The organism is Pseudomonas sp. GV105, from assembly GCF_003058185.1.
GTDB lineage: Bacteria > Pseudomonadota > Gammaproteobacteria > Pseudomonadales > Pseudomonadaceae > Aquipseudomonas > Aquipseudomonas veronii.
Map to the genome: position 1 here is coordinate 1 of NZ_QBUF01000016.1, position 115,343 is coordinate 115,343.

The window sequence follows — 115,343 nt, forward strand, 5'->3', positions numbered from 1 at the left end:
GCAATCAGGACATCGTCGTCGAGGTGGATGAGAGCCATTCGGTGGGGCATGACCGCAACAAGAGTATTGGGCACAACGAGACGGTGACGATTGGCGCTAATCGCCTGCGCGTAGTACGCAACAACGACACCCTGCTGGTGGGCGGCGCCAAGTCTGACAGCGCCGCCACGCGCTATACCATCGAAGCTGGAGACAGTATTCGCCTGGTGTGCGGCGACAGTGTGATTGAGCTCACGGCAGACGGAGCCATCAACCTGACCTGTGGCTCGTTCAATCTGTTTTCCTCCGGCAGCGGCAAGATCCAGACCAAAGGCAAACTGGATATCAACCAGGGCAGTGACAAGGGCACATCACCCGGTCAGCAGGGGGTGCGAACCACTATTCATAACGCCGTCGAATCAACATTTGCGGACAAGCCGGGCGCCGGCCAATAACGAGATGCTTGCACCATGAACTACTTGATCAATGAAGCCCAATTCACCTTGCCCGATGCAGCCGTACAGGATGCCTCGATCAATATTCTCAAGTTCGCCCACCTGGGCACCACGCTGGTCGTCAGCCGTAGCCCGCTGGCGGACGGCGAAACGTTGCAAAGTAACTTCGAAGCGCAGCTCAAGACGCTCGAACAACAGGAGAAGTACCTTCGTTACTCGCCAGTGCAAGCCATAAAGGTGGGGGCCGCACTGGATGTCGATGCCTATGAAGTGCAGAACAGTTTCAACAAAGGCAGCGACAGCTTTTACCAGTACCAGTTGGCGCTGCAACTACCGGGCACACGCCGCCTGATCGCGTTGAGTTACGTCAAGACCCAACCCCTCGGGCCCGCCGAAGCGGCTCACTGGGCAACGCTAAAGAGCACGCTTAGTTTCTTCGCCACACCCTGAATCACACGGAGCCAAACGGGACGGATTTATTCAATATTTTTGAGCCAATGAAAACCCGCTTTAAAAAGGCACTGTCACCGCCGCAACCGACCCAGACTCAATTCCCCAAGAATACTTGACCACCCCGATCAACAATTCTTGATCGCCATCAAGCGGTTTTCACCCTCCACCTTCCTATCATGACCCCCGCCAAGCCATGAGGAAGCGACCATGTCAGAGACCTTCACCAAGGGCATGGCCAGGAACATCTATTTCGGAGGAAGCGTGTTCTTCTTCCTGATTTTCCTGGCCTTGACCTACCACACCGAACAAACCTTTCCCGCCCGTAGCAATGTCGACCAGCTCACTGAATCGGTGATCCGCGGCAAGAGCGTCTGGGAGCGTAATAACTGCGTCGGTTGCCACACCCTGTTGGGCGAAGGCGCGTACTTTGCGCCGGAGCTGGGCAATGTGTTCAAGCGTCGTGGGGGTGACGAAGGGTTCAAGCCGTTCCTGCACGCCTGGATGAAAATGCAGCCCCTTGGGGTGCCGGGGCGTCGCGCCATGCCGCAATTCAACCTCAGCGACCAGGAGGTGGACGATATGGCCGAGTTCCTCAAATGGAGCTCGAAGATCGATACCAATAACTGGCCACCCAACAAGGAGGGCTGAGCCATGCGCAGCGCCAATCCCTATCTGAAATTCCAATCCCAGGCCGTGGCCAAACCCTACTTTGTGTTTGCCTTGATCCTGTTCGTCGGCCAGGTGCTGTTTGGCCTGATCATGGGCCTGCAATACGTGGTGGGCGACTTTCTGTTCCCGTTGATCCCCTTCAACGTGGCGCGGATGGTCCATACCAACCTGTTGATCGTCTGGCTGTTGTTCGGCTTCATGGGCGCCGCCTATTACCTGATACCCGAGGAGGCCGACCGCGAACTGCACAGCCCCAAACTGGCGATCTTGCTGTTCTGGGTGTTTGCCGCAGCCGGGGTGTTGACCATCCTCGGTTACCTGTTGGTGCCCTATGCGGCACTGGCCAAGCTGACCCATAACGAACTGCTGCCGACCATGGGCCGCGAGTTCCTCGAGCAACCGACCATTACCAAAATGGGCATCGTGGTGGTGTGCCTGGGCTTTCTCTACAACATCGGCATGACCCTGCTCAAGGGCCGCAAAACCACGGTCAGCATGGTGATGATGACCGGCCTGATCGGCCTCGCGGTGTTCTTCCTGTTCTCCTTCTACAACCCCGGTAACCTCGCACGTGACAAGTTCTACTGGTGGTGGGTGGTGCATCTTTGGGTAGAAGGCGTGTGGGAACTGATCATGGGCTCGATGCTGGCGTTCGTGCTGATCAAGGTCACCGGCGTCGACCGTGAAGTGGTGGAGAAATGGCTGTACGTGATCATCGCCATGGCTTTGATCACCGGGATCATCGGCACTGGGCACCACTTCTTCTGGATCGGCGCACCCGAGGTGTGGCTGTGGGTCGGCTCGATCTTCTCGGCCCTGGAGCCGCTGCCGTTCCTGGCGATGGTGATGTTCGCCTTCACCATGGTCAAGCGTCGGCGGCGCCAGCACCCGAACCGCGCGGCGACCTTGTGGGCCAAGGGCACCACGGTGACAGCGTTCTTCGGCGCCGGGGTCTGGGGCTTCCTGCATACGCTGGCACCGGTCAACTTCTACACCCACGGTACCCAGCTCACGGCGGCCCACGGTCACCTGGCGTTCTTCGGGGCCTACGCGATGATCGTGATGACCCTGATCAGCTACGCCATGCCACGCTTGCGCGGCCTCGGCGAAGCGCCCGATGCGCGTTCGCAGACCATTGAAATCTGGGGCTTCTGGCTGATGGTGCTGTCGATGGTGATGATCACCTTGCTCCTCACCGCAGCCGGTGTGGTGCAGGTGTGGTTGCAGCGCTGGCCGGCGGACGGTGTGGCCTTGCCGTTCATGGCCACGGTCGAGCATTTGACCGTCTTGTTCTGGGCCCGGTTGGCCAGTGGCGTGGTGTTCCTGCTGGGGCTGCTCTGCTACCTGTACAGCTTCCGCCAACGCCAAGCCGTCGCCGGTGCGCCGGCGCCGATTGTGTATTGATCGTCAATCCCTAAGACGGCGGCCCGGCTGGTACAGCGGGCCGTTTTACGTTTGGAGCACGGCTCATGGCCTTTACCCTGGAATTGGAAGAGTGGGTCGGCAGCGTCTGGCACCGCTTCATCACCCGCCGTGCCAATGTCGATTTCCCCGAGGCGCAGGTCGCGCTGACGGACCATCAGCGCAGCCTGGCCCTGTTGTTCCGCGCCCTGGGCGGCGCTGGCGGGATGGCGTTGGAGGCGGCCTGCGAACGCGACCTGTTGCTGCGCCGCAACCTGTTGATGCGTATCGCCGGCACCTGCAAGCAAGCCCCCCTGGCGTCCTGCGACGGTAACCGCTTGCGCTTGCCGGCACGCCTGGCGGTGTTTCCCGACGCGGCGCTGAATCACGAGTTGTACCGCTGGCTGGCGCTGCTCGCGGCCCACGCCGGGCCGATGAGCCACTGGGCGCGCGACAACCAACGCTGGACCTGGCTGCTGTTGCAGCGCTACCCGGCGATGCTGCCGCGCTACCAACGCCTGGTGGAGGCGCACCTGCAACTGCGCCCCGATCCCGCCAGCCTCAAACCCGACGAAGCCGCCCTGGAGCGGGCCTTGCGCAAGGCCCTGCGCGAACCCGGCAGCGTGCGTCACTTGCCGCGCAGTTCACGGGCCGCCTGGCCGTTGCCGTTATGGCTGTACCCGGCGCTGCAGTTGGACACCGCGCAAAATACCGACCTGGAAGAGGAGGGCGACGACCTCTCAGCCCCGCCCGGCGAGCAGCAAGGCGGGCCCAAGCGTGCCACCCGCGTTGACGACGCGAGTCGCGATGGCGGCCTGCTGGTGGTGCGCCTGGAAAACCTGTTCAGTTGGAGCGAACACGTCGACCTCGATCGCTGGTCCGACGATAGCCAGGACCCGGACGCTGCCCGCGTCGCCGAAGACCTCGACCAGTTGAGCCTGTCGCGCCAGCGCGTGCGCAAGAGCGGCGGGCTCAAGCTGCACCTGGATCTGCCGCCCGCCGATGTCGACGACATCCCCTTGGGCGACGGCATCAAGTTGCCCGAGTGGGACTATCGCCGGCAGTGCTTGCAGGAAGGCTTCGTCAACCTGCAATTGATGCAGCCGCGTTGCGACGCCCCGCAACCCTTGCCCGCGCGGTTGCAGGCCCAGGCCCAGCGCTTGCGCCGGCAATTCCAGAGCCTGCGCACCGACCGCCAATGGCAGCGCCAGCAGCCCCAGGGGTCAGAGGTCGACCTGCAGGCCTGGCTGGATTTTCATGTGCAGCGCCAGCAGGGCGCCTGCGCCGAACGCGGGCTGTTCCTTGAACAACGCCACACCCACCGCGACCTGGCGTGCCTGTTGCTGGCCGATCTGTCGATGTCCACCGATGCCCATGTCAACGATGAGCAAAAGGTCATCGATGTGATACGCGACAGCCTGCTGCTGTTTGGTGAAAGCCTGGCCGGGGCAGGGGATCGCTTTGCGTTGTATGGGTTTTCTTCACTGCGGCGGCACCAGGTGCGCTTGCAGGTGCTCAAAACGTTCCAGCAAGCCTATGACGACCGCACGCGCGGCGCGATCCAGGGCCTCAAGCCGGGCTACTACACGCGCATGGGCGCGGCTATCCGTCAGGCTACCCAGTTGCTGGGCGCCTGCCCGCAGCGGCGTAAGTTGCTGTTGTTGATCACCGACGGCAAGCCCAATGACCTGGACCTGTATGAGGGACGTTACGGCGTGGAGGACACGCGCCAGGCGGTGGTCGAAGCGCGGCGCCAGGGCTTGATTCCGTTCTGCATCACCATCGACAAACAGGCCGGCGACTATCTGCCGTACATGTTCGGCGCCCATGGTTTCACCCTGATCCATCGCCCGGAACAATTACCGCAACGCCTGCCGCAGCTGTATCGGCAGTTGACCGAGACTCAGTAAAAGTCCCTGGGCAACCAGAAGAACATCACCACGCAGAACAGCGTCAGGCCCAGGCAGAACCACTGGAAACGCTTCAGTCGGCGCGCCTGGGTGCTGGCGTGGGCCTCGGGCAGCGGTGTGGCGCAATGCTCGCACAGGTCGCGCTCCACGGCATTGCCGTGCTGGCAGACCAGGCAGGTTTTCACTCGAATTGCTCCAGGCGCGGGCGGTCGAGAATTGCGATCTGCCGGCCGTCCTGGGTGATGATTTTCTCGTCGATCAAGCGTCGGATAATCCGCGAAAACGTCTCCGGCTGGATCGACAGGTGCCCGGCAATCAGTTGCTTGGCCATCGGCAGCTCGAAGCTGCAGTCGGTAGTGCTTTGCAAGCGCACCAGTTGCGTGAGCAGGTAGCGCACCACGCGGTGGGTGGCGTTTTTCAGCGACAGGGTTTCGATCTCGTTGACCCGCTGGTGCAGGCGCACGCACAACTTGCCGAGCAGGGCGAAGGTCAGGCGGCTGTTGCTCTGCAGCAAACGCATGTAGGTGGCATTGGACAGCCGGTACAACTGCGTGGGGCACACCGCTTCGGCGCACGCCACGTAGTTGGGCGTATCCATCAGCATCATGGCTTCGGCGAAGGTCTGCCGTTCGCCAATCACCTCGAACACCTTCTCCTGGCCGTCCGGGGTGAGGCGGTAGATTTTCACCGCGCCGGCGATCACGAAGTAGAACGCATCGGCCGGTTCGCCCTGGCGGAACAGCGGTTCGCCTTTGTCGACACTGAGCAATTGGCTGCTGCTCATCAGCTCGTTCAACTGCGCCTCGTCCAGGGGTTCGAACAAGTGGTGGCTGCGCAGGATCTGGTGATGAACACGATGGAGCACCATCTTGACCTCGGGGAATATCGGGAAGGGATACCCAAGGTTAATCCTGTTGGCGTCGGCCGTACTTGATCTACGACAAGGGCAGCGCACAGGCAACGCTGCACGATCGTCGCAGTGAACGCTTGTGAAAGTGCGCTATGCGCGGGCCGCGGCGAGGCTGGGCGCGGCCCGGGCAAACAATATGTCGTTCTCCAGGCGGATGTGTTCGCGCAGGTCGGCATGAAAGGCGCTCAGCTCGCGGTACAGGCTGCGCCAGGTATTACAGGCGTCGGCCGGCGGGGTGATCTGGTTCGTCAGGCTCAACAGCTGCTCCAGGGCCTCGGCGTGTTGGTCGTGCTCGTAGCGCATCACCTGGATCGGCGTCGACGCCTGCGGCCCCATACCCATTTGCAGCATCGGGAACAATACCTGTTCCTCCTTGAGCATATGGCTCTCCAGTTCCTGCTGCATGTCGAGCAGCAGGTCGGCCAGGCCGTTGGGGCATTGCAGGTGCTGACCGTGGACCTGTTCGACGCGGCTCGCCATGCGGACCAGTTCCGGCAATTGCTCGCGATGACGTGCGTGGTAGCGCGCCAGCAGATGGTCGATCAAGTGGTCCTGGGTTTGGGTGTTCCAGTCGCTCACGGTCATCGGGCTTTCCTCATCGGCAATACGGGTATGAACCAGTGATTGCAGGCAGCGTGCCAATTTTAACGCATTGAAAAGTAACGATTTATCCCGGAGTAAGGTAATCATGACCACACGCTTCCAGGGTGCTCTGAACCCCAGGAGGGTCGAAATGACCGCGCCGCTCGACGGCATCCTCGGCCAGAGCGCGGTGTTGCAGGAGTTGCTCGACGAGCTGGCGCTGCTGGCCGAAACGCAGTTGCCGGTGTTGTTACTCGGCGAAACCGGGGTCGGCAAAGAGCTGTTCGCGCGGCGCCTGCATCGTCTGTCGCAACGCGGCAACAAGCCTCTGGTGCAGGTCAACTGTGCGGCGCTGCCGGAGGCGTTGGCCGAAAGCGAGCTGTTCGGTCACGTCAAGGGCGCCTTCTCCGGCGCCACCCACGACCGCGCCGGGCGGTTCGATGCGGCCAACGGCGGCACCTTGTTCCTCGATGAGGTCGGCGAATTGCCCTTGAGCATCCAGGCCAAGCTGCTGCGTACCCTGGAGAATGGCGAGATCCAGCGCCTGGGCGCCGATCGGCCATTGCATGTGGATGTCCGCATCATCGCCGCCACCAATCGCCACCTGCCCGACCGCGTGCGTGACGGCCTGTTTCGCGCCGACCTGTATCACCGGCTGTCGGTGTACCCGCTGCCGATCCCGGCGTTGCGCGAGCGTGGCGAGGATGTGTTGCTGCTGGCGCGGCATTTCGCTGAGCTCAGCCGCGAGCGCCTGGGCTTGCATGACCTGCAACTGTCGCCGACGGCGCAACAGGCGCTGCTCGAGTACGCCTGGCCGGGCAATGTGCGTGAGCTGGAGCATGTGATCAGTCGCGCCGCGTTGAAGCAGCTCAGTCGTGGCGAACCGCGCAGTTCGGTGATCCGCCTGGAACCGCACGCCCTGGGCCTGGACACGGCCGCCGTCGCGGTGGAACGAGCCATGCCCGCGTCATCGATCGAGGCCTTCCAACCCTTGGCGGTGGCGGTGGACGAGTGCCAGCGCTGGAACATTCGCCACGCCCTGGAACACTGCGCCGGCAATTGGGCGAGTGCCGCGCGCTTGCTTGGCGTGGACGCGAGCAACCTGCACAAGCTGGCGCGGCGCCTGAAGCTCAAGTAAGAGGTGCGACAACGCGCCAGCCGTGCGTATGCGCCGCACCCTCATCGGACTCGACTTGATTTCGATCAAGGGCCACTTGCCATCGTCGCCCCACTATCGGGGCCCTCTTCAGCCCGACGCCTCAAGGGACTCCATGACTCGCTCCGCGCGCTTGACACGCCACTGGCTGACGCTGCTGGTGGTGTTGCTCATCACCAGCTTCACCGCCCAGGCCCGGCCTTACGGCGACATCGAACAGCAGCGTATCGAACGCGCTTTCCCCGCCCAGGATGCGGTCTCCGCGCCAGACGGGCCGTTCAAGGTGCGGACCATTTCGACTGCCGGCAAGCCCATCGGCTACGTGTTCCAGAGCCTGGATGTGGTGGCGATCCCGGCGTATTCGGGCAAGCCGATCAACACCCTGGTGATCCTCGACGCCGCCGGGGTGATCCGCGATGCCTACGTGCTGGAACACCACGAGCCGATCCTGTTGATCGGTATTCCCGAGATCAAACTGCACGAATTCACCGCGCACTATTCCGGCGTCGATGTGCGCCAGCGCGTGGTGGTCGGGCGTTCCAGCGATCCGAAGGCGGTGACGGTGGACGCGATTGCCGGTGCGACCGTGACCGCGATGGTGGTCAATGAAGTGGTGATGCGGGCGGCCCATGACGTGGCGGTGTGGCTCAAGCTGATCGACGGCAAGGCCGCGACCGCGCAGAAAGTCGCGCTGATCCGCACCGACCGGTTTGACCCCGCCACCTGGGCACAATTGACCGGCAACGGCGCGATCCGCCGCCTGCATTTGACCCGGGGCCAGGTCGACGCGGCCTTCAAGGACACCGCCGCCGAAGGCGCCGAGGCCGCGGATGAGACCTTCATCGACCTCTATGTGGCCGACATCAACCCGCCGAGCATCGGCCGCAACCTGTTGGGCGAAGAGCACTACCGCAACCTGATGCAGGGGCTCAAACCCGGCGAACAGGCCATCGCCGTGCTCGGCCGTGGGCTGTTTTCGTTCAAGGGTTCGGGTTATGTGCGCGGCGGGATTTTCGACCGGGTGCAGTTGCGCCAGTTCGGCAACGTGATCAGCTTCCGCGACCTCGACCACCAGCGCGTCGACGATGTCTACGCCGAGGGCATCCCGGCCTTCGACGAGATGTCGGTATTCATCGTGCGCCCGCAGGCCGGCTTCGACCCAGGCTCGCCCTGGACCCTGGAACTGCTGGTGCGGCGCCAGACCGGCCCGGTCAGCGGCACGTTCAGCAGCTTCGAATTGCCTTACCAGATGCCCGAACAGTACCTGGAACGGCCGCTGCCCACCGCCGCCGAACAAGCCGCGCTGGATGAGGCCAGCCGCCCACTGTGGTTGAGCATCTGGTACCAGAAACAGGTGCAGGTCATGGTGCTCGGCGTCGCGCTGCTGCTGCTTACCGCGATCCTGTTCCTGCAGGACAGCCTGGCCCGGCGCCCGCGCCTGCTGCACTGGCTGCGCCGCGGCTACCTGGTGTTTACCGTGGGGTTCATCGGCTGGTATGCGCTGGGGCAGTTGTCGGTGGTCAATGTGCTGACCTTCGTGCATGCGCTGGTCCAGGACTTCCGCTGGGAACTGTTCCTCACCGACCCGCTGATCTTCATGCTCTGGGTCTTCACCGCCGCCAGCATCCTGCTGTGGGGGCGCGGGGTGTTCTGCGGCTGGCTGTGCCCGTTCGGGGCCTTGCAGGAACTGCTCAACGAGGCCGCGCGCCGCCTGAAGATCCGCCAGTTCGAATTGCCCTTCGCGGTGCATGAACGGCTGTGGGCGATCAAGTACCTGATCCTGCTGGTGCTGTTCGGCCTCTCCCTGGAATCCATGGCCACCGCCGAACGCTTTGCCGAAGTGGAACCGTTCAAGACCGCCATCACGCTCAAGTTCGACCGCCAGTGGTGGTTCGTGCTCTACGCCGTGGCGTTGCTGGTGATCAACCTGTTCACCCGCAAAGTCTACTGCCGCTACCTCTGTCCCCTCGGCGCCGCCCTGGCGATCCCCAGCAAGTTCCGCCTGTTCGACTGGCTCAAGCGGCGCCAGGAATGCGGTAACCCGTGCCAGCTGTGCGCGAAGGAATGCGAGATCCAGGCGATCCACCCGGACGGCCATATCAACGCCAACGAATGCCACTACTGCCTCGACTGCCAGATGACCTGGCACAACGAAAACAAATGCCCGCCGCTGATCAACAAACGCAAGAAGCGCAACAAGGCGGCGCCCGAACAGATTCCCGTAGTGCAGATAAATCCCAACGCTTGAAGGAGCAACCCATGAACGATACAGACGATAAACATGACGGCCTGACCCGGCGCAGTTTCCTCGGCACCGGTGCGGTGACCGGCGCCGTACTGGCGGGTGCGTCGGCCCTCGGCGGCGCGGTGTTTACCCGTGAATCCTTCGCGGCGGCGGCCAAGGACGCCAAATCGAAAATCCATGTGGAACCCGGCCAGCTCGACGATTACTACGGCTTCTGGAGTGGCGGTCACCAGGGCGAAGTGCGGGTGATGGGCGTCCCGTCGATGCGCGAGCTGATGCGTATCCCGGTGTTCAACGTCGATTCGGCCACCGGTTGGGGCCTGACCAACGAGAGCAAGCGCATCCTCGGCGAGGGCGCCAAGTACTCCAACGGCGATTGCCATCACCCGCACTTGTCCACCACCGACGGCCACTACGACGGCAAGTACCTGTTTATCAATGACAAGGCCAACAGCCGGGTGGCGCGCATCCGCCTGGACATCATGAAGTGCGACAAAATCCTCACCGTACCGAACGTTCAGGCCATCCACGGCCTGCGCCTGCAAAAGGTGCCCTACACCAAGTACGTGTTCTGCAACGCCGAATTCATCATCCCGCACCCCAATGACGGCCGAAACTTCGACCTGCAGGATCGCAACAGCTTCACCATGTTCAACGCCATCGATGCGGAAAAAATGGAGATGGCCTTCCAGGTGATCGTCGACGGCAACCTCGACAACGCCGACATGGACTACACCGGCAAGTACGCAGCGGCCACCTGCTACAACTCGGAAAAGGCCACCGACCTGGCCGGCATGATGCGCAATGAGCGCGATTGGGTGGTGGTGTTCAACATCCCGCGCATCGAAGCGGCGATCAAGGCCGGCAAGTTCATCAATGTGGACGGCGTCAAGGTGCCGGTGGTGGACGGACGCAAATCCGAGGACGGCAAGGACAGCGAGTTCACCCGCTACATTCCGGTGCCGAAAAACCCCCACGGCTGCAACACCTCGCCGGATGGCAAGTACTTCATCGCCAACGGCAAGCTGTCGCCGACCTGCACCATCATCGCCATCGAAAAACTCGACGACCTGTTCAGCGGCAAGATCAGCGACCCGCGCGGTGTGGTGGTCGGTGAACCGGAGCTGGGCCTGGGCCCGCTGCACACCACCTACGACGGACGCGGCTTTGCCTACACCACGCTGTTCATCGACAGCCAGGTGGTCAAGTGGAACATCGCCGAGGCCATCCGTGCCTATGGCGGCGAGAAGGTCAACTACATCAAGCAGAAGCTTGATGTGCAGTACCAGCCCGGTCACAACCATGCGTCGCTGACCGAAACCCGCGACGCCGACGGCCAGTGGCTGGTGGTCTTGAGCAAGTTCTCCAAGGACCGCTTCCTGCCCACCGGCCCGCTGCACCCGGAAAACGACCAGTTGATCGACATCTCCGGCGATGAAATGAAACTGGTCCACGACGGCCCGGCCTTCGCCGAGCCCCATGACTGTGTGATGGCGCGTCGCGACCAGATCAAGACCAAGAAAATCTGGGAGCGCAACGATCCATTCTTCGCCGAAACGGTGGCCATCGCCAAGAAGGACGGGATCAACCTGGAAACCGACAGCAAGGTGATCCGCGACGGCAACAAAGTGCGCGTGTACATGACCTCCATGGCCCCGGCCTACGGGCTTTCGGAGTTCACCGTCAAACAGGGCAATGAAGTCACCGTGACCATCACCAATATCGACATGATCGAAGACGTGACCCACGGCTTTGTCATGGTCAACCACGGCGCGAGCATGGAGATCAGCCCGCAGCAGACCTCGTCGATCACATTCATTGCCGACAAGCCCGGGCTGCATTGGTACTACTGCAGCTGGTTCTGCCATGCCCTGCACATGGAAATGGTCGGGCGGATGAAGGTCGAGCCCGCCTGACACGCTGTTTGAGAAACGACACAAGGCAAATGTGGGAGGGACGGTGCGACGATTCGACTTGCTCCCGATGGCGGTGAATCAGTCACAGATGCATCAACTGACACACCCTCATCGGGAGCAAGTCGAATCGTCGCACCGTCCCTCCCACTTTTAGCCGCATTTCCTTTAAGAGGACATCATCGTGACTCGATCACTCGTCATCCTGGTGATGCTGATAGTGGCTTCGGCGGGAGCGGTCGCCGCCGTTCGCCCCATCACCGACTTACCCCTGCAAGCCGACGGCCCCAACCGTTGGCGCTTGCCTGCCGGCGAGTACCGGGGCTCGTTCCGCATCGACCAACCGCTGCAATTGACCTGCGCCCCCGGCGCCATCTTCCAGGCCGAAGGGCAGGGCAACGGCCTGCTGATCAGCGCGCCGGATGTCAGCGTCCAAGGCTGCACGTTCCTCGATTGGGGCGACGACCTCACGGCCATGAACGCCGCTGTGTTCATCCAGCCCCAGGCGCGCGGCGCGCAAGTGCTGGGCAACCGCCTGCAAGGCCAGGGCTTTGGCATCTGGGTCGATGGTACCCAGGACGTGAGCGTGATCGGCAACCGCATCCAGGGTGACACCTCGGTACGTTCGCAGGACCGTGGCAACGGCATTCACCTGTACGCGGTACACGGTGCCCGCGTCATCGATAACCACGTGCGCGACACCCGCGACGGCATCTACATCGACACCTCCAACGGCAACCTGCTGCAAGGCAACACCCTGGAAGACCTGCGCTACGGCATCCACTACATGTTTGCCAACGACAACCAGGTCCTGGGCAACACCACCCGCCGCACCCGCACCGGCTATGCGTTGATGCAAAGCCGCAAGCTGACGGTGATCGGCAATCGCTCCGAGCAGGACCAGAACTACGGCATCCTGATGAACTACATCACCTATTCGACCTTGCAGGACAACGTCGTCACCGATGTGCGCGACGGCTCCACCGGCGACACCATGATCGCCGGCGGCGAAGGCAAGGCACTGTTCATCTACAACTCGCTGTTCAACCGCATCGAAAACAACCGCTTCGCGCGCAGCGCGGTGGGCATTCACCTGACCGCCGGCTCCGAAGACAACCGCATCGCCGGCAACGCCTTCATCGACAACCAGCGCCAGGTCAAATACGTCGCCAGCCGCTTGCAGGAATGGTCGGCGGACGGCCGGGGCAACTACTGGAGCGACTACCTCGGCTGGGACCGCAACGGCGATGGCCTCGGCGATGTGGCTTACGAGCCGAACGACAACGTCGACCGCCTGCTGTGGTTGTACCCCCAGGTGCGGCTGTTGATGAACAGCCCCGGCATCGAGTTGCTGCGCTGGGTGCAACGTGCGTTTCCGGTGATGAAGTCGCCGGGTGTGATGGACAGCCACCCCCTGATGCAAGCCCCCACTCAGAAGGAACCTGCATGATGAATGTCGTCGAGATCGAAGGCGTCAGCCAGCGCTATGGGCGTGCCACGGTGCTGCACGACCTGAACCTGAGCCTGGCCCCCGGCGAAGTCCTGGGGTTGTTCGGGCACAACGGCGCGGGCAAGACCACGGCGATGAAGCTGGTGCTCGGCCTGCTGCGCGCCAGCGCCGGCGAGGTGCGGGTGTTCGGCCGTGCGCCGAGTGATCCCCACGTGCGTCGCTGGCTCGGTTACCTGCCGGAAAACGTCACGTTCTATGCACAGTTGAGCGGCGTCGAAACCCTGCGTCACTTTGCCCGGCTCAAGGGCGCGCCGATGCATCAGGTCGACAGCCTGCTGGATGACGTCGGCCTGACCGCGGCGGCAGGGCGGCGGGTCAAGACCTATTCCAAGGGCATGCGCCAGCGCCTCGGGTTGGCCCAGGCCTTGCTCGGCGAGCCGCGCCTGTTGCTGCTCGACGAACCCACCGTGGGCCTCGACCCGTTCGCCACCCAGGACTTGTATCGCCTGCTCGACCGCCTGCGTGCGGCCGGCACCAGCACCATCCTGTGCTCCCACGTGCTGCCGGGCGTCGAGGCGCACATCAACCGTGCGGCGATCCTGACCCAGGGCCGCCTGCTGGCCTTGGGCAGCCTGGCGCAGTTGCGCGCCGAGGCCGGCTTGCCGACGCTGATCCGCACCTGCGGCTTGCAGCGCGTCGAATCGCTGCAACAACGCTGGAGCGCCGCCGGCCATGTCACCCGGCGCTGGGGCGTCGAAGGGCTGCAAGTGGCGGCGCACAACGGCAGCAAGGTGCAACTGCTGCGCCAACTGCTGGCCGAGGACAGCCCCAGCGACGTGGAAATCCTGCCGCCGTCCCTTGAAGACATCTACCGGCATTACATGGACAGCGCGATGGTCACGGCACAGGAGGCGGCCTTATGAACCCGATCTGGAACATGGCCCGCAAAGAGTTCTGCGACGGCCTGCGCAACCGTTGGCTGTTGGCGATCAGCCTGTTGTTCGCGGTGCTGGCCATCGGCATCGCCTGGCTGGGCGCCGCCGCCGCCGGGCAACTGGGCTTCACCTCGATCCCGGCGACCATCGCCAGCCTGGCCAGCCTGGCGACGTTCCTGATGCCGCTGATCGCGCTGTTGCTGGCCTACGACGCGATCGTCGGCGAAGACGAGAGCGGCACCTTGTTGCTGTTGCTCACCTATCCGTTGGGGCGCGGGCAGATCTTGCTCGGCAAGTTCGTCGGCCATGGGCTGATCCTCGCGCTGGCCACGGTCCTCGGCTTCGGCTGCGCGATGCTCGCCATTGCGTTGCTGGTCGACGACGTGGACTTCGCCATGCTGCTCTGGGCCTTTGGCCGGTTCATGCTGACCTCGGCCCTGCTTGGCTGGTGCTTTCTCGGGCTGGCTTATGGTCTGAGCAGCCTGTGCGCGGAAAAATCCACCGCCGCCGGGCTGGCGCTCGGCGTGTGGTTCTTCTTCGTGCTGGTCTTCGACCTGGCGCTGCTGGCCTTGCTGGTGCTCAGCAAAGGCCAGTTCAACCCGCAGGGGCTGCCTTGGCTACTGCTGCTCAACCCCACCGACGTGTATCGGTTGATCAACCTCTCGGGTTTCGGTACGGGCACCCAGTCCGTCGGGGTCATGGCCCTGGGTTCAGACCTGGACGTGCCGCCGCTGGCCCTGTGGGCGTGCCTGCTGGCATGGGTGGCCGTGCCGCTGGCACTGGCCTACGGGCTGTTCCGCCGCCGTGCGGCGTGAGGACTTTTTATGACTGCTGGAGTGAGTGAAATGGGTTTCAAGACACGGGTAGTGGCGGCCTTGTTGGTCGGCTTGTTGATGACCGCCTGCGACAAGGCGCCGGAGTCGAGCTTCAGTGACGCGCCGGTGGCGTTTCATCCCAACGACGAGTGCCACGTGTGCGGTATGGTGATCAACGAATTCCCCGGGCCCAAGGGCCAAGTGGTGGAGCGGGGCGGGGTGAAGAAATTCTGTTCTACCGCCGAAATGCTCGGCTGGTGGCTGCAACCGGAAAACCGGCACGACGACGCGAAGCTGTACGTACACGACATGGGCCGCAGCCAATGGAATGCCCCGGACGACAAGCACCTGATCGACGCCCGCACTGCGTACTACGTGATCGGCACCGGGCTCAAGGGCGCCATGGGCGTGGTACTGGCTTCGTTTGCCGATGAGGCCAAAGCGCAGAAAGTCGCGGCGGACACCGGTGGTCGGCTGTTGCGTTTCGAGCAGATCGACCTGGCGTTGTTGCAGCAACCGATGCCGATGATGCACAGCGGGCATTGACCGCGAGGGGGTATCAACCGGCTTGATACCCCATCAACTGTTCTGCGTTCAGGATTCGAATGGTGCGTTGGCGCACCTCGATCAACCCGCCTTCCACCAGCCGATGCAGAATCCTCGAAAACGTCTCCGGCTGAATCCCCAGCTTCGACGCCACCAGGCGCTTGGGCACCTGCAACACCACCTCACCGCTGACGTCGTCGCGCTCCTGGAACAGGAAATTGATCACCCGGCGACTGGCATTGGCCAGGGTCAGGGTGTCGATGTCCTGGAGGCGCTGATGCAGGTGAATACTCATGCTCGCCAGAATCGCCAGGCAAATGGCCGGTTGGTCTTCCAGGGCGCGGCGATAGTGTTGGCCTTCGATACTCACCAGCACGCTGTCCTTGAGCGCGGTGCCACTCACCGGGTACGCCTTGGCTTGGGTGAACAGCAGCGCTTCGGCAAACGTCTGGCCGGGGCGGATGACTTCCACCAGATGCTCCTGACCTTCGCCAGTGACCCGGTGCAGCTTGATCTGGCCGCTGACCAGCAGGAAGAACCGATCGGCGGGATCGCCCTGGTGCATGAGCGGGGTGTGATTGGGCAAACGCTTGAGACTGGCCAGGGTGCAGACATCCTGGAAGGTTTTTTCAGGCAGCCGGCTGAACAGGTGATGCCTGCGCAGGGTTAGAACGATGTGGGGATGGGTGAGCATAAGGGCCTCCGCGGTTCATCAGGGTAGGGCGGCCCGGGGTTTGGGGATATGCCTCGAAGGGGGTACCTCTTCCCATGTTCGGTCAGCTTGGGTTAAAGATGTGGCCTTAATGTGGGAGGGAGCTTGCCCCGATGGCGGTGGAGCAGTCATGCATGTAGTGGCTGACACACTGCTATCGGGGGCAAGCCCCCTCCCACATTTGGATCTCTATGGGTCAGATAGACCTCATTCTGTATTTGCTCTTGCTCTTAGGTGCGGCCTTATAGCCAACCTGATCCTGGAAGCCGAATGCGGTCAAAAATGTGGGAGGGGGCTTGCCCCCGATGGCGGTGGAGCAGTCATGCATGTAGTGGCTGACACACTGCTATCGGGGGCAAGCCCCCTCCCACATTTGGATCTCCATGGGTCAGATAGACCTCATTCTGTATTTGCTCTTGCTCTTAGGCGCGGTCTTATAGCCGACCTGATCCTGCAAGCCGAACGCGGTCAAAAATGTGGGAGGGGGCTTGCCCCCGATGGCGGTGGATCACTTATGCATGTAGTGGCTGACACACTGCTATCGGGGGCAAGCCCCCTCCCACATTTGGATCTCCATGGGTCAGATAGACCTCATTCTGTATTTGCTCTTGCTCTTAGGCGCGGCCTTATAGCCAACCTGATCCTGCAAGCCGAACGCGGTCAAAAATGTGGGAGGGGGCTTGCCCCCGATGGCGGTGGATCACTTATGCATGCAGTGGCTGACACACTGCCATCGGGGGCAAGCCCCCTCCCACATTTGGATCTCTATGGGTCAGATAGACCTCATTCTGTATTTGCTCTTGCTCTTAGGCGCGGCCTTATAGCCGACCTGATCCTGCAAGCCGAACGCGGTCAAAATGTGGGAGGGGGCAAGCCCCCGATGGCGGTGGATCAGTCATGCATGTAGTGGCTGGCACACTGCTATCGGGGGCAAGCCCCCTCCCACATTTGGATCTCCATGGGTCAGATAGACCTCATTCTGTATTTGCTCTTGCTCTTAGGTGCGGCCTTATAGCCGACCTGATCCTGCAAGCCGAACGCGGTCAAAAATGTGGGAGGGGGCTTGCCCCCGATGGCGGTGGAGCAGTCATGCATGTAGTGGCTGACACACTGCTATCGGGGGCAAGCCCCCTCCCACATTTGGATCTCCATGGGTCAGATAGACTTCATTCTGTATTTGCTCTTGCTCTTAGGCGCGGTCTTATAGCCAACCTGATCCTGCAAGCCGAACGCGGTCAAAAATATGGGAGGGGGCTTGCCCCCGATGGCGGTGGAGCAGTCATGCATGTAGTGGCTGACACACTGCTATCGGGGGCAATCCCCCTCCCACATTTGGATCTCCATGGGTCAGATAGACCTTGCTCTGCTTTTGATCTGTTCTTGCCCTTGCCCGAGCATTAGTGAGGTGCCGAGTGTTGGGGCAAGAGCGGAGCCACCAGCCGCCGCTACCGAAGAAACGGATATGTACCCAACCCCCCGAAAAACCATCAACCCGCCTGCCGCAAGTGCTCCATCGCCCAAACCGCCGCCTCCACCCGCGACCGCAACCCCAACTTATGCAGCAGATTCTTCACATGCACCTTCACCGTCCCCTCGGTAATCCCCAACTTATGCCCGATCACCTTATTGCTGTAGCCACTGGCAATCGTGCGCAGCACCTGCCGTTCCCGCTCCGTCAAGTCCACCGCCGCATGGGGTTGCGGCGAGCGCAGTGCCTGGGCCAGCACCCGCGTCAACCCGGGGCTGATCACCAGCGCTCCATGCAACGCATCACGGATGAACTCCACCACCAACTCCGGCTCCATGTCTTTGAGCAGATACCCGTTGGCATCCAGGCGCAGTGCATCGCGAATGTCATCCTCGGCATCGGACACGGTAAACAGCAGCACCTTGCCCGCATAGTTCATGGCGCGCAGGCGGCGCAGGGTTTCCAGGCCGTTCATCTGCGGCATGTTGTTGTCCAGCAGCACCAGGTCCGGTTGCAGGGTTTCGATCTGGTCCAGGGCTTCCTGGCCATTGCCGGCTTCGCCGACCACCTGCAGATCGTCTTCGAGTTCGAGTATCTGACGCATGCCATGGCGCATCATCGGGTGATCGTCGACCAGCAAAATGCGGTGGCGGGGGAGTGTGCTCATGGGAGGTTACCTTGTAGAGGTTGCCCGAGAAATTCCGGTTGAAAACGTAAATGCACCCGTGTGCCCTGGGGCTCGCGGGGGCTGATGTCGAGTTGGCCGTGCAGGCTGCGCGCGCGTTCGTCCATGATGGTCAGGCCGTGGTGTTCGCGTTGGTCGACGGCGCCGCAAAAGCCACGGCCGTCGTCCTCGATGCTCAGGCTCACGGTCTCGCCCTCCTGGCGCAGTTGCAGCCAGGCGTTTTGCGCATGGGCGTGGCGCAGGCAGTTGGACAAGGCCTCGCGGGTGATCTGCAGCAAGTGGATCTGTTCGCTGGCCGACAATTGGAAGGCGAGGGCGTCGACGTGCAGGTGGACCTGGAATTCGCCGCGCCGGGAGAACTCTTCGGCGGTTTCCGATAGCTCCTGTACCAACCCGGCATCGTGGATTTGCAGGCGGAAGGTGGTCAGCAGCTCGCGCAGTTGGCGGTAGGCGTTGTTCAGGCCGTCGCGCAGTTCGGCGGTGACGGTGGCCAGGGTTTCCACGGGTTCGCCCCGGCGGATCAGGGTTTGCATGCGGCTGACTTGCAGCTTCATGTACGACAGCGCCTGCGCCAGGGAGTCGTGCAGTTCCCGGGCGATGATGGTGCGCTCGTCGAGCAGCAGCAAACGATGGTCCTGTTCGCGCTGGCGTTTGAGCGACAGCGAAGTGCCGATCAGGTTGGCCAGGGCCTGGATCAATTGCTTTTCCCAGTCTTGCGGAGGGTGGCCATCGTCGAAGTGGGCCTTGAGTTCGCCCAGTTCCGAGCCCTGGTTGCTGATGCTGAATATCTGCGGCGGCGCCACTTTGTGTTTATGGCAACTCGCGCAATCGCCGATGGCGCAGATGTTACGGCTGTCGCCGCCGTGCAAGGCGAGCATCTGCTGGGCCGGTGCGAGGAAGTGGCCTTGCAGGCACAACGACAGGCGCAACCCCGGCAGGCGTTTCTGGAAGCGCCGGATCAATTCGTCCAGGCCCTCGGCATTGGCCAGGCGCGTGGCCAGGCTGCTGCTGCTCTGGTACAGCAGCTCGAGGGCGGCGTTGGCTTGTTGCAGGTTGAGGGTCTTGAGGCGCACCTGGCTTTCCAGGGTGCGGTGGGACGCCTCGATGGTCTCGGCCATGGTGTTGAAGCTCAGGGCCAGTTGCCCCAGCTCATCGTCGGAGCGGTGGTTGACCCGGGTCTTGAAATCGCCGTCGCGAAAGCGCCGGGTGGCCTGTACCAGTTCCTGCAAAGGGTTGACCACGCCGTACTGCAACTCATACAGGCCGATCAACAGGATGATCAACGTGCTGAACAGCGCCAGGCCCTGGATGCCTTGCTGCCAGCTTTGTTTGCGTTCGCTCTGTTGCTGCAACAGGCTGACGAATTGATTCATTTGCTCGACGAATGTCGGCGCGCTGGCCTGGAATTGCGCCGTATCACCGCGCGTCAGGGCCGGGTGCAGCTCGTCGTTCCAGCGTTGCTGGATCTGTTGGTAGCTCTGCAGCAGGGCGCTGTTCGGGCCGTCTTCCAGCACCGCTTTGAGCGAGTCGCTGTCGAGTCGCCTTTGCAGGCTCTGGGTGATGGTGTCGATCTCTTCGGTCGGCGCGGCGGCGGCGAGCCGCCAACTGAGGTGGTAGGTCTCCATACGCACGGAGCCGGCGGTGTTGATTGCGGCGGCGTCGCCCTGGCTGAACCAGGCGATCAGCCCCGCACTCAAGGAACTGGCAAGGGCCAGGATAGCGATCAGGATCACAGCCAAGCCGGCGCGTGCGGGCAGGGAGCTGCGTAGCCAGTTAAACATCACGGCGTAGTCGGAGGGGGGAGAAAGCCTGCATGGCGGCACCTGAAAAGGAAAAACGAGCTGGAAAACGGCGATCCCTGGCGCACTACCTCTAAAGAGTTGCCGGCAAACCCTCCCACGGGAAAACGCCGGCACAAGAGATCAATCCATTGATAAATAAAGACTTTCTCTTGTTATAGGGACTACCTCCTTAGAGGTATATGGGATCAGCATAGCCTTATACCCCCCTGGCCGACGTTGATCTGCGTCAAGTTCCAAGGGGGTGTCGCCCCTAACCTGCGCTCATGAAATCACCTTTCGGAGCGCATACCGTGACTCAACCCCGTATAAGACAAGGCTTGGTGCTGGGCATGAGCACGCTGGCCTTCACCGTCTGCTTTATGGTGTGGATGATGTTCGCCGTGTTGGGCGTGCCCATCAAAGAGCTGCTGCAACTCAACGAAACCCAGTTCGGCCTGCTGGCCGCCACGCCGGTCTTGACCGGTTCCCTGGTGCGCCTGCCACTGGGCTTGCTGACTGACCGCTTCGGCGGGCGCATCGTGTTCTTCCTGTTGATGCTCGCCTGCGTGCTGCCGCTGTACCTGATCACCTACGCCACCGCCTATTGGCAGTTCCTGGTGCTGGGCCTGTTTGTCGGCCTGGCCGGCGGTTCGTTCTCGGTGGGCATCGCCTACGTCGCCAAGTGGTTCGACAAGGACAACCAGGGCTTCGCCATGGGCGTGTTCGGCGCCGGTAACGCCGGGGCCGCGGTCACCAAGTTCCTCGCCCCGGCGCTGATCGCCCTCGGCACCTGGCACCTGGTGCCCAAGGTGTTCGGCGCGATCCTGTTCATCACCGCGCTGTTGTTCTGGTTCCTCACCAGCGAGAACAAGGCCCACCGCAGTGCCGGCGGCGCCACCTTGCGCGAGCAACTGCGGTGCCTGAAAGACCCGGCCGTGTGGCGCTACTGCCAGTACTACTCGATTGTCTTCGGCGGCTACGTCGGCCTGGCATTGTGGATGACCAAGTACTACGTGCAGGAATACGGTTTCAGCCTGCAAAGCGCGGCGCTGCTGGCCGCCTGTTTCTCCCTGCCCGGCGGTGTGCTGCGCGCAGTCGGCGGTTGGATGTCCGACCGCTGGGGCGCCCAGAGCGTGACCTGGTGGGTGTTGTGGGTGAGCTGGGTCTGCCTGTTCCTGCTCAGCTACCCGCAGACTCAATTGCAGGTGCAGACCGTCAACGGTCCCCTGGATTTGCACATCGGCCTCAACCCCACCCTGTTCACCGTGCTGCTGTTCGTGATGGGCATCGCCTTCGCGTTCGGCAAAGCCTCGGTGTTCAAGTACATCGCCAATGACTACCCACAGAACATGGGCGCGGTGTCCGGCATCGTCGGCCTGGCCGGTGGCCTGGGGGGCTTTGTGCTGCCGATTCTGTTTGGCGCCCTGGTGGACCTCACCGGCGTGCGCTCGTCCTGCTTCATGTTGATGTACGGCGTGGTCTGGGTGTCCCTGACCTGGATGTACCTCAGCGAAATCCGCAAACAACCGCTGCTGGGCAACACCGCCCAACGTCTCCAAGGAGAATGAACATGTCCATCGCGCAAAAGCCCGATTCGGGCCCGGTGATTCACGACTGGCGCCCCGAGGACCCCGCGTTCTGGGGGGCCAGCGGCAAAAAAACCGCTACCCGCAACCTGTGGATCTCGATTCCCGCGCTGCTGCTGGCCTTCGCCGTGTGGATGGTGTGGAGCACGGTGATCGTGCGCCTCAACGCCATCGGCTTCAGCTTCACCACCGACCAGCTGTTCTGGCTGGCGGCGTTGCCCGGCCTGTCCGGCGCGACCTTGCGGGTGTTCTATTCGTTCATGGTGCCGATCTTCGGCGGGCGCCGCTGGACTGCCCTGAGCACCGCGTCGCTGTTGCTGCCGGCGCTGTGGATGGGCTTCGCGGTGCAAGACCCCAACACCCCTTACAGCGTGTTCGTGCTGATCGCCTTGTTGTGCGGCTTCGGCGGCGGCAACTTCGCCTCCAGCATGTCCAACATCAGCTTCTTCTACCCTAAGTCGCAGCAAGGCACGGCCCTGGGCCTGAACGCCGGCCTCGGTAACCTGGGCGTGTCGGTGATGCAGTTCTGCGTGCCGCTGGTGATCACCTTCGGGGTGTTCGGCATGGTCGGCGGGCAAGCGCAAACCCTGCCCGACGGTAGCCAGCTGTGGCTGCAGAACGCCGGGTTCATCTGGGTGCCGTTCATCCTCACCGTCACCGTGGCGGCCTGGTTCGGCATGAATGACCTGTCCAGCGCCCGCGCTTCGTTCAGCGAGCAGGCGGTGATCTTCAAACGCAAGCACAACTGGCTGATGTGCTGGTTGTACCTGGCGACCTTCGGTTCGTTCATCGGTTTTTCGGCGGCGTTCCCGCTGCTGATCAAAACCTCGTTTCCGGACGTAGTAGCGTTGAAGTTTGCCTTCCTCGGCCCGCTGGTTGGCGCTCTGGTACGCCCACTGGGCGGCTGGCTGGCGGACAAACTGGGCGGCGCGCGAGTGACCCTGTGGAACTTCGTGCTGATGATCGTGATGGTATTCGGCGTGCTGCACTTCCTGCCGCAGAACGGCCAGGGCGGCAACTTCTACGGCTTCCTCGGCCTGTTCATGTTGCTGTTCATCACCACAGGCGTGGGCAACGGCTCCACCTTCCGCATGATCCCGGTGATCTTCCGCACCCAGCACGAGAAAGCCAGCGCCGGTAAATCCGCCGCCGAGCGCGAGCAGGCCATCAAGAATGCCGGCAAGGAATCCGCTGCCGTACTGGGGTTCAGTTCGGCCATGGGCGCCTTCGGTGCGTTCTTCATTCCCAAGTCCTTCGGCACCTCCATGGCCGCCACCGGTAGCCCGGCGATGGCCTTCTACATGTTTGTCGGTTTCTACCTGAGCTGCATTGTCGTGACCTGGTGGTGGTATGCCCGCAAAGGTTGCGCCACCCCCTGCTAGTCCGACCTGAATTCGCGGGGCAACGCACCCCGCAGCACGCCTGATGAGGAAAGCACCATGAGTCATTTGTTGGATCAACTGCGGTTCTTCAACCGCAAACAAAACGAATTTTCCGACGGCCACGGCGAGACCCGTAAAGAGTCCCGCGACTGGGAAAACGTCTACCGTTCGCGCTGGCAGTACGACAAGATCGTGCGTTCCACCCATGGCGTGAACTGCACCGGCTCCTGCTCGTGGAAGATCTACGTGAAGAACGGCCTGATCACCTGGGAAACCCAGCAGACCGACTACCCGCGCACCCGCAACGACCTGCCCAACCACGAACCCCGTGGCTGCCCGCGCGGTGCGAGCTACAGCTGGTACATCTACAGCGCCAACCGGCTCAAGTACCCGAAGATCCGCAAGCCGCTGCTCAAGCTGTGGCGTGAAGCGCGCCAGACCCTGGCGCCGGTGGAAGCCTGGGCGAGCATTGTCGAGGACAAGGCCAAGGCCGACTCCTATAAAAGCAAGCGCGGCATGGGCGGTTTCATTCGCTCGAACTGGGAGGAGGTGAATGAAATCATCGCCGCCTCCAACGTCTACACCATCAAACAATACGGCCCGGACCGCATCGTCGGCTTCTCGCCGATCCCGGCCATGTCGATGGTCAGCTACGCGGCGGGTTCGCGTTACCTGTCGCTGATCGGCGGCGTGTGCCTGAGCTTCTACGACTGGTACTGCGACCTGCCACCGGCCTCGCCGATGGTGTGGGGCGAGCAGACCGACGTGCCGGAATCGGCCGACTGGTACAACTCCAACTACATCATCGCCTGGGGTTCCAACGTCCCGCAGACCCGTACCCCGGACGCGCACTTCTTCACCGAGGTGCGCTACAAGGGCACCAAGACCGTGGCGATCACCCCCGACTATTCGGAAGTGGCCAAGCTCACCGACCTGTGGCTCAACCCCAAGCAGGGCACCGACGCCGCGTTGGCCCAGGCTTTCAACCATGTGATCTTCAAAGAATTTCACCTGGACAAGCCGAGCGCCTACTTCACCGACTACGCCAAGCGCTTCACCGACTTGCCGGTGCTGGTGATGCTCAAGCCGATGACCGGTTTCGCTCCCGGCGCAGGCTTCCAGCCGGACCGCTTCCTGCGCGCCTCGGACCTCACCGGCAACCTCGGCCAGGACAACAACCCGGAATGGAAAACCATCGCCCTCGACGAGAGCGGCGAACTGGTCTCGCCGCAAGGCTCCATCGGCTATCGCTGGGGCGAGAAGGGCAAGTGGAACATCCTCGCCAAAGAGGGCGGTGAAGGCCGCGCGATCGACCTGAAACTCAGCCTGATCGGTGACGACGTCGCCGAAGTGGCGTTCCCGTACTTCGCCGGCGAAGTCCAGGAGCATTTCCAGCACGTCGCTGGCGAGGCGGTGCAGTACCGCCGCGTGCCGGTGCATAACGTGACCCTGGCCGACGGCAGCGTGGCCAAGGTGGCGACCGTGTTCGACCTGTCGGCGGCCAACCTGGCCATCGACCGTGGCCTGGGCGGCCACAACGTGGCCAAGGACTACGACGACGCCAGCGTGCCGGGCACCCCGGCGTGGCAGGAAGCGATCACCGGCGTCAGCCGCGAGAAAGCCATCCAGATCGCCCGTGAGTTTGCCGACAACGCCGACAAGACCAAGGGTCGCTCAATGATCATCGTCGGCGCGGCGATGAATCACTGGTACCACATGGACATGAACTACCGCGGGCTGATCAACATGCTCATGCTCTGCGGTTGCGTCGGCCAGACCGGCGGCGGCTGGGCCCACTACGTCGGCCAGGAAAAACTGCGCCCGCAGTGCGGCTGGCTGCCCCTGGCCTTCGGCCTGGACTGGAACCGCCCGCCGCGCCAGATGAACGGCACCAGCTTCTTCTACGGCCACAGCTCGCAATGGCGCCACGAGAAAATGAGCATGCACGATGTGCTCTCGCCTCTGGCCGACAAGTCGCAGTTCCCCGAACACGCCCTGGACTACAACATCCGCGCCGAACGCGCCGGCTGGTTGCCCAGCGCGCCGCAGCTCAACACCAACCCGCTGCACATCTGCCGTGAGGCGGCCGCAGCCGGCATGACGCCGAAAGACTACGTGGTCAAATCCTGGCAGGACGGCAGCCTGCGCTTTGCCTGCGAACAGCCGGACAGCCCGGTGAACTTCCCGCGCAACATGTTCATCTGGCGCTCCAACCTGCTCGGTTCGTCGGGCAAGGGTCATGAGTACATGCTCAAGTACCTGTTGGGCACCAAGAATGGCGTGATGAACGAAGACATCGGCCACAGCACCGAATGCAAGCCCACCGAGGCCGAATGGGTCGAGGACGGCGCCATCGGCAAGCTCGATCTGGTGACCACGCTGGACTTCCGCATGTCCTCCACCTGCGTGTATTCCGACATCGTCTTGCCGACCGCCACCTGGTACGAAAAAGACGACATGAACACCTCGGACATGCACCCGTTCATCCACCCGTTGTCGGCGGCTATCGACCCGGCGTGGGAATCGCGTTCCGACTGGGAAATCTACAAAGGCATCGCCAAGGCGTTCTCGGCCATGTCGGTCGGTCACCTGGGTGTGGAACAAGACCTGGTCACCGTACCGCTGATGCACGACAGCGTCGGCGAACTGGCCCAACCGTTTGGCGGCACCGACTGGAAAAGCGCACGCGTGGCCCCGGTACCCGGCAAAAACGCGCCGAACATCGCAGTGGTGGAGCGCGACTACCCGAACATCTACAAACAGTTCTCGTCGCTGGGCCCGATGCTGGAAAAACTCGGCAACGGCGGCAAGGGCATCAACTGGAACACCGATGAAGAAGTCGAGTTTCTCGGCGAACTGAACCATCACGAAAACGATGCCGGGATCAGCCATGGCCGGCCGAAAATCGACACCGCTATCGACGCGGCCGAGGTGATCCTGTCCCTGGCTCCGGAAACCAACGGCAAGGTCGCCTTGAAAGCCTGGGCCGCGCTGTCGGAATTCACCGGCATCGACCACAGCCACCTGGCGATTTCCAAGGCCCATGAAGCGATCCGCTTCCGCGATATCCAGGCGCAGCCGCGCAAGATCATCTCCAGCCCGACCTGGTCCGGCCTGGAAGACGAACACGTGAGCTACAACGCCGGCTACACCAACGTCCATGAAAACATCCCATGGCGCACCATCACCGGCCGCCAGCAGTTCTACCAGGATCACCCGTGGATGCAGGCGTTCGGCGAGCAGTTGATGAGCTACCGGCCACCGGTCAACACCAAGACCATCGAAGGCGTGAAGGGCAAGCGCAGCAATGGCGAAACCGAGATCGTGCTGAACTGGATCACTCCGCACCAGAAGTGGGGCATCCACAGCACCTACAGCGACAACTTGCTGATGCTCACCTTGAGCCGCGGCGGGCCGATTGTGTGGCTCTCGGAGATCGACGCCAAGCGCGCCGGGATTGAGGACAACGACTGGATCGAGTGCTTCAACGTCAACGGCGCACTGACCGCCCGTGCGGTGGTCAGCCAGCGCGTCAAGGAAGGCATGGTGATGATGTACCACGCTCAGGAACGCATCGTGAACGTGCCGGGTTCGGAAACCACCAAGACCCGCGGCGGCCACCACAACTCGGTGACCCGCGTGGTGCTCAAACCGACCCACATGATCGGCGGCTATGCCCAGCAAGCCTACGGTTTCAACTACTACGGTACGGTCGGTTGCAACCGCGACGAGTTTGTCGTGGTGCGCAAAATGGCCAAGGTCGACTGGCTCGATGGTTCCACCGGCGATGACTTGCCGCGCCCATTGCCGACTGATATCGAGGAGAACTGAGATGAAGATTCGCTCACAGATCGGCATGGTCCTGAACCTGGACAAATGCATCGGCTGCCACACCTGTTCCATCACCTGCAAAAACGTCTGGACCAGCCGTGAAGGCATGGAATACGCCTGGTTCAACAACGTCGAGTCCAAGCCCGGCATCGGTTACCCGAAAGAATGGGAAAACCAGGACAAGTGGAAGGGCGGCTGGGTGCGCAACGCCAACGGCTCGATCAACCCGCGCATCGGCGGCAAGTTCCGCGTGTTGGCGAACATTTTCGCCAACCCTGACCTGCCGAGCCTGGACGACTACTACGAGCCGTTCGACTTCGACTACCAGCACCTGCACACCGCGCCTTTGGGCGAGCACCAACCGACCGCGCGTCCGCGCTCGCTGGTGTCCGGCAAGCGCATGCAGAAAATCGAGTGGGGCCCGAACTGGGAAGAAATCCTCGGCACCGAGTTCGCCAAGCGCCGCAAGGACAAGAACTTCGACCAGATCCAGGCCGACATTTATGGCGAGTACGAAAACACCTTCATGATGTACCTGCCGCGCCTGTGCGAGCACTGCCTCAACCCGGCGTGCGCGGCCTCGTGCCCGAGCGGTGCGATCTACAAGCGTGAAGAAGACGGCATCGTGCTGATCGACCAGGAAAAGTGCCGCGGCTGGCGCATGTGCATCAGCGGCTGCCCGTACAAGAAGATCTACTTCAACTGGAAGAGCGGTAAATCCGAGAAGTGCATCTTCTGCTACCCGCGCATCGAAGCCGGCATGCCCACCGTGTGTGCTGAAACCTGCGTCGGCCGGATTCGCTACCTCGGTGTGCTGCTCTACGACGCCGACCGCATCAGCGAAGTGGCGAGCACCGCCAACGAGCAAGACCTGTACGAGAAACAGCTGGAAATCTTCCTCGACCCGAATGACCCGGCGGTGATTCGCCAGGCCCTGGCCGATGGCGTGCCGCAGTCGGTGATCGACTCGGCCCAGCGCTCGCCGGTCTACAAAATGGCCGTCGATTGGAAACTCGCACTGCCGCTGCACCCGGAATACCGCACCTTGCCGATGGTCTGGTACGTACCGCCACTGTCGCCGATCCAGAACGCTGCCGCCGCCGGCACCGTGGGCATGAACGGGGTGATCCCGGATGTCGACAGCCTGCGCATTCCGCTGCGTTACCTGGCCAACCTGCTCACCGCTGGCGATGAAAAGCCGGTCAAGCGTGCGCTCAAACGCCTGTTGGCGATGCGTGCCTACAAACGCTCCCAGCAAGTCGACGGCGTGCAGGACCTGCAAGTGCTCGAAGACGTCGGCCTGAGCGTGGAACAGGTGGAAGAGATGTACCGCTACCTGGCGATCGCCAACTACGAAGACCGCTTTGTGGTGCCGAGCGCGCACCGTGAAGACGCCATGAGCGACGCGTTCGCCGAACGCTCCGGCTGTGGCTTCAGCTTCGGCAGCGGTTGCAGCGGCAGCTCCGACACCAACATGTTCGGTGCCAAGAAGGCCAACCGTCGCGACGTGTTGAAAACCGTACAGATCTGGGAGGACTGAGCATGCGTATTCTCAAAGTGATTTCGTTGCTGCTGGACTACCCCACCGAAACCCTGGTGAGCGGCCGCGACGAACTGGAACAGGCGATCATCGAGTCGCGGGAGATCAGCCCCAAGCAGCGCGGCGCGTTGTTCGAGTTGCTCGAGCTGATCTGCGCCAATGACCTGATGGACGGCCAGGAACACTACGGCGCGCTGTTCGGCCGTGGGCGCTCGCTGTCGTTGCTGTTGTTCGAACACGTCCACGGCGAGTCCCGCGACCGTGGCCAGGCCATGGTCGACATGATGGCCCAGTACGAAGAGGCCGGGTTTGCCATCGGCGTCAAGGAGCTGCCGGACTATATCCCGCTGTACCTGGAGTTCCTCTCGACCCGCGAAGACATCGAGGCCCGCGAGGGCCTGGCGGATGTGGCGCACCTGCTGGCGCTGCTCGCCGCACGTCTGGACGAGCGCGAGAGCGCCTATGCCAGTTGCTTCCGTGCGTTGCTGCAGATCTCGGGTGCCGAGCCGCACCAGGCCGTGGCCGAACTGCGCGCGCAGGTCGCCGCCGAGCCGCGTGACGACTCCCTCGAAGCCCTGGACAAGATCTGGGAAGAGGAAGCGGTGGACTTTATGCAGGCCGAACAACAAGACCGTTGCAGCTCGATGCCCAGCGCACCGGGCAAAGCCCGCGAAGAAAGCGCGGTGCCGTTGCACTGGGTGGATTTTCAGCAAGAAGGGCAGGCCGCAGTGCCGGCCACGGAGGTGGGTAATGTCTAAGTGGAATTTGCTGGTATTCGGGGTGTACCCCTATGTCGCCCTGGCGATCTGCCTGTTGGGCAGTTGGGCGCGGTTCGACCTGTCGCAGTACACCTGGAAGGCTGGCTCCAGCCAGATGCTCAACAACCGTGGCATGCGCGTGGCGAGCAACTTCTTCCACATTGGCGTGCTGTTCGTGCTGGCCGGGCACTTTGTCGGCCTGCTGACCCCGGCGTCGGTCTATCACCATGTGATCAGCACTGAGCACAAGCAGTTGCTGGCGATGGTCTCCGGTGGCGTCTTCGGCCTGCTGTGCCTGGTGGGTTTGCTGATGCTGGTCAAGCGCCGCCTGGGCGACCCGCGTGTGCGGGCCACGTCGAGCCCGTCGGACATCCTGATCCTGCTGGTGCTGCTCGCGCAGTTGGTGCTCGGTTTGCTGACCATCGTCGCGTCCACCGGGCATATGGACGGTTCGGTCATGGTGATGCTCGCCGACTGGGCGCAGAACGTGGTGCTGTTGCGGCCAGTGGACGCGGCGGCGTCGATCGAGCCGGTCAGCCTGATCTACAAGGCGCATGTGGCGCTGGGCTTGACCCTGTTCGTGCTGTTCCCGTTTACCCGCTTGGTGCATATGGTCAGCGCGCCGATCTGGTACCTGGGGCGTCGTTATCAAATCGTGCGGCAGAAGTATTGAGGAGAGCGTCATGACAACTGGATGCGGATGTGGTGGCGGTAATGGCGGCAGCGGCGGTTGCGGCTCGTCGGTCAAAGAACCGGTGGTGGCCGAGGTTGCGGCCCCGGCTCTGTTCGAGGAACTGAAGACGCCTGAGTTGATCGCCAGCAGTGAACAGGAATGGCCGATCATCAGCGTCAACGGCGTGCCCGTCACGCCGGAGGCCATGGCCCTGGAGTTGCAATATCACCCGGCCGAAAGCCGCGAGGAGGCGGTGTATCTGGCCGCCCGTGCGCTGGTGATCCGCGAGCTGTTGCAGCAGCGGATCGCCGAGCTGGGCCTGGCGGTGGAGATCGCCGCCGGCGAGAACGAAGAAGAAGCCGCCACGCGCTTGCTGCTCGAGCGTGAGGTCAAGGTGCCTGAGTGCGACGAGGCCACCTGTGTGCGCTACTTCGAGAACAACCGCGGGCGCTTTCACAGCGCGCCGTTGCTGGCGGTGCGGCACATTCTGCTCGAGTGCGCGCCGGACGACGCCGAGGCGCGCCATCTGGCGCACGGCCAGGCGGAAGTGCTGCTGCAGAACCTGAACGAGCAGCCCGGCCAATTCGCCGAGCTGGCCCTGCAGTATTCGGCGTGCCCGTCCAAGGCCCAGGGCGGTTCGCTGGGCCAGGTGAGCAAGGGCCAGACCGTGCCCGAGCTGGAGCGTCAGTTGTTCACCCTCGCGCCGGGCCTGGCCGGCAAGCCGCTGGAGAGTCGTTATGGTTGGCATGTGATCTATGTCGATCAGCGTATCGAAGGCCAACCGCTGCCGTATGAAGCGGTGGCGGTGGCGATCCGCACCCAGTTGCAGCAAGGCGTGTGGCAAAAGGCATTGGTGCAGTACCTGCAAACCCTGATCGGCGCGGCGGACATTCGTGGCATCGCGCTGCAGGGCGCCGACTCGCCGCTGGTGCAGTGACATGAGCCTGGTGGATGGGGTGGGCCGTTCGATCGATTACCTGCGCTTGTCGGTGACCGACCGTTGTGATTTCCGCTGTGTGTACTGCATGGCGAAAAACATGACGTTCCTGCCGCGCCAGCAGGTGCTGACCCTGGAAGAGCTGGAACGCCTGGCCGCGCTGTTCGTCGGCCAGGGCGTGCGCAAGATCCGCCTGACCGGCGGCGAGCCGTTGATCCGCCCGGGCATTGTCGGGTTGTGCCGCAATATCGCGGCACTGCCGGGCTTGCGCGAACTGGTGATGACCAGCAACGGCTCGCAGTTGGCGCGCCTCGCGCAGCCGCTGGTGGACGCCGGGGTCAAGCGCATGAACATCAGCCTCGACAGCCTGGATGCGCAGCGCTTTCGCGCGATCACCCGCAACGGTGATCTGCGCCAGGTGCTGGACGGTATCGAGGCGGCGCGAGAGGCCGGGTTCGAGCGGGTCAAGCTCAACTGCGTGGTGATGAAAGGGCGCAACTTCGATGAAGTGCCGGCGCTGGTGCAGTACGCGATCGACCAAGGCATCGACATCAGCTTTATCGAGGAAATGCCCCTGGGCGACGTGGGCCGCTCCCGCGGCGAGACGTTCTGTGCCAGTGATGAAGTACGCAGCGTGATCGCCCGTCACCATGCCTTGCTCGACAGCACCGAAAACAGCGGCGGCCCGGCGCGCTATGTGCGCCTGGCGCGGCATCCGGGCACGCGCATCGGCTTTATCTCGCCCAACTCCCACAACTTCTGCGGCAGTTGCAACCGCGTGCGGATGACCGTCGAAGGGCAGTTGCTGCTGTGCCTGGGGCAGGACAACGCGGTGGACTTCCGCGCTTTGCTGCGGCGTTACCCGTTGGACGACGCGCCGTTGATCGAGGCGTTGCACAAGGGATTGCGGGGTAAGCCGCTGCGCCATGATTTCACCGGGGCAGGGGAGGTGCAGGTGGTGCGCTTCATGAATATGAGCGGCGGTTGAATGTGGCAGGGGACTTGCTGTAGCAGGGAACTTACTGTGGGAGGAGGCTTACTGTGGGAGGGGGCTTGCCCCCGATAGCAGTGTGTCAGCCAATACATGCATGACTGATCCACCGCTATCGGGAACAAGCCGAATCGTCGCACCGCCCCTCCCACATTTTGATCTTCGTTCAGACTTGACCTTGATCAATGGCAGCCCAAACGCTTGACCGTAATATCACTGCATATTGTGTTTCAAAGATTTATTAAATCTATATGTAGTGTCTGGAGCCTTCCAATGCAAAGCATGCTCAGCCCGCTGGTCAGTAACCGCCTGCACAAACGCGACGGTAGCCTCGTTGCCTTCGACGCCGAAAAAATCCGTCAGGCGCTGATCGCCGCCGGCAATGCCACCGGCGAGTATCGGGAGGCCGAGGTCGACCTGTTGCTCGGTGCGGTACTGGCGCGGCTGCGCGGCATCGAACGGCTGGATGTGGAGCAGATCCAGGACAGCGTCGAGCGGGTGTTGATGGACGCCGGTTACTTCCTGTCGATGCGCGCGTATATCGTCTACCGCGAACAGCACGGTCGCTTGCGCCGTGACCGCAAGACCCTGGTGGAAGTCGCCACCTCGATGAACGAATACCTCGACCGTGAAGACTGGCGCGTGCAGGCGAATGCCAACCAGGGGTATTCCCTCGGCGGGCTGGTGCTGAACGTGTCGGGCAAGGTCACTGCCAATTACTGGCTGGACGAGGTCTACAGCCAGCAGATCGGCCGCGCACACCGTGAGGCGGATCTGCATATCCACGACCTCGACATGCTCGCCGGCTACTGCGCCGGTTGGTCGCTGCGTTCGTTGCTGCACGAAGGCCTCAATGGCGTGCCGGGTCGCGTCGAAGCGGGGCCGCCCAAGCATTTGAGCAGTGCCCTGGGGCAGATGGTCAACTTCCTCGGCACCCTGCAAAACGAATGGGCCGGTGCCCAGGCGTTCAGCTCGTTCGACACCTATCTTGCGCCTTATGTGCGCAAAGACCAGTTGAGCTACCCCGAGGTGCGCCAGGCGGTGCAGGAGTTCATCTACAACCTCAACGTGCCGTCGCGCTGGGGCACCCAGACGCCATTCACCAACCTGACCTTCGATTGGGTCTGCCCGGAAGACTTGCGCGAGCAGGTGCCGGTGATCGGTGGTAAGGAAATGCCGTTTGCCTATGGCGACCTGCAAACGGAAATGGAGCTGATCAACCGCGCCTACATCGAAGTGATGCAGGCCGGGGATGCCAAGGGGCGGGTGTTCACCTTCCCGATTCCGACCTACAACATCACCCATGATTTCCCCTGGGACAGCGAGAACGCCGACCGCCTGTTCGAGATGACCGCGCGCTATGGCCTGCCGTATTTCCAGAACTTCCTCAATTCGGACATGCAACCCAACCAGGTGCGCTCCATGTGCTGTCGCCTGCAACTGGACGTGCGTGAGCTGCTCAAACGCGGCGGCGGGCTGTTCGGTTCGGCGGAGCAGACCGGCTCGCTGGGCGTGGTGACAATCAACTGCGCGCGCCTCGGTTACCTGTTCAAGGGCGACACCAGCGGCTTGCTGCAACGCCTGGACAGCCTGATGGAAATGGCCATGGAAAGCCTGGAGGTCAAGCGCAAGGTGATCCAGCACCACATGGACGCCGGGTTGTACCCCTACACCAAGCGTTACCTGGGGACGTTGCGCAACCACTTCTCCACCATCGGCCTCAACGGCATGCACGAGATGCTGCGCAATTTCACGGATGACACGCAGGGCACGCACACCGAAGAAGGCCGCGCGTTCGCCCTGCGCCTGCTCGACCATGTGCGCGCCACCTTGCTGCGCTTCCAGGAAGAAACCGGTCACCTCTACAACCTCGAAGCCACACCGGCGGAAGGCACCACCTACCGCTTCGCCAAGGAAGACCGCAAGCGCTACCCGGACATCCTGCAAGCCGGCAGCCTGGATGCGCCGTACTACACCAACTCGTCGCAACTGCCGGTGGGCTTCACCGAAGACCCCTTCGAAGCCCTCGAGCTGCAAGACGAACTGCAATGCAAATACACCGGCGGCACCGTGCTGCACCTGTATATGGCCGAACAGATTTCCTCGGCGCAGGCCTGCAAGCAATTGGTGCGCAAAGCGCTGGGGCGTTTCCGCCTGCCGTACCTGACCGTGACCCCGACCTTCTCGATCTGTCCGGTACACGGCTACCTCGCCGGCGAACACGAGTTCTGCCCCAAGTGCGATGAGATCCTCGCGCTTGCCGCCCAGTCTTGAACCTGTTTTTCAACCCGCAAGGAGATTCACCATGCAAACATCCCAGCCACAACGTCAGCGCTGCGAAGTCTGGACCCGGGTGATGGGTTACCACCGGCCGGTGTCCGCGTTCAACCCCGGCAAACAGTCCGAACACAAGGAGCGTGTTCACTTTACCGAAGCGGCTTGCGCGGCCGGGCGCCAATGAGTCGAATGCTACGGGTTGGGGGCATGGTGCCCCTGACCACCCTCGACTACCCCGGCATGCTCGCTTGTGTGCTGTTCTGCCAGGGTTGTGCCTGGCGCTGTCGTTACTGCCATAACCCGGACCTGATTGCACCGCGCGGTAGCGCGGAGATCGATTGGCGCCGGGTTTTGCTGTTTTTGCAGCGCCGCCAGGACCTGTTGGACGCAGTGGTGTTCAGCGGCGGTGAGCCGACCTTGCAGGAAGGTTTGCCAGCGGCGATGGACGAGGTACGCGCCATGGGCTTTCGCGTGGGCCTGCACAGTGCGGGGATCAAACCGGCAGGCTTTGCCAATGCGCTGCGCCATGCCGACTGGGTGGGCTTCGATGTGAAGGCCCTGGTCGAGGACTATCAACTGGTCACCCAGGTCAAAGGCAGCGGCGTCGCCAATTGGCGCAGTTTGGAGACCTTGCTGGCCAGTGGCGTGGACTACGAGTGCCGCACCACGGTGCATTGGCATCTGATTGATACGTCGCGCCTGCTGCGCCTGGCCCAGCGTTTGCAAGCCAGTGGTGTCAAGCGCTTCGCCGTGCAGATGGTCCGCACGGCAAGCATGCTCGATGAGCAACTGCCGATTGCCCCGGCACAGATGGCATTGCCGGAGTTATGGGGCTGCATGCGCGAGTTGTTTCCGGCTTTTGTATTACGAGGGTGACCGATCGCCCTCCCAGGATTTTTAAAGATGCTGCCCGTTTCGGGCAGGTATTCATCAAGGAATGTTTAGAATGACGCAGTTAACCACGGCACAACGCATTGTCATCGGCTTCGCGATTGCGCCGCTGGCTCTGGTCGGTTTGGTGTTTTACGCCTTGCATGACCTGGCAACCCTCAAGCAACAGTCCGAACAGATCGTGCAGCAGGACTGGCCGAAAATCGCACCGATCATGGTGATCGCCACCGGCGTGCGCGATAACGGGCGCAACACCCGCGACCTGCTGATCGACCAGGATAACCAGCAGGCCCAAGAGGCCATTGGCACCACCCGGCAGCGCATTACCCAGGCGTTCGCCACCCTGGAGCCACTGTTCGATACCGCCGAAGGCAAGGCGGCCTATGCCGCGTTGAAAACCCATCGGGAAACCTACGTCGCGGCCTTTACCCAGGTGCAGGCGCTGATCAAGCAGGGCGCCCGCGAGCAGGGCCTGGCCCAGCTCAAACAGCAGGTGGTGCCGGCCGAGCTTGAGGTGTTCAAGAGCCTCGATGCGTTGATGGCCATGCAAGGCCGACTGTTCGTCGAGCGCGAGCAGGCTGCGCAAATTCTCTACGACGATGCGCGCCGCACGATGATCGGGCTGTTGCTGCTATGCGTGAGCCTGGTCGTGGCGGCCGCCGTGATCGTCACGCGCAGCGTCACCCGGCCTTTGGGCGGCGAGCCGGACGAGGTGGCGCGGGTGCTCAGCCATATCGCCCAGGGCGACCTGACCATCGAGGTGCCGCTGGGCAACAGTGCCGACGGCAGCGTGATGCGCAACCTGCACCAGATGCAGCAGAACCTCAACCAGATGGTCCGGCAGATCGCCGCCTCGGTGGATGGCGTGGCCAGTTCGTCGGAAGAGTTGAGCGCGGTCAGCAGCCAGACCAGCAGCAGCCTGCAGTTGCAGGGCCAGGAAATCGAACAGGCCGCCACCGCGGTGAACGAAATGACCGCCGCCGTCGATGAAGTCGCGCGCAACGCGGTGAGCACCAGCGAAGCCTCGCGCCTGTCGGAACAGACCGCCCAGCTTGGGCGGGCGCAGGTGCAGGAAACCGTGGCCTCGATCAACACCCTGGCCACCGGCGTGGTGGAAACCTCCGAACGCATCCAGCAACTCGCCGGCCGCGTGCAAGACATCAGCGGCGTGCTGGATGTGATCCGCAGCATCGCCGACCAGACCAATCTGCTGGCCCTCAACGCCGCGATCGAAGCGGCCCGTGCCGGCGATGCCGGGCGCGGTTTTGCGGTGGTTGCCGATGAAGTGCGCGCCCTGGCCCATCGTACCCAGACCTCGACCCAGGAGATCGAGCAGATGATCGGCAACATCCGCCAGGACACCGAACACGCCGTGGCCGCCATGCACAGCAGCAGCGAACGGGTGCAGGCGACCTTGGGCGTGGCGCAACGCTCGGGGGAGGCGCTGGATGAAATCACCCGCTCGATTTCGCAGATCAATGAGCGCAACTTGATGATTGCCAGCGCCACCGAAGAACAGGCACTGGTGGCGCGGGAAGTGGATCGCAACCTGGTGGGGATTCGGAACCTGTCGCAACAGGTATTGCAAGGGGCCTTGCATACCGAAACGGCGGGGCATGATCTGGCGGGGATGGCGGGGGAACTGCATCAGACGGTGGCGCGGTTTAAGGTTTAGGTGGTGTGGCGATGCGTTTCTTCGGTAATGGCCAACCCGAAAAGTAACCAACGCGCGGCGGCCTTATAGCCAACCTGATCCTGCAAGCCGAACTCGGTCAGAAATGTGGGAGGGGGCTTGCCCCCGATGGCAGTGTGTCAGTCACTACATGCATGACTGATCCACCGCTATCGGGGGCAAGCCCCCTCTCACATTTTGATCTCCATGGATCAGATAGAGCTCGTTCTGCTCTGGCTCTTGCTCTTGGGCGCGGCCTTATATCCGACCTGATCCTGCAAGCCGAACTCGGTCAGAAATGTGGGAGGGGGCTTGCCCCCGATGGCAGTATGTCAGTCACTACATGCATGACTGATCCACCGCTATCGGGGGCAAGCCCCCTCCCACATTTTGATCCCCATGGATCAGATAGAACTCGTTCTGCTCTTGCTCTTGCTCTTGGGCGCGGCCTTATATCCGACCTGATCCTGCAAGCCGAACTCGGTCAGAAATGTGGGAGGGGGCTTGCCCCCGATGGCAGTATGTCAGTCACTACATGCATGACTGATCCACCGCTATCGGGGGCAAGCCCCCTCCCACATTTTGATCTCCATGGATCAGATAGAACTCATTCTGCTCTGGCTCTGGCTCTGGCTCTGGCTCTGGCTCTGGCTCTGGCTCTGGCTCTGGCTTTTGATCTTGATCTTAGGCGCCCCGCACACCCGTCAACCATGTGTCCGGTCCGTACAGGCTTTTCCAAAGTGACCCGCTGTAAGAGCGGAACCAATAGCTGCCGTAACCTAAACAACGGATATGTACTCAACCCCACCCCCAAAACTGCAACCACCATCCACCCCCCACCAACCCAACACTCAACCCCACACACAACCACCCACCCCAACGCCGCAGCCCCCCAACCCCCCGAAGCTGCCGCCACCCCAACCACAAGCACCACCCAACCGCCGCCATCAACAACACTGCCCGCGCCGATTGCACCCAAGCCAACCCCAACCCCTCATACCGCAACAACTTCACCGTGGTCGCCGACAACCCCAGGAACAAACCCGCACCACCGAGGGGCGTCAGCGTCAGCGCCAAGGGCCGAAACAGTGCACGATCACCCGCCACCCACGCGGCCAACCGCAGCAGCAGCCAACAGCCGCCCCCCAATACCAACGAACTCCCCCCCAGATACAACACAATGCACAAGCCATCCAACCAACTGAAGCTGTCATTGAGCTGCGGATAATGAGTGAGCAACCACCACGGCGCGTTGTCTTGCAGCGGCCACAGCCAGTCATGGCTGACCAGCCACGTCGCCAGGGTTTGTTTGAGCGCGATAAACCACGGACTGACGGTCCATTGAAACGCCCCCATCGCCAGGCCGATCACACCAAACAGCAACAGCCGCGCGTCCCACACCGAGCCTTGCTGATGGGGCGCCTGCAGGATCTCCTGATTGCACGAGCGGGCGATCAGTTGCACCGCGCCGCGTTGCCCGCTGCAGCGGCCACAGGCATGGCACTCGCTGGCCCCTTGCAGGCGGCGGATATCCAGCAGTGGCGCGCAGTTGGGCAGCGGCAGGCGCGGTGCGTCGTTGGCTTTCCAGCGTTGCTCATCCACCGCGAAATGCACCGGCGCCAGGCGGGCGAGCAGGGCGAAGACGCCGCTGACCGGGCACAGGTACCGACACCACACGCGCTTGCCGCGCACGAACAACAGGCCGACGATCACCGCGCCGAGGGTCGAGCCGCCGAGAATCAACAGGGCCGCCTGGGCGTAGTCATACACGCTGATCAATTGGCCATAGAGGGTGGTCAGGCAAAAGCCCAGCGTCGGCCAGCCGCCCCAGCGCAGCCAGCGCGGAATACCGAGGCCGCGCCCGTGCTGGCTGGCCCATTCGCTCAGGGAACCTTCCGGGCAGAGCACGCCGCACCACAGGCGCCCGAACAACACCATCGACAGCAACACGAACGGCCACCAGAGGCCCCAGAAGATGAATTGCGCGAGCAGCGTCAGGTTGTTCACCAGGCGCGCCTGGCTGTCCGGCAACGGCAGCAGCGCCGGCAGCACCAGCAGCACGGCGTAGACCAGCACCACCGCCCATTGCACGGCACGGATCAAGCGCCCATGGCGGCGCATGCCATCGCCCAGACGCTGCAGCCAGCTCATGCCGCGTGCCGCGAACGGCGCAGGCCGTTGCCCACCCACAGCCAATAACCGAGCAGCACCAGCACGGTCACCAGGCTCGGCGCGGCGCGGTAGCCGACAAAGTCAGCCAACATCGCGCCCAGGCCGTGGCTGTCGCTGAGCAGGGTGCTGCTGTCCCAGCGGCTTTCACCGAAGCTCGAATAGACCCACTCGGGCATGTCCATCGCCAGCAATTGCCCGCTGATACGGTCCACGGCCGCCACCAGCAAAGCCCCGCCGAGCAGCAGCAACAGCGCTTCGCTGAGGGCGAAAAACAGCGACCAGGAAATGAAGCGCCGCGTACTGCGCAACAACAGCACCGTGAGCCCCGCCAACACCAGGCCCAGCACGCCGCCGATCGCGAACAGGTTCAGCGCCGGGCCCTGCAGACGCGCGCCGGCACCGTACAGAAACACCACGGTTTCACTGCCTTCGCGGCTCACCGCCAACAGCGTCAGTAGCAACACGCCCCAACCGCCCTGGCGCGCCAGGCGTTCATCGGCTTCGCGTACCAGGGTGTTTTTGAGTGTGGCCGCGTGGCGATGCATCCAGAACACCATCTGCACCATCAGGCCGCTGGCCAATAACGTCAGCGCCGCTTGCAGCCATTCGCCCTGTGGGCCGGTCATGGCCTCACCGGCCCACAGCATCAAGCCGGCCAGGCCGGCCGAGCAGAACAAGCCCAGGACCACCCCGGCCCACAGGAAACGCCCCAGGCGCGAGTGCGCAGTCTGGCGGCTGATCCAGACTTGCAGAATGCCGATCACCAGCAGCGCCTCGACGCTTTCGCGCCAGACAATAAACATCGATTGATTCATCAACGGCTCCCGGGGCTATTGGGCGAGGATGCTGCCTTCGGGCAACTGTGGGTTGAACTCGTCAAAGAACGGATACAACCCCGGCGTGAGCGGGTGGATCACGACGAAGGTGGTCACGCCGGGCGACAAGACTTTCTCCACGCGCAGCGGCGTGCTCTCGAATTCGGCCGGGCCTTGGCCGAGGTTGTGCAGCACGATCTTGAAGCGCTCGCCGGCCTTGACCGTGAGTTGCGGCGGGATGAAGTGGCCGTCCTGCAAGGTCAGTTCATAGGTCGGCAACGGCGCCGCCAGGGCCGCGCCGCTCAGCAGCAAGCTGCCCAGCAGCAAGGCGCGACGCATCAGTAACCGCCTTTCTTGCCGATGCCGGCATAGACGAATTCGTAGTGGACTTCGCAGCGTTCGAACCACGGTGCGACCCCGGTTTCCTTGTCGGTATGGCGGCCCAGGGACTGGTGGCCGCTGGGCGGCAATACGCTGAAGGTCAGGGTGTATTTGCCCGGGCCTTGCAGCTTGACGTTGTCGCCGTAGTGCGGCCCGTCATTGGCGACCATGGCGTGGAAATCACCGGTGATCGGCGTGTCGCTGCCTTGCTTTTTCAACGTAAAGGACAGGTTCAGGTACGGCACGAAACTGCCTTCCTGGAAGCCTTGGGCATTGTCCGCCGTGGCGCGCACATCGGCTTCAAGGTGGACGTCGGAGTCGGCCGTGGCGCGCATCATGCCGGCAGGTGCCATCTCGATCGGTTGCAGGTACACCGCGCCGATTTCCAGGCCTGGGCAGTGCTGCGGCTCGCCGATCGGGTACTCCTTGGCGAACGCCGCAGAGGTGGACAACAGCAGGACCAGGGACACAGTAGAAGGAATACGCATGGAGGCTTCCTGACGGGTGAGGGGGAAAGAACCCGAGTCTAGGAAGGTTGATCGTAAATAATAATGATTCTTGTCAAGTTTCTGCGATATTTCATGTTGGCCAATCTTGACCGCAGTCAAGGCCATGCCCCCTCGAGCAGGTTAGGTTGACTCTATTGTTCGCCGGTAGGGAACCTCATCATGGCCAAGCCTTTTCCGCTGCACCCCAAGCACCCCGAACGCATCTGCTGGGGCTGCGACCGTTATTGCGCCACGACCGATCTGGCCTGTGGCAACGGCGCCGACCGTACCATGCACCCGGCCGAGATGATCGGCGATGACTGGTACGAGCACGGCGACTGGGGACTCACCCCCGAGCCACCTGCCACGGACGAGCCGTCAGCGGCTTGATCAATCAACGCAATGGCTGGTTGTACGGCGGATGGGCGGTTACTCTTCCTACTCAGTTCAGGGAGAGGTGACGCAGATGTCGTTGATCACAACCATCGAAGACTTACGCAAGCTGGCGCAAAAACGTGTTCCAAGGATGTTTTACGACTACGCCGATTCCGGCTCTTGGACTGAAAGCACTTACCGGGCGAATGAAAGCGATTTTGCCCAGATCAAATTCCGCCAACGGGTGGCGCGCAATATCGATAAACGTTCGATCCGCGCCACCATGATCGGCCAGGACATGGCCATGCCAGTCGCCCTGGCGCCCACCGGTCTGGCCGGGATGCAGCATGCCGATGGTGAGATTCTCACCGCCCGTGCCGCTGCTGCCTTTGGCCTGCGCTACACCTTGTCGACCATGAGCATCTGCTCCCTGGAAGACATCGCCGAACAGGTCGGCCAGCCGTTCTGGTTTCAACTCTATGTGATGCGCGACCGCGCTTTTATCGAGCAATTGATCGAGCGCGCCAAGGCCGCCGGTGTCGATGCGTTGGTGTTGACCCTGGACCTGCAGATCCTCGGCCAACGTCACAAGGACCTGATCAACGGCCTGTCGGCGCCGCCCAGACTGACCCTGCCGAATATCCTCAACATGATGACCAAGCCGCGCTGGGTGATGGGCATGCTCGGCACCAAGCGTCATGGCTTCGGCAATATCGTCGGGCATGTCAAAGGTGTGGCGGACATGAGTTCGCTGTCGGCATGGACCGCCCAACAGTTCGACCCGCGCCTGAGTTGGGACGATGTGGAATGGATCAAGAAATGCTGGGGCGGCAAGTTGATCATCAAGGGCATCCTCGATGTGGAAGATGCGCGCCTGGCGGCGAATGCCGGCGCCGATGCGTTGGTGGTGAGCAACCACGGCGGTCGTCAGTTGGATGGCGCGCCATCGAGCATCAGCCAATTGCCGGCGATCGTCGAGGCGGTGGGCGAGCGTATTGAAGTGTGGCTCGACGGCGGTATCCGTTCCGGCCAGGACGTGCTCAAGGCCGTGGCATTGGGCGCCAAAGGCACCCTGATCGGTCGCCCGCATTTGTACGGCCTGGGCGCGATGGGTGAAGCGGGGGTGACCAAGGCGCTGGAGATCATCGCCCGCGAGTTGGACGTGTCGATGGCGCTGTGCGGGTATAACGATATACGCGATGTGAATCGCGAAATTTTGCTGCCTGGCACCTTTCCCCAAGGCGCGGGCTGAGCAAAAAAATCGTAAAAAAATAAAAAGAGTTGTCCACGAAAACCGTGGGTATCTCTGTGGATAACTTTGCGAGGGCCCGGCAGGGGTTGGCGATTCAACCCAAGATCAATATTTGATCAACTTCTGGCGCGGGCCAGCATAGGCTGGGTTTGCGCTTGACAGCCCCGCGCGAACCCAGTGCCGAAAACACATTTTATGAGTCGTTGGCGCGCCCGGTTGAGTGGGTGACAACCTGTGTCGGCATCTTCGCTTGCATCAGGTTGTCCAGCGCTTTGCGATAGCTGCGCCCGGCCAGGCTCATGCTGTTGTTGTGGCTGGCGCCGGGCACCAGCAACAGGCGCTTGGGTTCCTGGGCGGCGGCAAATAATTGCTCGCTGAACCGTGGGGGAACGTAGCGGTCGTCCAAGCCGTGGACCACCAGCAGCGGCATATGGATGTCGGCAATCTTGTCGATGGAATCGAATTTCTGCGACAGCAGCCAGCGCACCGGCAAGGCGGTATCCGCCACGGCGGTGGCCACATCCGCCAGGGAAGTGAACGTGGATTCGATCACCAGCCCGCGCACGGGCAAGGGGACCTGCCGGCCCAGTTCAGCGGCCAGGTCGATCGCCACCGCGCCGCCCAGGGAATGCCCGTAGATCAGGCGTTTGCTCGGGTCGGGTTGCAACAGCTGGAAGCGTTCCCAGGCGATGCGTGCGTCCTCGTACACCGTGGTTTCCGAAGGCAGGTCGCCCTGGCTTTGGCCGAAGCCGCGGTAGTCGATGGCCAGCACCGAGTAGCCCAGCGCGTGCAATTGCTCGATGCGGAACAGCTGCCCGGTGAGGTTCCAGCGCACGCCATGCAGGTACAGGATGGCCGGCGCGTCCTTCTTGTCCGCCGGCCACCACCAGCCATGAATGTTCTGTCCCGACTTGAAACTGGCGGGCGTGAGTTCGAACTCCTGCACCGCCTTGGGCAAGCCGCTGTACCAGCTCGCGGTGCCCGGTTCGATGCGAAACACCAGCTCGCGCTCCTTGTGTTGCAGCACGGCGCAACCCACCGGCAACCCGAGGATCAGGATGGCCATGCACAGCAGGGGAAACCAGCGCAGGCCCAGGCGGGAGAGGAAACGAGAAGGCATAAAGGGTCCAGGGCAAAGACGAAGCACGGGTTTTACCAGATGGCCTACGGAGGCAGGAATTATTTCGACGGCCGTCAGTGGGGATTGCTTGCAAAGTATTGCGGCATTCAAGCGTCGTCCGCTCAGGCGAGCGCCACCACCTGCACGCGATTGCGTCCATAGGCCTTGGCCTGGTACAGCGCCTGGTCGGCTTGGGACAGTAAGTATGAGAGGTCGTGGCCTGCCGCCGTGGTGGTGACGATGCCGATGCTCACGCTCAAGAACCCCGGCGTCAGCAGGTCCAGTTCGGCAAACCCGCGGCGGATGCGCTCGGCCACTTCAAACGCCCCGGCCGCATCGCTGTCGGCCAGCAGGCAGGCGAACTCTTCACCGCCGATACGCGCAAACACATCACCGCTGCGCAGCATGGCCCGAGTCATCTGGCTGAAGGCGATCAGCGCCTGGTCGCCCATGGGGTGGCCGAAGCTGTCGTTCAGGCGCTTGAAGTGGTCCAGGTCGCACAGCAGCAGGGCCGCGCTGCGCTGGCGACGGCTGCAGTCGGCCAGCAGTTTTTCGCCCTTGAGCATAAAGGCGCGGCGGTTGCCGGCGCCGGTCAGCGCATCGCTGAAGGCGGCGGCCTTGAAGCGCAACTCGGCACGCTCCTTGACCATCGCCAGCGTGATGTAGGCAATGCCGATGGCATACAGCATCGATTCAAACAGCATGAACGAGAAAAACGGCACGCCTTCACCCCCCGAGGCCTGGGCGTTTTTCAGCGGCAGGCCGGCGTCGGTGATTGCGCGTATGCCATAGAACGCGGTGTGCCAAAGGATCAGCGCCAGCGCGGGAGCGTAGGCGACTTCCAGGGTCGCGCGGTTGCGCCACAGCTCCAGGGCCGACAGCACGCCATAACCGGCCGCCAGCAGCGAATACAGGGTGACCCGCGCCGACAGCGAACCATAGAACTGCGGCAACAGGCACATCAACAGCCACACGCCACACCCGGCAAAGATCCCCGGCAGGCTCGGCTTGCGCTGCACGAAAGCGCGCATGGCGGTCCAGTTCATCGCGGCGCTGAGCAACAGCACGACATTGCCGAGGATCAACGCGACAAAGTCCAGGCCCACGCCGCGCACCGCGATCAGCCCGGTGCCCAGGGTGGCGAGCAGCAGCATGATGCCGAGATAGCCCAGGGTCGGTTCACGGCCACGGCTCCAGGCATGCACGGTGAGCAGGCCCATCAGGCAGAACACGAACACGGCGACTATCAGTAGCGTCGGGATATGCAGCGACATTGCCTTGCCCTTGCAGAGACTTTTTATGGGGCCCGATTGTAGCGGTATGCGACTGGCTTGACGTTGGCGTTGCTGGCGCGACATGCTCCTGCTCCTTTGAGCAAAGGCCCGACCATGGACAACAGCCCCGTTCGCATCACCGCCGAAGAGACACTCTCGGAGAATTGGTACCTGCTGAAAAAATACAGCTTCGACCTGCGCCGCCGCGACGGCAGCTGGCAGGCCCAGACCCGCGAAGTGTACGACCGGGGCAACGGCGCGACCATCCTGCTGTACAACCGTGCCCAGCGCACTGTGCTGCTGATCCGACAGTTCCGCATGCCCACCTTCGTCAACGACTACCCCGGTTACCTGATCGAAGCCGCGGCCGGGTTGCTGGACAACGCCAGCCCCGAGGAACGCATTCGCCTGGAAGCCGAAGAAGAGACGGGCTATCGCGTGGGGCATGTGGAGAAGATCTATGCGGCATTCATGAGCCCGGGATCGGTGACGGAGCGGATTCACTTTTTCCTCGGCGAATACCAACCGGAGGATCGGGTGGGAATGGGCGGCGGGATCGAAGAGGAAGGCGAGGACATCGAGGTGCTGGAACTGGGGTTCGAGCGGGCGTTGGCGATGGTGGCGAGCGGTGAGATCGTGGATGGGAAGACCATCATGCTGTTGCAGCATCTGGAATTGCGGATGTTGAAAGAGGGATGGTGAGAGTGGGGCGTGTCGATATCCGTTTTCTCAAAAGTAGCCAAAGCTAGGCCCGGTGTGCCTCAGATCAAAAGCAAAGCGGCCTTGTAGCCGACCTGACTCGGCGAGCCGAACTCGGTCAAAAATGTGGGAGGGGGCTTGCCCCCGATGGCAGTGGATCAGCCATGCATGTATTGGCTGACAGACCGCCATCGGGGGCAAGCCCCCTCCCACATTTTGATCTCCATGGATCAGATAGAACTCGTTCTGCTCTGGCTCTGGCTCTTGGGCGCGGCCTTATAGCCAACCTGATCCTGCAAGCCGAACTCGGTCAGAAATGTGGGAGGGGGCTTGCCCCCGATGGCAGTGGATCAGCCATGCATGTATTGGCTGACAGACCGCCATCGGGGGCAAGCCCCCTCCTACATTTTGATCTCCATGGATCAGATAGAACTCGTTCTGCTCTGGCTCTGGTTTTTGATCTTGATCTTAGGCGCCCCGTCAAACCACGCTGGCCGGAGTGAGGGCATGCCGAGCCTAGGCGAGGCACCGAGTGGTGGGGCAAGAGCCCTTTGGTTACTTTGGGGCTTTTTTTCCAAAGTGACCCGCTGTAAGAGCGGAACCAATAGCTGCCGTTACCTAAATAACGGATATACACACAACCCCAACCCCGACCCCCGACTACCGGCTCTTGTCAGAAATTTCCCACAAGAGTACAAATGTACTCCATGACAACCCTAACCCCCCGCCGCACCGCCATCCTGACCTTCATCCGCGACCGCATCGCGCAACAAGGCCAATCTCCCAGCCTCGCCGAGATCGCCGAGGCATTCGGCTTCGCCTCCCGCAGCGTCGCCCGTAAACACGTTGTGGCCCTGACCGAAGCCGGCTTCATCGAAGTCAACCCCAACCAGGCCCGTGGCATTCGCCTGCTCAACCCGCCAGCGCGGCCCGAATGGCTGGACGTCCCGGTCCTGGGCCGTGTCGCCGCCGGTTTGCCCATCGGCGCCGATGCCGAAGTCCACAGCCGCCTGCAACTCGACCCGGCCACTTTCGCGAAAACCCCGGACTATCTGTTGCGGGTGCAGGGCGACTCAATGATCGAAGACGGCATCCTCGACGGCGATTTGGTGGGCGTGCGCCGCAGTGCCGAAGCCGTGAACGGGCAGATTGTGGTGGCGCGCCTGGACGGTGAAGTCACCATCAAACGTTTCGAACGCAATGGCGACAGCGTGCGGCTGCTGCCGCGCAACCCCGCGTATCAACCCATCGTGGTCGGGCCCGATCAGGACCTGGCCATCGAAGGCGTGTTCTGCGGCCTGGTGAGGCAAGGCTGATGGGCGCCGTCGTTGCCCTGGACGCGCTGTTCAATGGCGGGCGCGTGTGGAAGGGCCGGCCCGCCGCGCCACCGGCCAGTGTCCACCCCACGGGGCTGGCGGCGCTGGATGCGGTGCTGCCCACGGGCGGCTGGCCGGAGTCGGCCCTCAGCGAAATCCTCATGGTCAAGGACGGCGTGGGCGAACTGCAACTGGTGTTGCCGACCCTGGCGCGTTTGTCGGCGGCGGGAGAGCGCATAGTGCTGGTGGCGCCGCCCTACACGCCGTACCCCCACGCCTGGCAGAACGCCGGGGTGGATTTGCGTCAGCTCACGGTGGTCCGGGCCGAGGAGCGGGATGCGTTGTGGGCGGTCGAGCAGTGCCTGCGTTCGGGCAGTTGCGGTGCGGTGTTGTGCTGGCCGCGCAAGGCCGATGATCGTGCCTTGCGGCGCTTGCAGGTGGCGGCGGAAACCGGGCAGACCCTGGCGTTTGCCTGGCGCGCCCTGAGTGACGCGCTCAACGCCTCGCCGGCCGCTCTGCGCCTGGCGGTCGACGCCCGGCCCGCGCAAGTGCGGGTGCTCAAGTGCCGGGGCGGGCTGGCCCACCCGGCGCCGATTGCGCTGGCCGGGCACTGAGGTTGGCATGCGCTGGGTGTGTATTGTCTTCCCGCAATTGGCGCTGGACGCGGTGCAGCGTATGCATCCGACGCCGCACGAGCCGCTGGCGCTGCTGGCCGGCACGCCGCAGCGGCGCGTCCTGCAAACCGTCAACGCGGCCGCGCATGCCTTGGGCCTGCGCTCCGGTCAATCGCTGACGGCGGCGCATGCGCTGGTCAAAACCTTTGCCTGCGCCGAATACGACCCCGTGGAGATCGAACGCTGGCAGCAGTTTCTGGCGGCCTGGGCCTACCAGTTCAGTTCCCAGGTCAGCGTGTTTTACCCGCGCGCCTTGCTGTTTGAGATCGAGTCGAGCCTGGGCCTGTTCGGGCCCTGGCCGCGCTTCGAGGCCCGCCTGCGCAAAGAGCTGAGCGAGCTGGGCTTTCGTCATCGCATCGTCGCCGCGCCCAACCCGGCGGCGGCGCGGGTGCTGGCGAACCGCTACGATGGCCTGGCCGTGGCCGATGATCACGCGTTGATGCAGGCCTTGGCGCCACTGCCCATCGACCGCGCCGGCCTGGACCCGCAGGCCGCTATCGCCTTGTCGCGGATGGGCTTGCGCAGCCTGGCCCAGGTGCAGGCGTTGCCCCGGCACACCCTGGCGCGGCGCTTCGATGCGGCGTTGCTCAAGCATCTGGATGCCCTGAGCGGGCAGCGGCCGTTGGCGCTGGGCTTCTATCAGCCGCCGGACCGCTTCGATGTACGCATCGAGCTGAACTACGACGTGCAATCCCACCAGGCCCTGTTATTCCCGCTGCGCCGCCTGACCGGCGACCTGTCCGCCTTCCTCTGTGGCCGCGACAGTGGCGTCCAGCGTTTCGCCCTGCACCTGGAGCACGCCCAGGCCCCCGACAGCGTGATCCCGGTCGGCCTGCTCAGCGCCGAGCGTGAAGCGCCGATGCTGTTCGAACTGGCCCGCGGGCGTCTGGAGCAGGTGCAAGTGACGTCCCCCGTGCGCGGTGTTCGCCTGGTGGCCCAGGACCTGCCGGTGTTCGTGCCGCAACGCCAGGACCTGTTCGACGACCGCCCGCAACAGACCCTGCCCTGGGCGCAACTGCGCGAACGCCTGCGCGCCCGGCTTGGCGATGAGGCGGTACACGGCCTGCGCTTTCACGCCGACCACCGCCCCGAATGTGCCTGGCAAGCGGCGACCGATAAAAACCCGTGCCCCACTTTGAACAACGTGCAACGCCCCGGCTGGCTGCTCGCCGAGCCGACCTTGCTGGCCGAGGCGGGCGTGCAGATCCTGAAGGGCCCGGAGCGCATCGAATCGGGCTGGTGGGATGGCGCCGATATCCGCCGCGACTATTACCTGATCCAGACCCGCGCCGGCCAGCAAGGCTGGGCCTACCGCACCGTGGGGCAATGCGACGGGTTGTGGCTGCAAGGCTGGTTCGCATGAGTTACGCCGAGCTGCATTGCCTGTCCAACTTCAGCTTCCAGCGCGGCGCCTCCACGGCGCTGGAGTTGTTCGAGCGGGCCAAGCGCGAGGGCTACAGCGCCCTGGCGATCACTGACGAATGCACCCTGGCCGGCATCGTGCGCGCCTGGCAGGCGGCGAAAGCGGTGGGTTTGCCGCTGATCATCGGCAGTGAGATGCGCGTCGAAAACGGCCCGAAACTGCTACTGCTGGTGGAAGACCTCAGCGGCTACCAGCACCTGTGCCGCTTGATCACCCTGGCCCGACGACGGGCGGAGAAGGGCCGTTATCGCCTGCTGCCAGAAGACTTCGACCAACCGCTGCCCGGCCTGTTGGCGCTCTGGATTGCCGAAGACAACGACACCCAGGCCTCGATCCAATGGCTGCGCCGTACCTTCGCCGAGCGCCTGTGGCTGGCGGTGCATCTGCATTGCGGGCAGGACGATGCGCGTCACCTGGAGCAACGCCTGGCACTGGCCGCCAGCCTGCAGCTCCCGGCGGTGGCCTGCGGCGATGTGCATATGCATGCCCGCGGCCGCCGCGCCCTGCAAGACACCATGACCGCCATCCGCCATCACGTACCGGTGGCCGAAGCCGGCACGCGCCTGCATCCCAATGGCGAGCGGCATCTGCGCAGCCTGTCGGCGTTACAGGCGTTGTATCCGCCGTCGTTGCTCGACGAAACACTGGCCATCGCGCGCCGTTGCACCTTCGACCTCAGCCAACTGCGCTACCACTATCCGCGTGAGCTGGTGCCCGCCGGCCATGACGCCCGATCCTGGCTGCGCGCCGTCACCGAAGAAGGCATCGCCCGGCGCTGGCCGCAAGGGGTCGACGCCAAGACCTTGCAGCAGATCGACCGCGAGCTGGAACTGATCAGCGAGCTGGGCTATGAAAGCTATTTCCTCACGGTGCATGACATCGTGCGCTTTGCCCGCAGCCGTTCGATCCTGTGCCAGGGCCGGGGTTCGGCGGCCAACTCGGCGGTGTGTTTTGCCTTGGGCATCACCGAGATCAACCCGAGCCTGATGAACATGCTGTTCGAGCGCTTCCTGTCCCGGGAGCGTAACGAGCCGCCGGACATCGACGTCGACTTCGAGCACGAACGCCGCGAAGAGGTGCTGCAATACGTATTCCAGCGCTACGGCCGCACCCGCGCAGCACTGACGGCGGTGGTCAGCAGCTACCACGGTGCCGGCGCGGTGCGCGATGTGGCCAAGGCCCTGGGTTTGCCGCCGGACCAAGTCAATGCCCTGGCCGAGTGCTGCGGGCGCTGGAGTGACCAAGCGCCACCCCTGGAACGCCTGCGCGAGGGCGGTTTCGACCCCGACAGCCCGGTGCTGCGCCGCATACTCGCGCTGACCCAGCAACTGATCGGCTTCCCCCGGCACCTGTCCCAGCACCCCGGCGGCTTCGTGATTTCCGAACACCCGCTGGACACCCTGGTGCCGGTGGAAAATGCGGCGATGGCCGAGCGCACCATCATCCAGTGGGACAAGGACGACCTCGACGCCGTCGGCCTGCTCAAGGTGGATATCCTCGCCCTGGGCATGCTCAGCGCGATCCGCCGCTGTTTCGACCTGCTGCGTCGCCACCGTGGCCACGACCTGTGCCTGGCGACGATCCCCAAGGAAGACCCGGCCACCTACGCAATGATCAGCAAGGCCGACACCCTCGGCGTGTTCCAGATCGAGTCGCGGGCGCAGATGTCGATGTTGCCCAGGCTCAAGCCGCAGACCTTTTACGACCTGGTGATTGAAGTCGCCATCGTGCGCCCGGGGCCGATCCAGGGCGGCATGGTGCATCCGTACCTGCGGCGGCGGAACAAAGAGGAGCCCACCACCTATCCGTCGCCGCAGCTTGAAGCGGTGCTCGAACGCACCCTCGGCGTGCCGTTGTTCCAGGAACAGGTGATGCAGATCGCCATGGTTGCTGCCGATTACAGCCCTGGCGAAGCTGATCAGTTGCGCCGTTCCATGGCGGCCTGGAAGCGTCACGGCGGCCTTGAACCGCACCAGCAACGCTTGCGCACCGGCATGCTCAAAAACGGCTACAGCGAAGCCTTCGCCGCGCAGATCTTCGAGCAGATCAAGGGTTTTGGCAGCTATGGCTTTCCGGAATCCCACGCCGCCAGTTTTGCCTTGTTGACCTACGCCAGTTGCTGGCTCAAATGCCATGAACCGGCGGCCTTCGCCTGTGCGTTGATCAACAGTTGGCCCATGGGGTTCTACAGCCCGGACCAGATCCTGCAGGACGCGCGGCGCCATCGTTTGCAGATCCGCCCGGTGGATGTGCAGGCCAGTGACTGGGATTGCAGCCTGGAACCCATCACCGGCGCGCAACCGGCGATTCGCCTGGGGTTGCGCATGATCGCGGGGTTTCGCGAAGAGGATGGGCGACGGATCGAAGCGGCGCGCGAGCACCGTGCATTCAGCGACATTGCCGACCTCGACCGACGCGCCGGGCTGGATCCCCGCGCCCAAGCCTTGCTGGCGGATGCCGGAGCCTTGCGGGCGTTGGCCGGCAACCGGCACACGGCGCGCTGGGAAGTGGCGGGGGTACACAAACAACTCGGGCTGTTCGCCGGCCTGCCCAGCCCCGACGAAGCGCGGGTGGAGTTGCCGACACCCACGGTGGGCGAAGACCTGCAGGCCGATTACGCCACGCTCGGCACCACCCTGGGCCCGCATCCATTGGCGTTGTTGCGCGATGAATTGCGCAAACGGCGCTGCCGCAGTTCCCGTGAGCTGATGGCGGTGGAGCATGGCCGCACTGTCAGCGTCGCCGGCCTGGTGACCGGTCGCCAGCGCCCCGGCACCGCCAGCGGTGTGACCTTTGTCACCTTGGAGGATGAATTCGGCAACCTGAATGTGGTGGTCTGGCGCGACCTGGCAGAACGTCAGCGCCAGGCCCTGGTCGGCTCGCGCCTGCTCAAGGTGGACGGGCGCTGGGAGGCGGTGGGCGAGGTGCGGCACCTGATCGCCGGGCGCCTCACCGACCTGTCGCCGTTGCTGCAAGGCATCGCTGTGCGCAGCCGGGATTTTCACTGAGCGCAGTTGCCCCGGCCTGCGTGGATAAGCTATATGCAATGAAACGAAATCCCGCACCTGCTGAGCCCGACATTCATCTGCTGAGCAAGCCCTATAACCCCGAAACCCAGACGCATCGGGTGCGCCGCGTGCTTGCCGCGCCACAAGGTTGACCATGACTTCATCGCGCAACATCCCTCAGATCACCACCCAACACCTTGGGTTCGTCCGGGTTCGCGGCGCTCGCGAACATAACTTGCGTAACGTCGATGTGGATATCCCGCGGGATGCCCTGGTGGTGTTTACCGGCGTGTCGGGTTCCGGCAAGTCGTCCCTGGCTTTTTCCACGGTGTATGCCGAGGCCCAGCGGCGCTATTTCGAATCGGTGGCGCCCTATGCGCGACGCCTGATCGATCAGGTCGGCGTGCCCGATGTGGACTCCATCGAAGGCCTGCCGCCTGCCGTGGCCCTGCAACAACAGCGCGGCACGCCGAGTGCGCGTTCGTCGGTGGGCAGTGTCACGACGTTGTCCAGCCTGATCCGCATGCTCTATTCGCGCGCCGGCAGTTATCCGCCGGGGCAGGCGATGCTGTATGCCGAGGATTTTTCGCCGAACCTGCCCCAGGGCGCCTGCCCGCAATGCCACGGCCTGGGCCGCGTGTATGAGGTGACCGAGGCGCTGATGGTGCCCGATCCCTCGCTGACCATCCGCCAGCGTGCGGTCGCGTCCTGGCCCTTGGCGTGGCAAGGCCAGAACCTGCGCGACATCCTGGTGACCCTGGGCTATGACGTCGACATCCCGTGGCGTGATTTGCCGAAAAAGCAGCGCGACTGGATCCTGTTTACCGAAGAAACCCCGACCGTGCCGGTGTACGCCGGTTTCACCCCGGAGCAGACCCGCGAGGCGCTGAAACGCAAGCTGGAGCCGAGCTACCAGGGCACGTTCAGCGGCGCGCGGCGCTATATCCTGCACACCTTCAGCCACACCCAAAGTGCGCTGATGAAAAAGCGTGTCGCGCAGTTCATGCAGGGCAGCGCCTGCCCGTTGTGCGACGGCAAGCGGCTGACCCAGGCGGCGTTGTCGGTGAAGTTTGCCGGGGTGGACATCGGCGAACTCTCGCAACTGTCGCTGACTCAATTGGCCGAGCTGCTGCGGCCGGTGGCGGCGGGGCAGGACACGATGAAACTGTCGCTGGAAAAGCGCCTGGCTGCCCAGCGCATCGCCGAGGATCTGCTCGAGCGGGTCAGCACCCTGACCGAGCTGGGGCTGGGCTATCTGTCCCTGGAGCGCAGCACGCCGACCTTGTCGTCCGGCGAGTTGCAGCGCTTGCGCCTGGCTACGCAACTGGGCTCGCAGTTGTTTGGCGTGATCTATGTGTTGGATGAGCCGTCGGCGGGGCTGCACCCGGCGGATGGCGAGGCACTGTTCACTGCGCTGGCGCGTTTGAAAGCCGCCGGCAATTCGTTGTTTGTGGTGGAGCACGACCTGGAAACCATGCGCCGCGCCGACTGGCTGATCGACGTCGGCCCGGCGGCCGGTGAACACGGCGGGCAAGTGCTGTACAGCGGACCGCCGGCGGGTTTGGCGCAGGTTGAAGCGTCGCAGACCCGTGAGTATCTGTTTGCCGAACGGCGCCCGGCCAATCCCCGGCGCCGCGAACCGACCGGCTGGCTGAGCCTGGAGGGCGTCACACGTAATAATCTCAAGGATTTGAGTGTCGATTTCCCGCTGGGTTGCTTCACTGCGGTGACCGGTATTTCCGGCTCGGGCAAATCCAGCCTGGTCAGCCAGGCGCTGCTGGAGTTGGTGGGCAGCGGCCTCGGCCGCGTGCCGGAAAGCGACGACGAACCGAGCCTGGAAGACGATGCCCCGCCCACCAGCGGCGGGTGCATCAGCGCCGGGCTGGAACGGATTCACCGGCTGGTGCAGGTGGACCAGAAACCCATCGGCCGCACCCCGCGCTCCAACCTGGCGACCTACACCGGGCTGTTCGACAACGTGCGCAAACTGTTCGCTGCCACACCGGCCGCGAAGCAGCGTGATTACGATGCGGGGCAGTTTTCTTTCAATGTCGCCAAGGGCCGCTGCGCGAATTGCGAGGGCGAAGGGTTCGTCAGCGTTGAGTTGCTGTTCATGCCCAGCGTGTACGCGCCGTGCCCGACCTGCCACGGGGCGCGCTACAACCCCGAGACCCTGGCGATCCAATGGCAAGGTTTGAACATTGCCCAAGTGCTCGGTTTGACCGTCGAGCAGGCGGTGGCGGTGTTCGCCGAGCAGCCGGGGGTGCTGCGGTCGTTGCTGGTGCTGCGCGACATCGGCCTGGGCTATCTGCGCCTCGGCCAACCGGCGACGGAACTGTCCGGGGGCGAAGCGCAGCGCATCAAGCTGGCCACCGAACTGCAACGCAATGCCCGGGGCGCCACCTTGTATGTGCTGGACGAGCCGACGACCGGCCTGCACCCACGGGATGTGGACCGCTTGCTCCGCCAGCTGAACCATCTGGTCGACGCCGGGCATACGGTGGTTGTGGTGGAGCATGAAATGCGCGTGGTGGCCCAGAGTGACTGGGTGATCGATATCGGGCCGGGCGCTGGGGACCTGGGCGGCAAGGTGGTTGCCAGCGGCACGCCGCGACAGGTGGCGAAGAGCAAGAAAAGCCGCACCGCGCCGTTTCTCGCCCGAGAGCTGGTCTGACCATCAATGGGGCGCACTTCAGTGGTTCAGGTACTCATGCAGTGACTGATGCACCGCTATCGGGGGCAAGCCCCCTCCCACATGGGAGAGTGGGGCTCACCGCCGGCACCCGAGCATGAGCAAATGCCACTAACCCCGCCGATCAACCAAGGGAATGCGGTCAATGTGGGAGGGGGCTTGCCCCCGATAGCGGAGTGTCAGTCACCGTTGTGATCAATGTTCCTGCCGTTGGATCTGTTGCTTGGCCAGCTTCACCACATTCTCCACGGTAAACCCGAACTTCTCCTGCAACTTGGCCAGGGGCGCCGATGCGCCAAAGCTGTTCATCACCACTTTGGCGCCGGTCTGTCCGACATAGCGGTCCCAGCCCAAGGGGCCGGCCTGTTCCACCACCACCCGCGCGGTCACCGCTGGCGGCAGTACGCTGTCGCGGTAGGCGGTGGGCTGCTCTTCGAACAGCTCCCAGCTGGGCATCGAGACCACCTGCGCGGCAATGCCTTCGCCTTTGAGCTGTTCATACGCCGCCACCGCCAGGCTGACTTCGCTGCCGGTTGCCAGCAGGATGACCTCGGGGTGTGCGGCGCCGGCCAGCACATAGGCTCCCTGGGCGGCACCGGACGCGGCTGCGTACTGCGTGCGGTCCAGAGTCGGCAGCGGTTGGCGCGACAACACCATGCAGCTCGGCCGGTGAGTCTGGGCCAGGGCAACCTTCCACAGTTCCAGGGTTTCATTCGCGTCGCCGGGACGCAGGGTCAGCAACCCCGGCGTGGCGCGCAGTTGGCTCAGGTGTTCGATCGGCTGGTGTGTCGGGCCGTCTTCGCCGACGCCGATCGAGTCATGGGTAAACACGAACACCACCGGCAATTCCATGATTGCCGCGAGGCGGATCGGCGGCTTCATGTAGTCGCTGAACACCAGGAACGTCGAGGTGTACGGGCGCAGGTAGGACAGCGCCATGCCATTGGCGATCGCCCCCATGGCATGTTCACGGATGCCGAAGTGCAGGTTGCGTCCGCTGTAGTCGTCGGCACTGAAACGTCCGGCGCCGTCGAAGGTCAGGTTGGTTTTGGTCGACGGCGACAAATCCGCCGAGCCGCCCAGCAGCCAGGGAATCTGCCGGGCGAAGGCATTCAGCACCGCGCCGCCGGCGGCACGGCTGGCCACGCCCTTGGCGTCGGGGTCGAAGCTGGGCAGTTCAGCCTGCCATTGCTCGGGCATGTTCCCGGCGCGCATGCGTTGCAGTTCGTCGGCCAGTTGCGGGTCGAGGGACGCCAGGGTTTGCTGCCACTGTCGGTACAACGGCTCGGCGCGCGCGTGCAATGCATCACGCAACACCGTGCGCGCCTCCTCGGGCACCAGAAAGCTGGCGTCTTCCGGCCAGCCATACGCGGCCTTGGTCAGGCGGATCTCCGCCTCGCCCAGTGGCTCGCCATGGGCGGCGGCGGTGTTGTGTTTGTGCGGCGAGCCGTAGCCGATCACGCTGTCGACCACGATCAGGGTCGGCGCACCGGTATTGCGCTGGAAGGTTTCCAGCGCCGTGCTCAGAGCACTCAGATCGTTGGCATCGGTCACATGCAAGGTGTGCCAGCCATAGGCCTGGAAGCGCTGGATCACGTCCTCGCTGAAGGCCAGTTCGGTGTGGCCTTCGATGCTGATGGTGTTGTTGTCATAGATCCAGCACAGGTTGTCCAACCGCAAATGCCCGGCCAGGGAGGCGGCTTCGCTGCTGATGCCTTCCATCATGTCGCCGTCGCCGCACAGGGTGTAGACGTTGTAGTCGAACAGCACCTGGCCGTCGCGGTTGAAGCGCTCGCCCAGCCAGCGCCCGGCCATGGCCATGCCGACGCTGTTGGCGCACCCCTGGCCGAGGGGGCCGGTGGTGGTTTCTACGCCGGTGGTCATGCGGTACTCGGGGTGGCCTGGGGTCTTGGAACCCATCTGCCGGAACTGCTGGATATCGTCCAGGCTGATCGCCGGCAGCCCCGAGCGCTGGCCCTGGGCATCGATCTCGACCACGCCGGCCAGGTGCAGCAACGAATACAGCAGCATCGATGCATGCCCCACCGACAACACAAAACGGTCGCGGTTGGGCCAGTCGGGATGCTCCGGGTGATAACGCAGGAAGCGACTCCACAGCGTATACCCCACCGGCGCCAGGCCCATGGGCGTGCCGGGGTGGCCGGAATTGGCCTTCTGCACGGCATCCATGGCCAGGGTGCGCAGGGTGTTGATGCATTGGGTGTCGACAGCGGTGGCGGCGTGATTCATGAAACCGGTCTCCCTCGGGTAGCGATCTACAGTGGAGGGCAGGGCGCGGCAAAGGTTTGATTCCATCGCCGGTGTAGCGACGAACGGAACTGGTTTGCCCGCAAACATGACAAGACCCCCTGGAATGGGCTAGCTTCAAGGGCGTAATCATTGATCAACTTGCGGAGGTAGGCCATGCCAGTGAAACACGACCTGTATCAGGACTTGGGTTTGAGCAAGGACGAAGTCGATGGACACCGGGCGAAAAATCCGCGTCTGAACGCGCTGTTTGATAAATACAACGCCGTCGACGAACTGGTGGTGAGCGCTGAAAAGGCGGCCGGCAGCGATGAGGAACTGAAGAAGTTAAAGGAAAAACGCTTGTTGGTTAAAGATGAGATCAAGGGTTTGCTGGAGTAAAGCGCGCGATCCATTCACCCCGCAGGGAGCGCGTCAGTCGCTCCCTTGCACATTTTTTCAGATTTGGCTGAACGACATCCTTCCCTCCGATACTTATGATGTCCGCCGTCCACCCGGCTCTGGGGGGTTATAGGGCGCGAGGATTGCGCTGCTGAGCCGGGCGGGCAGTTTGTTTCAGGCCAGTAGCGTGTGAGTGCATTCATCCATCGAGCGTTGTTGCGTCTCGGCATACAGCGCCAACTCATCAAGGGTCTTGCGCCCCAGTGCCTGTTCGAATTCGGCCTGGTTCGAGTTGGCTGTGTAGTGACTTTGCGCTGCATCCCCCAGGTTCGACTGGAAAATCCCCGCGGCACTCACCGGCAGAAAATCCTCATACACCAGCGGTTCTACATCGACGTGACCGGCGGCGATCAGCGCGTCCAGCGTGCGCGGTTGGTCGGCTTGGCCGCGTGCCGCGAGGCCTTTGTCGGTGGCGAAGTAGCGGAAGTAGGCCAGGCCTTGTTCGCGCATTTGTGTGTGGTCGTCCGGGAAGGCCTGGAAGTGCTGTTCCATCAAGTGCATGTAATGCGCGGCGTTGGCTTCGTTGGGGAAGGCGCCGAGTGCGTCGCGGGCGGCATTCAGCAGTTGGTCGTACAGCGTGCGGCCTTTGGGTGTGAGGGCGACGCCGCGTTGTTCGATTTCGCCGAAACGCGCGCTGTGGCTGCCTTGGGCGTCGGTGAAGGCGATGGTTTCGTCGAGGGCCTTGAAGCTGGTCTGGCGCAGCAGGATCGGGCAGTGGCGGCGCGGCGGGCCTTCGATCACGGCTTTGGGGGTGATGCCTTTGCCGGGCATGGCGGCCTGGACCTGGTCGATATCCAGGGTGCGCGGGGTCAGGTGGTTGATGTGCGGGCCCTTGAAGGCCACCACGTCGGCGATCAGGCGATGCTGGTCGCTCAGTTGCCGGTACTGCGCGGCGGTGACGGTGGCGGTGTGGTGCCAGCGGAAGGTTTCCAGGGCCTGGCGGATGAATGCCTCGGCGTCGTCAGCGTTGAGGCCGCCATCGCGTTCCGCTTGTTCGATCAGGGCGAGGGCGCCGGAGGTGAAGATCGAACGCTTGGCCAGGGCGGCTTCGGCGAAGGCGCGCAGTTCGGGGTTCTCGATCAGTTCCAGGCGCAGCAACGAGGTGAATACGCGGAACGGGCTGGTTTGCAGCGCGCATTCATGCACGGCGCGAAATGCGGTGGAATGCACTGGCACGCCGGCCGGGGTCAGGTCGTAGTAGCCCACCGGTTGCATGCCCATCACCGCGAACAGGCGGCGGATGGTCGCCAGTTCGGCGGCGGTACCCAGGCGAATGGCGCCGTGGCGTTCCATGTCCAGGCGCTGGATTTCGCCGGTCCGTTGCAGCTGTTGCGCCAGGCTCGGGTCGGCGTCGAGCACGCGGCGGTTGATGTCGGCCACCAGCTCCATCAGCGCGCCGTACAGGGGCACTTCATCGCGGTACATGTCGGACATGGCCTTGGAAAAGCCTTTGCGGATGTCGTCGGGGCTGATAAACGCGGTGCTGGGCATAGAAAAATTCCTGGCTGCGGTAAGAGTAATGAATGCCGTTACCCCCGATTCTGTTGGGCGCCGCAGGCCCGCGCAAACGAAGATTCCTCTGGACTTCATTCTGCAAACGAATGAGTGGGGTAAAACCGTCTTCATGTGCATCCCGCCGGGAATGGGTTCTACACTGGCCTTACGCGATGGCTGAGGGAGGATTGGATGAGCGCCACTATTGTGCAAACCACTGAAGGCCAGCGCCTGGCCGCCGATTCCGCCGAGTGCTGGCGTGAGTGGGGCCCGTACCTGAGCGAACGCCAATGGGGCACGGTGCGCGAGGACTACAGCGCCGACGGCGATGCCTGGCGTTACTTCCCGCACGAACAGGCGCGCAGCCGCGCTTACCGCTGGGGCGAGGATGGCCTGGCCGGGTTCAGTGACAAGGCGCAACGCTGGTGCCTGGGCCTGGCGCTGTGGAACGAGCATGACGCGATCATCAAGGAGCGCCTGTTCGGCCTGAACAACGCCGAGGGCAACCACGGTGAGGACGTCAAGGAACTGTACTTTTTCGTCGACGGTGTGCCGAGTCATGCCTACATGCGTATGCTCTACAAATATCCCCACGCGGCGTTTCCCTACGCCGACCTGATCGCCGAAAACGCCCAGCGCGGGCTGGCGGACGCCGAGTACGAAATCCTCGATACCGGCGTGTTCGAAGACAACCGGTATTGCGACGTCAGCGTCGAATACGCCAAGCACCAGCCCGACGATATCTTCATGCGCGTCAGCGTCCACAACCGCTCCGACCAGCCGACACGCCTGCAAGTGCTGCCGCAGGTGTGGGCGCGCAATGATTGGAGCTGGACCGTCGGCGCGCCGAAACCGCAGTTGCGGCTGGACGGCGAGCGCGTGCTGGCGCGGCATCATGAATTGCCGGACCGCCACCTCAGCGCCTGGGGCCAGGACGGCGTCGAATGGCTGTTCTGCGAAAATGAAAGCAACGCCCCCAAGCTGGACGGGCAACCGGCGCCGGGGCCGTTCAAGGATGGGATCAACGATTACGTGGTGGCGGGGCAGGAAACCGCGATTCGCCGCGACAGCGGCACCAAGGCGGCCGCGCGTTTCATCCTGGAGTTGGCGGGCCTGGAGCGCAAAGTCGTGTATCTGCGCTTTGCGCCCAAGGACGCGCCCGAGGTCAATGCGCGCAAGCTGTTTGAACAGCGCCGCCAGGAAGCCGATGACTTCTACGCCGCGTTGCAACAGGGTATCGCCGATGCCGATGCGCGCAATGTGCAGCGCCAGGCCCTGGCCGGTTTGCTGTGGTCCAAGCAGCTCTATTATTTCGACGTGAACCAATGGCTCGACGGCGACCCGACCCAACCCGCGCCGCCGCCCGAACGCCTGCAACGGCGCAATAGCCATTGGCGGCACCTGTCCAACTTCGACATCCTCTCCATGCCCGACACCTGGGAATACCCGTGGTACGCCTCCTGGGACCAGGGCTTTCAGGCGGTGGCCATGGCGCTGATCGATCCGGGGTATGCCAAGCAACAACTGTTGCTGCTGGTGAAGGACCGCTTCATGCACCCCAACGGCCAGTTGCCGGCCTATGAATGGCGCTTCGACGACGCCAACCCGCCGGTGCATGCCTGGGCCTGTTGGCGGGTGTATCAGCAGGACAAGGCGTTGACCGGCGTCGGCGACATGGATTTCCTGGAGCGGATCTTCCACAAGTTGCTGTTGAATTTCTCCTGGTGGGTCAACCGCAAGGATGCCGAAGGGCGCAACCTGTTTCAGGGTGGGTTCCTCGGCCTGGACAATATCGCCTTGTTCGACCGCTCGGCCGCGCTGCCGCCGGGCTACCAACTGGATCAGGCCGACGGCACGGCGTGGGTGGCGGCGTATGCGCTGGACCTGATGCGTATCGCGCTGGAACTGGCCAAGCGCAATGTCGTGTACGTCGATATCGCGGTGAAGTTTTTCGAGCACTTCCTGTATATCGCTGGCGCGATCAACCGTGTCGACGACAGCGCCGAGGGCCTGTGGGACGAACAGGACCTGTTCTTCTACGACGTACTGCACCGTCCCGACGGTCAGAACGAACCGGTGCGCCTGCGTTCCATCGTCGGCCTGATGCCGCTGTTCGCCGTGCTGGTGCTGGAACAGCGCGAGCATGAGGGCCTCGAAGGCTTGCGTGAGCGGTTGTTGGGCTTCATGCACCACCGGCCGGACCTGGCCAAGCTGGTCTCGCGCTGGAACGAACCGGGGCAGGGCAATCGCCTGTTGCTGGCGTTATTGCGCGGCGAGCGCACCAAGGACTTGCTGCGGCGCATGCTGGATGACGATGAGTTTCTTTCGGCGTTTGGCGTGCGCTCAATGTCCAAGGCCTTTGCCGAGCAGCCCCTGGCGCTGAAGATGAACGGCGACACGTTGTGCGCGCGCTACCAACCCGGTGAGTCCGATTCGCGTCTGTACGGCGGCAATTCCAACTGGCGCGGGCCGTTGTGGATGCCGGTGAATTACATGCTGATCGAATCGTTGCGCGAGTTTCATCGGTACTACGCGGATAACTTCTCGGTGGAGTACCCGACGGGCAGTGGTTATCTGTCGTCTCTGGAGGAAGTCGCCGACAGCCTCAGCCAGCGTCTGAGCCGATTGGTCCTCAGGGATGACAATGGCCTGCGTCCGTCGATGGCCGGGTATGCGCAGTTGGAGGCGGACCCGGCCAGTCGTGATCTGGTGTTGTTCCATGAGTATTTCCATGGGGAGACCGGGCGCGGGTTGGGGGCGTCACACCAGACGGGGTGGAGTGCGTTGGTGGCGTTGCTGTTGCATGTACCGTCCATGCCTTGAATCGGGTAAATTCGCCGCCCCGACTTTTACAGGGATGTAGAACATGGCGAACGCTGCCATCCCCCACCAGATTTGGAGCAGTTCAAGAAAGTCGACGCCGCTGATCGCCGGCCGAGAAACGACAAATCCCGCCATTGGCGGGATTTGTCGTTTCAATGCGTGCGTTACAGCCAGCGTTCTCAGGAAGGGAACAGATCGCTCAGCTTCATCGCCAGCATCATGTCGCCTTCGGTGCGCAGGTTGCCGTTCATGAAGGCCTGCATGCCGTCGGTTTCGCCGCTGACGATGCCTTTCAGTGTTTCGCCGTTCATGACCAGGGTCACCAGGGCGTCTGGGTTTTCGCCTTTCTGCAGTTCACAGGTGCCGTCTTTGACGATCAGCGAGAAGTGTTCGCTGTCATCGATACAGAAACCGAATACCAGGTCCAGGCCGGCAGCAGCGGCTGGGTTGAATTTGGCTTTCATTGCTTCTACGGCTTTAGCTACGTCAGTCATGGTTTCGATCCTTTAGGGTAGAGTCCAGCGACCTTGGGGTCACGGTTGGCCGCACTTCATCGGAAAGTGATGAGCTGCGGCGCCTTCAACAGTTGCAAGTGGGTATGACTGTTGAAGGAAGCCAGTGCCACCTCGCGACCGCGGAATTTCAGCTGGTTGAGCGAGGTGTTAACAATTTGCCAGTTCAGTTCGAAGGCCTGGGCGACCGGCATCCGGGTAATCAGGTGGAGCAGGGCAGTAATAGTGCCGCCGGAGGTGAACACGGCGATCTTGTGCGTGTTGTCGGCCGCTTCCAGCAGACGCTGCAGGCCACCCTGGACGCGCTCGACAAACCCCAGCCAGCTTTCCAGCCCCGGCGTATCGTAAGTGCCGGCCACCCAGCGCTCGATGATCAGGGCGAAGATGCGCTGGAACTCGCTGCGGTTCTGCGCGGCGTTGCGCAGGATGTCCAGGGCGTCGGGTTCGCGGGTGAGCAGGTCGGGGAGCAGGGCGCGGATGATCGCGTCGGCGTCGAATTCGTTGAAGGCGCTGTCGACTTCCAGGGCTGGAACCGCCAGGCCGAGGGCGCTGTATTGATCGAACGCGGCCGTGGCGGTGTGCTGCTGGCGGCGCAGGTCGCCGGCGACGCAGCGGTCGAACGTCACGCCCATGTCTGCCAGGTGGCGACCGAGGATTTGCGCTTGTTCCACGCCGACGGGCGACAGGACGTCATAGTCGTCTGCACCGAAGGAGGCCTGGCCATGTCGAATCAGATAGATGCTGCCCACGTCCGTTTTCCCGGTACGTTGAAAGTCTGGCGAGGTTATGAGGATGCCTGCGAGCTGTCAATGAAAAAACATACGCTTGTTTTAAAAGCGTGTTAGAGCGCCTGCCTGCTGGCGGTTTGAGCACTGGCTCCCCGGCGGTCCCGTCGGTATGCTTGGGCGATCCGCGCCTGGCGCCGTGCATTGTTAAGGAGACACATGGATTTTTTGGCTGAATACGCGAGCTTTCTGGCGAAGACCGTCACCCTGGTGGTCGCGATTCTGGTGGTACTGATCAGCTTCGCGGCACTGCGCAGCAAAGGTCGTCGCAAATCGGCTGGCCAGTTGCAGGTCAGCAAGCTGAATGATTTCTACAAAGGCCTGCGCGAGCGCCTTGAATCGACCGTGCTCGACAAGGATCAGCTCAAGGCCCTGCGCAAGTCTGAAAGCAAAGCCGAAAAGAAGAACAGCAAAAAGAAACCCGAGGCCAAGCCACGGGTGTTCGTGCTCGACTTCGACGGCGACATCAAGGCCTCTGCCACCGAGAGCCTGCGTCATGAAATCACTGGCTTGCTGAGCCTGGCCACGCCCAAGGACGAAGTGGTGCTGCGCCTGGAAAGCGGCGGCGGCATGGTTCACAGCTACGGGTTGGCGTCGTCGCAACTGGCGCGGATTCGCCAGGCGGGCGTGCCGTTGACCGTGTGCATCGACAAGGTCGCGGCCAGCGGCGGCTACATGATGGCGTGCATTGGCGAGAAGATCATCAGCGCACCGTTCGCGATCCTCGGTTCCATCGGGGTGGTGGCGCAGTTGCCCAACGTCAACCGCCTGTTGAAAAAGCACGATATCGACTTTGAAGTGCTGACCGCCGGCGAATACAAACGCACCCTCACCGTGTTTGGCGAAAACACCGAGAAGGGCCGGGAGAAGTTCCAGGAAGACCTGGACATCACCCACCAGTTGTTCAAGAACTTCGTGTCGCGCTATCGCCCGCAGCTGGCGATCGACGAAGTGGCGACCGGGGAAGTGTGGCTGGGTGTTGCAGCCCTCGACAAGCAACTGGTCGACGAGCTGCAAACCAGCGACGAATACCTGGCCACCAAGGCCAAGACCGCCGAGGTATTCCACCTGCATTACTCTGAGCGCAAGAGCCTGCAAGAGCGCGTGGGCCTGGCGGCCAGCGGTTCGGTGGACCGCGTGCTGCTGACCTGGTGGAGCCGGTTGACCCAGCAGCGGTTCTGGTAAGCCTTTTTGGGGTATAGGTAATACCTGTGGGAGGGAGCTTGCTCCCTCCCACATTTAGTTCGGTGTGGGTATCGGCTTGCGCATCAGCCTCCCCACCACCAACGCTCCGAGCAATCCCAATAACCCTGCCACCCACAACACCCCGCTGAACCCGTCCACAAATGCCTGCCGCGCCAGCGGTTGCAGCCTCACCCGCGCCGCCTCGGGCACCAGGTTCAGCGCCGCCGGCATATCACCCGCCACCACCCGCGAAGCGATTCCCGCCACCTGCGCCTGCCATTGCGGGTCGATACTTGCGCGCAACAACTGTTCGCTGTGGCTGCTCAGCAGTGCCCCATACACGCCAATCGCCAACATGATCGCGCTGAAGCGCATGGTGGTGCTCATGCCCGAGGCCATCCCCGCACGCTCCCGTGGCACGCAGGCCATGATGTTTTTCTGCGTATCACCGTTGAGCAAACCGGCACCGGCCCCGGTGACTGCAATCGCCAGGGCGAAGGGCAGGTAGCCGCCGACATTCAGCGCCCAGGCGCTCAACAGGTTGCCGCAGCCGACGAGGGTCAAACCGCTGGCCATCATGGTCGCCGGCGCCAAGCGTCGCGCCAGGCGTGCGCCGATCCGTGGGCCAATCAGCATTGTCAGCGCGAACGGCAGCATGCCCAGGCCCGAGGCAATCGCCGAAAAGCCCAGGCCGTTCTGCAGGTAAAACGGCAGCAACGTCATCATCACCTGGGCGCAGCCGGCGTAGGCGAACATGCCCAGCAGGGCGCCGATAAAGCGCGGGTGACGGAACAGTTGCAGGTCGACCATCGGCCGCTGCTGCAGCCGCTCGACCAGCACGAACACGCCCAGGAGCAACCCGCCACCGAGCAGGCGCGCGTAGGTCAGCGGGTTGTCCCAGCCGATGCGGTTGGCCTCGATCAACCCCCAGATCAAACACAGCAGGCTGGCGCTGAACGCCAGGCTGCCCCACGGGTCGAGCCGCGCAGCCAGGGTATCGCGGGACTCGGGGATGGCGTGCAGCACCAGCGCCATCAACCCCAGGCCCACCGGCAGGTTGAGGTAGAAAATCCAGCGCCAGCCCAGGTACTCGGTGATCAAGCCGCCGAGGGGCGGTGCGGCGGTCATTGCCACGCCCATGCACGCGCCCCAGAACGCCCAGGCCTTGGCCCGTTCCACTTCGTCGTGGAAGGTGTGGCCAATGGAGGCGAGCGCCGAGGTGAGCAGCAGCGCGGCGCCGACGCCTTTGACGGCGCGCGCGATATCCAGCCACAGCGCGCTGGGCGCGGCGCCGCAGCCGAGGGAGGCGAGGATGAAAATACCCAGGCCCCAGATCAGGCTCCTCTTGCGGCCGAAGCGGTCGGCGACGCTGCCGGCGGGCAACAACAGCGCGGCGAAGGCGAGCATATAGGCGCTGACCACCCACTCGATATCCGCGAAGTTGGCCCCCAGGTCGCGGGCGATACTCGGCAGGGTGACGGCGACGATATTGGTGTCGAGCACGATCAGCGAGCAGACGCCGGAAGCGGTCAGCAGTGTCAGGCGTGGACTGACCCGGCTCATGCTGTAATTACCCTACAGGCAATATGGAAAAGGCAGTTGACGGACATCGCAAGGGCTCTCTACTGTTGAAGTACCTTGAGCTTATCCCCGCACGCTGCTGCCTTTGTTAGCCACGGCGAAGCACTTCATTACCTTTGAGCTAATCCTCGTATGGACATCCGCCATTTTCGCTACTTCCTGGCCGTGGCCCGACAGCGCAACTTCACTCGCGCCGCCGAGCAGTTGGGCATCGCCCCGCCGACCTTGAGCCGGCAGATCCAGGACATGGAAACCAGCCTGGGCACGCGCTTGTTTATCCGTCAGCAGCGCGAAGTCAGCCTGACCGAAGCCGGCGCCGCGTTGCTGGTCGAGGCTGAAGCCACCGTGCGTCAATTCGAATTTGCCCAGCGCAGTGCCCAGCGTGCCGGGCGTGGCGAGACCGGCCACATCGAATTGGGCTACGTGGCTTCGGCGGTGTATTCCGGGTTGTTGCAGCGACAAATGCACGGGTTCAGCCAGGCGTTTCCCGACGTCAGCGTGAACGTGCGCGAATGTGCGATGGCGACCTTGCCCGGCGCGGTGGCGGATGGGCGCTACGACATAGGCTACATCCGTTCGCCGATGACGTTGCCCGACGGCGTGGAGGCGGTACGCCTGCACCGCGAAGGTTTCGTGCTGGCGCTGCCCCAGGATTCCTGGTTACTGGGCTTGAAGGGCATCTGTTGCGAGCATCTGCAAAACGAGACGTTTATCCTGCCGGAGCAGATCAGCGGCACGTTGCACGTCGCCGCCCAAGGCGGTTATGCGCCGCGCCTGGGGCCGCAGCCGGGCGGGTTGGTCGCGGTGGTGGCATTGGTGTCGTTGGGGCAGGGCGTGGCCGTGGTGCCGGCATCGGTGGTCGGGCATGTGAGTCTGCCGGGCGTGGTCTATCGCAGTATCCAGGGCAGTGAGGCGGCGTCGTGGCTGTCGTTGATTCACCGGCGCTTCGAGCAAGCGCCGGCGGTGGCGCGGTATATCCAGCAGGTCAAACAAGCGCCAGCCTGAAGCGTTACACCAGCCGCGGCTGCACGGAATCGGCCAGGCGGGTGAGGATCAGGCAGCACGACACCGCGCCGGCATCCAGCACGCCCAGTGAGCGTTCGCCCAGGCGGCTGGCGCGGCCGATCTTGGCCACCAGGTCCTTGGTCGAGTCGCGCCCCTGTGAGGCGGCGGTTTTCATCGCGTCGAGCGCATCGCCGAAGGACGCCCCCTGCGCATGGGCCCGCTCGAACGCTTCGACCGCCGGGATCAAGGTGTCCATCAGGCACTTGTCACCCACGCCGGCCTCGGTGATGTCCTGCAACGAGGTCAGGCCGCCGCGCAGCAGGTGAGCGAAGGTGGCCGCGTCGATGTCTTCGCAGCCGCGCACTTCATCGGCCATGCCGATAAACAGGCTGCCGTACAACGGCCCCATGGAGCCGCCGATGCCTTCCATCAGGCTCAGGGTCAGTTCGTCCAGGGCTTCGGCCAGGCTCAGTTGGCGGCCTTCGATCGCACGCCCGCAATGGGCGAACCCCTTGGCCATGTTGATGCCGTGGTCGCCGTCGCCAATCGCGCCGTCGATTTCGCTGAGGTACTCACGGTTGGCCACGATCACGCTGACCAGGTCGGCGACGATGGCGCTGCCGTCGCGGGTGGAAAAATGCTCGCTCATGGTTCACTCCGCCTGGGTCATGCCGATGGAACGGCAGGGTTGGTCGATCAGGGTTTTCAGCTCGGTGTCGAGGCCGAGCAGGGTCAGGGTCACGCCCATCATTTCCAGGGACGTGAAGTAGTTGCCCACGTAGCAACGGTGGATTTTCAAACCCTTGGCGGTGAGTTGGCGTTCCACCTCGGCGTAGAAAATATACAGCTCCATCACCGGCGTGGCGCCGAGGCCGGAGACCAGCACCACCACGCTGTCGTCCTGGCTGAAGTCGCGGTCGGCGAGGATCGGCGCGAGCATGCGCTCGGCCATGGCGGCGGCGGGTTCGATCGGGATGACTTCGATGCCCGGTTCGCCGTGATGGCCGATGCCCAGTTCCATCTGGCCGTCCGCAATCTCGAAGTTCGGCTTGCCCACGGCGGCAATGGTGCAGGGGGTGAGGCCGATGCCGATCGAGCGGCAATGGTCGACGGCTTTCTGGGTGACGCGGATCACACCGTCCAGGTCGTAGTGCTGGGCAGCGGCGGCACCGCCGATCTTCCACATGAAGATTTCCCCGGCCACGCCGCGCCGCTTGGCGATCTCGGCCTTGGGCGCGGACGCCACGTCGTCGTTGGCGACCACGGTGCGGATACGCATGTCTTTGCTGGCGGCCATTTTCATCGCCAGCTTCACGTTCATGTTGTCGCCGGCATAGTTGCCGTACAGGCAGGCCACGCCAGCGCCGTGGTCGGCGGCGCGGAACGCATCGAAGAAGCTCTTGGCGGTGGGCGAGGAAAAAATCTCGCCGACGGCCACGGCGTCGACCAGGCCGGGACCGACGTAGCCGAGGAAGGCCGGCTCATGGCCCGAGCCGCCGCCGGTGACGATGCCGACGCGGCCTTGGCCCGACGGTTTGGCTTTGACGATGACCCGTGGATTGGTTTCGTACTGGCGCAATTGCGGATGCGCGACCAGGATGCCGCGCAGCATGTCCTCGACCACGTGGTCCGGATCGTTGATGACTCGATTCATAACGCGGGTTCCTGTGTTCTTGTTTTAAGGGGTCACAGCTGTTTAGTGTGGTGTGCTTAGGGTTCGAGGACGACCTTGAGTGATTTGTCGCCTCGTTCCATCACCGCAAACGCTTCCTTGAAGTCCGCCAGGGCGAACTTGTGGGTCACCACGTCACGCATGTCGATCTTGCGGTTGCCGATAAAGTCGATGGCGCGCGGGTACATGTACGGCCCCAGGTGCGAGCCGAGGATGTCCAGTTCCTTGCGGTCGCCGATGATCGACCAATCCACCGTGGCCTCGTCGTTGAACACGCTGAACTCAACGAAACGCCCGAGTTTGCGCAGCATCGCCAGGCCCTGGTTGACGGCCTTGTGATGACCGGTGGCTTCGATATAGATGTCGCAGCCGTAGCCGTCGGTGATTGCGCGGATCTTCGCCAGCACGTCCACCTCGGCCGGGTTCCACACTTCGTCGGCGCCCATGCGCAGGGCGAGGGCGGCGCGTTCGGGTTTCATGTCGAGCACGATCAGCTTTTTCGGATTGCGCATGCGTACCGCGCCGATGATCCCCAGGCCCAGCGTACCGGCGCCGGCGACCACCACCACGTCGTCGAAATCCACATTGGCGCGCTCCGCCGCGTGCAGCGAGCAGGCCAGCGGTTCGATCAGGATCGCCTCGTCCGGCGCAATCGAGTCCGGCACCTTATGGATGATGCCTTCCTTGGTGAAGATCATGTACTGCGCCATGGCGCCCTGCACATTGTTCTGGAAGCCATACAGGTCGTGTTTCTGGCACATCCAGTACTGGCCGTGGTTGCAGAAGCGGCAACCCCAGCACGGCACGATCTGTTCCGAGATCACCCGGTCGCCGACCTTCACCCCGCGCTTTTCCGCGCCGGGGCCGAGGGCTACCACGCGGCAGACGAATTCGTGGCCGGGGATCATCGGCGGCTTGACGTAGCGCGGTTGCTCGGCGTCGCCCCAGAACGACGGGGCGCCGCGATAGGTCTTGATGTCGCCCATGCAAATGCCGCACAGCTCGACCTTGGTGAGGATTTCATCGGGGCCGGGGGTGGGCACGTCGACGGTTTCCAGGCGGTAGTCTTCCGGGCCATGGCAGACCACGGCCTGCATGGTTTTCGGGATGATCGGGGTGAGTTGCTCGGGCGTGCGTTCGGTAACGGTGGACATGACAAAACCTCACGACAAATAGATGAATTATTGAATGCTGTAGCCGCCGTCGATCACCATGTTGGCGCCGGTGACCATTTGTGCCGCGTCGCTGAGCAGGTACAGCGCCAGCCCGGCGATTTCTTCCGGCTGGGCAAAGCGGCCCGCCGGGATCTGCAATTTGGCCCGTTCGCCGACTTCGCCGGCCCAGGCCTGCTTGCCCAGCGCGGTCTCGACGATGGTGGGGGAGATGGCGTTGACGTTGATCTGTGGCGCCCATTCCATGGCCAATACCTTGGTCATGCCGACGATGGCCGCTTTGCTCGCGCAATACGCGACATGCCGGTCCAGGCCGATCACCGCGGCCTGGGAGGCCAGGTTGACGATGCGCCCGCCGCCCTGGGCGAGCATGTGCCGGGCGCAGGCCTGGGCGACGAAGAAGCTGGCCTTGAGGTTGATGTCGAGGGTGGTGTCCCAGGCGCTTTCGCTGACGTCGATGGCCTTGTCCAGCAAGGCCACGCCGGCGCTGTTGATCAGGTAATCGAGGCGTTGGAAGTGGGCGAAAACCCGGTCGACGCTGTGTTGCGCCTGGTCGATCTGGCTGAGGTCGACGGCAATGCCCAGATGCTCGGCGCCGAGGCTGGCGGCCACGGCCACCACCGCCGGGTCGCGGTCCAGCAGCGCCACCCGCGCGCCGCGTTCGACCAGCAGGCTGGCGCAGGCCAGGCCGATGCCGGCGGCACCGCCGGTGATCACCGCGCAACGGCCGGTGAGGTCGAAGGCTTGGTTCCAGAATCCAGACATGAATGACTCCTCTTTTAATAGCACTGGAGATTCAATGTGGGAGGGGGCTTGCCCCCGATGGCGGTGTGTCAGTCACCTGATCTATCACTGGTGCACCGCTATCGGGGGCAAGCCCCCTCCCACATTTGCTCCCACACTTGAGTGTGTTTCAAGCCAGTAGTTACTTGCCGCCGCTGACTTGTTGGTACAGCGCGTCGGCATTGGCGTTGGTCACCGGCACCCACGGCAGGATGTAGGTCTTGGCGGTGCCGTCGGCCCATTTCACGTCCTTGGCATAACGTTCCCAGATCACCGATTGCGGTTTGTAGTCCTTGCCGGCGAGGGCGCGCAATGCCACGTCCAATGCGCCTTGGGACTGGGCCTGGGCGTCCTGGAGGAAGGTGGTGACTTCGTCTTTCTTCGCCGCCTGGATCGCATCCGGCATGCCGTCGATCGAGGTGACGGGCACGTCCTTGGAGGTCAGGCCGTGGGACTTCAGGGCCTGCACGGCGCCCAGGGCCATGTCGTCGTTCTGCGCGATCACGCCGTTGATGCCTTTGGGGTGGGCGTTGAGCCAGTCTTCAGTCAGCGCCAGGGCTTGGGCGCGGTCCCAGTTGGCGGTTTTTTTCTCGATGATCTTGATGCCGGGGTGTTTGCCCAGCACTTCCAGCTCGCCTTTTTCCCGGTCGATCTGCGCCGACTGGCCAATCGGGCCCTGGATGATCACCACGTTACCCTTGCCGTTGAGCTTGTCGACCATGGCCTGGGCCTGCAGGCGGCCGCCTTCGACGTCGTCGTTGCCCACATACGGCACGGCGGCGTCGGCCACTTTGGTGTTGGAGGCGATCACCACCACGTCGTTGCTCATGGCCTGCTTCACGCTGCCGACGCCGGCCTTGGTGTCGATGGGCACGAACAGGATCGCGTCGTAGTGTTGGGTCACCATGTTTTCGATCTGGTTGTTCTGCGTCAGGGCGTCGTAATTGCCGTCGAACACGGTCAATTGCACGGTGCCGTCCTTGACCGCCGGGTGTTCCTTGAGCTCGCGGACCCAGTTCTGCATGAACTGGCCCTTGAGGCCGTAGACGGCTGCGCCGACCTTGTAGGTCTTGCCGTCGGCGGCCACGGCGATACTGCTGGCGAGCAGGGAGAGGGCCGCCACGGCGGCCAAGGTGGTACCAAGTTTCATGAGGGGAACTCCGTTATTGTTGTAGTTGGGTCGTTCTCTAGCGTTTTTTCTTGCGCCACACGTCGATCAGTACTGCGAACACGATGATCAGGCCCTTGGCGACCTGCTGGTAATAGGACGACACACCGAGCAGGTTCAGCCCGTTGTTGATCACGCCGATCAACAGCGCGCCGAACAGCGTGCCGACAATGCTGCCGGTGCCGCCCGACAAGCTGGTGCCGCCGATCACCACGGCGGCAATCGCGTCCAGCTCATAGGACACCCCAGCCTGGGGCAGGGCGGAAGTGGTGCGCGCCGACAACACCACGCCGGCCAGCCCGGCGAGCAGGCCCGAGACCACGTACACTGAAAACATCACCTTGCGCACGCCGATGCCGGAGGTGCGCGCGCTCTTTTCATTGCCGCCCACCGCGTACACATAGCGGCCGTAAGTGGTGTAGCGCAGCACCATCCAGAAGATCAGCGCGACCACGGCAAAGATGATGATGGGGATGCCGATCGGGCCGATCTTGCCGATGCCCAGCGCCAGGTAGGCATCCGGCAGGTCGGTGATCGGGCTGCCGTCGTTGAGGATGAAGGTCATGCCGCGCGCAATGCTGAGCATGCCGAGGGTGGCCACGAACGGCGGGATCGACAGGTTGGCGACCATGAAGCCATTCACCACGCCGAGCATCGCCCCGGCGAACATCCCGGCGCTCACCGCCGCCAGCAGGCCGTAGCCCTGGGTCGCGACCATCGCGCTGCACAGTCCGGCAAACGCCAGGATCGAACCCACGGACAGGTCGATGCCCTTGGTCAGGATCACGTAGGTCATGCCCACGGCGAGGATGCCGTTGATGGAGGTCTGGCGCAGGATGTCCATCCAGTTGCGCCAGGTCATGAAGTATTCGCTGGAAAACGCCATCACCACGCACAGCAGGATAAACACCAGCGGCAGGCCGAAGCGGTCGAGGGACAGGCGCAGGCGGTTGCGCGGCGCGGCGGTGATGGAGGTGGCTGGGGTGGACAGGGTTTTGGCATTCATGAGGCAAGACTCAACAAGGCTTCCTGGGAAAGGGCGGTGTCGGTGCTGATGGTCACCAGCCGGCCGCCTTTGAATACGGCGATGCGATCGCTCAAATGCAGCAGTTCCGGGGCTTCCGACGACACCACGATGGCGGCGCCGCCGGCACGCACGAACTGGTCGAGCAGGTGGTAGATCTCCTGCTTGGCGCCTTCGTCGATGCCGCGAGTGGGCTCGTCGCACAGCAGGCACACCGGTTCGGTCGACAGGCATTTGGCGAGCACGACTTTCTGCTGGTTGCCGCCGCTCATGGAGGCCACCGGCAGTTCCAGGGAGGCGGTCTTGATCTGCAGGCGCTTGACCATGTCCTGGGCCAAGCGGGTTTCCTTGCGCGCGTTGATCAGCGACCAACTCGACAGGCGTTTGTAGGCCGACAGGGCGATGTTCGACAGAATGCTGCCGGTCAGCACCAGGCCGCTGTCTTTGCGGTCTTCGGTGACCAGCGACATGCCGGCGTCGATGGTTGCCTTGGGCTGCCCGATCGGCATGGGCTTGCCTTGCAGGGTGACGTTGCCGGAATCGGCCACCGTCAGCCCGTAGATGCAATTGAGGAACTCGCTGCGCCCCGAACCCATCAGGCCATAGATGCCAAGGATCTCGCCCTGGCGCAGTTGCAGGCTGATGTCGTGGAACTCGCCTTTACGGCTCAGATTGTCGACCTGCAGGCAGGTGGCGGCGGCGCATTCGCGGCCGACCTTGTGGTCGATGCGCGTCAGTTCCTGGCCGACGATGCCGCGCACCAAATGGTCGCGGTCGATATCTGCCATGCGCCCGCTTTCCACGAAGGCGCCGTCGCGGAAGATGCTGTAGTCATCGGCAATCTGCGCCAGTTCGCTCAAGCGGTGCGACACATACACGATGCCGGCGCCACGGGCGGTGAGGCGGCGGATCGCCTTGAACAGGGTCTGCGCTTCGTGTTCGCCGATGGCCGAGGTGGGTTCGTCCATGATCATCACCTGGCAGTCATGGCTGAACGCCTTGGCGATTTCCACCAGTTGGATCTGCGCCACGCTGAGGCGGTGCATCGGGCTGCTGGCGTCGACGTCGAACTCCAGGCTTTCGAGCAGCTCGCGGGTGCGCCGGTTCAGGGCCTTGTTGTCGACGATGCAGCCGGCGCGGCGTGGTTCGCGGCCCAGCCAGATATTTTCGGCGACGGTCATGTAGGGGATGGGTTCCAGCTCTTGGGTGATCATTGCGATCCCCGATGCCAGGGCTTCACTCGGGCGGTTGAACTGCACCGCTGTGCCGTTGAGCAGGATGGTGCCGGCGTCGCGCGGGGTGATGCCCATCAGGATGCTCAGGAACGTCGACTTGCCCGCGCCATTACCGCCGCACAGGGCGTGGACGCTGCCGGCACGCAGAGAGAGGCGCCCGTCACGCAGGGCAGGGATACCGGCGTAAGCCTTGGCGACGTGTTCAGCCTGGAGCAGTAATGGCGTGGCCATCGGCGTGTCCTCGTGCTGTGAATTCTTATTAGGTCGCACAGTCATGTTTCGCTGTGAGCATATGTGTATCAAATGAAATTCTGATCAGTCAATCTCTTTCATGTAAAAGCTGGGATTCTGATGTTTTTCGCCAATAACGCCTTTCTAGACCGCTTTGACTGCCGGGTCAGTTAAATCATGCTTGACAGAGAGGGGGTGATGCCCGCGAAATGACTGAACGATATTTCACTGAGTGATCATCTGATCAGTCATAAGTACGACCTCGGCAGCGGAGCCAGACGCCATGAACACACCTTTCCCGGTGGCTATCGGATGCGATGAAGCGGGTTTTGAGCTCAAAGAGCTGTTAAAGCGCCATATCGAGACGCTGGGCTACCCGGTGACCGACTTCGGCACCCATTCCACCGCGCCGGTGCTCTACCCGGACATCGCGCTGGCCGTGGCCAATGCCATCAATGCCGGGCAGCAGCGCCTGGGCGTGCTGGTGTGCGGCACCGGGATCGGCATGGCCATCTCGGCGAACAAGGTGTTGGGGATTCGCGCGGCGCAGGCCCATGACACGTACTCGGCGGAGCGCGCGCGCAAGAGCAACGATGCGCAGATCCTGTCCATCGGCGCACGGGTGATCGGCGCCGAGCTGGCCAAGAGCATCGTCACTGCGTTCCTGGCCTCGGAGTTCGAGGCGGCGCGTTCCGGGGCCAAGGTCGCGCGCATCAATGCGATCGAGCGCGATGGGCATCAGTAGTGGACGTGGCGGGGCAAGAGTCGGGAGAATGTGCCTTTGACGCCGAAACGGAAGCCCGTCCCCATGAGTGACAGTAGCCAGCGCATTGCCAGCGATATCGATCAGATGACCGAAGTGGCGATGCTCTATTACCTCGAAAACGTCACTCAGGAAGCCATTGCCAAGCGCTTTGACCTGTCGCGGGCAAAAGTCAGCCGCCTGCTCAAACGTGCGCGCGATGAAGGCATTGTCGAAGTGCGTGTGTTGCAGCACCCGGCGATGAACAATGAGCTGGAACGCGCCTTGGTGGAGCGCTTCAAGCTCGACCGTGCCCTGATCGCCGTCGACCACAGCGACCCCGACACCCAGCGCTCGGCCGTCGCCAGCCTGGTGGCCAATTACCTGAACAAGACTTTGAGCGACGGCATGATCGTCGCCGTGGGCATGGGCCGTAACGTTGGCGCGGTGGCCGATAACGTGTTCCTGCCGGTGACGCGCAATTGCACATTTGTCTGCGCCATCGGCGGTTCGCTCAAGGCTGGCGAATACATGAACCCCGACCATATCTGCCGGCGCCTGGCCCTGCGCTTTGGCGGCGAGAGTGAAAGCCTGTACGCGCCGGCCCTGGTGGCCAACCCGGAACTGCGCGGCGTGCTGATCAATAACGACACGGTGCGCTCGACCCTCGATCGGGCGCGGCGTGCCGACATTGCGCTGATCGGCATCGGCGACATGAGCGAGAACAGCAACATGGTACGCATGGGCTGGTTCTCGCCCCAGGAGATTGCCCAGGCGCGGTTGTCCGGCACGGTGGGCGACATGATGGGGTATGACTTTATCGATATCCACGGGCAGCCGGCGGTCAACGCCATCCAGGGGCGGGTGATCGGGCTGACGGTGCAGGAGTTGTTCCGGATTCCGGATGTGGTGGCGATTGCCAGCGAGAACACCAAGGCGGCGGCCACGTTGGGGGCGTTGCGGTCGGGGGTGATCAACACCCTTGCGACCACGGTCACGAATGCTCATACCATATTGGCGCTGGATGAAGCGACCCGTAAAGCCTGACACGCCACCGGTCAAGGTGTGGGAGGGCGGTGCGACGATTTGACTTGCTTCCGATAGTGGTTTTTCAGTTACTCATATGCTGGCTGATACACCGTCATCGGGGGCAAGCCCCCTCCCACATGGGGTGTTAGGGGGGGGGGGGACAGGTTTTGTAATGGTTTTGTGTTGTAGGGAATTTGTATTTCGAATGTAGGATTGAGGTCCTTTTGTTATTTCAGGACTTGCATGAACGCCCTTTCGGAGCCCCCCAGTCGTCTTTCTCCAAGACAACCGCTGTCGCTGTTCCCGCTGAAGCACCCCGTATTCCAATGGTTAACCCTTTCCCGGTCCCCTGACCGCGCTTTGCCGTGCCCGGCATTCTGAACACCGATAAAGAGACTCTATAAATGGAATGGTTAGCGGACCCTACGGCCTGGCTTGGCCTGTTGACGTTGATTGTGTTGGAACTGGTGCTGGGCATCGACAACCTGGTGTTTATCGCGATCCTGGCGGACAAGTTGCCGCCGGAGCAGCGCGACCGTGCGCGGTTGATCGGCTTGTCCCTGGCCTTGCTGATGCGCCTGGGCTTGCTGGCGAGTATTTCCTGGTTGGTGACCCTCACCCAGCCGTTGTTCGAGGTGTTCGACAAGAGCTTCTCCGGGCGTGACCTGATCATGCTGTTCGGCGGTGTGTTCCTGTTGTTCAAGGCCACCATGGAATTGCATGAACGCCTTGAAGGCCATGTGGCGCAACGCTCGGGCAATGTGGCTTATGCGATGTTCTGGCCGATCGTCGCGCAGATCGTGGTGCTCGACGCGGTGTTCTCCCTCGACGCGGTGATTACCGCCGTGGGCATGGTCGATGAGTTGGCGGTGATGATGATCGCGGTGATTATTTCCATCGGCCTGATGATCGTCGCGAGCAAGCCGCTGACCCGCTTCGTCAACGCGCACCCGACGGTGATCATGCTGTGCCTGGGCTTCTTGATGATGATCGGTTTCGCCCTGACCGCCGAAGGCCTGGGCTTCCACATTCCGAAGGGCTACCTGTATGCGGCGATTGGTTTCTCGATCCTGATCGAGGTGTTCAACCAGATTGCCCGGGCCCGGCGCAAGAAGTCGGCGCAAGGCGTGTTGCCCGTGCGTGAGCGCACCGCCCATGCGGTGATGCGCTTGCTCGGCGGTCGCAGTCTGGCGCAGGAAGAGCTGGGCGAAGAGGTGGCTGACCTGCTGGGTGAGCCGGATGTGACTCAGGGCCCGCTGTTCGACCGACGTGAGCGCGTAATGATCAGCGGCGTGCTGCAACTGGCCGCGCGGCCGATCCGCAGCTTGATGACGCCACGGGCCAAGGTCGACTTTATCGATTTGGCGGACGATCGCGATACTATCCGCCTGAAACTGATGCGTTCGTCCTACTCGCGCCTGCCGTTGATCCGCAACGGTGCTGTCGATGAGCCATTAGGTTTTGTGCATAAGAAGGAATTGCTCAAGGATTACCTGGCCGGCAACGAACCGGACCTTGAGCAACTGGCGCGCCGGGCGATCAACTTGCTGGCGAGTTGCTCGATCCTCAACGCCCTGGAACAGATGCGCCAGGCCTCGACCCACATCGCCTTCGTGATCAATGAGTGCGGTGAGTTCATCGGCGTGTTGAGCATGACCGATATTCTTGAGTCCATTGCCGGCGAGTTGCCGGACGCCACGGTTCATGCAGGTTTTCCGGGGGGCGGTGCCACAGGCGTGGCCGGATAGGCTTGGGTGTACCGCTTGAAGGCGCTTTCCAGCGCGTCTTCGGCAAGGCCGGGGAGGGCGTCGAGCAGTACCTGGTCGCGGTAGATCAGCAGCATTGGAATGCGGTCGACACGCGGATGCTTGGGCGTGTTGACGCAGTCAAGGATCAAGACTTTGGCCTGGTCCTTGTAACGCTCGCTGATTCGCATGAAGCGCGGCATCGCGTCACTGCACGCGGTGCAGTCATGTGACATGAACACGATAAACACAGGCTGCGGGGTATTCAGTTCCCGTTCAAACGCAGCCTTGTCCTCAACCACCGCGTTGACATAGTTCACGAGGGCTTCTCCCTGTTGCACCTGCGCTTACGCTAGGTGGGAAGAACGCCTGCGTCTACTGTCAAACTTCACAGGTCGCTCGCACGCCCGTCAGAACCCGTTCAAGTGCGCGCACTGCCACGGTGCGCGGTAACGCCAGGCTGGTGCACCCAGGTGAGCCTGTCACCACAGTGTGGGGCCTTGGGTAGCAGAGGGATTGCACCTGCTGGCGATACGCCTTGTGCCGCATGAATGTTTATATCGCTGATTTAAAACGAGTTTATTCACAACCTATTTTCCCACTCGTGCGTATGGCACACTTTCTGCTGTCTATTCCGTTGTTACATACTAAGTTCCGGTATAGCGGAATACACAATTCCTGGAGTGCTTGTCATGCATCATCGACCTTCCGTGTTCAAAGCGTGTGTTTTTCTCTTCGCCGCATCGGCTTCCCTCGCAAGCACTGTGCAGGCGGCGGGTAGCAAGCTCGATGATGTGCTCAAGCGTGGGCATCTGATCGTGGGTACAGGCAGTACCAATGCGCCGTGGCACTTCCAGGGAGCGGATGGCAAGTTGCAGGGGTTTGATATCGACATCGGCCGCATCGTGGCCAAGGGCTTGTTCAATGACCCGAGCAAGGTCGAGTTTGTGGTGCAGTCCTCCGACGCGCGGATTCCCAACCTGCTGACCGACAAAGTCGACATGAGTTGCCAGTTCATTACCGTCACCGCCAGCCGTGCGCAGCAGGTGGCGTTTACCCTGCCGTACTACCGCGAAGGCGTCGGCCTGCTGCTGCCGAACAACAGCAAATACAAGGAAATCGAGGACCTGCAGGCTGCTGGCGACGGCGTCACCGTGGCCGTGCTGCAAAACGTCTACGCCGAAGAACTGGTCCACCAGGCGCTGCCCAAGGCCAAGGTCGACCAGTACGACAGCGTCGACCTGATGTACCAGGCGGTGAACTCCGGCCGCGCCGATGCCGCCGCCACCGATCAGTCTTCGGTCAAGTACCTGATGGTGCAGAACCCTGGGCGCTACCGCAGCCCGGCGTATGCCTGGAGCCCGCAAACCTACGCGTGCGCGGTCAAGCGTGGCGACCAGGACTGGCTGAACTTCGTCAACACCGCACTGCACGAAGCCATGACCGGTGTGGAATTCCCCACCTACAAGGCCTCGTTCAAGCAATGGTTCGGTGTCGACCTGCCGGAGCCGGCGATTGGTTTCCCCGTCGAGTTCAAGTGATTCGTGAAAACCGGGGCGCCGCGAACGGCGCCCCCATCAGGTACTGTCGACCATGAACTATCAGTTGAACTTTGCCGCCGTGTGGCGCGACTTCGACACCTTGCTGGCGGGGCTGTGGCTGGGCCTCGAACTGGCGCTGCTGTCGATCGCCATCGGTTGCGTGATCGGCCTGCTGATGGCGTTTGCCATGCTGTCCAAACACCGCGCGCTGCGCCTGTTGGCCTCGGTGTATGTGACGGTGGTGCGCAATACGCCGATCCTGGTGCTGATCCTGTTGATCTACTTCGCCTTGCCCAGCCTGGGTATCCGCCTGGACAAGATCCCGTCGTTCATCATCACCCTGTCGCTGTACGCCGGCGCCTACCTGACCGAAGTGTTCCGCGCCGGGCTGCTGAATATTCCCAAGGGCTTGCGCGAAGCCGGGTTGGCCATCGGCCTGGGCGAGTGGCGGATCCGCGCCTATATCACCGTGCCGGTGATGCTGCGCAACGTGCTGCCAGCGCTGTCGAACAACTTCATTTCGCTGTTCAAGGACACCTCGCTGGCCGCCGCGATCGCGGTGCCGGAGCTGACCTATTACGCCCGCAAGATCAACGTCGAAAGCTACCGGGTGATTGAAACCTGGCTGGTCACGACCGCGCTCTACGTGGCCGCCTGTTACCTGATCGCCATGCTGCTGCGTTACCTGGAGCAGCGTCTGGCAATCCGTCGTTAGAAGAGGCTCGCATGTACCAATCCCCCAGCTGGCTGCATGAGTTGTGGATCGCCCGGGACACCCTCTGGGCCGGGTTCCAGGCCAGCGTCTATGTCTCGGCGCTGGCGATTATCTTCGGCACCCTGATCGGCATCGTCGCCGGGTTGATCCTGACCTACGGCAGATTCTGGATGCGCCTGCCGTTTCGCCTGTATGTCGACCTGATCCGTGGCACGCCGGTGTTTGTGCTGGTGCTGGCATGTTTCTACATGCTGCCGGCGCTCGGTTGGCAGATCAGCGCGTTCCAGGCCGGTGCGGTCGGGCTGACGCTGTTCTGCGGCTCCCATGTCGCCGAGATCGTGCGCGGTGCGCTGCAGGCCATTCCCCGCGGGCAAATGGAAGCGGGCAAGGCGATTGGCCTGACGTTCCACCAGTCCCTGGGCTACGTGCTGTTGCCCCAGGCGCTGCGGCAGATTTTGCCGACCTGGGTCAATTCCTCCACGGAAATCGTCAAGGCCTCGACCCTGCTGTCGGTGATCGGTGTCGCCGAGTTGCTGCTCAGCACCCAGCAGGTGATCGCGCGCACCTTCATGACCCTGGAGTTCTACCTGTTCGCGGGTGTTCTGTTTTTTGTCATCAACTACGCCATCGAGTTATTCGGGCGCTACATTGAAAAGCGGGTGGCCTTGCCATGAACCAACCTCAAACGACCCAACCGCTGCTGGACATTCGCGGCCTGCGCAAACAATACGGCACGGTGGAAGTGCTCAAGGGCGTCGACCTGTCCATGCAGCGCGGCAACGTGGTGACGTTGATCGGCTCCAGCGGCTCGGGCAAGACCACGCTGCTGCGCTGCGTCAACCTGCTCGAAGAGTTCCAGGGCGGGCAGATCAGCCTGGATGGCGAGTCCATTGGCTACAGCGACATCGCCGGCAAGCGCGTGCGCCACCCGGAGCGGGTGATCGCCCAGCACCGCGCCATGACCGGCATGGCCTTCCAGCAGTTCAACCTGTTCCCGCACCTGACGGCGCTGCAGAACGTCACCCTGGGCTTGTTGAAAGTTAAGAAAATGCCTAAGGACGAAGCCGTGGCCTTGGCGGAAAAATGGTTGGACCGTGTAGGGCTCCTGGAACGCCGCAATCACTTCCCCGGCCAGTTGTCCGGCGGCCAGCAACAGCGCGTGGCCATCGCCCGTGCGATTGCGATGAACCCCAGCCTGATGCTGTTCGACGAAGTCACCTCGGCCCTCGACCCGGAACTGGTGGGCGAAGTACTCAGTGTGATCAAGGGCCTGGCGGAAGAGGGCATGACCATGTTGCTGGTGACCCATGAGATGCGCTTTGCCTACGAAGTCTCGGACAAAATCGTCTTCATGAATCAGGGGCGCATTGAAGAACAGGGCTCGGCGAAGGACATCTTCGAACGCCCGCAGTCGCCGCGCCTGGCGGAATTCCTGAAGAACATTCGTTTTTAACTGTCAGTCAAGGAGCACTATTTATGAGCATTACTCGTTACGGCACCGGCAGCACCGCCGGCGGCGGCCAGCCTCGGCCTTTCGCCCGCGCGGTGGAAGCGGACGGCTGGCTCTACGTCTCGGGCCAGGTGCCAGCGGTGGACGGTGAAATCATCAGCGGCGGTATCGTCGAGCAAACCCGCCAGACGATGCGCAACGTGGTGGCGATTCTCGAAGAGGCTGGCTACGCCTTGAACGACGTGGTGCGCGTCGGCGTGTGGCTGGAAGACCCACGGGATTTCTGGAGCTTCAACAAAGTCTTCGGCGAATACTTCAGCCCCGAACACGCCCCGGCACGTGCCTGCGTGCAGGCCAACATGATGGTGGATTGCAAGGTCGAGATCGATTGCGTGGCCTACAAGAAAAAGGGCTAAATGCCCCACTCTCAACACCACATCAAATCCAATGTGGGAGGGGGCTTGCCCCCGATAGCGGTGTATCAGCAACAGATGTGTCCACTGGCACACCGCCATCGGGGGCAAGCCCCCTCCCACAAGGGATCACTGTGCAGCACATACCTTTCAGCGGACCGAAACTTCCATGACCGAAGACACCATCAAACGCCGCGCCAAAGGCCTGGACCGTGCATTCGACATCCTCGATTTCCTCAAGGAAGTCGGCCAGCCCCTGCGCCCGAATGATATCGCCAGCGGCATCGGCAGCCCCAAGTCCACGGTCTACGAGTTGGTCGCCTCCTTACTGGAACGCCGCATCCTGGAAACCGTGGGCAAGGACGGGCACGTCTACCTCGGCCGTCAGCTGTACTTCCTCGGCCAGGCGCACCTGCGCCATTTCGACCTGACCCGCGAGGCCGACCACGCCTTGCAGGCAATCGTCAGCCAGACCCACGAAACCGCGCAGATGTGCCTGCTCAACGGGCGCAAATACACGGTGGCGCTGATGCGTGAAGGCGAGCGGCATTTCCGGATTTCCTCGGACATCGGCGAAAACGCACCGATCCCGTGGACCGCGTCCGGGCGCCTGTTGCTGGGGCATTTGAGCGACCAGCAGATCGTCGAGCTGATCGACCCCGACGATTTCATCCTGCCGGACGGCCAGCGCTTGCCGCTGGAGACCTTCCTCGCACAGATCCGTCAGGCCAGCGTCGATGGCTTCTTTTCCTTCGACAGCGTGGCCGACACCTTTACCCATTGCTTTGCCGCCCCGGTCCGGGACGCGCAGGGCGTCAGCATTGCGACCCTGTGCATCGTCGCGCCCCGCGCCGATGCCAGTAAAAACTACAACGACTACCGCCGGGTGTTGATCGAAAGCGCCAACAACCTGGCCCGTCGCATCAACGAATAGGAGCAGTTCATGCCTGCCATCAACGCCGTTGCAAAGGGCGCCGCCGCTGTCGGCGCCCATCTGGTCCGTGACGTCAGCCTGCCGGCCCTGGTGCTGCACCGCGACGCCCTCGAACACAACATCCGCTGGATGCAGGCCTTTGTCAGCAACAGCGGCGCCGAGCTTGCGCCCCATGGCAAAACCAGCATGATGCCGGCCCTGTTCCAGCGCCAGATCGCCGCTGGTGCCTGGGGCATCACCCTGGCCAGCGCGGTACAGACCCGCGCCGCCTATGCCGGCGGTGTGCGCCGTGTGTTGATGGCCAACCAACTGGTGGGCGCGCCGAACATGGCGTTGATCGCCGACTTGCTGGCCGACGCAGATTTCGACTTCCACTGCCTGGTCGACCACCCGGACAACGTCGCCGACCTGGGCCTGTTCTTCGCCGCCCGTGGCCTGCGCCTGAACGTGATGATCGAGTACGGCGTGGTCGGCGGCCGTTGCGGTTGCCGCAGCGAGCAAGAGGTGCGTGACCTGGCCACGGCGATCAAGGCCCAGCCGGCGCTGGCCCTGACCGGTATCGAAGGCTACGAAGGCGTGATCCACGGCGAACACGCCATCACTGGCATCCGCGACTTCGCCGCGAGCCTGGTGCGCCTGGCGGTGGACCTGCAGAACAACGGCTCGTTCGACCTGGCCAAGCCCATCGTCACCGCGTCGGGGTCGGCCTGGTATGACCTGATCGCCGAGTCCTTCGAGGCGCAAAACGCCGCCGGGCGTTTCCTCAGCGTGCTGCGTCCCGGCAGCTACGTGGCCCATGACCATGGCATCTACAAAGATGCGCAATGCTGCGTGCTCGACCGGCGCAGCGACCTCAGCGAAGGCCTGCGCCCGGCGTTGGAAGTCTGGGCCCACGTGCAATCGTTGCCTGAGCCTGGCTTCGCGGTGGTCGCCCTGGGCAAGCGCGATGTGGCCTACGACGCCGGTTTGCCGGTGCCGCTCAAGCGCTACAAGGCCGGGATCGTGCCGGCGCAAGGCGATGATGTGAGCGCGTGCAAGGTCACCGCGGTGATGGACCAGCATGCGTTCATGAGCGTCGCGCCGGGGGTTGAGCTGCGCATCGGCGACATTATTTCCTTCGGCACTTCCCACCCGTGCCTGACGTTCGACAAGTGGCAGGTCGGTTGCCTGGTGGATGAGCAACTGCAGGTGATCGAGTCACTGCATACCTGCTTCTAGACCGCGTCGCCTCCATCGCGGGCAAACCCGCTGCGCCCTTTGGATGTGTGAACACATTCAAAGGTAGGAGCGGGCTCGCCCGCGAAGGGGCCATCAGCCGCACCGGAGACAACAGGCATGAACACCACACCCCGCATCGCCCTCATCGGCGAATGCATGATCGAACTGCAACACCGCGCCGACGGTAGCCTGCACCAGAGCTTCGGCGGCGACACCCTGAACGCCGCGGTGTACCTACACCGCGAGTTGGGGGCGCTCGGCCACGTCGACTACGTCACCGCCCTGGGCGATGACAGCTTCAGCGACGCCATGTGCCAACAGTGGACCGACGAAGGCCTGGGCCTGAGCATGGTCCAGCGCCTGCCCGGGCGGTTGCCGGGGTTGTACTGCATCCAGACCGACGCCAACGGCGAGCGCAAATTCCTCTACTGGCGCAACGAAGCGGCCGTGCGCGACTGCTTCACCACGCCCGCCGCCGCACCGATCCTGGCAGCGTTGCCGGGCTATGACGTGGTGTATTTCAGCGGCATCACCCTGGCGGTGCTCGGTGAAGTCGGGCGCGAGCGCTTGTTGCAGGCCTTGATCGAAACCCGTCGGCGCGGCGGCCGGGTGGTGTTCGACAACAACTACCGGCCGCGTTTGTGGGCGAGTATCGAGGCGGCGCGTGCGGCCTATCACAAAGTGTTGGCCGAGGTGGATATGGCCTTGCTGACCGAGGATGACGAGCGCGCGTTGTTTGGTCATGCCGACAGTGAGCAGGTGTTCGCAGCGTATCCGGCAGTCGCGGAAGTCGTGCTCAAGCGCGGCGCCGAGGACTGTTTGCTCCGTTGCGCAGGCCAGCGTTTTGCGGTGCCGGCGTTGCCGGTCGAGACGGTGGTGGACACCACGGCGGCGGGGGACTCGTTCAGCGCGGCGTACCTGGCCAGTCGGCTCAAGGGCGGCTCGCCGCAAGAGGCGGCCTTGGCCGGGCATCGGTTGGCGAGCCGGGTGATCCAAGTGCCGGGGGCGTTGATTCCTAGATAGTCGGTGAATGGCCGCCTGCGGCGGATCGGGGGCAAGCCCCCTCCCACAGTGAGCGCAATGCGGTCAACTGTGGGAGGGGGCTTGCCCCCGATAGCGCCCTAAAGCCAACCCCTCAATCCCGATAAAACACCTGCACCAAGTGATACCCAAACTTGCTCTTGACCGGCCCATGCACCACCCGCAGCGGCTTCTTGAAGATCACCGCATCAATCGCGCCGACCATCTGCCCCGGCCGGATCTCGCCCAGATCGCCGCCGCGCTTGCCGGACGGGCAGGTGGAGTACTTCTTGGCCAGCACGTCGAACGCTTCGCCCTTGGCGATGCGCTGCTTGAGCTGTTCGGCTTCTTCACTGGTTTTCACCAGGATATGGCGGGCTTGGGCTTTCATGGTTCTCTACCGGGGTGTGCGACGGCGCGCGATTATGCCTGAACTGGATCGTCGACGCTGATCATGCTGCGGATTTTGGTGGCGAGCACGTCGATGGAAAACGGCTTGGCCACCATGTCCATGCCGTCTTCCAGAAAGCCTTGGCGTTCGGCGGCTTTTTCCGCATAACCGGTCATGAACAGGATGCGCAGGCCCGGGCGGTGCTGACGGGCGATTTCCGCCAGTTGCCGGCCGTTCATGCCCGGCAGACCGACGTCGGTCACCAGCAAATCCACGCGCAAGTCCGATTCCAGCAGCGGCAAGGCGGTGCGTGCATCCGCGGCCTGGTGCGCGGTGTAGCCCAGTTCATCGAGGACATTGACCACCAGCATGCGTACCGCCGGGTCGTCCTCGACCACCACCACAGCCTCTCCGGCCAGGGCCACGGGCGCGGCCTCACTGAGGCTGGCCGGCAAGCTGCTTGCCAGGGAAGTGCCGTGCAGGCGCGGCAGATACAAGCGCACGCAGGTGCCCTGGCCCGGTTCGCTGTGGAGGGTCACATGGCCGCCGGATTGCTGGGCGAAGCCATAGATCATCGACAGCCCCAGGCCGGTGCCCTGGCCGATGGGCTTGGTGGTGAAAAACGGATCGAAGGCTTTGGCCAGGATTTTCGGCGCCATGCCGGTGCCGTTGTCGCGCACGCCGAGCATCACGTAATCACCGGCTTTGACCGGTTCCGGGGTGGTGATGTCGGTGCCGTCGAGGTAGCTGTTGGCGGTTTCGATCAGCAGTTCGCCGCCATCGGGCATGGCATCCCGCGCGTTGATCACCAGGTTGAGCAGGGCGTTCTCCAACTGGCTGGCGTCGCTGTTCACCGGCCAGATATCGTGGCCCAGTTGCACCTTGAGCGTGATGTGCGCGCCCTTGGTGCGCTGGAACAAGTCTTCCAGCGAGGCCACCAACTGGTTCGGGTCGAGCGGGCGGCGGTCCAGTGACTGGCGCCGCGAGAACGCCAGCAGGCGGTGGGTGAGGGCGGCGGCGCGATGGGCGGAGGCCACGGCGGCGTCGGCAAAGCGGCCGATGTCGTCGCTGCGCCCGGCGGCGATGTAGCGTTGCATCAGGTCCAGGCTGCCGATGATGCCGGTGAGCATATTGTTGAAGTCATGGGCGATGCCGCCGGTGAGTTGGCCCACCGCTTCCATCTTCTGCGCGTGGCGCAGGGCGTCTTCGGCGCGTTCGCGTTCGACCATCTCGTTTTGCAGGCGCTGGTTGGCCTCGGCCAGTGCCAGGGTGCGCTGGGCCACACGCTCTTCGAGGTTTTCGTTGAGGTGGCGCAGGCGTTGCTCGGTGCTTTGCTGGGCTTTGAGGCTGGCTTCGGAGCGCTGTTGCAGTTCCTGGGTGAACTGGCGGCGTTCGTTGGTTTCGATGGCGGTGACGAGGATGCCGGCGACGCTGCCGCGTTCATCGCGGATCGGGCTGTAGGTCAGGTCGAGCCAGATCTCGGTGTCGCGCTGGTTGCGTTGCAGCACAAAGCGCTGCTCGCTGAAGGCGCGCACCTGGCCGCTGAAGACCGCGTCATAGATCGGCGCGGTGAAACTGTGCAATTCCGGCCAGGTCTGGTGCGCCGGCTGGCCCATCGCGTCGGGGTGCTTGTTGCCCGCCAGCAGGGCGAAGGCGTCGTTGTAGAGTTGGATGAGTTCGCGGCCCCACAACAGCTGCATCGGCATCGGCGAGTGGACGACGATATCCACGGCGGTACGCAGGCTTTGCGGCCAATCATTGGCCTCACCGAGGGGGTTTTTGGCCCAGTCCAGCCGCGCAATCAATGCGGCGGCTTCGCTACCGGTGGATGTTTCCTTCATAAAAAGCCCTGAGCGTAACGCTTTGAAAAATGACAACAGCGATTATCCGGTGGGATAACGGTGGGTGACTACCCCCGAAAAATAGCATGCATTGGGCTTTTTTCTGCAAATGAGTGCGTTTTCGCTGAAACCTTTCATCTTAAAGCGCCAGCTCAGGTCGGTCGCGAAACTGTGCCAGGGCCTCCGGGTTGGCCAGCGCGTCGGTGTTTTTCACCGGTTCGCCGTGTACCACATTGCGCACCGCCAGTTCGACGATCTTACCGCTGATGGTGCGCGGGATATCGCTGACAGCGAGGATCTTCGCCGGTACATGGCGTGGTGTGGTATTGGCGCGGATCACCTGGCGGATCTGCTGTTCGAGGGCGTCATCCAGCTCGACGCCATCGTCGAGTCGCACGAACAGCACGACTCGCACATCGTCTTGCCAGCGTTGGCCAATGGCCAGGCTTTCCAGCACTTGCGGGACTTTTTCCACCTGCCGATAGATCTCGGCGGTGCCGATCCGCACGCCGCCAGGGTTGAGCACCGCGTCGGAGCGCCCGTGAATCAGCAGGCTGCCGTTGGGCCGCTGTTCGGCGTAGTCGCCCTGGGCCCACACGCCGGGGAATTGGCTGAAATAGGAGGCGCGCAGTTTTTTCTGCTGCGGGTCGTTCCACAGGCCGATGGGCATGGCGGGGAAGTGCCGGGTACACACCAGTTCGCCTTTTTCACCGAGCAACGGCCGCCCCTGGTCGTCCCACACCTCGATGGCCATCGCCAGGCTCTTGCACTGCATTTCGCCGCGGCGTACCGGCAGCACCGGGTTGCCGATGACGAAGCAGGAGACGATATCGGTGCCGCCAGACATCGATGACAGGCACACCTCGGCCTTGATCTCGCGGTACACGTAGTCGTAGCTCTGCGGCGACAGCGGCGAGCCAGTCGAAATCAGGCCCTTGAGGCTGCTCAGGTCATGGCTCAGGCGCGGCTGCAGGCCGGCTTTTTCCAGGGTGGCGAGGAACTTGGGGCTGGTGCCGAACACGCTGATCCGTTCCGCGTCGATCAGGTCGATCAAGCGCTCGGGGCCAGGGTGAAACGGCGAGCCGTCGTACAGCACGGCGGTGGCGCCGAGCGCGAGTACCGAAACCAGCCAGTTCCACATCATCCAGCCGCAGGTGGTGTAGTAGAACAGGCAATCCTCGCGGGACAGGTCCGCATGCAGGCCGTGCTCCTTGAGGTGGGTGAGCAGCACGCCGCCGGTGCCGTGGATGATGCATTTGGGCACGCCGGTGGTGCCGCTGGAATAGAGGATATACAGCGGATGGTCGAACGGCACCGCGACGAACTCAGGCGCGCCGCCCGGTTGGTAGAAGTCACTCCACAGCGCGACATTGGCGTCGCTCCGATAGTCCTCGACCCGCGCCTGGGGCCGGGCATACGGCACGACGATCAGGTGCTGCAGGGACGGCAGGCGTTCGAGGATCTCGTTGAGCTTGGCGCTCTGGTCGATGGTTTTGCCGGCGTAGCGGTAACCGGCGCAGGCGATCAGCACCTTGGGCTCGATCTGGCCGAAACGGTCGATCACGCCTTGGGTGCCGAAGTCCGGCGATGAGCACGACCAGATCGCGCCCAGGCTGGTGGTGGCCAGCATGCCGACCAGGGTTTGCCAGGTGTTGGGCATGCACGCGGCAACCCGATCGCCCAGCCCGACCCCGGCCGCCCGCAGGCTGCGTTGCAGGCCGGCGACGTGGGCGGCCAGTTCGGCGTAGCTCAGTTGCTCGCGCTGGCCGTCTTCGCTGATGGCGACCACGGCGGGGTGAGCGTCGCGACGGCGCAGCAGGTGCTCGGCAAAGTTCAGGGTTGCGCCGGGGAACCACTCGGCGCTGGGCATCGCGGCGCCTTCGATCAATACCGCGCTGGGCGGGCTGCGAAACTGCACGTCGAAAAACGCCACAATCGCCTGCCAGAAGTCGGCGCGCTGGTCGATGCTCCACTGGTGCAACGCCGGGTAGTCGTCGAGCTGCACGCTGTAGCGCTGATTGATAAAGCGCCGGAACTGGTCCATCCGGGTGTGGCGGATGCGTTCGGCGGAGGGTTGCCAGAGGATCTCGGACATAAGCACGTCTCTTATTCTTGTACAGGTCTTCCAAACAGTGGAGTTCGAATGTGGGAGGGGCGGTGCGACGATTCGACTTGCCCCCGATGGCGGAGTATCAGCTAGCACATGCGGTACTGACCCACTGCCATCGGGGGCAAGTCGAATCGTCGCACCGCCCCTCCCACATTGGATTTTCTGTGTTTGGTCTATTGAGCCAGCCAACCACCATCGATGTTCCATGCCGCGCCGCGCACTTGGGCACCGGCCTCGCTGCACAAAAACAATACCAGCTCACCCAGTTGCGGCGGGGTGACGAACTCCAGCGACGGCTGCTTCTCTGCCAGTAAATCATGTTGCGCCTGCTGCGGGTCGACGCCGTTGGCCGCGCGATCATCGATCTGCTTCTGCACCAGCGGCGTCAGCACCCAGCCGGGGCAGATCGCGTTGCAGGTCACGTTGCTGGTGGCGGTTTCCAGGCCAACCACTTTGGTCAGGCCGATCACGCCATGCTTGGCCGCGACGTAGGCGGCCTTGCCCACCGAACCCACCAGGCCATGCACCGAGGCGATATTGACGATGCGCCCCCAGCCTTTGGCCTTCATGCCCGGCAGGCTCAGGCGCGTGCTGTGGAACACCGACGACAGGTTGATCGCGATGATCGCATCCCAGCGCTCCACCGGAAACTCGTCCACCGCTGCCACATGCTGGATGCCGGCATTGTTGACCAGAATATCCACGCCGCCGAATTCGCGCTCGGCGTAGGCGAACATGTCGGCGATCTGCGCCGGGTCGCTGACGTCCGCCGGGTGATGCCCGACCTTGCCGCCGAACGCCTGTACCTGGGCGATCACCGCGCTGGCGTCGCCGAAGCCGTTGAGGATCAGGTTGGCGCCGGCCTCGGCCAGGCTCAGCGCTATGCCCAGGCCGATACCGCTGGTGGAGCCGGTGACCAGGGCGGTCTTGCCGTTCAAGTTCGTCATGAAAACCTCACACAATGCCGGTGGCGTAGAAAGTACCGATCACCACGAACACCGCGAGGGTCTTGATGATCGTGATGCCGAAGATGTCCTTGTAGGCTTCGCGGTGGGTCAGCCCGGTGACCGCCAGCAAGGTGATCACCGCGCCGTTGTGGGGCAGGGTGTCCATGCCGCCGCTGGCCATGGCCGCGACCCGGTGCAGCACTTCGAGGGGAATATTCGCCGCATGGGCCGCCGCAATGAAACTCTCGGACATCGCCGCCAGGGCGATGCTCATTCCGCCGGACGCCGAGCCAGTGATACCGGCCAGCAGCGTCACGGTAATCGCTTCGTTGACCAGCGGGTTGGGGATGCCCTTGAGCCAGTCCGCCAGCACCAGAAAGCCCGGCAGCGAGGCGATCACCGCACCGAAGCCGTATTCCGAGGCGGTGTTCATCGCCGCCAGCAGCGCACCGCTGACCGCGCTCTTACTGCCTTCGGCGAGCTTGCTTTTGATCGCCGACCAGCCGAACACCAGCACCATGACGATGCCCACCAGCAACGCCGCCTGCACCGCCCAGATCGCGGTGAGTTTGGCGATTTCGGTGGTCACCGGCGCGCTCATGCCCGGCAGGCTGAGGCTGTGGGTCTTGCCGTACCACTGCGGGATCCAGTGGGTGAACAGCAGGTTCATCACGCCCACCAGGAGCAGCGGCGACAGCGCGATCCAGGGGTTGGGCAGGCTCAGGTTCTCGGCGGTTTCCGGCTCGTTGCGCAGTTCGGTGCCGTAGCCTTCACCGGCCCGTTGCGCCTTGTTGCGCTGGCGCGCCAGGTAGAGCATGCCGCTGCAGAACACGAAGATCGTGCCGATCAGCCCCAGCCACGGCGCAGCCCAGGCGGTGGTGTTGAAGAACGTGCTGGGGATGATGTTCTGGATCTGCGGCGTGCCGGGCAGCGCGTCCATGGTGAACGAGAACGCGCCGAGGGCGATGGTCGCCGGGATCAGGCGCTTGGGGATGTCGCTCTGGCGGAACATCTCCGCCGCGAACGGGTACACCGCAAACACCACCACGAACAGCGACACGCCGCCGTAGGTGAGCAGGGCGCAGACCAGCACGATCACCAGCATCGCCTGGCGCGTGCCGAGCAAGCGGATTGCGGCCGCCACGATCGAGCGCGAGAAACCCGACAGCTCGATCAGCTTGCCGAACACGGCACCGAGCAGGAACACCGGAAAATACAGTTTGATGAAACCGACCATTTTCTCCATGAACACCCCGGTAAACGCCGGGGCGACCGCGGACGGGTCGGTGAGCAGGACAGCGCCGAGGGCGGCGATGGGGGCAAACAAGATGACGCTGTAGCCACGGTAGGCAGCCAGCATCAGCAGCGCGAGGGCTGCCAAGGCAATGATCACACTCATGGTGTGTCTCCATCAGATTGTTATTTTTGTGGGGTGATGCGTTGGAGGAGGGCTATAGCGAGATGCGTGCCATGTTCATAACCTATTGAAATAAATAGATATTATTGTATCCATGAACAAGCTTTTCAGATCTGGTCTCAATTCAGAGACAAAAACACATCAAAGGTGGGAGGGGGCTTGCCCCCGATAGCGGTGGGTCTGTAAAGAATAGGCTGACTGAGGCACTGCCATCGGGGGCAAGCCCCCTCCCACAAGGATTGTCTTTGTTTTGAGAATTTTGTCTCTTTATTGAGATGTGGCCAGGCCCAGCGCGACCATTTTCTTGTACAAGGTCGACCGGCCCAGCCCCAAGCGCTGGGCCGCGGCCACCACATTCCCGCCGCAGACCTTGAGCGCCGCGGTGATCAGCTGCCGATCGAAGCGCTCCCGCGCCGCCGCGAATGTCTCGCCTTCGAACGTCTCGCCTTCGAACGTTTCCATCGCCTCCCGCGCCACCGGGCTGAACGTGCCGATCGCGGCGCGAATCTCAGCCGCGCCCAACACCCGGTCATCGCTCAACAACGCCGCGCGTTCCAGCACGTTGCGCAGTTCGCGGATATTCCCCGGCCATGCATGCCGCGCCAACAACGCCAGGGCCTCGCGGTCCAGTTCGTGGTGGCTGCGCAGGTCTTCGAGGATCGCTTCGCTCAGCGCCGGAATATCTTCCAGGCGTTCGCGCAACGGCGGCACCTGGATCGGCAGCACATTCAGCCGGTAATACAGGTCGGCGCGAAACTCGCCGCGTTTGATCGCCGCTTCCAGGTCCATGGACGTGGCGGCGATCACCCGCACGTCGCTGTGCCGCATCTCGTTGGAGCCGACCGGTTCGTATTCCTTCTCCTGCAACACCCGTAACAGCTTGCTTTGCAGCGGCAGGGGCATGTCGCCGATTTCATCGAGAAACAGCGTGCCGCCCTGGGCGATCTGCAACTTGCCGGGGCGGCCTTTGCGGTCGGCGCCGGTAAACGCGCCGGGCGCGGTGCCGAAGAACTCGGCTTCGAGCAGGTCATGGGGAATGGCCGCGCTGTTGATGCTGACAAATGCCTTGTGCGCCCGCGTCGAGGCGCCGTGGATCGCCTGGGCCAGCAACTCCTTGCCGGTGCCGGTCTCGCCGAGCAGCAACACCGGCGACTCGGCACTCGCACTGCGCCGTGCGCGGCGTTTGACTTCGAGGCTGGTGGCGCTGGTGCCGATAAAGTGCGCAAAGGTGTACTTGCTCTGGCGTGAACGCAGCAGCGAGCGGGTGGACGCCAGTTCTTGCTGCATGCTCAGGTAACGCTCGATCAGCGGCGACAGGTTGCGCAGCTCATCGAACAGCGCAAAGCCGATGGCGCCGATCACCGCGCCGGCGTCGTTGTGGATCGGCAGGCGCATCACCACCAACGGGCCTTTGGGCGTGTCCTGGATATCCAGCAGGATCGGCTGGTCGTTGCGCACCACCTGGCGCAACAGGCTGTTGGCGATGACCTGTTCGCAGGGTTGGCCGATGGCTTCGTCGGCGCTCTTGAGGCCGAAGCGCTTGGCGTAGCGCTCGTTCATCCACACGATGTTCGCGTCGCGGTCGACAATCACCGTGCCTTCGCTGGACTGCTCGATGATCTCGAACAGCGACTGGATGGCCAGGCCGCGAACCTGTTGGTAGTCCTTGAGGCTGGTGTTCATGCGTGCAGAATCCTGTAGGAGCGAGCTTGCTCGCGAAAAACGTTAACGATGACGCGGGCCTGCTGGTTGAACGCGGTGTCCTTGCGCTTTTCGCGAGCAAGCTCGCTCCTACAAGGGGATGTGTGCGGCGGCCAGCAGTTCCTGGGTGTACGGGTGTTGCGGCGATTCAAACACATCATGGCTGGCGCCGCGCTCCACCACCTTGCCGTCCTTGATCACGATCATGTCGTGGGCCATGGCGCGCACCACGGCCAGGTCATGGCTGATGAACAGGTAGGTCAGGCCGTACTTGTCCTGCAGCTCACGCAGCAACGCCACCACTTGCTTCTGCACCGTGCGGTCGAGGGCCGAGGTGGGTTCGTCGAGCAGCATCAGCGCCGGCTTGAGCACCAGCGCGCGGGCGATGGCGATGCGTTGGCGCTGGCCACCGGAAAACTCGTGGGGGTAACGATACCGGCTGGCCGGGTCGAGGCCGACGTCCTTGAGCACCTGGATCACCTGCGCGTCACACTCGGCGAGGCTGCACGGTGCGTGGACTTCCAGGCCTTCGCTGATGATCTGCTGCACCGACATGCGCGGGCTGAGGCTGCCGTAAGGGTCCTGGAACACCACCTGCATCTGTTTGCGCCACGGGCGCATCTGTTTGTGGTTGAGCGCGTCGAGGGCGACGCCCTGGAAGCGGATGCTGCCGGTGGAGTCCAGCAGGCGCAGGATCGCCTGGCCCAGGGTGGATTTACCCGAGCCCGACTCGCCGACGATGCCCAGCGTCTTGCCGCGTTGCACGCTGAGGCTGATGCCGTCCACCGCGCGCAGGTAGGTCTTGCGCTGAAACAGGCCGCCGCCGAGGGGGAATTGCACGCTCAGGTCGTCGACCTGCAACACCGTTTCGCGCGTTTCGCCGCACAGCACCTCGCCCGCCGGTTCAGCGTCGAGCAGCAAGCGGCTGTAGGGGTGTTGTGGCGCGTTGAACAAGGTTTCGCAGTCGGCCTGTTCGACGATCTCGCCGGTATGCATCACGCACACGCGCTGCGCCATGCTGCGCACCAGGTTGAGGTCGTGGCTGATCAGCAGCAGCGACATGCCCAGGCGTTGCTGCAAGGATTTGAGCAGCAACAGGATCTTGCGCTGCACGGTCACATCCAACGCGGTGGTGGGCTCGTCGGCGATCAGCAGTTCCGGCTCGCAGGCCAGGGCCATGGCGATCATCACGCGTTGGCGCTGGCCGCCGGAGAGTTGGTGCGGATAGGCCTTGAGCCGTTCCTGGGGGTTCTGGAGGCCGACCAGTTCGAGCAGTTCAATGATGCGCGCCTGTGCTGCTTTGCCGCCCATACCTTTGTGCAACAGCAGGGTTTCGCCGATCTGCTTTTCGATGCTGTGCAGCGGGTTGAGGGAGGTCATCGGCTCCTGGAAGATCATGGCGATGCGGTCGCCACGCAGCTTTTGCAGGGTGGCCGCCGATGCGCCGATCAACTCTTGGCCGCGATAGCGCACGGAGCCGCTGGTTTGCGTGCCGGCTTCGGGCAGTAGTTGCAGAATCGAAAGGGCCGTCACCGACTTGCCCGAGCCCGACTCGCCGACCAGCGCCAGGCACTCGCCGGGGCGCACATCCAGGCTCAGGTTGCGCACCACGGTCTGGCCGCTGAAGGCGACGCAGAGGTCGCGGATCTCGATCAGGTTGTCGCTCATACAGACTCACTCATGCACGGGGGTCGAAGGCATCGCGCAACGCCTCGCCGATAAATACCAGCAGCGACAGAATCAGCGCCAAGGTGAAAAACGCCGTCAGGCCCAGCCATGGCGCTTGCAGGTTCTGCTTGCCCTGGGCGATCAACTCACCCAGCGACGCGCTGCCCGCCGGCATGCCGAAACCGAGGAAATCCAGGGCGCTCAAGGTGGAAATCGCCCCGGTCAAAATAAACGGCAGGTAGCTCAGGGTGGCCGTCATGGCATTGGGCAGGATGTGTCGGCGCATGATCTTGGCGTCGCTCAAACCCAGGGCCCGCGCCGCCTTGACGTACTCCAGGTTGCGCCCGCGCAGGAACTCGGCGCGCACCACGTCCACCAGGGCCAGCCAGGAAAACAGCGCCATGATCCCCAGCAGCCACCAGAAGTTCGGTTCGACAAAGCCGGACAGGATGATCAGCAGGTACAGCACCGGCAACCCGGACCACACTTCCAGCACCCGCTGACCGATCAGGTCGACCCAGCCGCCGTAGTAACCCTGCAACGCGCCCGCGGCGATGCCGATGCTCGCACTGATCGCGGTGAGCGCCAGGGCAAACAGGATCGACACCCGCGCGCCGAAGATCACCCGCGCCACCACGTCGCGCGACTGGTCGTCGGTGCCCAGCCAGTTCACCGCCGAGGGCGGGCTGGGGGCCGGGCGGGTCAGTTCGTAGTTGGGCGTGTCGTCGCTGAACGGCACTGGCGGGAACAGCATCCAGCCGCCGTCCTGCTTGATCAGCTTCTGCACGTAGTCGCTGCGATAGTCGGCCTGGAACGGCAATTGCCCGCCAAACTGCTGCTCGGTGTAGCGCTTGAACACCGGAAAATACAGCTCGTTCTTGAAGCTCAACACCAAGGGCTTGTCATTGGCGATCAACTCGCCACCCAGGGTCAGGATGAAGAGGCCGATAAACAGCCACAGTGACCACCAGCCGCGGCGGTTCTTCTTGAACCGCTCGAAACGCCGACGGGCCACGGGAGATAGATTGAACATCAGGCGTTCCTCGCGGCGAAGTCGATACGCGGGTCCACCAGGGTGTAGCAGAGGTCGCCGATCAGTTTTATCAAGAGGCCGAACAGGGTGAAGATAAACAGCGAACCGAACACCACCGGGTAGTCGCGGGACACCGCGGCTTCGTAGCTCATGCGCCCGAGACCGTCGAGGGAAAAGATCACCTCGATCAGCAGCGAGCCGGCAAAGAACACGCTGATAAACGCCTGGGGAATCCCCGAGATCACCAGCAGCATCGCATTGCGGAACACATGCCCGTACAGCACCTGCCGTTCGCTCAAGCCTTTGGCGCGGGCGGTGACCACGTATTGGCGCGTGATCTCATTGAGGAACGAGTTTTTCGTCAGGATGGTCAGGGTGGCGAACCCGCCGATCACCAGCGCCGTGACCGGCAAGACCAGGTGCCAGAAATAGTCGGCGACCTTGCCCACCGTGCTCAGTTCGTCGAAGTTTTCCGAGACCAGGCCGCGCACCGGGAACCAGTTCAGCGAGGTGCCGCCAGCGAACACCACGATCAGGAACATCGCAAACAGGAACGCCGGCATCGCATAGCCGATCACGATGGCTGTGCTGCTCCACACATCGAAGTTGCTGCCATGGCGCACCGCCTTGCGGATCCCCAGGGGAATTGACACCAGGTAGGTGATCAGCGTGGCCCACAGGCCGAGGGAGATGGTCACCGGCATCTTTTCCAGGATCAGGTCGGTGACGGTCGCGCCGCGAAAGAAGCTGTTGCCGAAGTCCAGCCGGGCGTAGCTCTTGAGCATCAGCCACAGGCGCTCCGGCGCCGGCTTGTCGAAGCCGTATTGTTTTTCGATGTCCTTGATCAGTTTCGGGTCCAGGCCACGGCTGGCCCGCGAGCCGCTGCCGAGGCCTTCGCCGGCGGAACCGCCGATGCCGCCGCCGCCGATCCCTTGCAGGTGGGCGATCGCCTGTTCCACCGGCCCGCCGGGCGCGGCCTGCACGATCACGAAATTGACCAGCAGGATGATCACCAGCGTCGGGATGATCAACAGCAGGCGCCGCACGATATAGGCAAACATCAGCGCATCCCTCCGCGTTTTTTAAGCTCCGCGCTCATTTGTGCGTTCGTCAGTGGCGTGGGGCTGATTTCCCACCAGGTTTCCAGGGCTTCGTCATTCTTCGCCTCGATCGCCGGGCGGCCGAAGCGGTTCCACCACGCGGCGGACGTGCCGGGCGGGTAGTAATTGGGGATCCACAGGTAGTTCCATTGCAGCACCCGGTCCAGGGCGTGGGCGTAGGTGAGCATCTGCGCCTGGGTGTTGGCTTTCACCAGGCCCTTGATCAGGCTGTCGACGGCCGGGTCCTTGAGCACCATGTAGTTGTTGGCGCCCGGGTCGAACGCGGCGCTGGAGCCGAAGTAGTTGTACAACTCCATCCCCGGCGAGGTGGTGACCGGGAAGCCGGTGACGATCATGTCGTAGTCCCGCGTCATCAGCCGGTTGACATACTGCGAGGAGTCGATGCGACGGATGATCAGGGTGATGCCGATCTGCGCCAGGTTGCGCTTGTACGGCAGCAACAGACGCTCGAGGCCGGGTTGGGCATAGAGGAAGGTGAATTCCAGCGGCTCGCCCTCGGCGTTGACCAGCTTGTCGCCGTCGGGGTTCCAGCCGGCTTCTTCCAGCAGGGCCAAGGCTTGCAGTTGCTTGTCGCGGATCATGCCGCTGCCGTCGGTGACCGGGGCTTTGAAGACCTGGCTGAACACCTCGTCGGGCACCTGGCCGCGCAGAGGTTCGAGGATCGCCAGCTCTTCCGGGGTCGGCAATTCGCTCGCGGCCAGCGGGCTATTGGAGAAGTAGCTCTGCTGGCGGATGTACAGGTTGCGCATCATCTGCCGGTTGGCCCATTCGAAATCCCACAGCATCGCCAGGGCCTGGCGCACTCGGCGGTCCTGGAACATCGGTTTCTGCACGTTGAACACATAGCCCTGGGCCGGTTGCGGCATCTCTTTGGCCAGGTGCGCGCGTTGCAGGCGCCCGTCGTCCAGTGCCGGGCCGTTGTAGCCGATGGAGTAACCGGTGGCGGAGAACTCGCGGTTGAAGTCATACGCGCCGCCACGCAGCACCTGGCGCGCCACTTCGGTGTCGCCGAAATATTCCAGGCTCAGGTGATTGAAGTTGTACAGACCGCGGCTGACCGGCAAGTCCTTGCCCCACCAATCAGGGTTGCGGGTAAAGGTGATGGTGCTGCCCGCGTCGATCTTGCTGATTTTGTACGGGCCGCTGCCCAGCGGCGCTTCGTAGCCGCCGCCGTTGGCGAAGTCGCGGGTTTTCCACCAGTGCTCGGGGAACACCGGCAGGGTGGCGATATCCAGCGCCAGGGTGCGGTTTTCATCGCTGGAAAAATCGAAGCGCACCTGGCGTTCGCCTTCGACTTCGACGTGTTTGACGTCGGCGAACAGCGTGCGAAAGCGCAGGCTGCCCTGGGTCATCAGCAAATCGAAGCTGTAGCGCACGTCTTCGGCGGTGATCGGTGTGCCATCGGCAAAACGGGCCTTGGGGTTGAGGTAGAAGCGCAGCGACAGGCCGTCGTCCGCGCGTTCCATCTTCTCGGCGACCAGGCCGTAGACCGTGTACGGCTCGTCCAGGGAGCGCAGGGCCAGGGGCGAGTAGAGCCAGCCGTCGATCTGGGACACGCCGATGCCTTTGTCGATATAGGGCAGCACATGGTCGAAGCGCCCGATCTCGATGGCCGAACGCCGCAGGCTGCCGCCCTTGGGCGCGTTGGGGTTGGCATAGTCGAAATGGCTGAAGCCGGCGCCATATTTGGCCGGTTCGCCATACACAGTCAGGTAGGTTTGCGGGGCCGCGATCACAGCGGTGCTGGCCAGCAGCAGGGCCAGGGTGGAGCTGAATAGAGTCGAAAAAGCCAGTCGCATTATCTGCCTTGAGCGCCGGGTGAAGGAGAATAGGGATTTGTACGCTAACGGCCTGAGCATCGCCAGTCATCCCATGCACAACGGCCCACCAAAAGGCGGGCCGTTGTTTCAAGCATCAGCGTGGACTGAATCAGTCCTGACGGCTGGTGACTTCCAGCAGGTGATAACCGAACTGGGTTTTCACCGGGCCTTGCACGGTGTTGACCGGGGCGCTGAACACGACGGTGTCGAATTCTTTAACCATCTGGCCTGGACCGAACGAGCCCAGGTCGCCGCCTTGACGGCTGGATGGGCAGCTGGAATTGGCTTTGGCGACTTCTGCGAAATCGGCGCCGCCTTCGATCTGGGCCTTGAGTTCGTTGCACTTGTCTTCGGTGGCAACGAGGATGTGACGGGCGGTGGCTTTGGCCATGGGAATTAACTCCTTGAGTAAAAACGCTGAGCGTACCGGATTCGGGCGGTTATTTCCTGGCAAAGTTCCCCTGTCCGTGGCGGGCGTGCTTGATCTACGACAAGGGCAAAGCGCAGGCTGCAGCGCAAGATTGTCGCATTCATCTGTTTAGGAGCCGTGCTATGCAAGTGCTCGATCGACGCAAGGCCATGGCCATTCCCCCATTGTTTCGCCTGGCATTCCGCCCGTTTTTCCTCGGTGCCTGCCTGTTGGCGGTGCTGGTCATTCCTCTGTGGCTGTTCGCCCTGGGCGGCGCCACCGGTACTTGGCAACCGGCCGGTGGCTGGCTGGCCTGGCACCGGCATGAGCTGCTGTTCGGCTTTGGCGTGGCGATCATCGCCGGCTTTTTGCTGACCGCGGTGCAGACCTGGACCGGCCGCCCCGGCCTCAGCGGCGCGCCCCTGGCGTTGCTCGCCGGGTTATGGCTGGCGGCGCGCCTGGGTTGGTTGCTGAACCTGCCGTGGCCGCTGCTGGCGGTGCTGGAACTGAGTTTTCCGCTGGCGGTGGCCGGGGTGATGGGCTGGACGCTGTGGAAGGTCAGGCAAACCCGTAACTACCCGATTGTACTGGTGCTGGGCTTGCTCGCCGTGGCAGACGCGTTGGCGTTGTATGGGTTGCTGACCCATGACGAAGGCGTGGAGCGCCAGGCGGTGCTCACGGGGTTGTGGCTGGTGGCGGCGATGATGGGGCTGATCGGCGGTCGGGTGATTCCATTCTTCACCCAACGTGGCCTGGGCCGGGTCGATGCGGTCAAGCCGTGGCCGTGGCTGGACCGTGTGTTGCTGGGCGGTTCGATCCTGGTGGCGTTGCTTTACGCCAGCGGGCTGGCGGTGTTCCCCAGCCGGTGGAGCGGCGCACTGTTCGCTGTGCTCGGCCTGGGCCACTTGCTGCGCCTGGCGCGCTGGCATGACCGTGGCCTGTGGCGCGTGCCGCTGCTGTGGTCGCTGCACCTGGCCTACGCATGGTTGGCCGTGGCCTGCCTGGGCATGGCGCTGTGGCATTTCGGTGCGCCGCTCAACCCGAGCCTGGCCGTGCATGCGCTGACGATCGGCGCCATGGCCGGGCTGATCCTGGCGATGGTGGCGCGGGTCAGCCTGGGCCATACCGGTCGGCCGTTGCAGCCGCCGGGCGGGATGACCCTGGCGTTCGCCCTGTTGAACCTGGCGGCTGTGTGCCGGGTGGCACTGGTGTTGATCTGGCCCGTGGCGGCCTTGTGGCTGGCGGGGCTGTGCTGGTCGGTCGGCCTGGGCTTGTACCTGTGGCGGTATGGCCCGATGTTGTGGCGGGCGCGGGTCGACGGGCACCCCGGTTAGGAGCATTGCATGCTGTATTCGTGGTTGTTGATCGTGCATCTGCTGGCGGCGATCGCCTTTATCGGCACGCTGTTCTTTGAAGTGGTGATCTGGCACAGCGCCCGCGAGGAGCTGGCGTGGTCGGCGCGTTTCACCGCAGAACACGCGATCGCCCGGCGTTCGCGGCGGGTGCTGCATGGCGTGGTGGTGCTGCTGTATGGTGCGGGTATCGGCCTGGCCTGGCATTACCGCGGTCTGCCATGGAACAGTCATTTCGGACTGTTCCTGAGCCTGAAAATCTTCCTCGCCCTGAGCATCATCGGGCACTACCTGCTGCTGGCCTACTGGCTGACCCGCGAGCGCCTGAGCCCCAAGCGTGCGCTGTGGATACGGCGCAGCATTCTCGCGCACATGGTGGTGATCGTGGTGCTGGCGAAGTCATTGTGGTGAGCCGCCTGCGGCGCCATGACGCGGCGGATTGTTGATCGCGGTCAAGGGCTAAAACCTGCGCAGTTCCCACACTGTGGCGAATTCTCTGGAGGTTCGTCCCATGCCCCTGTCCCTCGCGCAACTGCGCCGCAACTACACCCTCTACGGCCTGCGGGACGACGGCGAGCAAGACGATCCGCTGGTGTTGTTCGGCCAGTGGCTGAGCCAGGCGCGCAAGACCGAAGCGCCTCCCGCCGAGGCCAACAGCATGGCCCTGGCCACGGTCGACAGCGAAGGGTACGCCCATTGCCGCATCCTGCTGCTCAAGGGCTTCAGCGCCGAAGGTTTTGTGTTTTTTGGCAATTACCAGAGCGCCAAGGGCGAGGAACTGGCGAGCAACCCCCATGCCGCGATGACGTTTTTCTGGCCCGGCCTGGAGCGTCAGGTGCGTATTGAAGGCGCGGTCGAGCGTCTCGATCCGGCGCTGTCGGACGCCTATTTCCTCGACCGCCCGGCCGCCAGCCAACTCGGTGCCTGGGCCTCGCCGCAGAGTCAGCCGCTGACCCACCGCAGCGAGCTGGAAGGTTTGCTGCGTGAGGTCACGGAGCGGTTCGCCGGCCAGCAACCGCCACGGCCCGAGCACTGGGGCGGGTACTGCCTGCAACCGCGCCGCATCGAGTTCTGGCAAGGCCGCCCCGACCGCCTGCATGACCGCCTCGACTACCGCCTGCGAGACGGCGCCTGGCAGCGCACACGGCTGGCGCCCTGACGAGGTACCTCCTTCGAGGAATAGGCCCTGCGCCCGTTGCGGCGCAGGCTGAGCGCATCTTTTTATCTGCCTGGAGCCTTGATCATGGCCCATTTGACCCAACGCAGTTTTGTCTCCCTGAACATCGCCGTACTGACCATCAGCGACACCCGCACCTTTGACACCGATACCTCCGGGCAGACCCTGGTAGAGCGCCTTGAAGGTGCCGGCCATGTGCTGATCGACCGTGGCCTGGTGATGGACGATATCTACCAGATCCGCGCCCGCGTTTCGCAGTGGATCGCCGACCCTCAGGTGCAAGTGATCCTGATGACCGGCGGCACCGGCTTCACCGCTCGCGACAACACGCCGCAAGCGGTGTTGCCGCTGCTGGATAAACAAGTGGACGGGTTCGGCGAGCTGTTCCGCCAGGTGTCCCTGGCGGAAATCGGCATGTCCACCTTGCAGTCCCGCGCCCTGGCGGGCATGAGCAATGGCGTGCTGGTGTGCTGCATGCCCGGTTCGCCCGGCGCGTGCCGTACTGCCTGGGACCAGATTCTGCTCAGTCAATTGGACAGCCGCACCGGCCCGTGCAACTTCGTTGCGCACCTCAAGCCTCAGTTCGAACAAGCGCTCAGCGCCTGCGAGGCGCGGTCATGAACACCCGCGTGTGCGACAGCGGGCAATTGATGCCGGTGGACGAGGCGATCGAGCAACTGCTGGCGCAGGCGCCACCTGCGCCGCCCACCGAAGTCATCCCCCTCGGCCAGGCCGCGGGTCGGGTGATCGCCGAAGAATTGTTTTCACCTCTCGACCTGCCGTGCTGGGACAACAGCGCCATGGACGGCTACGCCCTGCGCGCCGCCGATGTGCCGGAGCAGGGCGGCTACTTGGTGCTGGCCGGGCGGATTGCTGCCGGGCACAGCAGCGATGAGCTTTTACAGGCCGGGCAGACAGTACGGATTTTCACCGGTGCGCCGCTGCCGCCCGGCGCCGACAGCGTGGTGCCCCAGGAGCGTTGCCGCGTCTACGGCCAGCGTATCTGGTGCCCGCCGCTGCGCCTGGGCGAACACGTGCGCAAGCGCGGTGAAGAAATGCAGCGCGGGCAACGCCTGTTGCGTGTCGGCCAGCGCCTGCGCGCCCAGGAAGTCGGCCTGCTGGCGTCGGCCGGCATTCCGTGGGTCAAGGTTTATCGCCCCCTGCGCGTGTGCCTGCTGAGCAGCGGCGATGAACTGCGCGAGCCGGGCGAGTCGCTGGCGCCGGGGCAGATCTACAACAGCAACCGCCACCTGGTGACCGCGTTATTGCGCGGTTGGGGCGTGGAGGTGCTCGACTACGGGGTGATGGCCGACGCGTTGGCCGCCAGCCGCGACGCGTTGATCCTCGCGTCGTCCGAATGCGACCTGCTGCTGACCACCGGCGGCGTGTCGGTGGGCGAGGAGGATCATCTCAAACAAGCCATCCAGGAACTCGGTCGCGTGGATTTCTGGCGCCTGGCGATCCAGCCCGGCAAGCCCCTGGCGTTTGGCGAAGTGGCGGGCAAACCGTGGATCGGACTGCCCGGCAACCCGTCTGCCGCGCTGATCACTGCGTTGGTGGTGGTGCGCCCGTTCCTGTTGCGCGCCCAGGGCGTCGAGCGCGTGTTGCCGGTACCGGTCCAGGTGCCGGCCGGTTTTGAATGGCCTACCCCCAACAAGCGCCGCCAGTACCTGCGCGCGCGCTTGAGCCCCGGCGCGGATGGGCAATTGCGCGCCGTCCTGCACCCCCAGCAAAGCTCGGCGATGCTCACTGCCGCCTGCTGGGCCGATGGCCTGGTGATTGTCGAGCGCGAGCAACTGCTGCTCAAGGATGCACCGGTGCCTTTCTTGTCTTTCGCCGAGTTTCAATGAGGAGTCTCCATGCAACTGGTCTGCCCGGCAGGCAACCTGCCTGCGCTGAAAGCCGCGGTGCGCCAAGGCGCCGATGCGGTGTATGTCGGTTTTCGCGATGACACCAATGCCCGGCATTTCGCCGGGCTGAACATGGACGACAAGCAGTTCGACGCCGCCGTCGCCCATATCCGCCAGCACCAGCGCAAGCTGTATGTGGCGGTCAATACCTACCCGCAACCGAAGATCTGGTCACGTTGGCAACGCGCCGTCGACCGTGCGGCCGATCATGGCGTGGATGCGCTGATCGCCGGCGACCCGGGTGTGCTCGGCTATGCTGCCGCGCACCATCCGCAGATGGCGTTGCACTTGTCGGTGCAGGGCTCGGCCACCCATGCGGCGGCGCTGAAGTTCTACGTCGAACGTTATGGCATCCGCCGCGCGGTGCTGCCGCGGGTGCTGTCGCTGGCCCAGGTCAAACAGGTGGCGGCGAGCAGCGTGGTGCCGATCGAAGTGTTCGGCTTCGGCAGCCTGTGCATCATGGCCGAAGGGCGTTGCCACTTGTCGTCGTATATCACCGGTGAGTCGCCCAACCTGTGCGGCGTGTGCTCGCCGGCCAAGGCGGTGCGCTGGAGCGACGACGCCGATGGCCTCAGCGCGCGCCTCAGTGAAGTGCTGATCGACCGCTACACCCCGGAGGAACCGGCCGGCTACCCGACCTTGTGCAAAGGCCGCTTCCTGGTCGGCGGCAAGCGCTTCCATGCCCTCGAAGAACCGACCAGCCTCGACACCCTGGACCTGTTGCCCGAACTCAGCGCCATCGGCGTGGAGGCGGTGAAGATCGAAGGCCGGCAACGCAGCCCGGCCTATGTGGAACAAGTCACCCGAGTCTGGCGCGCCGCCCTCGACGCCCACCGCAGCGCCCCGGCCAATTTTGTGGTCAAGGACCAGTGGCGCCAGGTGCTGGCCGGACTTTCCGAAGGCAGCCAGACCACCCTGGGTGCTTACCATCGCGCATGGCAATGAGGAAACACAGATGAAGCTCAGCCTGGGACCGGTGCTGTTTTATTGGGATAAGGAACACTTGGGGCGCTTCTATTCAGACATGGCCGGCTTGCCCCTGGACGTGATTTACCTGGGGGAAACCGTGTGCTCCAAACGTCGCGCGTTTTCCCTGGATCAATGGTTGGGCCTGGGCCGCGAGTTGCAGTCGTGCAGCTCGGCGCAGATCGTGCTGTCGAGCCTGACCTTGATCGAAGCCGCCTCTGAACTGTCGAGCCTGCGCCGCCTGTGCGACAACGGCGAGGTGCTGGTCGAGGCCAACGACATGGGCGCGGTGCAGTTGCTGATCGAGCGCAAGTTGCCTTTTGTCGGCGGCCCGGCGCTCAATCTGTACAACGGCCACGCCCTGGCGCAATTGCTCGATGCGGGCATGCAGCGCTGGGTGCCGCCGGTGGAGTGCTCGCAAAGCCTGATCGCCGATGTGCTGGAACAGGTGCGCGAACTCGGCCGGCCGCTGCCCGAAGTGGAGATCTTCGCCTATGGGCATTTGCCCCTGGCGTACTCGGCCCGTTGCTTCACCGCCCGCGCGGAAAACCGGCCCAAGGACGATTGCCAGTTCTGTTGCATCAACTACCCCGACGGCATGGCCCTGACCAGCCAGGAAGGGCAACCGTTGTTCACCTTGAACGGGATTCAGACGATGTCGGCCGATGTCACCAACCTGCTCGCCGATTACCCCGGCCTGGTCGCGTGTGGCGCTGACCTGTTGCGCCTGAGCCCACGCGCCGAAGGGATGGTCGGCGTGGTCCAGGCGTTCGACCAGGTGCGCCAGGGCGCGATGCCGCCGTTGTGCGTCGACGGTTGCAACGGTTATTGGCATGGCCAGGCCGGCATGCTGCGGGTCGAGGAGGTGGGCCTGTGTTGAGTCGCAAACAATGGCTGCTCAAGGGCGCCGATCGCTTGTTGCCGCTGGTGCGCCACGTGCCGTTCCGGGTGCAGCGCCTGGCCTTGCAGCAAGGCCTCAACCGCTGCCTGGCCGAGCCGTTGCGCGACGGCGGCTTCGACCTGCTGCGCGGGCGCTGGATGTGCCTGCGCATCCCCGACCTTGGGCTGTGCTGGTACCTGACGCTGGCGCGGGATGGCTTGCGCATCGCTGAAAAAGCCGAGGCCCAGGTGACCATCAGTGGTAACTGGCGCGAGTTCTTGTTGCTGGCCAGTCGCCAGGAAGATCCGGACACCTTGTTCTTCCGGCGTCGCTTGGTGATTGAAGGCGACACGGAGTTGGGGCTGGGCTTGAAGAACCTGATCGACAGCCTGGACCCGGACGTATTGCCGGGCTGGTTGTGGCGCAACCTGGAGCGGGCCGGGCGCGGGCTGGCGGCTTGAGGCGAACGACCTATCCTTTCGCGCTGAACGGATAGGTCACGGCCCTGGGCTAAGGCGTCGGCACCAGAAACGCCGCCTCCAGCAACTGCCGGGTATAGGCATGCTGTGGGTTGGCGAAAATCGCCGGCGCGTCGCCCTGTTCCACCACCTGCCCATGCTTGACCACCATCAACTGGTGACTCAACGCTTTGACCACCGCCAGGTCATGGCTGATGAACAGATAGGTCAGGTTGTACTTGGCCTGCAAACCGCGCAGTAATTCCACCACTTGGCGCTGCACCGTGCGGTCGAGCGCCGAGGTCGGTTCGTCGAGCAGGATCAGGCGCGGCTTGAGCACCAGGGCGCGGGCAATGGCGATGCGTTGGCGCTGGCCGCCGGAGAACTCGTGGGGGTAGCGATGCCGCGACTGCGGGTCGAGGCCGACTTCCTTGAGCGCTGCGATGATCGCCGCTTCCTGCTCCGCTGGGCTGCCCATCTTGTGAATGCGCAGGCCTTCGCCGACGATCTCGCTGACGCACATGCGCGGGCTGAGGCTGCCGAATGGGTCCTGGAACACCACCTGCATTTCCCGGCGCAACGGGCGCACCTGTTGCTGGCTCAGGCGGTCGAGTTGCTGGCCTTCGAAGCGAATCCCGCCTTTGCTCGCGATCAGGCGCAGGATCGCCAAGCCGAGGGTGGACTTGCCCGAGCCGCTTTCGCCGACGATGCCCAGGGTTTGCCCCTGGGGCAGGCTGAAGTTGATGCCGTCCACCGCCTTGACGTAATCGACGGTGTTGCGCAAAAAGCCTTTCTTGATCGCAAACCAGACTTTCAAGTCGTCCACTTCCAGCAACGGTGGCCCGACGGCGGTGGCGGCCGGCCCGCCGCTGGGTTCGGCGGCGAGCAGCTCCTGGGTGTAAGGGTGCTGCGGCGACTGGAACAAGGTTTCGCAATCGGCTTGCTCGACGATGCAACCCTGTTGCATCACGCACACACGGTGGGCAATGCGCCGCACCAGGTTCAAGTCGTGGCTGATCAGCAGCAACGCCATGCCCAGGCGCGCCTGCAGCTCCTTGAGCAGCTCGAGGATCTTCAACTGCACCGTCACGTCGAGGGCGGTGGTCGGTTCGTCGGCAATCAACAGCTCCGGCTCGTTGGCCAGGGCCATGGCGATCATCACTCGTTGGCGCTGGCCGCCGGACAGTTCGTGGGGCAGCGCCTTGAGGCGTTTATGCGGCTCGGGAATGCCCACCAGTTCGAGCAACTCGAGGGTGCGCCGGGTCGCGACTTTGCCGGTCAGCCCTTTGTGCAGGCCGAGCACTTCGTTGATCTGCTTCTCGATGCAGTGCAGCGGGTTCAACGAGGTCATCGGCTCCTGGAAGATCATCGCAATGCGGTTGCCGCGAATATGCCGGATGGTTTTTTCGTTGAGGGTCAGCAGGTCCTGGCCGACGTATTCGATGGTGCCGGCGGGGTGCCGCGCCAAGGGGTAGGGCAGCAGGCGCAGGATTGAGTGGGCGGTCACCGATTTGCCGGAGCCGCTTTCGCCGACCAGCGCCAGGGTTTCGCCGCGCTTGATGTCGAAGCTGACGTGGTTCACCACGCGGTGGTGATGCTCGCCGGTGACGAACTCGACGCAGAGGTCGCGGACTTCGATCAGATTGTCCTGATTCATCTCATTTCCTCGGGTCGAAGGCATCGCGAGCGGACTCGCCGATAAACACCAGCAAACTCAACATGATCGCCAGCACGGCAAAGGCACTCATGCCCAGCCACGGCGCTTGCAGGTTGGATTTGCCCTGGGCCACCAGTTCCCCCAGCGACGGCGAACCCGCCGGCAGGCCGAAGCCGAGGAAGTCCAGGGCGGTCAGGGTGCCGATGGCGCCGGTGAGGATGAACGGCATGAAGGTCATGGTCGAGACCATGGCATTGGGCAGGATATGGCGGAACATGATCGCGCCGTTCTGCATGCCCAGCGCCCTGGCCGCGCGCACGTATTCCAGGTTGCGCCCACGCAGGAACTCGGCGCGGACCACGTCCACCAGGCTCATCCACGAGAACAGCAGCATGATCCCCAGCAGCCACCAGAAGTTGGGCTGCACGAAACTGGCGAGGATGATCAGCAGGTACAGCACCGGCAAGCCCGACCAGATCTCCAGGAAGCGTTGCCCGGCCAGGTCGACCCAGCCGCCATAGAAGCCCTGCAGGGCCCCGGCGATCACGCCGATGATCGAGCTGAGCACGGTCAGGGTCAGGGCAAACAGCACCGACACGCGAAAGCCATAGATCACCCGCGCCAAGACGTCGCGGCCCTGGTCATCGGTGCCCAGCAGGTTGACCGAAGACGGCGGCGCGGGGGCCGGTACCTTCAGGTCGTAGTTGATGCTCTGATAGCTGAACGGGATCGGCGCCCACAGCGTCCACGCGCCCTTGGCCTTGAGCAGCTCCTGGATATACGGGCTCTTGTAGTTGGCCTCCAGGGGGAACTCGCCGCCGAAGGTGGTTTCCGGGTAGCGTTTGAGCGCCGGGAAATACCAGTCGCCGTCGTAATGCACCACCAGCGGTTTGTCGTTGGCGATCAGCTCGGCGCCCAGGCTCAGGCCGAACAGGATCAGGAACAGCCACAGCGACCACCAGCCGCGTTTGTTTGCCTTGAACCGCTCGAACCGGCGGCGATTGAGGGGGGACAGATTCATCTCAATGCTCCCGGCTGGCGAAGTCGATACGCGGATCGACCAGGGTGTAGGTGAGGTCACCGATCAGTTTCACCACCAGCCCGAGCAGGGTGAAGATAAACAGCGTGCCGAACACCACCGGGTAGTCGCGGTTGATCGCGGCTTCAAAGCTCATCAGGCCGAGGCCGTCGAGGGAGAAGATCACTTCCACCAGCAGCGAGCCGGTGAAGAAGATCCCGATGAACGCCGAGGGGAAACCGGCGATCACCAGCAGCATGGCGTTGCGGAACACATGGCCGTAGAGCACGCGGTGGTTGGTCAGGCCCTTGGCCTTGGCGGTAACCACGTACTGTTTGTTGATCTCGTCGAGAAAGCTGTTTTTGGTCAGCAGCGTCATGGTCGCGAAGTTGCCGATCACCAGCGCGGTGATGGGCAAGGCCAGGTGCCAGAAGTAGTCGAGGATCTTGCCGCCCCAGCTCAGCTCATCGAAATTGTTGGAGGTCAGCCCGCGCAAGGGGAACCAGTCGAAGTAACTGCCGCCGGCAAACACCACGATCAGCAGGATCGCGAACAGGAACGCCGGGATCGCGTAGCCGACGATGATCGCCGAGCTGGTCCATACGTCGAAGTGGCTGCCGTGTCGCGTGGCCTTGGCGATCCCCAGCGGGATCGAGACCAGGTACATGATCAGCGTGCTCCACAGCCCGAGGGAGATCGACACCGGCATCTTTTCCTTGATCAGGTCGATGACCTTGGCGTCGCGAAAGAAGCTGTCGCCGAAATCCAGCCGGGCGTAGTTCTTGACCATGATCCACAAGCGTTCCGGTGCCGACTTGTCGAAACCGTACATGGTTTCGATTTCCTTGATCAGCGCCGGGTCCAGGCCTTGGGCGCCACGGTAGCTGGAGCCGGCCACCGCGACTTCGGCGCCGCCGCCGGCAATGCGGCTGGTGGCGCCTTCGAAGCCTTCGAGCTTGGCGATCATCTGCTCCACCGGGCCACCCGGGGCGGCCTGGATGATGACGAAGTTGATCAGCAGAATCCCGAACAGCGTGGGGATGATCAGCAACAGGCGGCGAATGATATAGGCCAGCATTTAATCGCCTCCGCTCGCCGGGTCGGCGCTCGTGTCCAGGGTGGTGGCAGGTTTGACGTCGGGTTTGGCCCACCAGGTGGCGGTGCCGACGTCATAACGCGGTGGCACTTTGGGATGACCGAGATGGTCCCAGTACGCCACGCGGAAGGTCTTGATGTGCCAGTTGGGGATCACGTAGTAGCCAAATTGCAACACGCGATCCAGGGCCTTGGCATGGGCGATCAGGCTTTGGCGCGAGTCGGCGTCGATCAGTTCTTCGACCAGTTGGTCGACGGCCGGGTCCTTGAGACCCATGTAGTTGCGGCTGCCGGGCTTGTCGGCACTGGAGGATTTCCAGAATTCGCGTTGTTCATTACCCGGCGAGGTGGACTGCGGGAAGCTGCCCACCAGCATGTCGAAATCCCGCGAGCGCAGGCGATTGACGAATTGCGAGACGTCGACCCGGCGAATCACCAGGTCGATGCCCAGGTCTGCCAGGTTGCGCTTGAAGGGCAGCAGGATGCGTTCGAACTCGGTCTGCGCCAGCAAAAATTCAATGCTCACCGGTTTGCCGGTGGCGTCGACCATCTTGTCGTCGACGATGCGCCAGCCGGCTTCCTGCAACAGCTGGTAGGCCTCGCGCTGCTGGGTGCGGATCATGCCGCTGCCGTCGGTCTTGGATGGTTCGAAGGCCTGGGTGAAGACTTCGGCGGGGATCTTGTCGCGCAGCGGTTCGAGGATCGCCAGTTCGTCCGGGCCGGGCAGGCCGGTGGCGGCCATCTCCGAGTTCTCGAAGTAGCTGCGGGTGCGGGTGTAGGCGCCGTTGAACAGCTGCTTGTTGCTCCATTCGAAATCCAGCAACAGGCTGATGGCCTTGCGCACGCGCACGTCCTGGAACATCGGCTTGCGTGTGTTGAACACGAAACCCTGCATGCCGGTGGGGTTGCCGTTGGGGATCTCTTCCTTGACCAGGCGCCCCTCGGCCACCGCCGGAATGTTGTAGGCGTTGGCCCAGTTCTTCGCGCTGAACTCCAGCCAGTAGTCGAACTGCCCGGCCTTCAACGCTTCCAGGGCTACCGTGTTGTCACGGTAATAGTCGGTGATGCGCTGATCGAAGTTGTAGAAACCTTGGGTGATCGGCAGGTCTTTGGCCCAGTAGTCCTTGACCCGCTCGTAGCGGATCATGCGCCCGGCCTTGACCTCGGCGACCTTGTACGGCCCGCTGCCCAGCGGGATTTCCAGGTTGCCCTTGGTGAAGTCGCGGGTGGCCCACCAATGCTTGGGCAATACCGGCAGTTGCCCGAGGATCAGCGGCAATTCGCGGTTGTTGGTGCGCTTGAACTTGAACAGCACCCGCAGCGGGTCTTCGGCGACCACTTCGTCGACGTCGGCGTAGTAAGTGCGGTAGAGCGGCGAGCCTTCCTTCATCAGCATCTGGAAGGTGAACACCACGTCTTCGGCGTGGATCGGGTGGCCATCGTGGAAGCGTGCTTCGGGGCGCAGGTAGAAGCGCACCCAGCTGTTGTCCGGGGCTTTTTCGATCTTGCCGGCCACCAGGCCGTATTCGGTGATGGGTTCGTCCAGGCTCTGCATGGCCAGGGTGTCGTAGATCAGGCTGATATTGTCCGCCGGCACGCCCTTGCTGATGTAGGGGTTGAGGCTGTCGAAACCGCCCATGCTCGACTCGCGAAAGGTGCCGCCTTTGGGCGCGTCGGGGTTGACGTAGTCGAAGTGCTTGAAGCTGGCGGGGTACTTGGGCGGCTCGTTGTAGAGGGTCAGCGCATGTTGCGGGGCGGCGTTGGCCGCCGTGCAGAGCAACAGACTGCCGAGCAGTGCTGTACGCAAAGACATCATTGGGCTTTCTCCGAAGCTTTCAGCCACCACGCGCTCAGGCCCAGGCTGTAGGGCGGCGTGGTGACAAAGGCGAACCGGTTGCGGTAGGCCAGGCGATGATAGTTGAGGTACCAGTTGGGAATGCTGTAATGCTGCCACAGCAGGACCCGGTCCAGGGCCCGGCCGGCGGCCAGTTGTTCGTCGCGGGTTTGTGCCGCCAGCAGTTGCTCGAGCAGACGGTCGACCACCGGGTTGGCGATGCCGGCGTAGTTCTTGCTGCCCTTGATCGCCGCCTGGCTGGAGTGGAAGTACTGCCACTGCTCAAGGCCGGGGCTGAGGGTCTGGTTGAGGGTCATCAGGATCATGTCGAAATCGAACTGATCGAGGCGCTGTTTGTACTGCGCCCGGTCGACCGTGCGCAGGTGCGCGTCGATACCGATACTGTTCAGGTTTTCCACGTAGGGCTGCAGGATGCGCTCCAGGTTCGGGTTGACCAGCAGGATCTCGAAGCGCAGCGGCTGCCCGTCCTTGTTGAGCAGGCGCTGCCCGGACAGCTTCCAGCCGCCTTCGCCGAGCAGGGCCAGGGCACGGCGCAAGGTGTCGCGAGGGATGCCGTGCCCGTCGGTCTGGGGCAGGCTGAACGGTTGGGTATAGAGATTGGCCGGCAGTTGGTCGCGGTAGGGCGAGAGCATCAACCATTCATGGCCGACCGGGACGCCGGTCGCCGAAAATTCGCTGTTGGGGTAATAGCTCAAGGTGCGTTTATAGGCGTTGCTGAACAGGGTGCGGTTGGTCCATTCAAAGTCGAACATCAGCCCCAGGGCTTCACGCACCTTGGCCTGGCTGAACGTCGGGCGCCGCGTGTTCATGAACAGGCCCTGGCTTTGGGTCGGGATCTGGTGGGCGATCTGCGCCTTGATCACGTCGCCGCGGCTGACCGCCGGGAAGTCATAACCATTCGCCCAGTTTTTGGCCTGATGCTCGATATAGATATCGAACTCGCCGGCCTTGAAGGCTTCGAAGGCGACGTCGCTGTCGCGGTAGAACTCCACTTCGACCTTGTCGTAGTTATAGAAACCCTGGTTGACCGGCAGGTCCTTGCCCCAATAATCCTTGACCCGCTCGAACACCAGTTGCCGGCCCGGGGTGACCTTGCTGAGGCGATAGGGCCCGCTGCCCAGCGGTGGTTCGAAGGTGGTGGCCTTGAAGTCGCGGTTTTTCCAGTAATGCTGGGGCAGCACTGGCAGTTCGCCCAGGCGCAGGATCAGCAACGGGTTGCCGGCGCGCTTGAACACAAAACGGATACGGTGGCGGTTGAGGATGTCGACCCGCGCGACTTCCTGCAGGTTGGTGCGGTACTGCGGATGACCTTCGGTCAGCAGGGTGCGATAGGAAAACGCCACGTCATACGCGGTGATCGGCTTGCCATCGTGAAAGCGTGCTTCCGGGCGCAGGTTGAACACCACCCAGCTGCGGTCCTCGCTGTACTCCACCGATTGGGCAATCAGCCCGTAGCTGGAGGTCGGCTCATCGCCGGACGGCGCGTACTGGCCGGTGCCGACCATCAACGGTTCGTTCAGCTCATTGACGCCGTATTGCAGGAAGTTCGGTGTGGAAACCGGGCTCGAACCCTTGAAGGTATAAGGGTTGAGGGTGTCGAACGTGCCAAACGCCATGACCCGCAACGTCCCGCCTTTCGGCGCTGCAGGGTTTACCCAATCGAAGTGGGTGAATTTGGTCGGGTACTTGAGCGTGCCGAACTGCGCATAACCGTGGCTTTCGGTAATCGTCGCGTGCGCAGCAAAGCTCAAGGCCAGACTTATTAGTAGAAGGAGGGGACGCGTCAAGTCAGAGATCCGATCCAGGCAGCTTGGGCTTTATGATCGGTACAGTAACAGCTTGTTCCCGTTGGAAAAAGGCTGTTGGGAAGGGTGGCAGGAGGCTGGCGAGGTATTGAGCGGCGTAGAGATCAAATGTGGGAGCTGGCTTGCCTGCGATGGCATCACCCTGATGTAACTGATACACCTCGGTGTCTGCATCGCAGGCAAGCCAGCTCCCACAGGAGCGCGCTTGCCTGCGGTTTATCTTGGCCCGGAAACCACCAGCATCTGCCCAGGCTTGAGCGCCATGCCAGTGCGTGGGTTCCAGCGCTTGAGATGTTGCATCTCGACGTTGAAACGCTTGGCGACGATATACAGCGAGTCGCCTTTCTTGACCTTGTACTGCACTGGCTTCTTGCTGTCGGCCTTGGCCACCAGCTTGCGCGTGTCCTGCATCACCAGGGTCTGGCCGACCTTGAGTGCCTGGCCGTTGAGCTTGTTCCAGCGCTGCAGGTCATGCACGTCGACCTTGTTGGTCTTGGCGATCAGCGTCAGGTTGTCGCCGTTGCGCACTTTGTAGCTACGGCTGCGGCCGGCCACGGATTTGCTCTCGACTTCGTCGAAAACCGGCTTTTTAGGGCGTAATGCCAGTAATTCTTCAGGCTTCATCGCCGAAAGGCTGCTGGTCAGCAGTTGCGCCTTGGAGCTGGGCACCAGCAAATGCTGGGGGCCGTCCAGGGTGGTGCGTTGCTTCAGGGCCGGGTTGAGCTGGAACAGTTCGTCTTCGTCGATCTCGGCCAGCGCGGCGACCCGTGACAGGTCCATGCTTTGCTTGACTTCAACCACTTCGAAGTACGGCGTGTTGGCAATCGGGTTCAGGTTGACGCCGTAGGCATCCGGGGCCAGCACCACCTGGGACAGCGCCAGGAACTTGGGCACGTAGTCCTTGGTTTCCTGGGGCAGGGGCAGGTTCCAGTAGTCGGTCGGCAGGCCGAGCTTCTCGTTGCGCTCGATCGCCCGGCTTACCGTGCCTTCGCCAGCGTTATACGCGGCCAGGGCCAGCAGCCAGTCGCCGTTGAACATGTCATGCAGACGTGTCAGATAGTCCAGGGCGGCGGTGGTGGACGCGGTGATATCGCGACGACCGTCGTAGGCGCGGGTCTGGCGCAGGTTGAAGTAACGCCCGGTGGAGGGAATGAACTGCCACAAGCCGACGGCATCGCTGCGCGAATAGGCCATTGGGTTGTAGGCACTTTCAATCACTGGCAGCAGCGCCAGCTCCAGGGGCATGTTGCGTTCTTCAAGGCGTTCGACGATGTAATGAATGTAGAGGCTGCCGCGTTCGCCGGCGTTCTCCAGGAAGGACGGGTTGCTGGCGAACCACAGGCGTTGTTGCTCGATACGCGGGTTGACGCCGAGACCGTCTTGCAATTGAAAGCCCCGACGCATGCGTTCCCAGACATCCTGGGGCGCTTCGGGGCTCGGCTTCTCTGAGAGCCAAATAGGTTTTTGCTTGATCTTGGCAGCAAGATTCGGTTTGGGTTGCACGGTGGATTGTGCAGCGAAATTTGTCGATTGGCAGCCCGCCAGAGTTGCGGAGACAGCCACCGCCACGGCTTGAGCCAGGCGGGTCAATGCGTCTGAATGATTGGATTTACGAGTAGATGACGACATTGGCTGGAAGTAAGTTCCGGGCAAAAATGTCGGGCGATTCTAGAAAGCGCTTTGGTTCCGGTCAACCATTCAGAAATTACGTATCAGATTGCGTCACGTTAGAACTTATCTTTCCAAGCCCTCAAGCTAGCAAATACCTCGTCCCCAGAGCGGTTGTCGCGGCCGTTCCGTTCGTCCGCTTTTTGTTTAACGGATGTTTCAGCGGTACGCAGAAACGGGTTGGTGCGTTTTTCCAGGGCCAGGTTGGACGGCAGCGTGATCTCGCCACGGGCGCGCAGTCGGTTGACGTTTTCCACCCGTTCGGCGATATCGGCGTTGTCCGGTTCCACTGCCTGGGCAAACCTGAGATTGCTCTGTGTATATTCATGGGTGCAGTACACCCGCGTGTCGGCGGGCAGGGCGGCCAGGCGTTGCAGCGAGGCATGCATTTGCGCCGGCGTGCCTTCGAACAGGCGGCCGCAACCGGCGGCGAAGAGCGTGTCGCCGCAAAACAGCACGCCTGGGTGGTAAAAGGCGATATGGCCGAGGGTGTGGCCGGGGACGGCGTACACCGCGAAGTCCCAACCCAGCACGCTGATGCGCTGGTTGTCCTGCAGGGCAACGTC

94 protein-coding genes and 4 pseudogenes (1 of these 98 running past the window's edge) are annotated in these 115,343 nt (G+C 63.1%); 55 read left to right on the plus strand and 43 right to left on the minus strand.

Going from position 1 to position 115,343, the window contains the following annotated elements; all coding sequences use genetic code 11:
* From C8K66_RS25915 to C8K66_RS25935, 5 genes and pseudogenes are all read left to right on the plus strand, one after another.
* A pseudogene (locus tag C8K66_RS25915) lies at nt 1–434 on the plus strand (type VI secretion system tip protein VgrG); the annotation flags it as partial.
* A gap of 15 nt (nt 435–449) precedes the next feature.
* Complete coding sequence (locus tag C8K66_RS25920) at nt 450–884, plus strand: DcrB-related protein (RefSeq protein ID WP_057006112.1); 435 nt, start codon at nt 450–452, stop codon at nt 882–884.
* A 210-nt stretch (nt 885–1,094) separates the two neighbouring features.
* On the plus strand, nt 1,095–1,535 hold the full coding sequence (locus C8K66_RS25925; RefSeq protein ID WP_017849342.1) for a cytochrome c: 441 nt from the start codon (nt 1,095–1,097) through the stop codon (nt 1,533–1,535).
* A 3-nt stretch (nt 1,536–1,538) separates the two neighbouring features.
* Nucleotides 1,539–2,960: a cbb3-type cytochrome c oxidase subunit I gene (locus C8K66_RS25930; protein ID WP_046383075.1), complete on the plus strand. Its 1,422-nt coding sequence runs from the start codon at nt 1,539–1,541 to the stop codon at nt 2,958–2,960.
* Nucleotides 2,961–3,025: 65 nt separating this feature from the next.
* On the plus strand, nt 3,026–4,867 hold the full coding sequence (locus C8K66_RS25935) for a nitric oxide reductase activation protein NorD (protein ID WP_017849340.1): 1,842 nt from the start codon (nt 3,026–3,028) through the stop codon (nt 4,865–4,867).
* Here C8K66_RS25935 and C8K66_RS25940 read toward each other — a convergent pair.
* From C8K66_RS25940 to C8K66_RS25950, 3 genes and pseudogenes are all read right to left on the minus strand, one after another.
* Complete coding sequence (locus tag C8K66_RS25940) at nt 4,861–5,052, minus strand: hypothetical protein (RefSeq protein ID WP_057006111.1); 192 nt, start codon at nt 5,050–5,052, stop codon at nt 4,861–4,863. The two genes, C8K66_RS25935 and C8K66_RS25940, sit on opposite strands and share 7 nt — an antisense overlap.
* Nucleotides 5,049–5,735: a Crp/Fnr family transcriptional regulator gene (locus C8K66_RS25945; protein ID WP_017849338.1), complete on the minus strand. Its 687-nt coding sequence runs from the start codon at nt 5,733–5,735 to the stop codon at nt 5,049–5,051. The genes C8K66_RS25940 and C8K66_RS25945 overlap by 4 nt, the downstream gene beginning before the upstream one ends.
* A 132-nt stretch (nt 5,736–5,867) precedes the next feature.
* A pseudogene (locus C8K66_RS25950) lies at nt 5,868–6,323 on the minus strand (hemerythrin domain-containing protein); the annotation flags it as partial.
* A gap of 208 nt (nt 6,324–6,531) precedes the next feature.
* Here C8K66_RS25950 and C8K66_RS25955 point away from each other — a divergent pair.
* The 7 genes and pseudogenes from C8K66_RS25955 to C8K66_RS25985 form a co-directional block, all read left to right on the plus strand.
* A pseudogene (locus tag C8K66_RS25955) lies at nt 6,532–7,497 on the plus strand (sigma 54-interacting transcriptional regulator); the annotation flags it as partial.
* A gap of 133 nt (nt 7,498–7,630) precedes the next feature.
* A complete protein-coding gene (nosR, locus tag C8K66_RS25960) occupies nt 7,631–9,763 on the plus strand; it encodes a transcriptional regulator NosR (protein ID WP_108526370.1) in 2,133 nt (710 codons plus the stop codon).
* Nucleotides 9,764–9,774: 11 nt separating this feature from the next.
* On the plus strand, nt 9,775–11,676 hold the full coding sequence (gene nosZ, locus C8K66_RS25965; RefSeq protein WP_046383078.1) for a TAT-dependent nitrous-oxide reductase: 1,902 nt from the start codon (nt 9,775–9,777) through the stop codon (nt 11,674–11,676).
* 208 nt (nt 11,677–11,884) lie between these two features.
* Nucleotides 11,885–13,123 carry a nitrous oxide reductase family maturation protein NosD gene (locus C8K66_RS25970; RefSeq protein WP_057006108.1) on the plus strand — a complete coding sequence of 413 codons (1,239 nt, stop codon included), beginning with the start codon at nt 11,885–11,887 and terminating at the stop codon, nt 13,121–13,123.
* On the plus strand, nt 13,123–14,046 hold the full coding sequence (locus C8K66_RS25975; protein ID WP_017849332.1) for an ABC transporter ATP-binding protein: 924 nt from the start codon (nt 13,123–13,125) through the stop codon (nt 14,044–14,046). Before C8K66_RS25970 ends, C8K66_RS25975 begins: the two co-directional genes overlap by 1 nt.
* Nucleotides 14,043–14,873: an ABC transporter permease gene (locus C8K66_RS25980; RefSeq protein WP_046383080.1), complete on the plus strand. Its 831-nt coding sequence runs from the start codon at nt 14,043–14,045 to the stop codon at nt 14,871–14,873. The genes C8K66_RS25975 and C8K66_RS25980 overlap by 4 nt, the downstream gene beginning before the upstream one ends.
* Before the next feature lie 30 nt (nt 14,874–14,903).
* On the plus strand, nt 14,904–15,419 hold the full coding sequence (locus C8K66_RS25985) for a nitrous oxide reductase accessory protein NosL (RefSeq protein ID WP_057006107.1): 516 nt from the start codon (nt 14,904–14,906) through the stop codon (nt 15,417–15,419).
* Between the two features lie 13 nt (nt 15,420–15,432).
* On the opposite strand, the gene C8K66_RS25990 is transcribed toward C8K66_RS25985, so the two are convergent.
* The 3 genes from C8K66_RS25990 to C8K66_RS26000 form a co-directional block, all read right to left on the minus strand.
* A complete protein-coding gene (locus C8K66_RS25990) occupies nt 15,433–16,113 on the minus strand; it encodes a Crp/Fnr family transcriptional regulator (RefSeq protein ID WP_017849329.1) in 681 nt (226 codons plus the stop codon).
* Nucleotides 16,114–17,618: 1,505 nt separating this feature from the next.
* Nucleotides 17,619–18,266 carry a two-component system response regulator NarL gene (narL, locus tag C8K66_RS25995; RefSeq protein WP_017849328.1) on the minus strand — a complete coding sequence of 216 codons (648 nt, stop codon included), beginning with the start codon at nt 18,264–18,266 and terminating at the stop codon, nt 17,619–17,621.
* A complete protein-coding gene (locus tag C8K66_RS26000; RefSeq protein WP_108526372.1) occupies nt 18,263–20,065 on the minus strand; it encodes a HAMP domain-containing protein in 1,803 nt (600 codons plus the stop codon). Before C8K66_RS26000 ends, narL begins: the two co-directional genes overlap by 4 nt.
* 350 nt (nt 20,066–20,415) lie before the next feature.
* Here C8K66_RS26000 and C8K66_RS26005 point away from each other — a divergent pair, with 350 nt between their 5' ends.
* From C8K66_RS26005 to C8K66_RS26060, 12 genes are all read left to right on the plus strand, one after another.
* Nucleotides 20,416–21,633, plus strand: coding sequence for a nitrate/nitrite transporter (locus C8K66_RS26005; protein ID WP_017849326.1), 1,218 nt, complete (start codon nt 20,416–20,418; stop codon nt 21,631–21,633).
* 2 nt (nt 21,634–21,635) lie between these two features.
* Nucleotides 21,636–23,033 carry a NarK family nitrate/nitrite MFS transporter gene (locus C8K66_RS26010; protein ID WP_046383084.1) on the plus strand — a complete coding sequence of 466 codons (1,398 nt, stop codon included), beginning with the start codon at nt 21,636–21,638 and terminating at the stop codon, nt 23,031–23,033.
* Between the two features lie 57 nt (nt 23,034–23,090).
* Nucleotides 23,091–26,864 carry a nitrate reductase subunit alpha gene (locus tag C8K66_RS26015; protein WP_017849324.1) on the plus strand — a complete coding sequence of 1,258 codons (3,774 nt, stop codon included), beginning with the start codon at nt 23,091–23,093 and terminating at the stop codon, nt 26,862–26,864.
* A gap of 1 nt (nt 26,865) precedes the next feature.
* Entirely contained in the window at nt 26,866–28,404 is a 1,539-nt protein-coding gene (gene narH / locus C8K66_RS26020; protein ID WP_017849323.1) for a nitrate reductase subunit beta, read from the plus strand.
* A gap of 2 nt (nt 28,405–28,406) precedes the next feature.
* Complete coding sequence (gene narJ, locus C8K66_RS26025; protein ID WP_046383085.1) at nt 28,407–29,162, plus strand: nitrate reductase molybdenum cofactor assembly chaperone; 756 nt, start codon at nt 28,407–28,409, stop codon at nt 29,160–29,162.
* On the plus strand, nt 29,155–29,835 hold the full coding sequence (gene narI, locus C8K66_RS26030) for a respiratory nitrate reductase subunit gamma (protein ID WP_017849321.1): 681 nt from the start codon (nt 29,155–29,157) through the stop codon (nt 29,833–29,835). Before narJ ends, narI begins: the two co-directional genes overlap by 8 nt.
* Nucleotides 29,836–29,845: 10 nt before the next feature.
* The gene (locus C8K66_RS26035) at nt 29,846–30,772 is read left to right on the plus strand and encodes a peptidylprolyl isomerase (protein WP_057006085.1); all 927 of its coding nucleotides are present in this window, start codon (nt 29,846–29,848) and stop codon (nt 30,770–30,772) included.
* A gap of 1 nt (nt 30,773) precedes the next feature.
* On the plus strand, nt 30,774–31,760 hold the full coding sequence (gene moaA, locus C8K66_RS26040; RefSeq protein WP_017849319.1) for a GTP 3',8-cyclase MoaA: 987 nt from the start codon (nt 30,774–30,776) through the stop codon (nt 31,758–31,760).
* Between the two features lie 276 nt (nt 31,761–32,036).
* A complete protein-coding gene (locus C8K66_RS26045) occupies nt 32,037–34,037 on the plus strand; it encodes a ribonucleoside triphosphate reductase (RefSeq protein WP_057006084.1) in 2,001 nt (666 codons plus the stop codon).
* Nucleotides 34,038–34,068: 31 nt separating this feature from the next.
* Nucleotides 34,069–34,224 (plus strand): anaerobic ribonucleoside-triphosphate reductase, encoded by a 156-nt coding sequence (gene nrdD, locus C8K66_RS26050; RefSeq protein ID WP_017849317.1) that lies wholly within the window; start codon nt 34,069–34,071, stop codon nt 34,222–34,224.
* Nucleotides 34,221–34,916 (plus strand): anaerobic ribonucleoside-triphosphate reductase activating protein, encoded by a 696-nt coding sequence (locus tag C8K66_RS26055; RefSeq protein WP_169850799.1) that lies wholly within the window; start codon nt 34,221–34,223, stop codon nt 34,914–34,916. Before nrdD ends, C8K66_RS26055 begins: the two co-directional genes overlap by 4 nt.
* A gap of 70 nt (nt 34,917–34,986) precedes the next feature.
* Nucleotides 34,987–36,606, plus strand: coding sequence for a methyl-accepting chemotaxis protein (locus tag C8K66_RS26060; protein ID WP_108526374.1), 1,620 nt, complete (start codon nt 34,987–34,989; stop codon nt 36,604–36,606).
* Nucleotides 36,607–37,401: 795 nt separating this feature from the next.
* Here C8K66_RS26060 and C8K66_RS26065 read toward each other — a convergent pair.
* From C8K66_RS26065 to C8K66_RS26080, 4 genes are read right to left on the minus strand one after another with little or no spacing between them, the layout of a single operon-like run.
* A complete protein-coding gene (locus C8K66_RS26065; protein WP_108526376.1) occupies nt 37,402–38,754 on the minus strand; it encodes a 4Fe-4S binding protein in 1,353 nt (450 codons plus the stop codon).
* Nucleotides 38,751–39,590, minus strand: a complete 840-nt coding sequence (locus C8K66_RS26070; RefSeq protein WP_046383091.1) for an FTR1 family protein — start codon at nt 39,588–39,590, stop codon at nt 38,751–38,753. The genes C8K66_RS26065 and C8K66_RS26070 overlap by 4 nt, the downstream gene beginning before the upstream one ends.
* Before the next feature lie 15 nt (nt 39,591–39,605).
* A complete protein-coding gene (locus tag C8K66_RS26075) occupies nt 39,606–39,929 on the minus strand; it encodes a cupredoxin domain-containing protein (protein WP_017849310.1) in 324 nt (107 codons plus the stop codon).
* Nucleotides 39,929–40,459 carry an iron transporter gene (locus tag C8K66_RS26080; protein ID WP_017849309.1) on the minus strand — a complete coding sequence of 177 codons (531 nt, stop codon included), beginning with the start codon at nt 40,457–40,459 and terminating at the stop codon, nt 39,929–39,931. Before C8K66_RS26080 ends, C8K66_RS26075 begins: the two co-directional genes overlap by 1 nt.
* A gap of 180 nt (nt 40,460–40,639) precedes the next feature.
* On the opposite strand from C8K66_RS26080, the gene C8K66_RS26085 reads away from it, so the two are divergent.
* Nucleotides 40,640–40,849, plus strand: coding sequence for a DUF3079 domain-containing protein (locus C8K66_RS26085; protein ID WP_017849308.1), 210 nt, complete (start codon nt 40,640–40,642; stop codon nt 40,847–40,849).
* Nucleotides 40,850–40,925: 76 nt separating this feature from the next.
* Nucleotides 40,926–42,086, plus strand: a complete 1,161-nt coding sequence (locus C8K66_RS26090) for an alpha-hydroxy acid oxidase (protein WP_017849307.1) — start codon at nt 40,926–40,928, stop codon at nt 42,084–42,086.
* A 193-nt stretch (nt 42,087–42,279) separates the two neighbouring features.
* On the opposite strand, the gene C8K66_RS26095 is transcribed toward C8K66_RS26090, so the two are convergent.
* A complete protein-coding gene (locus C8K66_RS26095; protein WP_057006079.1) occupies nt 42,280–43,206 on the minus strand; it encodes an alpha/beta hydrolase in 927 nt (308 codons plus the stop codon).
* Nucleotides 43,207–43,328: 122 nt separating this feature from the next.
* Nucleotides 43,329–44,480 carry a diguanylate cyclase gene (locus tag C8K66_RS26100; RefSeq protein ID WP_046385251.1) on the minus strand — a complete coding sequence of 384 codons (1,152 nt, stop codon included), beginning with the start codon at nt 44,478–44,480 and terminating at the stop codon, nt 43,329–43,331.
* 114 nt (nt 44,481–44,594) lie between these two features.
* Here C8K66_RS26100 and C8K66_RS26105 point away from each other — a divergent pair, with 114 nt between their 5' ends.
* From C8K66_RS26105 to uvrA, 6 genes are all read left to right on the plus strand, one after another.
* A complete protein-coding gene (locus C8K66_RS26105) occupies nt 44,595–45,182 on the plus strand; it encodes an NUDIX domain-containing protein (RefSeq protein ID WP_017849304.1) in 588 nt (195 codons plus the stop codon).
* Nucleotides 45,183–45,877: 695 nt separating this feature from the next.
* Entirely contained in the window at nt 45,878–46,495 is a 618-nt protein-coding gene (gene lexA, locus C8K66_RS26115) for a transcriptional repressor LexA (protein WP_017846678.1), read from the plus strand.
* Nucleotides 46,495–47,109, plus strand: a complete 615-nt coding sequence (gene imuA / locus C8K66_RS26120; RefSeq protein ID WP_108526380.1) for a translesion DNA synthesis-associated protein ImuA — start codon at nt 46,495–46,497, stop codon at nt 47,107–47,109. Before lexA ends, imuA begins: the two co-directional genes overlap by 1 nt.
* 7 nt (nt 47,110–47,116) lie before the next feature.
* Nucleotides 47,117–48,532, plus strand: a complete 1,416-nt coding sequence (locus tag C8K66_RS26125) for a DNA polymerase Y family protein (protein ID WP_057006075.1) — start codon at nt 47,117–47,119, stop codon at nt 48,530–48,532.
* Complete coding sequence (locus tag C8K66_RS26130; RefSeq protein ID WP_165933342.1) at nt 48,508–51,600, plus strand: error-prone DNA polymerase; 3,093 nt, start codon at nt 48,508–48,510, stop codon at nt 51,598–51,600. Before C8K66_RS26125 ends, C8K66_RS26130 begins: the two co-directional genes overlap by 25 nt.
* A 154-nt stretch (nt 51,601–51,754) precedes the next feature.
* Nucleotides 51,755–54,274, plus strand: a complete 2,520-nt coding sequence (uvrA, locus tag C8K66_RS26135; protein WP_108526384.1) for an excinuclease ABC subunit UvrA — start codon at nt 51,755–51,757, stop codon at nt 54,272–54,274.
* A gap of 213 nt (nt 54,275–54,487) precedes the next feature.
* Here the strand turns inward: uvrA and tkt are convergent, their stop codons facing one another.
* Complete coding sequence (gene tkt / locus C8K66_RS26140) at nt 54,488–56,542, minus strand: transketolase (protein WP_108526386.1); 2,055 nt, start codon at nt 56,540–56,542, stop codon at nt 54,488–54,490.
* Nucleotides 56,543–56,716: 174 nt separating this feature from the next.
* On the opposite strand from tkt, the gene C8K66_RS26145 reads away from it, so the two are divergent.
* A complete protein-coding gene (locus C8K66_RS26145) occupies nt 56,717–56,941 on the plus strand; it encodes a DUF465 domain-containing protein (protein ID WP_046383097.1) in 225 nt (74 codons plus the stop codon).
* Nucleotides 56,942–57,115: 174 nt separating this feature from the next.
* Here the strand turns inward: C8K66_RS26145 and C8K66_RS26150 are convergent, their stop codons facing one another.
* A complete protein-coding gene (locus C8K66_RS26150; RefSeq protein ID WP_108526388.1) occupies nt 57,116–58,492 on the minus strand; it encodes a VOC family protein in 1,377 nt (458 codons plus the stop codon).
* Between the two features lie 195 nt (nt 58,493–58,687).
* Here C8K66_RS26150 and C8K66_RS26155 point away from each other — a divergent pair, with 195 nt between their 5' ends.
* Entirely contained in the window at nt 58,688–61,318 is a 2,631-nt protein-coding gene (locus C8K66_RS26155) for a glucosidase (RefSeq protein WP_108526390.1), read from the plus strand.
* Nucleotides 61,319–61,497: 179 nt separating this feature from the next.
* Here the strand turns inward: C8K66_RS26155 and C8K66_RS26160 are convergent, their stop codons facing one another.
* Both C8K66_RS26160 and C8K66_RS26165 read right to left on the minus strand, forming a co-directional pair.
* Nucleotides 61,498–61,812, minus strand: a complete 315-nt coding sequence (locus C8K66_RS26160) for an SCP2 sterol-binding domain-containing protein (protein ID WP_108526392.1) — start codon at nt 61,810–61,812, stop codon at nt 61,498–61,500.
* A gap of 56 nt (nt 61,813–61,868) precedes the next feature.
* Entirely contained in the window at nt 61,869–62,579 is a 711-nt protein-coding gene (locus C8K66_RS26165) for a histidine phosphatase family protein (protein WP_108526394.1), read from the minus strand.
* A 195-nt stretch (nt 62,580–62,774) separates the two neighbouring features.
* Between C8K66_RS26165 and sohB the strand changes: the two genes are divergently transcribed.
* Nucleotides 62,775–63,800 carry a protease SohB gene (sohB, locus tag C8K66_RS26170; RefSeq protein ID WP_046383102.1) on the plus strand — a complete coding sequence of 342 codons (1,026 nt, stop codon included), beginning with the start codon at nt 62,775–62,777 and terminating at the stop codon, nt 63,798–63,800.
* 54 nt (nt 63,801–63,854) lie between these two features.
* On the opposite strand, the gene C8K66_RS26175 is transcribed toward sohB, so the two are convergent.
* Nucleotides 63,855–65,363 carry an MFS transporter gene (locus C8K66_RS26175; protein ID WP_108526396.1) on the minus strand — a complete coding sequence of 503 codons (1,509 nt, stop codon included), beginning with the start codon at nt 65,361–65,363 and terminating at the stop codon, nt 63,855–63,857.
* Between the two features lie 150 nt (nt 65,364–65,513).
* Between C8K66_RS26175 and C8K66_RS26180 the strand changes: the two genes are divergently transcribed.
* A complete protein-coding gene (locus C8K66_RS26180; protein WP_108526398.1) occupies nt 65,514–66,386 on the plus strand; it encodes a LysR family transcriptional regulator in 873 nt (290 codons plus the stop codon).
* Nucleotides 66,387–66,390: 4 nt separating this feature from the next.
* On the opposite strand, the gene dhaL is transcribed toward C8K66_RS26180, so the two are convergent.
* From dhaL to C8K66_RS26215, 7 genes are all read right to left on the minus strand, one after another.
* Nucleotides 66,391–67,035, minus strand: coding sequence for a dihydroxyacetone kinase subunit DhaL (gene dhaL, locus C8K66_RS26185; RefSeq protein ID WP_017846664.1), 645 nt, complete (start codon nt 67,033–67,035; stop codon nt 66,391–66,393).
* A gap of 3 nt (nt 67,036–67,038) precedes the next feature.
* Nucleotides 67,039–68,040, minus strand: coding sequence for a dihydroxyacetone kinase subunit DhaK (locus C8K66_RS26190; RefSeq protein ID WP_108526400.1), 1,002 nt, complete (start codon nt 68,038–68,040; stop codon nt 67,039–67,041).
* Nucleotides 68,041–68,096: 56 nt separating this feature from the next.
* On the minus strand, nt 68,097–69,212 hold the full coding sequence (locus C8K66_RS26195) for an alcohol dehydrogenase catalytic domain-containing protein (RefSeq protein WP_046383106.1): 1,116 nt from the start codon (nt 69,210–69,212) through the stop codon (nt 68,097–68,099).
* Between the two features lie 27 nt (nt 69,213–69,239).
* Complete coding sequence (locus C8K66_RS26200) at nt 69,240–69,995, minus strand: SDR family oxidoreductase (protein WP_108526402.1); 756 nt, start codon at nt 69,993–69,995, stop codon at nt 69,240–69,242.
* A 160-nt stretch (nt 69,996–70,155) separates the two neighbouring features.
* A complete protein-coding gene (locus C8K66_RS26205) occupies nt 70,156–71,163 on the minus strand; it encodes a substrate-binding domain-containing protein (protein ID WP_017846660.1) in 1,008 nt (335 codons plus the stop codon).
* A 37-nt stretch (nt 71,164–71,200) separates the two neighbouring features.
* Nucleotides 71,201–72,187 carry an ABC transporter permease gene (locus C8K66_RS26210; protein ID WP_017846659.1) on the minus strand — a complete coding sequence of 329 codons (987 nt, stop codon included), beginning with the start codon at nt 72,185–72,187 and terminating at the stop codon, nt 71,201–71,203.
* On the minus strand, nt 72,184–73,671 hold the full coding sequence (locus C8K66_RS26215; protein ID WP_046383108.1) for a sugar ABC transporter ATP-binding protein: 1,488 nt from the start codon (nt 73,669–73,671) through the stop codon (nt 72,184–72,186). Before C8K66_RS26215 ends, C8K66_RS26210 begins: the two co-directional genes overlap by 4 nt.
* A 283-nt stretch (nt 73,672–73,954) precedes the next feature.
* On the opposite strand from C8K66_RS26215, the gene rpiB reads away from it, so the two are divergent.
* From rpiB to C8K66_RS26230, 3 genes and pseudogenes are all read left to right on the plus strand, one after another.
* Nucleotides 73,955–74,416, plus strand: a complete 462-nt coding sequence (gene rpiB / locus C8K66_RS26220; RefSeq protein WP_017846657.1) for a ribose 5-phosphate isomerase B — start codon at nt 73,955–73,957, stop codon at nt 74,414–74,416.
* Nucleotides 74,417–74,479: 63 nt separating this feature from the next.
* Nucleotides 74,480–75,460, plus strand: a complete 981-nt coding sequence (locus C8K66_RS26225; RefSeq protein WP_017846656.1) for a sugar-binding transcriptional regulator — start codon at nt 74,480–74,482, stop codon at nt 75,458–75,460.
* Between the two features lie 386 nt (nt 75,461–75,846).
* Nucleotides 75,847–77,142 (plus strand): annotated as a pseudogene (locus C8K66_RS26230) (CBS domain-containing protein); the annotation flags it as partial.
* Between the two features lie 2 nt (nt 77,143–77,144).
* Here C8K66_RS26230 and C8K66_RS26235 read toward each other — a convergent pair.
* A complete protein-coding gene (locus C8K66_RS26235; protein ID WP_057005440.1) occupies nt 77,145–77,507 on the minus strand; it encodes a thioredoxin family protein in 363 nt (120 codons plus the stop codon).
* A gap of 372 nt (nt 77,508–77,879) precedes the next feature.
* Here C8K66_RS26235 and C8K66_RS26240 point away from each other — a divergent pair, with 372 nt between their 5' ends.
* From C8K66_RS26240 to C8K66_RS26275, 8 genes are all read left to right on the plus strand, one after another.
* Nucleotides 77,880–78,728 (plus strand): transporter substrate-binding domain-containing protein, encoded by an 849-nt coding sequence (locus C8K66_RS26240; protein ID WP_017846653.1) that lies wholly within the window; start codon nt 77,880–77,882, stop codon nt 78,726–78,728.
* A 52-nt stretch (nt 78,729–78,780) separates the two neighbouring features.
* Nucleotides 78,781–79,443: an amino acid ABC transporter permease gene (locus tag C8K66_RS26245; protein WP_046383111.1), complete on the plus strand. Its 663-nt coding sequence runs from the start codon at nt 78,781–78,783 to the stop codon at nt 79,441–79,443.
* A gap of 11 nt (nt 79,444–79,454) precedes the next feature.
* Nucleotides 79,455–80,117: an amino acid ABC transporter permease gene (locus tag C8K66_RS26250; protein ID WP_046383112.1), complete on the plus strand. Its 663-nt coding sequence runs from the start codon at nt 79,455–79,457 to the stop codon at nt 80,115–80,117.
* Nucleotides 80,114–80,896, plus strand: a complete 783-nt coding sequence (locus tag C8K66_RS26255) for an amino acid ABC transporter ATP-binding protein (RefSeq protein ID WP_017846650.1) — start codon at nt 80,114–80,116, stop codon at nt 80,894–80,896. The genes C8K66_RS26250 and C8K66_RS26255 overlap by 4 nt, the downstream gene beginning before the upstream one ends.
* A gap of 23 nt (nt 80,897–80,919) precedes the next feature.
* A complete protein-coding gene (locus C8K66_RS26260; RefSeq protein WP_017846649.1) occupies nt 80,920–81,309 on the plus strand; it encodes a RidA family protein in 390 nt (129 codons plus the stop codon).
* Nucleotides 81,310–81,475: 166 nt separating this feature from the next.
* On the plus strand, nt 81,476–82,240 hold the full coding sequence (locus C8K66_RS26265; RefSeq protein WP_057005439.1) for an IclR family transcriptional regulator: 765 nt from the start codon (nt 81,476–81,478) through the stop codon (nt 82,238–82,240).
* Nucleotides 82,241–82,249: 9 nt separating this feature from the next.
* Nucleotides 82,250–83,458 (plus strand): amino acid deaminase, encoded by a 1,209-nt coding sequence (locus C8K66_RS26270; RefSeq protein WP_017846647.1) that lies wholly within the window; start codon nt 82,250–82,252, stop codon nt 83,456–83,458.
* 117 nt (nt 83,459–83,575) lie between these two features.
* Nucleotides 83,576–84,481, plus strand: a complete 906-nt coding sequence (locus C8K66_RS26275) for a sugar kinase (protein WP_108526404.1) — start codon at nt 83,576–83,578, stop codon at nt 84,479–84,481.
* Nucleotides 84,482–84,593: 112 nt separating this feature from the next.
* Here the strand turns inward: C8K66_RS26275 and C8K66_RS26280 are convergent, their stop codons facing one another.
* The 11 genes from C8K66_RS26280 to C8K66_RS26330 all read right to left on the minus strand — a co-directional run bounded on the left by C8K66_RS26280 (nt 84,594) and on the right by C8K66_RS26330 (nt 98,918).
* Entirely contained in the window at nt 84,594–84,869 is a 276-nt protein-coding gene (locus C8K66_RS26280; RefSeq protein WP_046383114.1) for a peptidylprolyl isomerase, read from the minus strand.
* Nucleotides 84,870–84,901: 32 nt separating this feature from the next.
* The gene (locus tag C8K66_RS26285; protein WP_057005437.1) at nt 84,902–86,710 is read right to left on the minus strand and encodes an ATP-binding protein; all 1,809 of its coding nucleotides are present in this window, start codon (nt 86,708–86,710) and stop codon (nt 84,902–84,904) included.
* Between the two features lie 139 nt (nt 86,711–86,849).
* Nucleotides 86,850–88,805 (minus strand): acetoacetate--CoA ligase, encoded by a 1,956-nt coding sequence (locus tag C8K66_RS26290; protein WP_108526406.1) that lies wholly within the window; start codon nt 88,803–88,805, stop codon nt 86,850–86,852.
* 188 nt (nt 88,806–88,993) lie between these two features.
* A complete protein-coding gene (locus C8K66_RS26295) occupies nt 88,994–89,767 on the minus strand; it encodes a 3-hydroxybutyrate dehydrogenase (RefSeq protein WP_108526408.1) in 774 nt (257 codons plus the stop codon).
* A 7-nt stretch (nt 89,768–89,774) separates the two neighbouring features.
* Nucleotides 89,775–91,166, minus strand: coding sequence for a GntP family permease (locus C8K66_RS26300; protein WP_046383116.1), 1,392 nt, complete (start codon nt 91,164–91,166; stop codon nt 89,775–89,777).
* A 285-nt stretch (nt 91,167–91,451) separates the two neighbouring features.
* Nucleotides 91,452–92,867: a sigma-54-dependent Fis family transcriptional regulator gene (locus tag C8K66_RS26305; protein ID WP_108526410.1), complete on the minus strand. Its 1,416-nt coding sequence runs from the start codon at nt 92,865–92,867 to the stop codon at nt 91,452–91,454.
* Nucleotides 92,868–92,975: 108 nt separating this feature from the next.
* Entirely contained in the window at nt 92,976–94,553 is a 1,578-nt protein-coding gene (locus C8K66_RS26310) for an ABC transporter ATP-binding protein (RefSeq protein ID WP_046383118.1), read from the minus strand.
* Between the two features lie 10 nt (nt 94,554–94,563).
* A complete protein-coding gene (locus C8K66_RS26315; RefSeq protein WP_017846638.1) occupies nt 94,564–95,586 on the minus strand; it encodes an ABC transporter permease in 1,023 nt (340 codons plus the stop codon).
* On the minus strand, nt 95,586–96,647 hold the full coding sequence (locus tag C8K66_RS26320) for a microcin C ABC transporter permease YejB (protein ID WP_057005432.1): 1,062 nt from the start codon (nt 96,645–96,647) through the stop codon (nt 95,586–95,588). The genes C8K66_RS26315 and C8K66_RS26320 overlap by 1 nt, the downstream gene beginning before the upstream one ends.
* A complete protein-coding gene (locus C8K66_RS26325; RefSeq protein WP_017846636.1) occupies nt 96,647–98,506 on the minus strand; it encodes an extracellular solute-binding protein in 1,860 nt (619 codons plus the stop codon). Before C8K66_RS26325 ends, C8K66_RS26320 begins: the two co-directional genes overlap by 1 nt.
* A gap of 130 nt (nt 98,507–98,636) precedes the next feature.
* Nucleotides 98,637–98,918, minus strand: a complete 282-nt coding sequence (locus C8K66_RS26330; protein WP_003208024.1) for a peptidylprolyl isomerase — start codon at nt 98,916–98,918, stop codon at nt 98,637–98,639.
* Nucleotides 98,919–99,079: 161 nt separating this feature from the next.
* On the opposite strand from C8K66_RS26330, the gene C8K66_RS26335 reads away from it, so the two are divergent.
* From C8K66_RS26335 to C8K66_RS26370, 8 genes are all read left to right on the plus strand, one after another.
* Nucleotides 99,080–100,270 carry an NnrS family protein gene (locus C8K66_RS26335; protein ID WP_108526412.1) on the plus strand — a complete coding sequence of 397 codons (1,191 nt, stop codon included), beginning with the start codon at nt 99,080–99,082 and terminating at the stop codon, nt 100,268–100,270.
* A 9-nt stretch (nt 100,271–100,279) separates the two neighbouring features.
* Entirely contained in the window at nt 100,280–100,699 is a 420-nt protein-coding gene (locus tag C8K66_RS26340; protein ID WP_057005429.1) for a hypothetical protein, read from the plus strand.
* Between the two features lie 100 nt (nt 100,700–100,799).
* On the plus strand, nt 100,800–101,447 hold the full coding sequence (pdxH, locus tag C8K66_RS26345; RefSeq protein WP_017846633.1) for a pyridoxamine 5'-phosphate oxidase: 648 nt from the start codon (nt 100,800–100,802) through the stop codon (nt 101,445–101,447).
* 84 nt (nt 101,448–101,531) lie between these two features.
* Nucleotides 101,532–102,086, plus strand: a complete 555-nt coding sequence (gene moaB / locus C8K66_RS26350; protein WP_046383123.1) for a molybdenum cofactor biosynthesis protein B — start codon at nt 101,532–101,534, stop codon at nt 102,084–102,086.
* Nucleotides 102,083–103,315: a gephyrin-like molybdotransferase Glp gene (gene glp, locus C8K66_RS26355; protein ID WP_046383124.1), complete on the plus strand. Its 1,233-nt coding sequence runs from the start codon at nt 102,083–102,085 to the stop codon at nt 103,313–103,315. Before moaB ends, glp begins: the two co-directional genes overlap by 4 nt.
* Before the next feature lie 9 nt (nt 103,316–103,324).
* Entirely contained in the window at nt 103,325–104,320 is a 996-nt protein-coding gene (locus C8K66_RS26360; protein WP_017846630.1) for a peptidase U32 family protein, read from the plus strand.
* A 10-nt stretch (nt 104,321–104,330) separates the two neighbouring features.
* Nucleotides 104,331–105,221, plus strand: a complete 891-nt coding sequence (locus C8K66_RS26365; protein ID WP_046383125.1) for a U32 family peptidase — start codon at nt 104,331–104,333, stop codon at nt 105,219–105,221.
* A complete protein-coding gene (locus C8K66_RS26370) occupies nt 105,215–105,682 on the plus strand; it encodes an SCP2 domain-containing protein (protein ID WP_017846628.1) in 468 nt (155 codons plus the stop codon). The genes C8K66_RS26365 and C8K66_RS26370 overlap by 7 nt, the downstream gene beginning before the upstream one ends.
* 49 nt (nt 105,683–105,731) lie before the next feature.
* On the opposite strand, the gene C8K66_RS26375 is transcribed toward C8K66_RS26370, so the two are convergent.
* The 7 genes from C8K66_RS26375 to gloB all read right to left on the minus strand — a co-directional run.
* Entirely contained in the window at nt 105,732–107,336 is a 1,605-nt protein-coding gene (locus C8K66_RS26375; protein ID WP_017846627.1) for an ABC transporter ATP-binding protein, read from the minus strand.
* A 1-nt stretch (nt 107,337) separates the two neighbouring features.
* Complete coding sequence (locus tag C8K66_RS26380; RefSeq protein ID WP_017846626.1) at nt 107,338–108,357, minus strand: ABC transporter permease; 1,020 nt, start codon at nt 108,355–108,357, stop codon at nt 107,338–107,340.
* A gap of 1 nt (nt 108,358) precedes the next feature.
* Complete coding sequence (locus C8K66_RS26385; RefSeq protein WP_017846625.1) at nt 108,359–109,432, minus strand: microcin C ABC transporter permease YejB; 1,074 nt, start codon at nt 109,430–109,432, stop codon at nt 108,359–108,361.
* Nucleotides 109,433–111,265 (minus strand): extracellular solute-binding protein, encoded by a 1,833-nt coding sequence (locus C8K66_RS26390; RefSeq protein ID WP_108526414.1) that lies wholly within the window; start codon nt 111,263–111,265, stop codon nt 109,433–109,435.
* Complete coding sequence (locus C8K66_RS26395; protein WP_046383127.1) at nt 111,262–113,091, minus strand: extracellular solute-binding protein; 1,830 nt, start codon at nt 113,089–113,091, stop codon at nt 111,262–111,264. Before C8K66_RS26395 ends, C8K66_RS26390 begins: the two co-directional genes overlap by 4 nt.
* A 234-nt stretch (nt 113,092–113,325) precedes the next feature.
* On the minus strand, nt 113,326–114,738 hold the full coding sequence (locus tag C8K66_RS26400; RefSeq protein WP_057005426.1) for a lytic transglycosylase domain-containing protein: 1,413 nt from the start codon (nt 114,736–114,738) through the stop codon (nt 113,326–113,328).
* Nucleotides 114,739–114,836: 98 nt separating this feature from the next.
* A protein-coding gene (gene gloB, locus C8K66_RS26405; RefSeq protein ID WP_057005425.1) for a hydroxyacylglutathione hydrolase crosses the window boundary here: on the minus strand, nt 114,837–115,343 show its 3' portion. The gene runs 261 nt beyond the window's last position; only the last 507 of its 768 coding nucleotides appear in the window; its start codon lies beyond the right edge, outside the window; the stop codon is at nt 114,837–114,839.

Coding starts and splice junctions, on each gene's coding strand:
- C8K66_RS25930 (WP_046383075.1), top strand. CDS start 1,539: ATGCGCAGCGCCAATCCCTATCTGAAATTCCAATCCCAGGCCGTGGCC.
- C8K66_RS26375 (WP_017846627.1), bottom strand. CDS start 107,336: ATGAATCAGGACAATCTGATCGAAGTCCGCGACCTCTGCGTCGAGTTC.
- C8K66_RS26245 (WP_046383111.1), top strand. CDS start 78,781: ATGAACTATCAGTTGAACTTTGCCGCCGTGTGGCGCGACTTCGACACC.
- lexA (WP_017846678.1), top strand. CDS start 45,878: ATGTACTCCATGACAACCCTAACCCCCCGCCGCACCGCCATCCTGACC.
- C8K66_RS26255 (WP_017846650.1), top strand. CDS start 80,114: ATGAACCAACCTCAAACGACCCAACCGCTGCTGGACATTCGCGGCCTG.
- C8K66_RS25945 (WP_017849338.1), bottom strand. CDS start 5,735: ATGGTGCTCCATCGTGTTCATCACCAGATCCTGCGCAGCCACCACTTG.
- C8K66_RS26085 (WP_017849308.1), top strand. CDS start 40,640: ATGGCCAAGCCTTTTCCGCTGCACCCCAAGCACCCCGAACGCATCTGC.
- C8K66_RS26380 (WP_017846626.1), bottom strand. CDS start 108,357: ATGAATCTGTCCCCCCTCAATCGCCGCCGGTTCGAGCGGTTCAAGGCA.
- narI (WP_017849321.1), top strand. CDS start 29,155: ATGTCTAAGTGGAATTTGCTGGTATTCGGGGTGTACCCCTATGTCGCC.
- C8K66_RS26365 (WP_046383125.1), top strand. CDS start 104,331: ATGAAGCTCAGCCTGGGACCGGTGCTGTTTTATTGGGATAAGGAACAC.
- C8K66_RS26300 (WP_046383116.1), bottom strand. CDS start 91,166: ATGAGTGTGATCATTGCCTTGGCAGCCCTCGCGCTGCTGATGCTGGCT.
- C8K66_RS25935 (WP_017849340.1), top strand. CDS start 3,026: ATGGCCTTTACCCTGGAATTGGAAGAGTGGGTCGGCAGCGTCTGGCAC.
- C8K66_RS26215 (WP_046383108.1), bottom strand. CDS start 73,671: ATGGCCACGCCATTACTGCTCCAGGCTGAACACGTCGCCAAGGCTTAC.
- C8K66_RS26095 (WP_057006079.1), bottom strand. CDS start 43,206: ATGCCTTCTCGTTTCCTCTCCCGCCTGGGCCTGCGCTGGTTTCCCCTG.
- C8K66_RS26340 (WP_057005429.1), top strand. CDS start 100,280: ATGCTGTATTCGTGGTTGTTGATCGTGCATCTGCTGGCGGCGATCGCC.
- C8K66_RS26000 (WP_108526372.1), bottom strand. CDS start 20,065: ATGTTTAACTGGCTACGCAGCTCCCTGCCCGCACGCGCCGGCTTGGCT.
- C8K66_RS26075 (WP_017849310.1), bottom strand. CDS start 39,929: ATGCGTCGCGCCTTGCTGCTGGGCAGCTTGCTGCTGAGCGGCGCGGCC.
- C8K66_RS25920 (WP_057006112.1), top strand. CDS start 450: ATGAACTACTTGATCAATGAAGCCCAATTCACCTTGCCCGATGCAGCC.
- C8K66_RS25980 (WP_046383080.1), top strand. CDS start 14,043: ATGAACCCGATCTGGAACATGGCCCGCAAAGAGTTCTGCGACGGCCTG.
- C8K66_RS26285 (WP_057005437.1), bottom strand. CDS start 86,710: ATGAAGGAAACATCCACCGGTAGCGAAGCCGCCGCATTGATTGCGCGG.
- C8K66_RS26155 (WP_108526390.1), top strand. CDS start 58,688: ATGAGCGCCACTATTGTGCAAACCACTGAAGGCCAGCGCCTGGCCGCC.
- nrdD (WP_017849317.1), top strand. CDS start 34,069: ATGCAAACATCCCAGCCACAACGTCAGCGCTGCGAAGTCTGGACCCGG.
- C8K66_RS26190 (WP_108526400.1), bottom strand. CDS start 68,040: ATGAATCGAGTCATCAACGATCCGGACCACGTGGTCGAGGACATGCTG.
- C8K66_RS26005 (WP_017849326.1), top strand. CDS start 20,416: ATGAGCACGCTGGCCTTCACCGTCTGCTTTATGGTGTGGATGATGTTC.
- C8K66_RS26250 (WP_046383112.1), top strand. CDS start 79,455: ATGTACCAATCCCCCAGCTGGCTGCATGAGTTGTGGATCGCCCGGGAC.
- C8K66_RS26320 (WP_057005432.1), bottom strand. CDS start 96,647: ATGTTTGCCTATATCGTGCGGCGCCTGCTGTTGATCATCCCGACGCTG.
- C8K66_RS26360 (WP_017846630.1), top strand. CDS start 103,325: ATGCAACTGGTCTGCCCGGCAGGCAACCTGCCTGCGCTGAAAGCCGCG.
- C8K66_RS26105 (WP_017849304.1), top strand. CDS start 44,595: ATGGACAACAGCCCCGTTCGCATCACCGCCGAAGAGACACTCTCGGAG.
- C8K66_RS26045 (WP_057006084.1), top strand. CDS start 32,037: ATGCAAAGCATGCTCAGCCCGCTGGTCAGTAACCGCCTGCACAAACGC.
- C8K66_RS25975 (WP_017849332.1), top strand. CDS start 13,123: ATGAATGTCGTCGAGATCGAAGGCGTCAGCCAGCGCTATGGGCGTGCC.
- C8K66_RS26145 (WP_046383097.1), top strand. CDS start 56,717: ATGCCAGTGAAACACGACCTGTATCAGGACTTGGGTTTGAGCAAGGAC.
- C8K66_RS26275 (WP_108526404.1), top strand. CDS start 83,576: ATGAACACCACACCCCGCATCGCCCTCATCGGCGAATGCATGATCGAA.
- C8K66_RS26180 (WP_108526398.1), top strand. CDS start 65,514: ATGGACATCCGCCATTTTCGCTACTTCCTGGCCGTGGCCCGACAGCGC.
- C8K66_RS25925 (WP_017849342.1), top strand. CDS start 1,095: ATGTCAGAGACCTTCACCAAGGGCATGGCCAGGAACATCTATTTCGGA.
- C8K66_RS26325 (WP_017846636.1), bottom strand. CDS start 98,506: ATGCGACTGGCTTTTTCGACTCTATTCAGCTCCACCCTGGCCCTGCTG.
- C8K66_RS25990 (WP_017849329.1), bottom strand. CDS start 16,113: ATGCTCACCCATCCCCACATCGTTCTAACCCTGCGCAGGCATCACCTG.
- C8K66_RS26305 (WP_108526410.1), bottom strand. CDS start 92,867: ATGAACACCAGCCTCAAGGACTACCAACAGGTTCGCGGCCTGGCCATC.
- C8K66_RS26400 (WP_057005426.1), bottom strand. CDS start 114,738: ATGTCGTCATCTACTCGTAAATCCAATCATTCAGACGCATTGACCCGC.
- C8K66_RS26210 (WP_017846659.1), bottom strand. CDS start 72,187: ATGAATGCCAAAACCCTGTCCACCCCAGCCACCTCCATCACCGCCGCG.
- narJ (WP_046383085.1), top strand. CDS start 28,407: ATGCGTATTCTCAAAGTGATTTCGTTGCTGCTGGACTACCCCACCGAA.
- C8K66_RS26195 (WP_046383106.1), bottom strand. CDS start 69,212: ATGTCCACCGTTACCGAACGCACGCCCGAGCAACTCACCCCGATCATC.
- C8K66_RS26315 (WP_017846638.1), bottom strand. CDS start 95,586: ATGTTCAATCTATCTCCCGTGGCCCGTCGGCGTTTCGAGCGGTTCAAG.
- C8K66_RS26010 (WP_046383084.1), top strand. CDS start 21,636: ATGTCCATCGCGCAAAAGCCCGATTCGGGCCCGGTGATTCACGACTGG.
- narH (WP_017849323.1), top strand. CDS start 26,866: ATGAAGATTCGCTCACAGATCGGCATGGTCCTGAACCTGGACAAATGC.
- C8K66_RS26270 (WP_017846647.1), top strand. CDS start 82,250: ATGCCTGCCATCAACGCCGTTGCAAAGGGCGCCGCCGCTGTCGGCGCC.
- C8K66_RS26260 (WP_017846649.1), top strand. CDS start 80,920: ATGAGCATTACTCGTTACGGCACCGGCAGCACCGCCGGCGGCGGCCAG.
- C8K66_RS26065 (WP_108526376.1), bottom strand. CDS start 38,754: ATGAGCTGGCTGCAGCGTCTGGGCGATGGCATGCGCCGCCATGGGCGC.
- C8K66_RS26240 (WP_017846653.1), top strand. CDS start 77,880: ATGCATCATCGACCTTCCGTGTTCAAAGCGTGTGTTTTTCTCTTCGCC.
- C8K66_RS26015 (WP_017849324.1), top strand. CDS start 23,091: ATGAGTCATTTGTTGGATCAACTGCGGTTCTTCAACCGCAAACAAAAC.
- C8K66_RS26175 (WP_108526396.1), bottom strand. CDS start 65,363: ATGAGCCGGGTCAGTCCACGCCTGACACTGCTGACCGCTTCCGGCGTC.
- moaB (WP_046383123.1), top strand. CDS start 101,532: ATGGCCCATTTGACCCAACGCAGTTTTGTCTCCCTGAACATCGCCGTA.
- uvrA (WP_108526384.1), top strand. CDS start 51,755: ATGACTTCATCGCGCAACATCCCTCAGATCACCACCCAACACCTTGGG.
- moaA (WP_017849319.1), top strand. CDS start 30,774: ATGAGCCTGGTGGATGGGGTGGGCCGTTCGATCGATTACCTGCGCTTG.
- imuA (WP_108526380.1), top strand. CDS start 46,495: ATGGGCGCCGTCGTTGCCCTGGACGCGCTGTTCAATGGCGGGCGCGTG.
- C8K66_RS26265 (WP_057005439.1), top strand. CDS start 81,476: ATGACCGAAGACACCATCAAACGCCGCGCCAAAGGCCTGGACCGTGCA.
- rpiB (WP_017846657.1), top strand. CDS start 73,955: ATGAACACACCTTTCCCGGTGGCTATCGGATGCGATGAAGCGGGTTTT.
- C8K66_RS26090 (WP_017849307.1), top strand. CDS start 40,926: ATGTCGTTGATCACAACCATCGAAGACTTACGCAAGCTGGCGCAAAAA.
- C8K66_RS26225 (WP_017846656.1), top strand. CDS start 74,480: ATGAGTGACAGTAGCCAGCGCATTGCCAGCGATATCGATCAGATGACC.
- C8K66_RS26330 (WP_003208024.1), bottom strand. CDS start 98,918: ATGGCCAAAGCCACCGCCCGTCACATCCTCGTTGCCACCGAAGACAAG.
- C8K66_RS26280 (WP_046383114.1), bottom strand. CDS start 84,869: ATGAAAGCCCAAGCCCGCCATATCCTGGTGAAAACCAGTGAAGAAGCC.
- C8K66_RS26205 (WP_017846660.1), bottom strand. CDS start 71,163: ATGAAACTTGGTACCACCTTGGCCGCCGTGGCGGCCCTCTCCCTGCTC.
- pdxH (WP_017846633.1), top strand. CDS start 100,800: ATGCCCCTGTCCCTCGCGCAACTGCGCCGCAACTACACCCTCTACGGC.
- nosZ (WP_046383078.1), top strand. CDS start 9,775: ATGAACGATACAGACGATAAACATGACGGCCTGACCCGGCGCAGTTTC.
- dhaL (WP_017846664.1), bottom strand. CDS start 67,035: ATGAGCGAGCATTTTTCCACCCGCGACGGCAGCGCCATCGTCGCCGAC.
- C8K66_RS26160 (WP_108526392.1), bottom strand. CDS start 61,812: ATGACTGACGTAGCTAAAGCCGTAGAAGCAATGAAAGCCAAATTCAAC.
- C8K66_RS26200 (WP_108526402.1), bottom strand. CDS start 69,995: ATGTCTGGATTCTGGAACCAAGCCTTCGACCTCACCGGCCGTTGCGCG.
- C8K66_RS26335 (WP_108526412.1), top strand. CDS start 99,080: ATGCAAGTGCTCGATCGACGCAAGGCCATGGCCATTCCCCCATTGTTT.
- tkt (WP_108526386.1), bottom strand. CDS start 56,542: ATGAATCACGCCGCCACCGCTGTCGACACCCAATGCATCAACACCCTG.
- C8K66_RS26100 (WP_046385251.1), bottom strand. CDS start 44,480: ATGTCGCTGCATATCCCGACGCTACTGATAGTCGCCGTGTTCGTGTTC.
- narL (WP_017849328.1), bottom strand. CDS start 18,266: ATGAGCACACTCCCCCGCCACCGCATTTTGCTGGTCGACGATCACCCG.
- C8K66_RS25985 (WP_057006107.1), top strand. CDS start 14,904: ATGGGTTTCAAGACACGGGTAGTGGCGGCCTTGTTGGTCGGCTTGTTG.
- C8K66_RS26150 (WP_108526388.1), bottom strand. CDS start 58,492: ATGCCCAGCACCGCGTTTATCAGCCCCGACGACATCCGCAAAGGCTTT.
- C8K66_RS26060 (WP_108526374.1), top strand. CDS start 34,987: ATGACGCAGTTAACCACGGCACAACGCATTGTCATCGGCTTCGCGATT.
- glp (WP_046383124.1), top strand. CDS start 102,083: ATGAACACCCGCGTGTGCGACAGCGGGCAATTGATGCCGGTGGACGAG.
- C8K66_RS26125 (WP_057006075.1), top strand. CDS start 47,117: ATGCGCTGGGTGTGTATTGTCTTCCCGCAATTGGCGCTGGACGCGGTG.
- C8K66_RS26035 (WP_057006085.1), top strand. CDS start 29,846: ATGACAACTGGATGCGGATGTGGTGGCGGTAATGGCGGCAGCGGCGGT.
- C8K66_RS26070 (WP_046383091.1), bottom strand. CDS start 39,590: ATGAATCAATCGATGTTTATTGTCTGGCGCGAAAGCGTCGAGGCGCTG.
- C8K66_RS25970 (WP_057006108.1), top strand. CDS start 11,885: ATGCTGATAGTGGCTTCGGCGGGAGCGGTCGCCGCCGTTCGCCCCATC.
- C8K66_RS26390 (WP_108526414.1), bottom strand. CDS start 111,265: ATGATGTCTTTGCGTACAGCACTGCTCGGCAGTCTGTTGCTCTGCACG.
- C8K66_RS26295 (WP_108526408.1), bottom strand. CDS start 89,767: ATGACGAACTTGAACGGCAAGACCGCCCTGGTCACCGGCTCCACCAGC.
- C8K66_RS26310 (WP_046383118.1), bottom strand. CDS start 94,553: ATGAGCGACAACCTGATCGAGATCCGCGACCTCTGCGTCGCCTTCAGC.
- C8K66_RS26290 (WP_108526406.1), bottom strand. CDS start 88,805: ATGTCCGAGATCCTCTGGCAACCCTCCGCCGAACGCATCCGCCACACC.
- sohB (WP_046383102.1), top strand. CDS start 62,775: ATGGATTTTTTGGCTGAATACGCGAGCTTTCTGGCGAAGACCGTCACC.
- C8K66_RS26055 (WP_169850799.1), top strand. CDS start 34,221: ATGAGTCGAATGCTACGGGTTGGGGGCATGGTGCCCCTGACCACCCTC.
- nosR (WP_108526370.1), top strand. CDS start 7,631: ATGACTCGCTCCGCGCGCTTGACACGCCACTGGCTGACGCTGCTGGTG.
- C8K66_RS26385 (WP_017846625.1), bottom strand. CDS start 109,432: ATGCTGGCCTATATCATTCGCCGCCTGTTGCTGATCATCCCCACGCTG.
- C8K66_RS26080 (WP_017849309.1), bottom strand. CDS start 40,459: ATGCGTATTCCTTCTACTGTGTCCCTGGTCCTGCTGTTGTCCACCTCT.